We start from the raw sequence: 113242 nt of genomic DNA, 5'->3' as shown, positions 1-113242 counted from the left end.
TCGTCCCCTTCGTCGGGGTGGTGAGTGAACTCATGACTTACGCTCCCAAAAGGCCGGTCCGACGGCCTCGTTGAAGTCTCCGCGCGCGATCAGGTAGCCCTCAGAGTCCACTGTAATCGGAAGCTGGGCCAACGGCCTCGTCGCCGGACCGAAAATCGGCTTGGCGTAGTGGAGCGCGTCGAACTGCGACTGGTGGCAGGGGCAGAGGATGCGGTTGGTCCGCTGCTCGTACAGGGAGGTCGGGCAGCCGACGTGGCTGCAGATCTTCGTGTACGCGTAGTAGTCGCCGAAGTTGTAGTCCTCCTGGCCCTGACGCTTGACGACCTTGGCGGCGTCGGTCGGGCGGAGACGGATCAGCATGACCGGGTTGTCGACGCGCTTGAAGGCGGCCGACAGGGCGTGCTCGTCATCCTTCTCGGACTCGCGGTACGGGAACACCGTCTCCATCGCGCCCGCGTCGAGGTCCTCGGCCTTGACCAGGGAGATCTCGTGCGGACGGCCGGTGTTGCGGCGCAGGTAGACCTTCTCTTCCGGGAAGTTCTTCTTCCAGCCCGAGTGCCACAGCGAGTCGCGGTTCTCGGTGTCCTTCCACGGGTCCTTGATGAAGGACGCGACCGGCAGCGCCGCGACGGCGAGGCCGAGCACACCGGCGCCGGCACCCGCGGAGCGCTTGATCATCGAGCGGCGCGCGATGGTGCTGCGGCTGCCCGAGTCGGCGAGCTGGGCGACGATGGTGGCCTTGTCGACCTCCTTGGAGCCGCCGTCCCCGCGCTCCTGGACCGCGACCTCGGCCGGGATGAACTTCTTGGTGTAGAGGATCACACCGATACCGAGGCTGAGCACGGCCAGCCCGAGGGTGACCCCGAGCAGCGGCGTGTACAGCGTGTACTGGGTGTAGCCGTGCGTGCCCGGCTCCTTGTACTCGAACCAGTGCGGCCACGCGATGAGGACCACGAACGCGAGGCCGGACAGCGCGGCCAGCACGAACCAGAGGGCGACGGAGCGCTCGGCGCGCTTCTCCGCCTTCGTCCCCTCGACCGGCCAAGGCGTCGGGTATTCGACGATCTCGACCCCGTCGAGCGCGGTACCCAGCTTGACCAGCTGGTCGCGATCCATGTCCGCCAACTCCGCCTCTGTCGGCGGCTTCGGCCCTTCGGCGCTCATGCCTTCGATCCAATCCACAACGTCACGCCGATCAGCGCGGCGATCCCGACGATCCACGCGATCGCGCCCTCCGAGGCCGGGCCAAGACCGCCGAGCGAGTTACCGCCGGGTGAGTTGTTCCCGTGACTCACGGACTTCACGAACGCGATGATGTCCTTCTTCTCCTCCGGCGACAGCTGCCGGTCGGAGAACTTGGGCATGTTCTGCGGCCCGGTGAGCATCGCGGTGTAGATCTGCTCTTCCGTGGCCGGGTCCAGGTTCGGGGCGAACTTGCCCGAGGACAGCGCGCCACCGCGGCCGGTGAAGCCGTGGCAGGAGGCGCAGTTGAGGCGGAAGAGCTCGCTGCCGCGCGCGACGTCCTCGCCGCGCAGCGCGTCACCCTTCTCGGCGGGACGCTGCGCGCCGCCGCCGTTGGCCTGGATGTAGGCACCCAGCGCGTTGATCTCGGCCTCGGTCAGCTTCGGCGGCTTCCGCTGCGCCTGGGCTTCCTGGCGGACCGCCGGCATACGGCCGGTGGAGGTCTGGAAGTACACGGCCGCGTCGCCGATGCCGATGAGGCTCGGGCCACGGTCGGTGACACCTTCGAGCTTCGGCCCGTGACATTCGATACACGTGTTGTTGTAGAGCTTCTCGCCCTCGCGCAGGAGGGCGGATTCGCCCTGCGCCTGCGCGGTCTGCGGCTCCGGGGCGAAAACGGCGTACAACCCGCCCACGCTCAGCAGCGCGATCCCGAGCGCCAGCGCGCCGGCGAACCGCCTGCGTGCCTTCGACCGCTTGCGGAAGCGGCGCTCCGTGTTGTTCTTGCTGGAGGTCATCTTGCGGCAACCCTTGCTGTCAGTTCAGGCCGATAGGTCGTGGTGGCGGCTTCGTTCACGGAAGGATGTAGATCACCGCGAACAGGCCCACCCACACGATGTCGACGAAGTGCCAGTAGTACGACACGACGATCGCCGAGGTGGCCTGAGCCGGGGTGAACTTGCTCAGCTTGGTGCGGATGAGCAAGTACACGAACGCGATGAGCCCGCCGATGACGTGCAGGCCGTGGAACCCGGTCGCGAGGTAGAAGACCGTGCCGTACGCGCCGGACGGGATGGTCAGCCCCTCGTGGATCAGGTTCAGGTACTCGTAAGCCTGGCCACCCACGAAGATCGCGCCCATGATCAACGTGATGATGTACCAGCGGCGGAGGCCGAACACGTCACCCTTTTCGGCGGCGAACACACCGAACTGGCAGGTGAACGACGACGCCACGAGGATCACGGTGAACGGGATCGCCAGCGCGATGTTCAGGTGGAAGGGCTCACCGTGCAGCGGCGGCGGCCATTGGCCGGACGCGTTCTGCGCCTTCACGGTGAAGAACATGGCGAACAGTCCGGCGAAGAACATCAGTTCGCTGGACAGCCACACGATGGTGCCGACACTGACCATGTTCGGCCGGTTCAGCGAGTGGACCCGCTGGCTGATGGTGGGAGCTGCCGTTGTCACGCGTCGCATTATGTCCTCTCACGCACGGGGCCCGCCGGGTGGGTCCACGGCGGGTCGCGTGCGTGTCGGGTCACATCTGAACGAAAGTGGGAACAGGGCTACTCATGGGTTTACTAGATCGGCTTCGTGACCTGGTCAAGAAGCCGAAGCTTCCAGGCCTGACGGTCGACACGCCCGGCGTGGAGATCGTCGTGGAGGCCTTCGACCCCGCCGAGGCGGATTCCTCGGCGTTGGCCAGATCACCCGCTTGGGTCGCCGAAGCGCCCGCGATCCTGCGCCATCACTTGAAGCTGCCGCCCGAAAAGGTGGCGGAGGCGGCCTCGATCCTCGCCCAGGACGGCTGGGAGCTGCGAGAACAGGATCCCGAAGGCGATTTCGCCCTCGCGCACGCGGTGCGGGTGCAGACCCTCGACGCGCTGCATTGCGCGCAGGAACGGTCACGGATGGCGGGCCTCGCGCAGCGGCTCGGCGGGGATTCGCTGGGCTGGGACGCGCTCCAGCCGTCGGGTGGTCCACGTGATGTCGGTCATGGCGGATAACATCGCGGGGTCGACATGACTAGACGAGGCGGAGGCGCGCTCATGGGCGAGCAGGCGATGCGGATCCTGGTGTTCAGCCACAAGGCGGAGGTGCGCGAGGCGATCATCAACGCCGTCGGCCGCAGGCCCGCCGCCGACCTCGGCCGGGTGGACTACACCGAGGCGTCCGGCATCTCCGAGGTCCTCGTCGAGATGGACGCGGGCAACGTGGACCTCGCCATCCTCGACGGCGAGGCGCAGCCGACCGGTGGCATCGGGCTGACCCGTCAGCTGAAGAACGAGATCGAGAACTGCCCGCCGATCGTGGTGTCGGTGCGGCGCAAGGACGACCGCTGGCTCGCGACCTGGTCGCAGGCCGACGCGGTGCTGGTCCACCCGCTCGACCCGCTGACCGCCGCCGAAACCGTCGCCGACGTGCTGCGCGCCCGGCGGGTGCCGGCCGTGCACGGCTGAGCCGATGGGCTCGGCAGCCAAGACCTGGCCGTCCCTGCTCAACCAGCTCATCGCGCGTGCGGACCTGTCCGAAGAGGACACCGCGTGGGCGATGGACCAGATCATGAGCGGGGCGGCGACGCCCTCCCAGATCGCCGGGTTCGCCGTCGCGCTGCGCGCGAAGGGTGAGACACCGGCGGAGATCTCCGGGATGGCCGACGCCATGCTGGCGCACGCCAGGCGGGTGACGATCGACAGGCCGTCGGTCGACATCGTCGGCACCGGCGGCGACCGGTCCAATTCGGTCAACATCTCCACCATGGCCACGGTGGTGACGGCCGCCGCGGGCGCGCCGGTGGCCAAGCACGGCAACCGGAGCGCTTCGTCGAAGTCCGGCGCGGCCGACGTGCTGGAGGAGCTGGGCGTCACCATCGACCTGCCGCCAGAGACGGTCCAGCGCAGCGTGAACGAACTGGGCATCGGCTTCTGCTTCGCGCCGAAGTTCCATCCCGCCCTGCGTCACGCCGGGCCGACCCGCGGCGAGCTCGGCGTGCCGACGACGTTCAACCTGCTCGGCCCGCTGACCAACCCGGCGCAGCCGCGCAGTTCGCTGATCGGCTGCGCGTACGAGGACAAGACCCGTGTGCTGGCCGAGGTGTTCGCGCGGCGCGGCATGACCGTGCTGCTCGTACGCGGCGACGACGGGCTGGACGAGCTCACGACCACGACCACGAGTTCGGTGTGGGTGGTCTCCGGCGGCGAGATCACCGAGCGGAGCTTCGATCCCGCGTCGCTGGACCTCCCCCGGGTGACCGCGGAGGACCTGCGCGGTGGCGACGCGGCGCACAACGCCGAGGTGTTCCGTCAGGTGATGGCCGGGAAGACCGGGCCGGTCCGGGACGCGGTGCTGCTCAACTCGGCGGCCGCGCTGGCGGCTTTCACCGGGTTCTCGGGGTCGCTGGAAGACGATCTGGCGGCCGGGTTCGCGCGGGCGGCGTCGGCCATCGACTCGGGTGCGGCGGCCGACCTGCTGAACCGGTGGATCGCCTTCGCCTGACCACTCACGAGACTCTGCCCACCACTCACCCCCCCAGTACATGAAGGCCCCCTTCCTGTACCTAGGCGCAAGGAAGGGGGCCTTCATGTACTGGGGGAGGTGTGAAGGTCGAGTTTCCTCGGCTGAGCCGAGGGAAGGGGGCCTTCACGCGCGGCCGCGGTGACTGCTGGGGCTGTTGGTGTTGCTGAGGCCGAGGCGGCGATCGTGTAGTCCGTCTGGTCGCCACCTTCAGTAGGTACCTAAGACACCCTTGGCCCCCTAACCGTCCTGACCACTCACGAGGCGGTGCTGAAGCGCGCCCGGTAAGCCGTAGGCGTCAGCCCCGTGGCCCGCCGCAGCTGCGTACGCAGGTTCGCGGCGGTACCGAACCCCGACGCCCGCGCCACCAGGTCCAGCCGCTGCTCCCCGCGCTCGATCAGCCGGCACGCCAGCGCGATCCGCTCCGTGGTCAGCCACGCCAGCGGCGTCGTCCCCAGTTCGGCGCGGAACCGCCGGTGCAGCGTCGCCTGGCTCGCCGCCGCCCGCGCGGCGAGGTCGGCGACGGTGAGCGGACGGTCGAGCCGTTCCCGCGCCCAGGCGAGCACCGGAGCCAGCGAGGTGTCCGGCACCGGCGGCAGCGGACGCTCGACGAACTGCCGCTGGCCGCCGTCGCGATGTCCGGCGAACACCAGCCGCCTGCTCACCGCGTTGGCGATCTCGGCGCCGTGGTCACGGCTGATCAGGTGCAGCCCCAGATCGAGCGCGGCCGCGCTGCCCGCCGCGGTCAGGACGTCGCCGTCGTCGACGAAGAGGACGTCGGGCTCCAGCAGTACTTCGGGATACAGCTCGCGGAAGAGCCCCGCCCACTTCCAATGGGTCGTCGCGCGCCGTCCGTCCAGGACACCGGCCTGCGCGAGGGTGAAGGCGCCGGTGCAGAAGCTCACCAACCGGGCACCCCGCTCGGACGCGGCGCGAACGGCCCTCAGCACCGACGCCTTGGCCGGGGTCTCCGGATCGGGCCGGTTGGGCACGATCACCGTGTCCGCGGCCTCCACGGCTTCGAGCCCGGCGACCCCGGTGAGCGTGAACATGCCCAGGTGCATACGCACGGACGGCTCGGCGGCGCACAGGGTGAAGCCGTACCAGGGCCTGCCCAGCTCCGGCCGCCGCAGGCCGAACAGCTCGGTCGCGACGCCCATTTCGAAGGGATTGGATCCTTCGTCGACCAGGACGGCGACCTTGTGCGAGGAATCATGCGACATATGCGGTTCCTAGCACTCACCGCTCCGGTGGTCCAGCGGCCAGGATCGGATCATGAGCAAGCAACCGATCGATCTGGACACCGCGCTGGCCGGCTTCGACGAGATCTGGAGCCCGCGGATCGTCGCCAACGTCAACGATTACGACGTCCGCCTCGCCAAGGTCGCGGGCGAGCACGTCTGGCACGTCCACGAGAACACCGACGAGTTCTTCCTCGTCCTCGACGGCACACTCGACATCGCGTTGCGCGAGGACACGGGCGAACGGGTCGTCACCCTCCCCCGCGGCTCCGTGTTCGTCGTCCCGCGCGGCACCTTCCACAAACCGTCCTCAGTGGACGGTGCCTCGCTGCTGCTGTTCGAGCCGACCGGCACGCTCACCGTCGGCGACCGGCACGACGAGGTCCCCGACCACGTCCATGTCACCGTGGGGCAGGAGCTCTAGCCGGCGGAAAACGTTCTGCGGTAAGCACTCGGGCTGGTCCCGCGCAGCTTGCCGAACTGATGCCGCAGCGCCGCGGCGGACGCGTAACCACAGGCGACAGCTATGTCCTCAATGGACAGACGGCCTTCTTCGAGCAAGGACTGCGCGCGGTCGAGACGGCGTTCGGTGAGCCATCGGTGCGGCGTCGTCCCGGTGGCCGCCGAGAACCGGCGCAGGAACGTGCGCTCCCCCAAGCCGCTGCGCCTGGCGAGTTCCGCGACGGTGAACGGCTGGTCGAGGCGACGTTCGATCCATTCGAGCGCTTCGGCGAGCACGGTGTCGTCCGGCGCGGCGGTCTCGGGTACCGGCGCCTGCACGAACTGCGCCTGACCACCGACCCGATGCGGCGCCGCGACCATCCGCCTGGCCAGCGTGGTGGCCGCCGCGACACCGCGCAATTCCCGCACCAGGTGCAGGCACAGGTCGACGGCGGCGACGGTTCCCGCGCTCGTGAGGACGCCGCCGTCGTCGACGTACAACGCCTTCGGGTCGACCTTCGCCGTCGGGAAACGCGACCGGAACTCCTGCTCGTAGACCCAGTGCACGGTGCAGTTGCGCCCGTCGAGCAGCCCCGCGTACCCAAGGGAGAAGACACCCGCGCAGAAACCCGCGACCCAGGCGCCCCGGCTCGCCGCGTCACGCAGGACTTCGAGCACGGGCTCCGGTGGGCTCGCGCTGCGTGGCGCGCAGGTCGGCACGATCAGCAGGTCCGCCGACGCCGCGAAGTCCAGGCTCTCCAGGCCATCCAGCCCGAAGCCGGACCAGCTCAAGACGTTCTCACCGCCGGGCGAGCAGACCGCGAAGTCCCAGCCCTCGATTCCGTCGGCGCTGCGATCGGTGCCGAAGACCTCGCACGCGACGCCGAGTTCGAACGGCGAGACCTGGTCGGCGAGCACCACCGCGACCTTCTTCACATCCATCCCGGCAGTGTGTCACAAGTTTTGCGGTCGCTGTCATCTCTGACACTGGTTGAACGCGGACACGACAGCGAAAGTGGTCGCCATGAACAAGAACAACCCCGTGTTGCAGTGGACCGCCGCGATGGCACTCTCCGGCACGATCGGCGCCGTCGTCCTCGAAAGCGGCGCCGAGGCGCCCGCCGTTGCGTTCGCGAGGAGCCTCGTCGGCGGCCTGCTGCTCCTGGTGTGGAGCGCGGCCCGGGGCTGGCTCCGCCCGTGGACGCTCAGCCGCCGCGACCTGCTGCTCGCCGTCCTCGGCGGGCTGTTCCTGGTCGGGAACTGGGTCCTGCTGTTCGCCTCGTACTCGCTGTCGTCGATCGGGGTCAGCACCGTCGTGTACCACACGCAACCGCTCATGCTGGTCGGTCTCGCGGCGGCGTTCCTCGGCGAGAAGATGACGAAGAGCCAGCTGGTCCGGGCACTGATCGCGTTCGGCGGGGTGACGCTCATCTCGCTTTCCGCGCACGGCGCCGACGGGAAGCCCGTCCGCCTGGAAGGGATCGCGCTCGCCCTTGGCGCGGCCGCGCTGTACGCCGGCGCTTCCTTCGTCGCGAAGCAGCTCAAGCACGTCCGCCCGCACGTCCTGGCGGCCGTCCAGCTGGTGACCGGCACGATCGTGCTCGCACCCGCCCTGCTCGTCACTCCGCTGCCCACGGACACCTCGGGCCTGCTGTGGCTGATCCTGCTGGGAACCGTGCACACCGCGCTGATGTACGTCCTGATGTACGCGAGCATCGGCAAGCTGCCGACCACGACGGTGGCGCTGCTGTCCTACGTCTATCCGGTGGTCGCGGTGGTGGTGGACGTCCTCGCCTACGGGCACCGGCCGACGTGGCCGGAAGGCCTCGGGATGCTGGCCGTCCTAGCAGCCGCGCTGGCCCCGAAACGAGCACCCAAGCCCGCGCCGGCGCTTGAGACGGCGGTGGCCACTCGGGCCAGCGGGTCGTGAGTGCCGTTTCGGAAGTACGTGAAGGCCCCCTTCATTGCGTCTAGCGCAATGAAGGGGGCCTTCACGTACTTCGGGCTCAAGGGTGTGGTGCCGGGGGCGGATGAGGGGAACTTGAGGGACTCTGGGTCTCTGAATGCGAAAACGGCGCCCGGCTCCACAGGGAGCGGGGCGCCGTTCGGCGTCAAGACGTCACTCGTGGTTCGGGCCCGTGTGGTACTCGAACACCAGCCCGCCGATGGCGACGATCACCAGGCCCAGCGCGATGATCAGCAGCCAGACGTGGAAGAACGCGAGCGCGACACCGGTCAGCGCGGCGGCCGCCGCGAGACCGACCGGCCAGTAGCTGCCGGGGCTGAAGAAGCCCAGCTCACCGGCGCCGTCGCTGATCTCGGCGTCTTCCCGGTCCTCCGGCCGCGGCTCGATGCGCCGCGCCACGAACTGCAGGTAGCTCCCGGCCAGGAAGGCCAGGCCACCGGTGAGGATCAGGGCCACCACACCGACCGGCTCGACGCCGTCCCGGGTCATCGTTCCGGTCATGTACGCGTAGATACCCGCCACGACGACGGAGAAGACCGCGACGAGGAAGAAAATCCGTCCTTCGACCTTCATGGACGTTGCCTCACTCCTGTTTCGGGCTCGAACAGCCGGGTCAGTTGGACGCGACCCGCGCGGTGCGGTCGGTGTTGAACGGGGTGGTGGTGACGGCGTAGGGCGAGCACAGCTCGCCGCAGTTCATCGCCGTCAGCGCCTCGGAGGCGGTGTTCGGCTTGCCGCTCTTCGGGTTCACCGTGCCGCGGAGCTGGATGTACTGCGCGTACTTGTCCGGCGAGAGCGCCCTGACCTCGAAGTTCATCCCCGAGTGGTAGGTGCCGCACAGTTCGGCGCAGCGGCCGACGAACGACCCTTCCTTGTCGATCGAGTTCTGGAAGGTGAAGTCCTGGTTGTTCTTCTCCGGGTCCGGCATGACGTCCCGCTTGAAGTGGAACTCCGGCACCCAGAACGAGTGGATGACGTCGGCCGACCGCAGGTTGTACTGGATCGTCTTGTTCGTCGGCAGGACGAGCAGCGGGATCTCGGTCGAGCTGCCGACCGTGGTGATCTCGGGGTCGTCGTGGTTCTTGGAGTCGCTCTTGTACTTGAACTCCCAGTTCCACTGGAACGCGACGATGTCGACCGTGACGTCCGGGTTCTCCGTCTCGGCGAGCACGCGGTTCTCGGTGGTCGCGGTGAAGAAGAACAGCACGCAGACCATGATCGTCGGGACGACGACCGTGAAGATCTCCAGCGGGATGTTGTACTGGAACTGACGGGGCAGTTCCTCCTCCGCGCCGTCGGCGGTCTTCTTCTTGCGGTGGAAGATCGCGGTCCAGAAGATCAGCGCCCAGACGATGGCGCCGACGACCAGTGCGGCGATGACGGTCCACGTCCACAGCGTGCGCATGTCGTGCGACTGCGGGGTCACCCCGGCAGGCCAGCCGAAGCGGAGGATCTCTTCCCCGGAACAGCCCGTCGCAGTCAGCATCACCAGCACGGCGAGCGCGACGACGCGACCAGACCGCTTTACTGGGGTGCGCTCTGGATTTCCCACTGCGCCTTGCCCTTTCACCCAGAGCCTCCTCGACCGATCTTCGTGACAGGCGGAGCCTAGCCGAGTTGCGGCGCCGCGCTGACCAAGGGGTGACCACAACACGCGTATCCCCCACCACATCCGGGTGTACACACCCACCGGCATACTGGGCCCTTCTCCCCGCTCGGCCAACAAGAGGTGTGTGAACTAGACGTGTGCGGCCTGCTTGGACTGATCTGTTCGACCGAAGCCGACGCTGCGAGCGCCCGTGACGCCGTCGACGCGGCCATGCGCTGCCAGCGGCACCGCGGCCCCGACGAGCACGACACCTGGGCCGACGCCGAGGTGGTCTACGGCTTCAACCGGCTGGCCTTCATCGACGTCGACCACGCCCACCAGCCGCTGATCTGGGGTCCGCCGGAGGCCCCCGAGCGCTACACGCTGAACTTCAACGGCGAGATCTACAACTACAAAGAGCTGCGCGACGAGCTGGCCGCCGAGCACGGTGCGAAATTCGCCACAGAGGGTGACGGCGAGGCGATCGTCGCGGCGTACCACTACCTCGGCGACGACGCGGTGAAGAAGCTGCGCGGGATGTTCGCCTTCATGATCTGGGACTCCCAGGAGAAGGTCGTCTTCGGCGCGCGCGACCCGTTCGGCATCAAACCGCTGTTCTACTCCGCCGGCCCCGGCAAGGTCGCCTTCTCCAGCGAGAAGAAGAGCCTGCTGGAGCTTTCGAGCGTGCTCGGGGTCAAGGACGAGCTGGACAAGACGGCCCTGCAGCACTACCTGGTGCTGCAGTACGTGCCGGAGCCCGAGTCGATGCACACCGGCGTCCGCCGGGTCGAGTCCGGCACGTCGTTCCGGGTCGTCCCCGGCGGCGACGTCGAGTTCACGCGCTACTTCCACCCGCAGTTCAACGCCAAGCCGGTCAACAGCCAGGCCGAGGCCGACGAGCTGTACGAGCGCATCGCCGATGTGATGCGCGACTCGGTCGGCAAGCACATGATCTCCGACCCGGACGTCACGGTCGGCGCGTTCCTCTCCGGCGGTATCGACTCCACCGCGACCGCGACGCTGGCCAAGGAGCACAACCCGAACCTGATCGCGTTCACCACCGGATTCGAGCGCGAGGGCTACTCCGAGGTCGACGTCGCCGCCGAATCGGCCGCCGCGATCGGCGTGAAGCACGTGGTCCGCACGGTGTCGGCGGACGAGATGATGGAGGCGCTGCCGCTCATCGTCTGGTACCTCGACGACCCGGTGGCCGACCCGGCGCTCGTGCCGCTGTGGTTCATCGCCCGCGAAGCGCGCAAGCACGTCAAGGCGGTGCTGTCCGGCGAAGGCGCCGACGAGCTCTTCTGCGGCTACACGATCTACAACGAGCCGATCTCCCTCGCGCCGTTCGAGAAGATCCCCGGCGGGATGCGGAAGATCATCGGCAAGGTCTCCACGAAGATCCCGGAGGGCACCCGTGGCAAGGACCTGCTGCGGCGCGGGGCGCTGCCGCTGGAGGACCGCTACTACGGCAATGCGCGCAACTTCCGCGACGACCAGCTCCGCAAGGTGCTGCGCACGTACGAGGAGGGGATCGGTTTCAAGGACGTCACCGCGCCCTGGTACAAGATCTCCGAGAACTGGGACCCGGTCGCGCGGATGCAGCACGTCGACCTCTACACCTGGCTGCGCGGCGACATCCTGGTCAAGGCCGACAAGGTGACCATGGCGAACTCGCTGGAACTGCGCGTGCCGTTCCTCGACGCCGAGGTGTTCAAGGTCGCCTCGACCATCCCGCTCGACCAGAAGCTCGCGCACGGCACCACGAAGTACGCGCTGCGCCAGGCGCTGGCGAAGATCATCCCGGGACACGTGCTGAACCGGCGCAAGCTGGGCTTCCCGGTGCCGATCCGGCTGTGGCTGCGCAACGAGATGTACGACTGGGCCAAGGGCATCATCTCGGACTCGCAGACCGACGCGCTGCTCGACAAGAAGGCCGTCCTGGCGCTGCTCGAAGAGCACAAGGCCGGGCAGCTCGACCGCAGCCGTCAGCTGTGGGCGCTGCTGGTGTTCATGCTGTGGCACGGCATCTTCGTCGAGAACCGCATCAAGCCCGAGGTGCCGGAACCCGTCTACCCGGTGAAGCTCTAGTCACGACTCGTGATGCTGGCCTTCACCGTTCATCCGGTGGAGGCCAGCATGGAGCGATGGACTTCGTCCTCGTGCACGGCACGACGCAGAGCCCGGCGAGCTGGGACCGCGTGGTCAAGTTGCTCACCACCGCCGGGCACCGCGCGATCGCCGTGGACCTGCTGACCCCGGTGGAGCTGCCGGTCGAGGGCTACGCGCAGCACGTGCGGGAGCAGTACGGCGGCGGGCGCCCGGTCGTCGTCGCCCATTCCGGATCCGGGGTGCTGCTTCCCGCGATCGCCGAAGCGCTCGACGCGCGGGCCATGGTGTGGGTCGCCGCCTACATCCCCGATTTCGACGGCGGCCGGAGCCTGCGGGACGAGGCGCGGGACGTGCTCGAACCGGACTGGATCGGCGTGGACCCGGCCGCGGATCCCGCTAAGGCGTCGGAATTCCTCTTCCACGACTGCGATCCCGAGACCGAACGGCGGGCGCTGGACAGCGTGCGCTTGTTCAACCCCGCGGTACTCGCCGAACATCCCGCCGGGGCCGCGCCGGAGATCCCGTCGACGGTGATCGTCCCCACGCGGGACCGGACTTTGAAACCGGAGTGGATGCGGCGTGCCGCCCGGGAGCGGCTCGGGGTCACCGCGATCGAGATCGACTCCGGGCACTGTCCGCAGCTGTCCCGCCCGGCCGAACTCGCCGCCATCCTGACCCATCGCGCGTGAAGGCCCCCTTCCCTCGGCTCAGCCGAGGGAAGGGGGCCTTCACGCGCTATAACGCAGCCTCAAGCAGGCAGGATCGCCGCGATCTCCTCGGCGGACTCCGGCCCGAAGGCCTCCTTGAGGCGGCCCAGGACGTCGGCGCGGTCGAAGGACCATTCCTGCGTGCCCACGGTCTCCAGCACCAGCACGGCGATCAGCGAACCCAGCTGCGCCGACCGCTCCAGGCCGAGCCCGCCGTCGATACCGGCGATGAACCCGGCGCGGAAGCCGTCGCCGACGCCGGTCGGGTCGACCTTGCCGCGTTCCGGGACGGCGCCGATCTGCAGCGCGAGGCCGCCCTTGCCGACGATCTCGACGCCCTTCTCCCCGAGCGTGGTGATCCGCATGCCGACGCGGTCGAGGACGTCCGCCTCGGACCAGCCGGTCTTCTGCAGCAGCAGTTCCCATTCGTAATCGTTGCTGAACAGGTACTTCGCGCCCTCGATGAAGGCACGCACCTGCGCGCCGTCCATCCGGGCCAGCTGCTGCGAGGGGTCGACGGCGAAGGGGTAACCGCGCTGGCGGCACTCCTCGGCGTGGCGGACCATGCCTTCGGGGTCGTCCGGGCTGATCAGCACGAGCGACAGCCCACCGGCGTGCGCGGCGACCGGCTCCAGCTCGATGTTGCGGGACTCCGCCATCGCGCCGGCGTAGAAGGTGGCGATCTGGCAGAGGTCCTCGTCGGTGGTGCAGACGAAGCGGGCGGTGTGCGCGACCTCGGAGACCAGCACCCCGGCGGTGTCGACGCCGTGCCGCTCGAGCCAGGACCGGTAGTCGGCGAAGTCCGAGCCCACCGCGCCGACCAGGATCGGGCGCTTGCCCAGCACACCGAGCCCGAAGGCGATGTTCGCGCCGATCCCGCCCCGCCGGACGACGAGGTCATCGGCCAGGAAGCTCAGGGACACCCGGTGCAGCTGCTCGGCGATGAGCTGCTCGGCGAACCTGCCTGGGAAGTGCATGAGGTGGTCGGTTGCGATACTGCCGGATACCGCGATCCTGGCGTTGTCTGCCACCGGTTCTCCTTGGTCGGTCGGCCCCGCCGAGGCGAGGACGGCTAAGTTACCCGCAGGTCATGCCCCATACGGGTTGCTTCGGGCACGGCCATCAACACTACCGGTTGGTAGTGGTGTCCTACTCGCACACGAGTCATTAGCTTGTCGTTCGTGACCACTTCCACGTATCACCTCGAACCGGAATCGATCAGCGAACTCATCGCCGACTGTGCCGGCATCCCGGCGTCCCTCCAGGCCGAGAACCTGCCCCTGCCCCGGCAGATCGCTCCGCCGTGGACCGTGGACGAGCGGTGCCTCGCCCAGGTGGCCGATCTGGACGCCTACGTCTGATCCCGTTCCGGGCATGAAGAAGGGCCGCGACCTGGGTGAGGTTCGCGGCCCTTCTTCATGCCTCGACGCGGATCAGTGGAAGCTGTCGCCGCAGGCGCAGCTTCCGGTCGCGTTGGGGTTGTCGATCGTGAAGCCCTGCTTCTCGATCGAGTCGACGAAGTCGATCACGGCGCTGGACACGTACGGCGCGCTCATCCGGTCGACGGCGACGCGGAGGCCGTCGAAGTCACGGAACAGGTCACCGTCGAGCGTGCGCTCGTCGAAGAACAGCTGGTAGCGCAGGCCCGCGCACCCACCGGGCTGGACGGCGATGCGCAGGTGCATGTCGTCGCGGCCCTCCTGCTCGAGCAGGGCCTTCGCCTTGCTGGCGGCGGCGTCGGTCAACGTCACGCCGTGGGTCTCCTCGGCGGTTTCGGCCTGAGCTGCGGCTGCCTGCTCAGCGGTCGTCATGGTTCTCCCTCTGGTCGAACTCGCTGCGGGTACTCGTCTTGCACATGGTCCAACACGTCGGAGTCCCGATCTGTTCCCCACCATGGTGACATATCGCTCGGCCTGGTGCGTGGGACCGTGACGCCCGCGACTACCCTGGTGGGGTGAGGTTCCTGCGCCGTAGCACCACAGACTCCGCCACGACGGACACCGAGGCCCCCGGCGACGAGGCCGTCGAGGTCCAGGCCAAGTCGTACACGCCCGGAAAGGGCAAGGCCACGCCCAAGCGGCGTGAGGCCGAGGCCAAGCGCCGCGGCCCGGTGGCGCCCCCGCCGACCACCATGCGGGAGGCGATGAAGCGCAATAAGGAGCTCCGGAAGTCCGCGAAGGCCGACCCGGAGTACAAGCTCAAGCAGCGCAACGCCGCCAAGGAACGCCGTGAGCGGATGATGGCGGGCGAGGACAAGTACCTGCTCCCCCGTGACCGCGGCCCGGTCAAGGCCTACATCCGCGACCTGGTCGACTCGCGGCGCAACCTGCTCGGCCTGTTCATGCCGCTGGCGATCCTGGTGTTCGTCGCGCTGATCCTGCCGTACCCCGAGGTCCAGCGGTACGCGACGCTGCTGTGCACCGTGATGCTGCTCGGCATGATCGTCGAGGGCTTCCTCAGCGGGCGGCGGATCGCGAAGATGGTCCGCCTGAAGTTCCCGAACGAGACGATCAAGGGCACGTCCGTCGGCTGGTACTCCTTCATCCGCGCGAGCCAGATCCGCAAGCTGCGGGTCCCGAAGCCGCGCGTGAAGCCCGGCGACAAGGTCTGATCTGCAGAAACCCGGGTCGTTAGCGTGGCTAACGGCCTGGGGTAGAGTCGTGCGCATGGAGTTTCGACGACTCGGCCGCAGCGGCCTCAATGTCAGTGAGATCTCGTACGGCAACTGGCTCACCCACGGGTCCCAGGTGGAAGAGGACCAGGCCCAGGCCTGCATCAAGGCGGCGCTCGACGTGGGCATCACCACGTTCGACACCGCCGACGTCTACGCGAACACGGCCGCCGAATCGGTACTCGGCCGCGGCCTGAAGGGCCTGCGCCGCGAAAGCCTGGAGATCTTCACCAAGGTCTACTGGCCGACCGGCCCCAAGGGCCCGAACGACCAGGGCCTCGGCCGCAAGCACATCATGGAGTCGGCGCACGCTTCGCTGAAGCGGCTCGGCACCGACTACGTCGACCTCTACCAGGCGCACCGCTTCGACCGGACCGTCCCGCTCGAAGAGACCTTCCTCGCCTTCGCCGACCTCGTCCGCCAGGGCAAGGTGCTCTACGTCGGCGTCTCGGAGTGGACCGCCGAGCAGATCACCCAGGGCGCGGCGATCGCCCGCGAACTGAAGGTGCCCCTCATCTCGAACCAGCCGCAGTACAACGCGCTGTGGCGGGTCATCGAGGCGCAGGTCGTCCCGGCGTCCGAACGTGAAGGGCTCAGCCAGATCGTCTGGTCGCCGATCGCACAGGGCGTGCTCACCGGCAAGTACAAGCCCGGTCAGCCGCTGCCCGAGGGCTCCCGCGCGACCGACGAGAAGGGTGGCGCCAACATGGTCGCCCGCTTCCTCAACGACGACGTCCTCGAGCGCGTCCAGCGGCTTCAGCCGATCGCCGACAAGGCGGGTCTGACGATGGCCCAGCTGTCCGTGGCGTGGGTGCTGCAGAACCCGAACGTCGCCTCGGCGATCATCGGCGCTTCGCGGCCGGAGCAGGTGCACGAGAACGTGAAGGCTGCCGGCGTGAAGCTGGACGCGGATCTGCTCGCCGCGATCGACGAGGCCCTCGACGGCGTCACCGAGACCGACCCGACGCTGACCCGCTCGCCCTGATCCCCCACGGTTGGCCGGCTGAATGCGGACGCTTTTCCCGCATTCAGCCGGCCAACCGCGACAGAGGTCAGTCGCCGTGCACCCGGGACTGGTACGCGATCTGGCCGTCGAGGTCGAGGGCGTCACCGGGGGCGCGCAAGGGATCGATGCCCAAGCCCCGCAGCAACCTGCTCGCGCCGGCGACCCGGTCACCGGTCCGGCCGTCGAGCCGTTCCGGCCGGTGACCCCGCTGGATCAGCAGGCCCTCGACGTCGTCGATCAGCCGGTACGGGTCGTAGACCTGCTGTTCAGGCATGACCACCACCGGGAATCCAGGTCTTCCCGGTGATCCTTTCGTAGACCTCGGTGTAGCGCTTGCGGGTCGCCTCGACGATCTCGTCCGGGATGGCCGGCCCGGGCGGCGTCTTGTCCCAGCCGGTGGTCGTGGACCAGTCGCGGACGAACTGCTTGTCGAACGCGTGCTGTGTGCGGCCGGGCTCGTACTCGTCGGCGGGCCAGAACCGCGACGAGTCCGACGTGAGCACCTCGTCCCCGAGCGTCAGCACACCGTCGGCGTCGAACCCGAATTCGATCTTGGTGTCGGCGATGATGATGCCGTTCTTCGCCGCGTGCTCCGCACCCTTGGTATAGACCTCCAGCGTCAGCTCGCGGAGGCGGTCCGCGGTCTCCTTGCCGATCTCGTTCACGACGTCGGCGAAGGTCATGAACTCGTCGTGGCCGGTGTCGGAGATCTTCGTGGTCGGCGTGAAGATCGGCTCGGGCAGCTTGTCCGCCTCGACGAGACCGGCGGGCAGTTCGACGCCGGAAACCTTGCCGTCGCGCCGGTATTCGCGCATTCCGAGGCCGGTGAGATAACCGCGCGCGATGCACTCGACCTGGATCATCTTCAGCGGTTTGCACCGCATGGCGCGGCCGGCGAATTCGGCGGGGACGTCCGTCGTGGAGAGGACGTGATTCGGCACCACGTCGGCCATCTTTTCGAACCACCAGGCGGAAAGCTGGTTCAGCAGCGCGCCTTTGTCCGGGATCGGGGTCGGCAGCGAGACGTCGTAGACCGAAACGCGATCCGAGGCGACGAGCAGAATGTCGCCGTCGATTTCGTAAAGGTCCCGGACCTTACCCGCGTGAATGTGCTTCATGCCCCGTCCTCGATGTTGTATTCGTAGAAAATCCAGTGGTCCGGCAAGGCCGCCGATTCGCCGTACTCGAGTACGTCACCCTCGGCGGACATGAACCTGTTGCGACTCAACAGAATCGCCGAACCTTCGGCCACGCCGAGTTCCGCCGCGTCCTCGGCACCCGCCAGCCCCGCGGCGTGCTGAGAATGAGTCGAGGTCAGAACCCGGCCTGTCCGGTCCGCCACATACTTGACCGTTCCTTCGACGATCCGCACCGGCTCGAAGAGCAACGGGGCCTTCGACGCGACAGCGCCGTCGAACCACGAGACCGACGTCGACACCGGCCGGCCTTCGCTCGCGTACGTGGTCCTGCGCCGCCGGATCACCGGAGCGCCTTCATCGATTCCGAGCGCGCCCGCCACCCTGTCCGGCGCCGGCAGCAGGCCGGCTTCACGGATTTTCGCGTAGTGGCCCGGCGGATAGACCTTGCCGGTTCGCGCGATCGAGATCGTCCGATCGTGCGCGGAGCGGTGCAGTGTCCTGGTCTGCACCACTGTGCCGACGCCGCGTACCGCGCGCACCAGACCTTCGGCGCGCAGCGTCGAAAGCACCTTCATGGCCGTCGCCATCGCGACGTTCCAGTTCCTGGCTATCTCACGCGCGGACGGGACCGCGTCGCCTTCCTTGAGCCTGCCCGAAACGATGTCGTCGCGAATGTTGCCCGCGATCTGTAGATACGGCGGTTCGGGTCGATCGACGGCGGGCAAGGTGACTCCTCACAAGGTCGCGCGGTGCGCACAAGCGTTCTAGCACACCAATGGGCGAGCACCAAGGATCCTGCTCACACCCCATTATTACGTACTAGTACACATTCTGGACGGTGCTCTAGTACACCTGTTACTCTCCGAGAAGTTCCCGAAACCCGTTGGGGGGCTCGATGAACCATCTGAGCATCGACGAACTGCTCGAAGAGCTTCGAAGACGCAGGTGGGTCGTCTACATCTTCGGCCCCCGGGAGGAACCGGAGGTCTGTGCCGCGGTCTTCCAATGGGACACCTGCGCCGACGTCCTCATCCTCCGCGGCGAGGAACGGGCGAGCGCGTTCCGCGTCACGACGCTCGCCGACACGGATGTCTTCCACCCCGCGCTCGTCTCGTGGCAGTACCACTCCACGGCCGACTGGACCCTGCGCGCCGTGCTCACCATCCCGGCGCCCGGCGACGCCGCCGCGCCGATCCAGCTGCTGCAACCACATCCGGACTGCGTGATCCCGATGGAGGCACGAAGGCCGGTCACGATCCTGCCCGCCATACCGACCAAGGCCGACCAGGGAGATCCCTAACCTCGGCCGATCACCTGCTCGGCGACAACGAGGTCGTGCGGGTAGGTGATCTTGAGGTTCTCCGCGCTGCCCGGAACCCACCGCACCGGCAGCGCGGAGAACCTTTCCATGCACGAAGACGTGTCCGTGCCGACGAAACCCTCGCGCTCGGCCGTTTCGTAGGCTTCGAGCAACGGGGCGGCGCGGAAACCCTGCGGTGTCTGCACCCTGATCGCCCCGGGCAGCGCGCCGGAAACCGTGTCGCCGTCGACCCGCACGATGTCGTCGGCCGCGACGCCGGGCACCGCTCCCCCGTGGCGCCGGGTGGCGGCGAGGACGTCCGCGATCAGTTCCGGCGTGACGAGCGGACGGGCCGCGTCGTGCAGCAGTACCGCGTCGATCTCGCCGCTCTCGATGCGGGAAGCCAAGTGGCGCAAGGCGTTCAGCTCCGAGCCTTGACGCGTCGCGCCACCGTGGACGAGTTCGACCTCGCCCGGATGCGCGGCGAGCACCTCCTGCGCGAGTTCGGTGTCCTGCGGCCGGATGACCAGCACGAGCACGTCGATCCCGGGCACGCGGGCGAAGGCGGCGAGCGACCACGCGACGATCCGTTCGCCCGCCACCGGCAGGTACACCTTGTTGAGCTTGGCGCCGACCCGGGTGCCCGCGCCGCTCGCGAGCACCACCCCGGCGGCCTTCGTCTGAGCCACAGGCAACTCTTGCACAGGCGGGTGGGTAGGTTGGGCCCGGCCACCGAAGCGATCCGAAGGGGCAGGGCGTTGAACGACGAAATCCTCGAGTTCGCCGAAGTCGAGCAGCCTGACGAACACGCGCGCTCGGCGGCGATCGCCCTGCACTCGAAACTGATCAAACCGGCCGGTTCGCTGGGCAGGCTCGAAGAACTGGGCGTATGGGTCGCGGCCTGCCAGGGCCAGTCGCCGCCGCGGCCGTTCACGCGGCCACGGGTCGTGGTGTTCGCCGGGGATCACGGCATCGCGGCGAAGGGCGTCTCGGCCTATCCGAGTGAGGTCACCGCGCAACTCGTCGGCAGCATGCTGACCGGCGGCGCGGCCATCAACGTCCTCGCGGCGTCGGCCGGCGCGAGCGTCCGGGTCGTCGACATGTCCGTCGACAGCGACGCCCCCGCGACGCGGTCGATCGGCGAGTTCAAGGTGCGGCGCGGCTCCGGCTCGATCGACGTCGAGGACGCGCTGACCGACGAGGAGGCGCGTGCCGCCGTCCGCGCGGGCCGGGCGATCGCCGACGCCGAGGTCGACGGCGGGGCCGACCTGCTCATCGCGGGAGACCTCGGGATCGGCAACAGCACGCCCGCCTCGGTGCTGGTCGCGGCGCTGACCGGCAGTGAGCCGGTGGCCGTCGTCGGCCGCGGTTCGGGGATCGACGACAACGCCTGGATGCGCAAGGCCGCGGCGGTCCGGGACGCGCTGCGGCGCGCGCGGACCGTGCTGGCCGACCCGGTCGCCCTGCTGCGCACCGCCGCGGGCGCCGACATCGCCGCGATGGCGGGGTTCCTCGCGCAGGCCTCGCTCCGCAAGACGCCGGTGATCCTGGACGGGCTGGTCGCCTCCGCGGCCGCGCTGGTCGCCGAGGAACTCGTCCCCGGCGCGCGCCAGTGGTGGGCGGCGGGCCAGCGTGGCGGCGAACCCGCGCACGCGCTGGCGCTGGAGCACCTCGACCTGGAGCCGATCCTGGACTTGGACGTGCGCCTCGGCGAGGGGACGGGCGCGGTCGCGGCGCTGCCGCTGGTGTTCATGGCGACGCGGGTGCTGGCGGAGATGGCCACGCACGAGCAGGCCGGGGTGAGCGGGCCGCTGATCGAGGCCCCCGCTTCCTGACACTGACGCCCCCTCCTGGATGTCATGAAAGGGTCGTTCAGGACGTTTCTTGTTCTGAACGACCCTTTCATGACACTGGGGACGGTTCAGCCTCATGGGAGTCCGCTGCCGGCGCACACGTCGCGAAAGCCACTTTCGGGACGTGTGGCGTCGCGAAAGTGGCTTTCGCGACACCGGCCACGACGACCGCGAACAGCCGCGACCGGGCGACCAGCTCAAGTACGTGAAGGCCCCCTTCACTGCGTCTAGCGCAATGAAGGGGGCCTTCACGTACCTGGCGGCGAGGGCTCAGCTCAGCGGGTACATCCAGCCTTCCGGCGCGGGCCGGGTGCCCTCCTGGATCCCGGTCAGCGCGCCGCGCAGCTTCATCGTCAGCTCGCCGGGCTGCCCGCCCGCGACGGAGAACTCGCCGCCCGCGTGCTTCACGTGCCCGACCGGCGTGATGACCGCCGCGGTCCCGCAGGCGAACACCTCGGTCAGCTCGCCGGAAGCCGCCGCCTTCTCCCACTCGTCGGTGGAGACGCGCCGCTCCTCGACCCGGTGCCCGAACGACTTCGCCAGTTCCAGCAGCGACTTGCGGGTCACGCCCGGCAGCAGCGACCCGGTCAGTTCCGGGGTCACGACGCGGGCCTCGTCACCGGAGCCGAAGACGAAGAACAGGTTCATCCCGCCCATTTCCTCGACCCAGCGCCGCTCGACCGCGTCGAGCCACACGACCTGGTCGCATCCCTTCTCCACGGCCTGCGCCTGCGCGACGAAGGACGCCGCGTAGTTGCCCGCGCACTTCGCTTCACCGGTGCCGCCGGGGACGGCGCGCACGTACTCGGTCGAGAGCCAAACGCTCACGGGCTTCACGCCACCGGAGAAGTACGAGCCGGCGGGCGAGCCGATCAGCGCGTAGAGGTACTCGTTCGCGGGCCGGTTGACGCCGAGCCCGGCTTCGGTGGAGATCATGAACGGCCGCAGGTACAGCGACTCGCCCGGCTTCGTCGGCACCCAGCGGCTGTCGACCGCGATCAGCTCGCGGATCGAGTCGAGGAAGGTCTCCACCGGCAGCTGCGGCATGGCGAGCCGCTCGGCCGAGTTACGGAAGCGGATCGCGTTCGCGTCGGGGCGGAACGCCGCGATCGTGCCGTCGGGCTGGCGGTACGCTTTGAGGCCTTCGAAGATCGCCTGGCCGTAGTGCAGCACGGAAGTCGCCGGGTCCAGCGCGAAGGGCGCGTACGGCCCGACGGTCGCCTCGTGCCAGCCCTGCTCGGCGCTCCATTTCACGGTCACCATGTGGTCGGTGAAGTGCAGGCCGAAGCCGGGTGCGGCCAATACGTCCGCGACGCGTTCCGGGCTCGCGGGGCTCGGGTGCGGGAGGTGGGTGAACTGCGTCGAGGTCGTCATGGCTAAGACGATAACGCTTGGTCGGACCCACGTTAGTCGGACGTCCGCATATCTTTACCTCCCTCGATCCGTCCGTCACGACGAACACGGGAGGGTCCTCGCCCCTAGGATGGCGGCGTGACGTACAACCAGATGCAGCCCGCCCACCCGGCCCAGCCGGCCAAGTCCGCCACCCCCGGCGCGGGGGCCGACGTCAAGACCTTCGTGACGGCCGTGCTGCTCACCTTCGGCACCGGCGTGCTGATGATGGACGGCTGGGCCCTGCTCGACAGCGGCTTCGGCGCGTTCCTCGGACTGGTCGCCGGTGGTTTCGGCATCTTCTGGTGGAAGAGCATCCACGGCAAGGTGTTCCCGCGCGAGCTGTCCACCAAGTCGGTGGTCATCCTCACGGTGATCAACGTCGTGCTGGTGCTGCTCCTGCTGCTGCAGGTGAGCTAGAGCAACCCCTCGGGGAGGCCGGGCGCCGGCCAGTCCGGGTCGGGCCGGAAGTCGGTCCACGTGCCGTCGAAGGGGAACCGCCCGGCGTCCGCGAGTGCCCCGATCCGCTCGCCCTCGGCGCGCAGCCGTTCCAGCTGACCGGCGGTGATGCGGCCGGCGAGGACGGCCTCCTCCGCCTCGTCCTCGTCCTTCCACTGCCAGCGTCCGCCAGGCTCGACGGCGACGTCGAGGATGCCGTCGATGCGGTCCGGTCCCGACGGCGTGCGCCCCAGCGGGACCTCGAGGTTGACGTACCAGTTCAGGAAACGGCCGCCGGCGTCGAAGAACCACCAGACCGACGACCATTCGTCGTCGGCGATGCGGCGCAGCGTCGAGGTGTCGCGCCAGAAATCGGCCACGCGCACCCTCGGCACCCGGAACCGCTCCTCGAGCGGCGCCTCGCGGAAGAGCCGCCCGTCGGCGAGCCTGCTGCCGACGATCGGGGTGTCCGCGGGCAGCCAGCCGAGCAGCACGGTGCCGTCGTCGGAGATGACGCGCAGCGGGTGGTGCTGGCCGATCGAGCCGTCCGGTCGCAGGAAGCGTTCGACGACCGTGTCGCCCGGGGTCCAGTGAGGATCACGCACGCCTTGAACGGTACCGACGGGCACGGAACCGTAGAACCAGTTCGGCGAGCGTTCCCACTCCCGCGAGCCCGAGGGCCACGACCGGCCCAGCGAAGGCCGCGGCGACGGCCACGATCAGTCCACAAGCGAGTGTCGCCTTCGGACGTTCCGGGGAAAGCCGCTCGCGGCCGTCGGTGAAGGCGTCCACCGCGACGGGGACGGTCGCCACGGCGGCCACGACGGTCAGCACCGGCAGGAGTGACACCGCGTCGGCCGCGGCGAGGAGCTCGCGGAACGACGTCGCCGAAAGCCCCAGCCGGATCGGTCCCAGCTGGTAGAGCGCGACGGCGGTGATCGCGACGGCCACGGCGCCCACCGCGGCGGCGCGGCCCGCGCCGGGACGGCGGGGCAGCAGGAACGGCAGCAGCACCAGCACGGCGAGGCCCAGTCCGGGCACGGACGGCGGGTCCGGCGCGATGAACTGCGCCAGCGGCGGGATCCCGACGCAGATGGCGATCAGCGACGCGGCGGCGGCCAGCAGCAGGCCGGTGACCCAGCGGGCGGCGTAGTCGCCGAGGCGGACACCCGCCAGGTCGGCGACGGTCACCACGACGGCGAACACCGCGGCGGCGGCTCCCGGTGCGGCTGGGAAGACATATTGGCCGAACGTCGTCGCGAAGACGAGGACCAGACCCAGCCGCGAAACGGAGCCTGCGATCCGGTCGAGCCGGGTGTCGCCAACCGGCGGCAGCAACGCCTCCGCCGCGACGGCGAGCACGCCCGCGATCACGACGGCGACTAGTACCCAGTAATCCGCTCCGGAGGCGCCCGCCGCCAGTGCGATGAGCAGACCGCCCGCCAGCCGCACGCCGTCTCCCTTCCAGTGTCATCCGGTTACCCGATCGGCCCCGCTGTTACCCCAGGTCCCGCTGTCATTAGCATGGCTCACGATCCAACCGGGCGGCCGCCCGGTACCACCGCGAACGCGCGAGGAGCCAGAAGTGACCGTGCCGAAGCTTGCCCTGACCGAGAACGCCGAAGCGGCGCTTGCCAAGACGCGCGCCGACGTCGTCGTCATCGGAACCCTGCAGGGCGAGGACGGTCTGGCCCTCGCCGCCGGTTCCTCCGTGGCCGACGCCGCCTTCGACGGCAAGCTCGCCGACGTCCTCGGCACCCTCGGCGCGTCCGGCAAGGCCGACGAGGTCGTCAAGGTACCGACCTTGGGCAAGCTGTCCGCCGGGGTCGTGCTGGCCGTCGGCCTCGGCAAGGCGGGCGCGGACGGCGTCACCGCCGAGCAGGTCCGCCGGGGCGCCGGTGCCGCCGCGCGGGCGCTGAGCGGGACCGACCGCGCGTTCGTCACGCTGTCGGCGATCGACCTGCAGGCCGCCGTCGAGGGCACCGTGCTCGGCGCGTACTCCTTCACCGAGTACCGCTCCGAGAAGGGTGACGCCCCGGTCGCCAAGGTCGACTTCGTGAGCCCCGAGGAGGGCACCGCCAAGGACCACAAGGCGACGCTGAAGGCCGCCGGCCTGATCGCCGAGTCGGTCATCGTCGCCCGCGACCTGATCAACACCCCGCCGAACGACCTGTTCCCCGCCTCCTTCGCCGACCGCGCGAAGACGCTGGCCGAGGCGAACAACCTCGACTTCGAGGTCCTCGACGAGAAGGCCCTCAAGCGCAAGGGCTTCGGCGGCATCCTCGGCGTCGGCGGCGGTTCGTCGCGGCAGCCGCGCCTGCTGCGCATCGCCTACAAGCCCGCGAAGGCCTCGAAGAAGGTCGCGCTGGTCGGCAAGGGCATCACCTTCGACTCGGGCGGCATCTCGATCAAGCCCGCCGCGAACATGGACCACATGACCTCGGACATGTCGGGCGCGGCCGCCGTGCTCGCCTCCGTGGTGCTGGCCGCGAAGCTGAAGTACCCGCTCGAGGTCGTCGCGCACATCCCGCTGGCGGAGAACCTGCCCTCGGCCACCTCGTACCGGCCGGGCGACGTGCTCAGCATGTACGGCGGCAAGACCGTCGAGGTGCTCAACACCGACGCCGAAGGCCGTCTCGTGCTGGCGGACGCCATCGTGCGCGCGGGCGAGGAGAACCCCGACTACCTGATCGAGACCTCGACCCTGACCGGCGCGCAGGTCGTCGCGCTGGGCAACCGCACCGCGGGTGTCATGGGCTCGGACGAGTTCCGCGACCGCGTCGCCTCGATCGCGCAGGCCACCGGTGAGGGCGGCTGGGCCATGCCGCTGCCCGAGGAGCTGCGCGCCGACCTCGACTCGCGCCTCGCCGACCTGGCCAACGTCACCGGGCACCGCTGGGGCGGCATGCTCGCCGCGGGCATCTTCCTGCGCGAGTTCGTCACCGACGGCCTGCCCTGGGCGCACATCGACATCGCGGGCCCGTCGTTCAACACCTCCGGGCCGTGGGGTTACACCGGCAAGGGCGGCACCGGCGTCCCGGTCCGCACCATCGCCGCGGTCCTCGCGGACATCGCCGCGAACGGCTGATCCTTTTCGCGCGTGAAGGCCCCCTTCCCTCGGCTGAGCCGAGGGAAGGGGGCCTTCACGCGCTTTGTGGCAAGGTCGGTGCCGTGGACAGGGACGCGTATCTCGAAGGCGCGATCAGGGACGTGCTCAGCGGCGACGACGCGGCGCTCGACGACCGGATCGCGCACGCGGCGCTGCTGTTCGCCGCGTCCGGGGCGATGGCGGACGCCGACCGGCTGGTCACACATTGGCACGCGCTCACCGAACGTCCCGTCACGGCGCTGGTCCCCAGCGCCGTGCAGGCCCGCGCGTGGGCGATGCTCTTCGAAGCGCGAGGAGCGCACCCGGACTGGGCCGCGGGGATGATCCCGCTCGATCTCGACGCGGAGGAACGCGCGCACGACGAGTACCTCGCCCGGCGGGTGTCCGATCTCGACGGTCTGCTCGGCGGCTCCCCGATCGGCGAGGCCGTCTCGCATCTCGGGCCGTCGCGCCCGGACCGGTTGCGCGAAGCCGTCGCGCGAGGCGATCTGGACGCCTGGGCGGAGATCGCGTCGCGCCAGGGCCGCCCGGACGTCGCCGTGCTCGCCGCGACCCGGCGTCTCGCGCCGCGGCTCGCCGGCGGCGCGGACCCGCTACGGCTCGGCGGCTGGACCGAAGTGTGCGCCGGGGCGCTGGTCGCGGCGCTGTACGAGCGCTACCCGCCGGACACCGGCTCCTGGCGCGAGATGATCGCGGGCATCCTGCGGCTGCGCGGCGGCGGCACCGCTCCCCCGGCCGCCTCGCTTCGCACCATCGGCGCCGCCGAGGCGCGGCTCGGCCTCCGGCTGCCCGACGACTACCGCGAGTTCCTGCAGACCTGCGACGGCCTGCCCGCCGACGTCGTCTTCCCGCGGCTGCTCGGGACCGCGGAACTCCGCGCGGAAGGCGGTGTCGTCGTGATCGCGGACCCGGCCGTCGTACTGCTGACGGCCGCCGGCGACGAGTGGCGGACGGTCGAGATCGACCCGGCGCTGGGCACGACGGTCCATCCGACGTTCCGGGCGCTGCTGGAGCGGCACTTGCTCCTTTTGGCGCAATCCGCATAGGCGCCGGGCCCGATTCGGTCCGGTCTCTCCGCGGTCGTGTCGTCCGTCCGATCACGCGTGATCGCCGGTGCCGAGCGTCGCGAGTGGATCCCAGGCAACTTCCCGCGGCCGTGTCGCGAAAGCCACTTTCGGGACATCAGACGTCGCGAAGGTGGCTTTCGCGACGCCCTGGATTGCGGCCAGCGTCGTGAGTGGCTTGGACGGGCGTCAGGCTTCGCCGCGCTTCTTCCGCTCGGTGTACTCCCGCATCCGCTTCGGGTAGCCGACCCGCGCCACCTCGTACACCGGGATCGACCGTTTGCGGCCGAACTGCTGAGCCGCGTCCAGGCTCTCGATCCGGCGCCGGGTCCATTCGCCGTCGTGGGCGATCAGGACGACGGTGGTCTCCGTGACGTTGGTCTTGGGCTCGACATAAGCCTCGACGCCGGTCCGTGAAGCGGCCCACTCCTCAAGATGCTTGAAGTCGTTCGAAGAGGCTTTCCGCAGCGTACCGGGCTTCTGCCCGCCTTTAGAGCGCCGGCGCAGCGAGTCGAACAGACCCACTCCGACCACCTCACTTCCCAGTAGCGTCCGGTGCCCATTATCCCGACTCGCATGTGTGCTCACCGTGGCGACCCTGGCGGGCCGTGTCCCGTGGGTCACAGGACGCGGCCTAGGTCGCAGCCTCTCCATACGTAGTGACAAGATGGCAAGTGTCCGCGCGCGCGTATACCGCGCGAAGCGGCGCCAGAGCACCACCCCTACCGCTTGCCGAGGAGTTATTGAAGTGACCGACACCTCCGCCGACCTTGTGATCCTGGGTGGCGGATCGGGCGGCTACGCCGCCGCGTTCCGCGCGGCCGAGCTGGGCCTTTCCGTCACCCTGATCGAAAAGGACAAGCTTGGCGGGACGTGCCTCCACCGAGGCTGCATCCCGACCAAGGCCCTCCTGCACGCGGCGGAGGTCGCCGACGAGACCCGCGACGCCGAGACCTTCGGTGTCAAGGCCGTGCTGGAAGGCATCGACATCGCCGGCGTCAACAAGTACAAGGACGGGATCATCTCGCGCCTGTACAAGGGCCTCCAGGGCCTGGCCAAGGCGCACAAGGTGAACCTCGTCGAGGGCACCGGGACGTTCGTCGGCGGCACGACCGTCGAGGTCGACGGCACCCGCTACACCGGCAAGAACGTCATCCTGGCCACCGGCTCGTACTCGAAGACTCTGCCCGGCCTGGAGCTGGGCGGCCGCATCATCGCGAGCGAGCAGGCGCTTTCGCTGGACTACATCCCGAAGAAGGTCATCGTCCTCGGCGGTGGTGTCATCGGTGTCGAATTCGCGTCCGTCTGGGCGTCCTTCGGCGTCGACGTCACCATCGTGGAGGCGCTGCCCCGCCTGGTCCCGAACGAGGACGAGTACGCGTCCAAGCAGCTCGAGCGCGCCTTCCGCCGTCGCAAGATCGCCTTCAAGACCGGCGTCCGGTTCACCGGCGCCAAGCAGGACGACAACGGCGTCAGCGTGTCGCTGGAGTCCGGCGAGACGCTCGAAGCCGACCTGCTGCTGGTCGCCGTCGGCCGTGGCCCGAACTCGGCCGGGCACGGCTACGAGGAGGCCGGCGTCAAGATGGAGCGCGGCTTCGTCCTCACCGACGACCGCCTGCGCACCAACCTGCCGAACGTCTACGCCGTCGGTGACATCGTCCCCGGCCTGCAGCTCGCGCACCGCGGGTTCCAGCAGGGCATCTTCGTCGCGGAGGAGATCGCCGGCCAGGAGCCGCGCGTGATCGACGAGAGCGGCATCCCGCGCGTCACCTACTCGCACCCCGAGGTCGCTTCGGTCGGCCTCACCGAGTCGCAGGCGAAGGAGAAGTACGGCTCCGACGTCACCACCTTCACCTACGACCTCGGCGGCAACGGAAAGAGCCAGATCCTCAAGACCTCCGGTGGGGTCAAGCTGATCAAGGCTCCGGACGGGCCGGTCGTCGGCGTGCACATGGTGGGCGACCGCGTCGGCGAGCTGATCGGCGAAGCGCAGCTGATCTACAGCTGGGAGGCGTTCCCCGAGGACGTGGCTCCCCTCATCCACGCGCACCCCACGCAGACCGAGGCCCTCGGTGAAGCGTTCCTCGCCCTCGCGGGCAAGCCGCTGCACGTCCACAGCTGACGTCTCACCGTCGAAGAACCAGACCAAGCAAGACATATCAAGGGAGTCAGCGAACGATGGCCTACTCCGTCACGTTGCCGGAGCTCGGTGAGAGCGTCACCGAGGGCACCGTCACCCGGTGGTTGAAGCAGGAGGGCGACACCGTCGAGGTCGACGAGCCGTTGCTCGAGATCTCCACGGACAAGGTCGACACCGAGGTCCCGTCCCCGGTCGCCGGCAAGGTCGTGAAGATCAGCGCTCAGGAGGACGAGACCGTCGAGGTCGGCGGCGAGCTCGCCGTCATCGACGACGGGACCGGCGGGGTGCCGGAGTCCTCCGGTTCCGCCGAGCCGGCCGCCGAAGAGGCGCAGCCCGAGCCGGAGCCGGAGCCCGCGAAGGAAGAGGCCTCCGCTCCGTCCCAGCCGGACACCGCGCCGGCTTCGGGCGGCGAAGGCACCGAGGTGAAGCTGCCCGAGCTGGGCGAGAGCGTCACCGAGGGCACCGTCACCCGGTGGCTCAAGCAGGTCGGCGAGAGCGTCGAGGTCGACGAGCCGCTGCTCGAGATCTCCACGGACAAGGTCGACACCGAGGTCCCGTCCCCGGTCGCCGGCACCGTGCTGGAGATCCGCGCCGGTGAGGACGAGACCGTCGAGGTCGGCGGGGTGCTCGCGGTGATCGGTGCCGCCGGTTCCGCCCCGGCCCCGAAGGCCGAGCCCAAGCCGGAACCCAAGCCCGAGCCGAAGCCGGAGCCCAAGCCGGAACCGAAGCCCGAGCCCAAGGCCGAAGCGGCTCCCGCGCCGAAGCCCGCCCCGGCTCCGCAGGCCGCCCCGGCCCCCAAGGCCGAGGCCCCGAAGCCGGCGGCGAGCAGCGACAACGGCTCGGACAACGCGCCGTACGTGACGCCGCTGGTCCGCAAGCTCGCTTCGGAGCACGGCATCGACCTGTCGTCGCTGTCCGGCAGCGGTGTCGGTGGCCGTATCCGCAAGCAGGACGTGCTCGCCGCCGCCGAGGCCAAGCAGAAGGCCGCCCCGGCTCCCGCCGCGCAGCCCGCTGCCGCCCCGGCCCCCGCCGCCGCCCCGTCGGCTCCGCGCAAGGCCGCGGTTTCGCCGGAGCTCGCGGCGCTGCGCGGCACCGTGCAGAAGGCCAGCCGGATCCGTCAGATCACCGCCACGAAGACCCGCGAGTCGCTGCAGGTTTCCGCGCAGCTCACGCAGGTCCACGAGGTCGATGTCACGAAGATCGCCAAGCTCCGTCAGCGGGCGAAGGCGGCCTTCAAGGAGCGCGAGGGCGTCAACCTGACGTTCCTGCCGTTCTTCGCGAAGGCCACCGTCGAGGCGCTCAAGCAGCACCCGAACGTCAACGCGTCCTACAACGAGGACACGAAGGAGATCACCTACCACGGTGCGGTGCACCTGGGGATCGCGGTGGACACCGAAAAGGGTCTGCTGTCGGTGGTCATCCACGACGCGGGTGAGCTCAGCCTCGCCGGTCTCGCGCACCGCATCGCCGACCTGGCGGGCCGCGCGCGTTCGGGCCAGATCAAGCCGGACGAGCTGTCGGGCGGCACCTTCACGATCACGAACATCGGCTCCAACGGCGCCCTGTTCGACACGCCGATTATCGTGCAGCCGCAGTCCGGCATGCTCGGTACCGGCGCGGTCGTGAAGCGCCCGGTCGTGATCGCGGACGCCGACGGCAACGACACGATCGCCGTCCGGTCGATGGCGTTCCTGCCGCTGACCTACGACCACCGCCTGGTGGACGGGGCCGACGCGGGCCGCTTCGTCACGACGATCAAGCAGCGCCTGGAAGAGGGCAACTTCGAGGACGAGCTCGGTCTCTGACCCTCGGGTAGTCGATCAAGGCCCTCGTCCCGCTTCGGCGGGACGGGGGCCTTCCTCTTTCTCCCCGCATTTCGTCCTCTGGATGCGGGGGTTTGACAGGCGCCTCCGACTCTAGTATTCCGGAATTACGGAAAACAAGAGGGAGGATGTCACCCATGCTGACCAGACGCCATCTGCTGGCGGGCGCCGCGGCGGGATCGGCCGCGTTACTGCTGCCGGGAACCGCGACCGCGGCCCAGCCGGACACGAAGACCGAACAGGGCTGGCTCGACTGGATCGCCGCCCACCGCGGCGATGTCTCCGTCCTGATCGACGACGGCGCGGGCCGCCGTGCCGCGCGCAACGCCGCCGTCCGGCGTGTTCTGGCCTCGTCGGTCAAGGTCGTGCATCTCAGCGCGTACGCCGAAAGCCGGCTCGACCCGCAGGAAGAGATCCGGGTGGGCGACTGGGACGCCCACCATCCCTTCGTCGCCGACGGCCGCGCGCATTTCCAAGCGCTCAACTGGCTTGGCGTCCCCTGCGACGACTTCGGCATCGCCAAGGATCCCGAGCAGCGTGTCCCCCTGGCGAGGCTCGCCGAAGCGATGATCCTCTTCAGCGACAACGCCGCCACGGACTATCTCCGCGTCCGCCTCGGCGACCCCGCCCTCCGGCGGGCGGCCGCGCGAGGCGGCTGGTTCCGGCCGGACACCCGTTCGCTCGGTGGCGAGGTCCTGATGCTGATGATGCCGGAGTACGCGCCCCCGCCCGGCAGCCCGGTCGCCGTCCGGCGGGCGATGGGCGACGCGGTCGCGCGCCGGTTCGTCCGTGATCCGGGGTTCCGTGCTGAAGCCTTCCAGCGCTGGCCGAGTATGCCGGGCACCTCCGACGCCCAATGGCCGTGGGTCAAGGGACACGGCCAGGGCTCGGCTTCGGATCTGTTCTCGCTTCACCGCAGTATCGCGAAGGGCCTCTACACACCCGCGCGCGAGATCCTCGCGAAGCCGCTCGCGGACCGCGTACCGCCGGGAGCGAGTGAAGTGCTCTTCAAGGGCGGAAGCCTGCCGCGTTCGCTGACGCTCGGACTTTCCGTCCGCTGGCCGGGCGGACGTTCGGGCACGGCGGCGGTCCTGCTCACCGGTGTGAGCGACCAGGACATGCAGAACGCCCTGCCGCTCATCGACCTCGTGCTCGCGGCGCTGTCCGACCCGGCCCGGTTCACCGCCCTGGAACGAGCGCTTCACTGAGGCGGCGGTATAGATAACCGGTATGAACGCCGAGTTCGCCGAGCGGATCGCAGCCCTCGAAGCACGGGTCGCCGCGCTCGAAGGAGGACACAGCCGGCAGACCGAACCGGCGGCGGGTCCCGGCGGCCTGGTCGGCTACCACGGCGAACTCACCGAGCCCGTCGAACTGAGCTGGGCGATCAACGTCACGCCCGGCCCGATGCTGGCGTTCGAGGACGGGCCGCGGGTCGAAGTGCTCGCGGCCCTGTCCAGCACCGCGCGCGTGGCACTCGTGCGGACGCTGGCCGAGAAGGGCGCGCAGACCGCGCCCGCCCTTCAGGAGGCCGCCGAACTCGGGTCGCCGGGGCAGCTGTACCACCACCTCAAGGCGCTGACCGGCGCCGGGATCGTCGAGCAGGACAAACGCGGCAGTTACCGGCTCCGGCCCGCCGCGACGATCCCGGTGCTGGTGCTGCTCACCGCCGCGTCCGACGTCGCCGGGCAACTGAAGAACCTGAGCGTGCGGCCGGATCGCGGATAGGACACGATCGGATCATGCGAGTTCTGATCGCGGGCGCGAGCGGACTGATCGGCACCTCCCTCACGACACGGTTACGCCGTTCCGGGCACGAAGTGGTCCGGCTCGTCCGCCGGGAGGAGCGGGCGGCCGACGAACGCCGCTGGGATCCCCCGGCCGGCGTGATCGCGGACGGCGCGCTCGACGGGGTCGACGCCGTCGTGAACCTCGCGGGAGCGCCGCTGCTGCCCGGACGCTGGAGCGCGGCCCGCAAACAGGTCCTTCTCGACAGCCGGGTCGAACCGACGGAGGTCCTCGCGGAAGCCGTCGCCGAACACGGGATCCCCGTGCTGGTCAACGCCTCCGCCGTCGGCTACTACGGCGACGCCGGTCCGTCCCTTGTAGACGAAACGAGTCCGGTAGGCAGCGGTTTCCTCGCCGAGCTCTGCACCGCGTGGGAAGGCGCCACCGAGACCGCGGCCACCGCCGGCGCCCGGGTCGTGCGCATCCGCACCGGGCTGGTGCTCGCGCGCGAAGGCGGGCTACTGGACGTCCTGCGCCCGCTGTTCCGCTTGGGACTCGGCGGGAAACTCGGTGACGGCAAGCAATACATGCCGTGGATCTCGCTCGACGACGAGGTCGGCGCGATCGTTTTCGCGCTGGAGAACGAATCGCTGTCCGGCACGGTCAACCTTTCCGGCCCGCAGCCCGCCACGAACGCCGCCTTCACGAAGGCGCTGGGCCGCGCCGTGCACCGGCCGGCGATCTGGAAGGTGCCCGGTTTCGCCATGAAGATCGCGCTCGGGCAGGCGGCCGAGGAGATGGCGTTGTTCGGGCAGCGCGCCATGCCGCGTGTGCTGGAGGAGGCGGGATACGCGTTCCGTCATCCGACCCTCGAGGACGCGCTGGCCGCCGCGACATGACCGTGCGGCGCGGTCTGTACACCCTCGCCGGGTTCGTCCTGCTGCTCGGTTTCGTCGTCCTCGGGCTGTCCGTCGACGAGCGGCCGCCGCCGGTGGACGTCGCGCTCGCCGACGCGTTCCGCGGCCAGCACACCAGACCCGCCGGTCAGGTGGCGGGCCTGGTCACGAACGTCCTCGGCCCGGTCCTGCCGTTCGCGTTGGGCGCGGTGCTGGCGGTGCTCGCCTGGCGCCGCCGGGACCTGACCGTGCTGTGCGTCAAACTCGCCGTCGTCCTGCTGCTGTGCCGCATGACCAGCCTGATCGCGAAACCGGCCTTCTACCGGGAGCGGCCGCGTGAATTCCCCGATCTGAGTTATCCGAGCGGGCATGTGGTCGCCGTCGCGTGCACCGGGTTCGTCGCGGTACTGCTGTGCGCGTGGACCCGTCCGCACCTCAAGCGCCTGGCGATCACGATCGCCGCCGCGGCGACGGTGGCGGGTGCCCTCTGCCGCATCGTGCTGGGCGTCCACTGGCTGACCGACACGGCGGGCTCCGTGCTCGCGGTGGGCGGCGTCGGCCTGATCGCGGCGGCCGGGCTGGGCCTGCTCCCCCTGCCGAAAGACCCGGCGTAGTGTCGCTGACGTGAGCTCTTCGACCACGTCATGCCGCGCCTCCGCCGAGCCCGTCGACGTCCGCGAGATCGGGACGATCGACTACACCGAAGCCTGGGAACTCCAGCGAGAGCACGTGACGGCGCGTGCCGACGGTGACGGCCCGGACACCATGCTGCTGCTGGAGCACCCGTCGGTGTACACCGCGGGCAAGCGCACCGAAGCCGAGGACCGCCCGACCGACGGCACCCCGGTGATCGACGTCGACCGCGGTGGCAAGATCACCTGGCACGGGCCGGGCCAGCTGGTCGGGTACCCGATCGTCAAACTCGCCGACCCGATCGACGTCGTGCACTACGTGCGGCGGCTCGAAGAGGCCCTGATCACCGTCTGCGACCAGCTCGGCGTGCACACCGGCCGGGTCGAGGGCCGCAGCGGCGTCTGGATCCCCGCCGACGACCGCGGCCCGGAGCGCAAGATCGCCGCGATCGGCATCCGCGTCCAGCGCGGCGTGACCATGCACGGTTTCGAGCTGAACTGCAACGCCGACCTGGGCGCCTTCGACAAGATCGTCCCGTGCGGCATCCGGGACGCGGGCGTGACGTCGCTTTCCTACGAGCTCGACCGCGAGGTCACCGTGGCGTCGGTGCTGCCGATGGCGCGCGACGCCGTCCTCGCGGCGCTGGAAGGCGACCTGCCCGTGAGTGACGAGCGCTGGCTGCCGCGCCCCGAAGCCCCGGCCGCCCCCGGCGTCACCTTCGCCCTGCAGAACTGAGAAGCGCGTGAAGGCCCCCTTCCCTCGGCTGAGCCGAGGGAAGGGGGCCTTCACGCGCTAAGCGTCAGTCCAGCTGAGGAGCGACCTCGGAGGCGATCAGCTCGATCTGGTCCAGATCCGAGAGGTCCAGCAGCTGCAGGTAGAGCCGGGTGATCCCGGTCTTCTCCCGCCACAGCCCGACCTTCTCGACGACCTCCGACGGCGTCCCCGCGAGCCCGTTCTCCCGCAGCTCGGACACCTCGCGCCCGAGCACCGAAGCGCGCTTCGCGACCTCGGCGTCGTCACGGCCCACGGCCACGACGAGCGCGGCCGAGCGGATGATCTCCTTGGGGTCGCGGCCGATTTCGCGGGCGGCGTCGTCGACGCGGCCGAACTGCGCCGCGGCGACGTCCGGCCCCACGAACGGCAGGTTGAACTCGTCCGCGTAGCGGGCGGCGAGCGCCGGGGTGCGCTTCTTGCCGCCACCACCGATGATCACCGGCGGCCGGGGCCGCTGCGCCGGCTTCGGCAGGCCCGGCGAGTCGACGAGCTTGTAGTGCTCGCCGTCGAAGGTGAACGTCTCCCCCTCCGGCGTCTCCCACAGCCCGGTGACGACGGCGAGCTGCTCGGCGTAGCGGTCGAACCGCTCCTTGATCGGCGGCAGGTCGAGGCCGTACGCGGTGTGCTCGTCGTCGTACCAGCCGGAACCGAGGCCGAGTTCGACGCGGCCACCCGACATCTGGTCCACCTGCGCGACCGAGATCGCGAGCACCGACGGATGCCGGAAGGTGGCGGCGGTGACGAGGGTGCCCAGCCGCACGCGGCGGGTCTCACGGGCGAGACCCGCGAGGGTGATCCACGCGTCGGTCGGCCCCGGCAGCCCGGTCGCCGAACCCATCTTCAGGTAGTGGTCGCTGCGGAAGAAGGCGTCGTAACCCGCGTCCTCGGTGGCCTTCGCCACCCGGAGCAGGTCTTCGTAACTGGCCCCCTGCTGGGGCTCGGTAAAGATCCTGAGGTCCACGAAAGCCACCCTAGCTACGGTGGGGTCAGCTCGCTTTCCCGTGCTCGGCGGGCGGGACACGGCGGAATCCGACGAGCAGCCGCACCAGGACCTCTTCGACCTGGGCGCTGACCTTCTTCGGCTCCGGAGACGAAGCGATCTCGATGGCGGCGCTGGACAACGCGCCGAACAGCAGCCGCGCGGTGACGTCCACCGGGACGTCGTCGACCTCGCCGACCTCGATGAGCGACTGGATCCCGGTGCGGACCAGGCCGAAGCTGCACCGCTCCTCCGCCTCGCGCCAGCGCTCCCAGCCCATCACCACCGGCGCCTCGTGGATCGCGATGCGCTGGTACGCCGGGTCGAGGCAGCTCTGCAGGAAACCGCGCAGCCCGGCGAGCGCCCGCTCCCATGGCGAATCGGGGCCGTTCATGATCTTTTCGAGCCGGTCGAAGACCTGGCTCTCGACCGTGTCGAAGGCGGCCTCGAACAGCGCCTGCTTTCCACTGAAATGGTGGTACAGCGCGCCCTTCGTCACCCTGGCCCGTTTGGCGATCTCGTCGAGAGACGTGCCGGCGTACCCGCGTTTGGTGAACAGCTCCACGGCACTCTCGACGAGCGCCGACCGGGTGGACTCGGAATAGTCCAGCCGCCTTGACCTCAATGTCGCCACCTTCACAACTTTACGCCGCCGGTCCCACTCCATACCCATGGTATGTTGGCTGCTGTCAGGTCCGTACCGGGAGTATGCCGCAAACCTGCGGTATGAACCGGGTCACGGAGGGGAGCCCACATCATGAGCTGGAACGACTTCTACCAGCGGCGCGACATCCTCGAAGCCGCACTGCGCCAGGCGGGTCACCACCCGTCCGACGCGATCTCACTCGAAGAAATCCCTGGCGCCACCAAGTACTTCGCGACCGAGGAAGAGCTTCTGGTCGCGCTTCGGTACAAGTGGAACCAGGTGCTCGCCGGTCGTCTCCGCGCCGAGATGACCGATCCGGACTACGCCGACCAGGACCTCGCGCTCGACCGGGTCGAAGCCGTCACCCGCGCCTGGAACAGCGCCACCGCCGAACACGAGACCCTCCGCGCCGTTCTCGACGCGGCTCTCGACCGGTGCCCCGCGCTGATCCCGGGCCACGAGGCCGAACTGCGCATGCTCGCGCTGACGGCGGGGCTGGCCGACGGCGACGAGCCCGCCGACGAGATCACCAAGGTCGGCAGCGCGTTCGCCGCCCTGCTCCGGCATGGACGGCACGCGAAGCCCGCCCGCCGCCGCAGCCCCATGGGTCACTTGCTCCGTTTGCTCGCGCCGAGCGCCTGATCCGGCGTAGCGGCCCCGCCGACGATGTAGTTAGGTACCGACATGGCTGCTCACGCGCGCTGGACCGAGGCCGACATCCCGGATCAGACCGGCCGGACCGTGTTCGTCACCGGGGCGAACTCGGGGCTCGGGCTGCGCATGTCCGAGGTGCTCGCGGGCAAGGGGGCCCGCGTGCTGCTCGGCTGCCGTTCGCCGGAGCGCGGCGCCAAGGCGCTCGAACAGGTCCGCGCCGTCGCGACCGGTGAAGCCCCCGACCTCGTCCGGCTGGATCTCGCCGACCTGGACTCGGTCCGCGAAGCCGCGAAGAAGGTCCAGGAACTCACCGACGGCAAGCTCGACGTCCTGGTCAACAACGCGGGCGTGATGGCGACCCCGCGCGGCCACACCAAGGACGGTTTCGAGACCCAGTTCGGCACGAACCATCTCGGGCACGCGGTGCTGACCTGGCTGCTGATGCCCTCCCTGCGCAAGGGCTCCGGGGCGCGCGTCGTCACCCTGTCGAGTGTCGCGGCGACAGGCGCGCGCATCGACATCGCGGACCCGAACTTCGAGCGCCGGATGTACAACCCCGGCTCGGCCTACGGCCAGTCGAAACTCGCCAATCAGGTGTTCGCGCTCGAACTGGACCGCAGGCTGCGCGCTGCGGGCGACGACGTCGTCAGCGTGGCGGCGCACCCCGGCTACACCTGGACCGGGCTCGGTTCGGGCATGGCCCGTTCCTATCGCAATCCCGTGGTGCGCGCGCTCGTCGCCGGCGGCAACCGGATCGGCGAGATCTTCATCGCGCAGAACGCCCGCCAGGGCACGCTCCCGCAACTGTTCGCGGCGACTTCCCCCGAGGTCGAAGGCGGCGACTACATCGGCCCGCGCGGGCTCGGCGGGCTTCGTGGCGCGCCGGTCAAGGTGCGGCCGTTGGCCGCCGCGAAGAGCGAGTCGCTCGGCGCCGCGTTGTGGGACGTCACCACCAAGTTGACGGGCGTCACCCCCGACCCCGCGTGAGCGGCGACCACTGCTCCGGCGGGCGTAGGGTGGCGGTGTGAGTGCTGCCCCAGATGGCCGCAAGTTGTTGCGGCTCGAGGTCCGGAATTCCCAGACTCCCATCGAAAAGAAGCCGTCGTGGATCAAGACGCGCGCGAGGATGGGTCCGGAGTTCACCGAACTCAAAGGCCTGGTGCGCCGCGAAGGCCTCCACACCGTCTGCGAAGAAGCCGGGTGTCCCAACATCTACGAGTGCTGGGAAGACCGTGAGGCGACGTTCCTGATCGGTGGGGACCAGTGCACGCGGCGTTGCGACTTCTGTCAGATCGACACGGGCAAGCCCGCCGAGCTGGACCGCACCGAGCCGCGGAAGGTGGCGGAGTCGGTGCAGGCCATGGGCTTGCGCTACTCGACGGTCACCGGCGTCGCGCGTGACGATCTCGAAGACGGTGGCGCGTGGCTGTACGCCGAAACCGTGCGCCAGATCCACGCGCTGAACCCGGGTACCGGTGTCGAGCTGCTGATCCCCGACTTCAACGCCGACCCCGACCAGCTGGCCGAGGTGTTCGGTTCGCGGCCTGAGGTGCTGGCGCACAACGTCGAGACGGTGCCGCGGATCTTCAAGCGCATCCGCCCCGGCTTCCGGTACGCGCGGTCGCTGGAGGTCATCACGAAGGCTCGTGAGGCCGGTCTGGTGACGAAGTCGAACCTGATCCTGGGCATGGGCGAGACCCCGGACGAGGTCGCGCCCGCGATGAAGGACCTGGTCGACGCCGGCTGCGAGATCCTCACGATCACCCAGTACCTGCGGCCCTCACCCAGGCACCACCCCGTGGACCGCTGGGTCAAGCCCGAGGAATTCGTCGAGCACTCGAACGCCGCCGAGGCCATGGGCTTCGCCGGAGTCATGGCCGGGCCGCTCGTACGTTCCTCGTACCGCGCCGGACGGCTGTTCGCCCAGACGAAGGCCCACCGCGGCGAGCCGCTGTCGGAGAACTTGGCCCACTTGGCCGCCGAAGGTCCCGCCGCGCAGGAAGCCAGTTCGCTGCTGGCGAGGTGACTCCGGTCACCCTCCTCGCGACATCGCCACCCACCAGGTCACGAATCAGTAAAGTGACCTGGTGGCGTTGGTAACTGATCTTCTGAACTGGCTGCAGGGTCTCCCGGAACCGGGACTGGTCGCGGCGACCGGCGGGCTGGTGTTCGCCGAATGCACCATCGGGCTCGGCTTCATCGCTCCCGGTGAATCGGGGCTGCTGGTCGCGGCCACGACGGCGACGTCGGTCCCGCGTTTCCTGACCCTGTGGGCCGTCGTGACGGTCTGCGCCGCACTCGGCGACTCTCTCGGCTACGCGATCGGCAAACGCTTCGGCCCCCGTCTGCGCGAGACGAAGCTGATCCGCAAGTACGGCCTCGACGCCTGGGACAAGGCGACAGGCGTGCTCGAACGGCGAGGCGCGTGGGCGGTGTTCTTCGCACGGTTCCTCCCGGTGATCCGCACGCTGACGCCGGCGGCGTCGGGCACGTCGGGCCTGCCCTTCCGCAAGTTCCTGCCCGCCGCCGCGGCGGGCGCGGCCTGCTGGTCGGCCATCCACATCGGGATCGGCGCCGCGCTCGGTGAAGCCGCCAAGAAGGTCGAAGGCGCGCTCAACACCGGCGGGCTGGTGATCGTCGGCGTGCTCGTCGGCGTCGCCGTGTACTTCCTGCTGCGCTACAAGAAGAAGCGGGCGCTCGCTGTCGCGGTCGAGGAAGCCACTCCGGCGAAGATCGGCGCGGACGACTAAATTCCCGGGTATGGCCGCCCTGAACCTGCCCCAGCCGATCGGTTTCGTACTCGGTGGCGGCGGCAGTCTCGGGGCCATGCAGGTCGGGATGCTGCGTGCCCTGACCGAAGCCGGGATCACCCCGGACCTCGTCGTCGGCACCTCGGTGGGTTCGCTGAACGCCGCCGTGCTCGCCCTCGGGGGTGAATCGGGCGACCGGCTGGACCGGATCTGGTCCCGGATGACCCGGCACGAGGCGTTCCCCGGCGGCGTGTTCAGCCAGGTGCGCACGTTGCGGCACAGCAAGACCAACCTGTTCCCCAACACCGGTCTCGCCGCGATCGTCGACGAGCACATCGGCGAGGGCGCCCGATTCGAGGATCTCGCGCTGCCGCTGGGTGTCGTCGCGACGGACGTCGACACCGCCGAGCCCCTGCTCATCCGCTCGGGACCCGTTCTGGCGCCCCTGCTGGCCAGCTGTGCGATCCCGGGGATCTATCCGCCGGTGCCGTTCGGTGAGCGGATGCTCTACGACGGCGGTCTGGTCGCCAACGTGCCGATGCGCCAGGCGCTCGCCATGGGCGCGAAATCGCTTGTCGTCCTCGACTGCGCCTTCCCCGGCAAGATGCCCGGCGCCCCGCAGACCTTCGCCGAGGTGCTGATGTTCACCGCGATGATCAGCATGCGGAACCAGGCCGTCCTGGAGGCGCCGATCGCCGCGGCCGAAGTGCCCGTGGTGTACGTGCCCGGGCCGAAGCCGGTGCGGGTCAGCCCGCTGGACTTCCGCCACACCACCACGCTGACCGCCGAAGCCTATGACGCCGCGAAGACCTATTTGGGCGAATTGCGTGTCGATGGCCCCGGTCTTTACGGTGCCCCCGGTCTCGTCGTGGATTGACAGGCAACCATCCGGCATCGATCACGTCTTCTTCGTCGCGTAGTTTTGAAAGAGAACTTTCCGCTGATAGCGACGTAAAAAGAGACTCACATGTTTCCCAAGAAGACATTACTTTCGACGGCCGGAATACTCGCCGCGGTGGTGCTGATTTCGGCCTGTTCGCCCTCGGGCGGCACCGATTCACCCGGCACCAGCGCCGAACCGGACACGAGCCCGGTTTCGGTGACCATCGATCCGGCAGGCGGGACGAACGTCAATCCGGCGACACCGGTGGTGGTCAAGGCCGAGCACGGCAAACTGATCGACGTCACCGTCAGCAACGCCGACAAGGGCAACCAGGTGAAGGGCGAGCTGGCGAGCGACGGGCTCAGCTGGAGGACCACCGAGCCGCTCGGCTACGGCAGCACGTACAAGATCGTGGCGCATGCCCAGGGCACCGACGGGAAGCCCGTCGAGCAGCAGAGCAGGGTCTCCACGCTGAGTCCGAAGCAGCAGGCGAACCCGAACCTCATCCCGGCCCCAGCGGCGGTTGCGTCCGCCGGCGTCGGCGTCGGGCAGCCGATCGTGTTCGCCTTCGGCCAGCCGGTGAAGAACAAGGCCGAGGTCGAGAAGAAGCTGTCCGTGGAGTCCACGCCGAAGCAGGAGGGCTCCTGGTACTGGATCGACGACAAGAACGTCCACTACCGCCCCAAGGTGTACTGGCAGCCGGGGACGACGCTCAAAGTGTCGGCGATGATCTACGGCGTCGATTTCGGCAATGGCGTGTACGGCGCGACCGACCGCACCGAAACGTACAAAGTGCACGATTCGTGGGTCGCGAAGGCCGACGGCAACACCGAACAGATGCAGATCTTCCACAATGGCCAGCTGGCGAAATCGATGCCGATTTCCATGGGCAAGGACGCCACACCCACGCATTTGGGCGCCCACGTCATTTCGGACAAACACGAGAATTACGTGATGGACTCGTGCACCTACGGCGTCTGCCAGGGCCAGCCGGGGTACTACAAGGCGAACGAGAAGTGGTCGCTGCGCATCTCCAACGACGGCGAGTTCGTCCACGAGAACCCGAACAGTGTCGGCGCGCAGGGCAGCTCCAACGTGTCGCACGGCTGCATCAACCTCAACGCCGCCAACGCCCAGTGGTTCTACCAGAACATGGGGCTCGGCGACGTCGTCGAGGTGACCAACTCCGGTGGCCCGCAGCTGCCGGTGTGGGACCTCTACGGCGACTGGTCGAAGTCGTGGACCGACTGGCAGGCGGGCAGCGCGCTCAAGTAGAGGCATGATGGGCCGGTGACCAGCACCCTGAGCACCGCCCGCTCCCTCGTGGCCGGCGCCGGCCGGGTCGTCGCACTGACCGGCGCCGGGATCTCCACGGATTCGGGGATCCCCGACTTCCGCGGCCCGCAGGGCCTGTGGACCCGTGATCCGGCCGCGGAGAAGATGTCGAACCTCAAGGCGTACCAAGGCAGCCGTGAGGTCCGCGAACGGACCTGGCAGGCGCGGCTGGTGCACCCCGGCTGGGACGCGACACCGAATGCCGCGCACTACGCGCTCGAGCGCCTGTCGCCGACGCGGATCATCACCCAGAACATCGACCGGCTCCATCAGAAGGCGGGCTCGCCACCGGAGCGGGTGCTGGAACTCCACGGGACGATGTTCGAGTCCGTCTGCCTGTCCTGTGACGACCACCGGGACATGCGCTCGACCCTGGAACGTGTCCGAGCAGGCGAGACCGATCCGCCCTGCCTGGTGTGCGGCGGGATCCTCAAGTCGGCCACTGTGTCCTTCGGTCAGCACCTGGACCAGAACCTGCTCCGAGCCGCCCGCGCCGCCGTCTCCGACAGCGACCTCATGCTGGTGGCCGGGTCCTCGCTACGCGTGCAGCCTGCCGCGTCCCTGGTGAGCGTCGCTTCCCGCTCGGGGTCCGCGGTGGTGATCTGCAACGGCTCCGAAACGCCCTACGACTCCATGGCCACAGCCGTCGTCCGCGGCCCCCTCAGCGACACCCTCCCCGCCCTGATCCCGCCACCGCCGTGACTCCACCCGCCACTCACGTGCCCAGCCCCGCCACTCACCTGATCGTCCCCGTCATTCGCGTGCCCAGCCCGGCCACTCACGTGATCGAACCCGTATCTCGCGTGAAGTGAACCCGTAACTCACGTGTTTGAGCCCGTCATTCGCGTGCTTGAGCCCGTATCTCGCGTGCCCAGGCCCGTCATTCGCGTGATCAGGCTCGTAACTCGCGTGATCAGGCGGCCGGCGCGTGTGTTTGGTTGGACGACACGCGTGATCAGAGGGACGCCACGCGTGATCAGGTGGCCGGGTGCCGTATCGGCCAGCCAATCACGCTTGTCGTCCCGGTAGACACGGGTGTCGTCCGTGTGATCACGCGAGTTACGTCTCTGATCACGCGAGTTACGTCTCTGATCACGTGAGTGACGGGTTCAATCACGCGAGATACGTCTCTGATCACGTGAGATACGGGTTAAGTCACGCGTGTGGCGGGGTTTAGGCATGAAAAAAAGGGCCCAGGTCGGGAGAACTCTGGGTTCTCGACCGACCTGGGCCCTTTTATCTTTAATGTTAGTCCGGCGGTGTCCTACTCTCCCACAACCCTTCGGTTGCAGTACCATCGGCGCTGTCAGGCTTAGCTTCCGGGTTCGGAATGGGACCGGGCGTTTCCCTGACGCTATAACCACCGAAACACTACGAAACAACACACACAGTCTGTTTCCAGATCGGTGTGGTGTTTCAGAGCTGTAGAGTGGATGCGTAACATCTTTGTGGGCAAGTCCTCGGCCTATTAGTACCAGTCAACTCGACAACACATTACTGTGCTTCCATTTCTGGCCTATCAACCCAATGGTCTGTTGGGGGCCTTAACCCACAAAGGGGTGGGATACCTCATCTTGGAACAGGCTTCCCGCTTAGATGCCTTCAGCGGTTATCCCTTCCGAACGTGGCCAACCAGCCATGCCACTGGCGTGACAACTGGCATACCAGAGGTTCGTCCGTCCCGGTCCTCTCGTACTAGGGACAGCCTTCCTCAAGTATCCTACGCGCGCGGCGGATAGGGACCGAACTGTCTCACGACGTTCTAAACCCAGCTCGCGTGCCGCTTTAATGGGCGAACAGCCCAACCCTTGGGACCTACTCCGGCCCCAGGATGCGACGAGCCGACATCGAGGTGCCAAACCATGCCGTCGATATGGACTCTTGGGCAAGATCAGCCTGTTATCCCCGGGGTACCTTTTATCCGTTGAGCGACACCCCTTCCACCAGGTGGTGCCGGATCACTAGTCCCGACTTTCGTCCCTGCTCGACATGTCTGTCTCACAGTCAAGCTCCCTTGTGCACTTGCACTCAACACCTGATTGCCAACCAGGCTGAGGGAACCTTTGGGCGCCTCCGTTACTCTTTAGGAGGCAACCGCCCCAGTTAAACTACCCATCAGGCACTGTCCCTGAACCAGATCATGGTCCGAGGTTCAGATTCCCAATCCGACCAGAGTGGTATTTCAACAACGACTCCACCAACACTAGCGTGCCGGCTTCACAGTCTCCCACCTATCCTACACAAGCCGAACCGAAAACCAATACCAAACTATAGTAAAGGTCCCGGGGTCTTTCCGTCCTGCCGCGCGTAACGAGCATCTTTACTCGTAGTGCAATTTCGCCGGGCCTGTGGTTGAGACAGCCGGAAAGTCGTTACGCCATTCGTGCAGGTCGGAACTTACCCGACAAGGAATTTCGCTACCTTAGGATGGTTATAGTTACCACCGCCGTTTACTGGCGCTTAAATTCTCAGCTTCACCCCGAAGGGTTAACCGGTCCTCTTAACGTTCCAGCACCGGGCAGGCGTCAGTCCATATACATCGTCTTGCGACTTCGCATGGACCTGTGTTTTTAGTAAACAGTCGCTTTCCGCTGGTCTCTGCGGCCACCCACCCCTAGTCCGCAAGGGACTTCAGAGTGTTTGGCCCCCCTTCTCCCGAAGTTACGGGGGCATTTTGCCGAGTTCCTTAACCACAGTTCACCCGATCGCCTTAGTATTCTCTACCTGACCACCTGTGTTGGTTTGGGGTACGGGCCGTGCACGCACTCGCTAGAGGCTTTTCTCGGCAGCATAGGATCACTCTACTTCGCCTCAATCGGCTACGCATCACGTCTCAACCTTGATGAGCGGCGGATTTGCCTACCACTCGGTCTACACGCTTACACCAGTACTACCACTCACTGGCGGAGCTACCTTCCTGCGTCACCCCATCACTCGACTACTACGGAATCAGATCCCACGCTCCACAACCACCCTCCACCCCGAAGGGTCTTGGATGGCGCTTCGGGTGGTTAGTATCAACCGCCTCATCCTGGGCGCACGTGCTCGGGTACGGGAATATCAACCCGTTATCCATCGACTACGCCTGTCGGCCTCGCCTTAGGTCCCGACTTACCCTGGGCGGATTAGCCTGGCCCAGGAACCCTTGGTCATCCGGCGGCAGAGTTTCTCACTCTGCATTCGCTACTCATGCCTGCATTCTCACTCCCACACCCTCCACGACTGGCTTCCGCCGCCGCTTCCCTGGATGCAGGACGCTCCCCTACCCATCAACACGACTAGACGTCCCCGCAAGGAGAACGCCGATCTATATGTGTCAATGACACAGCTTCGGCGGTGTGCTTAAGCCCCGCTACATTGTCGGCGCAGGACCACTTGACCAGTGAGCTATTACGCACTCTTTCAAGGGTGGCTGCTTCTAAGCCAACCTCCTGGTTGTCTGGGCAATCCCACATCCTTTCCCACTGAGCACACACTTAGGGGCCTTAGCTGGTGTTCTGGGCTGTTTCCCTCTCGACGACGAAGCTTATCCCCCGCCGTCTCACTGCCACACTCTCACACCACGGTATTCGGAGTTTGGTTGATTTCGGTAACCCGGTAAGGCCCCTAGACCATCCAGTAGCTCTACCCCCGTGGAGAAACATGTGACGCTGCACCTAAATGCATTTCGGGGAGAACCAGCTATCACGGAGTTTGATTGGCCTTTCACCCCTACCCACAGCTCATCCCCTCAGTTTTCAACCTAAGTGGGTTCGGCCCTCCACGTCGTCTTACCGACGCTTCAGCCTGGCCATGGGTAGATCACTCCGCTTCGGGTCTAGACCACGCGACTCAATCGCCCTATTCAGACTCGCTTTCGCTACGGCTACCCCACACGGGTTAACCTCGCCACGCAGCACTAACTCGCAGGCTCATTCTTCAAAAGGCACGCCATCACCTCAACATCACAAGGATGTGCTCGGGCTCTGACGGCTTGTAGGCACACGGTTTCAGGTACTCTTTCACTCCCCTCCCGGGGTACTTTTCATCTTTCCCTCACGGTACTAGTCCGCTATCGGTCTTCAGGAAGTATTTAGGCTTACCGGGTGGTCCCGGCAGATTCACAGCAAATTCCACGAGCTCGCTGCTACTCGGGAACACCACCAAGGTCCACAAACATGTGTTTTCGCGTACGGGACTCTCACCCACTCCGGTCGCCCATCCCAAGGCGTTCCACTAACACACGCGTAAACCCGGAAGACTGTCAGATCTTCCAAGGCGGGTCCCACAACACCACACACACAACGCCTGACAGCTTGACATGTGCATGGTTTAGCCTCTTCCGCTTTCGCTCGCCACTACTCACGGAATCACGGTTGTTTTCTCTTCCTACGGGTACTGAGATGTTTCACTTCCCCGCGTTCCCTCCACACACCCTATATATTCAGATGCGGGTAACACCACATAACTGGTGCTGGGTTTCCCCATTCGGAAATCCTCGGATCACAGCTCGGTTGACAGCTCCCCGAGGCATATCGCAGCCTCCCACGTCCTTCATCGGCTCCTGAAGCCAAGACATCCACCATGTGCCCTTAACAACTTGACCACAAAGATGCTCGCATCCACTCTACAGTTCTCAAACACCACACCAGAAACAAACAACCCTGGAGCTCGTGTAAGCCCCTCGGCGTGTTGCCTCAGGACCCAACAGCGTGCATAGTGAACAATTCTCGACTGAATCCGGCGTAACACTTTCCACGCTCCTTGCGGAGCAGTACTCGCCCCCGCCGGCAACCCAATCTCGAACCCTAACCAGTAGTTCCACAATTCCTTGAGCAACCAGCGCCACCACACATTCGGTGGTGAAACCCTGGCCACTCCACAGCGCTGATCTCGGGTATCCCGAGGACTGTGGATGTGTTGCTCCTTAGAAAGGAGGTGATCCAGCCGCACCTTCCGGTACGGCTACCTTGTTACGACTTCGTCCCAATCGCCAGTCCCACCTTCGACCACTCCCTCTCCGAAGAGTTGGGCCATGGGCTTCGGGTGTTACCGACTTTCATGACGTGACGGGCGGTGTGTACAAGGCCCGGGAACGTATTCACCGCAGCGTTGCTGATCTGCGATTACTAGCGACTCCGACTTCACGCAGTCGAGTTGCAGACTGCGATCCGAACTGAGACCGGCTTTAAGGGATTCGCTCCACCTCGCGGTATCGCAGCCCTCTGTACCAGCCATTGTAGCATGTGTGAAGCCCTGGACATAAGGGGCATGATGACTTGACGTCATCCCCACCTTCCTCCGAGTTGACCCCGGCAGTCTCCCACGAGTCCCCGCCATAACGCGCTGGCAACGTAGGATAAGGGTTGCGCTCGTTGCGGGACTTAACCCAACATCTCACGACACGAGCTGACGACAGCCATGCACCACCTGTACACCAACCACAAGGGAAGCCCTATCTCTAGGGATGTCTGGCGCATGTCAAGCCCAGGTAAGGTTCTTCGCGTTGCATCGAATTAATCCACATGCTCCGCCGCTTGTGCGGGCCCCCGTCAATTCCTTTGAGTTTTAGCCTTGCGGCCGTACTCCCCAGGCGGGGCGCTTAATGCGTTAGCTACGGCACGGACAACGTGGATGTCGCCCACACCTAGCGCCCAACGTTTACAGCGTGGACTACCAGGGTATCTAATCCTGTTCGCTCCCCACGCTTTCGCTCCTCAGCGTCAGTATCGGCCCAGAGACCCGCCTTCGCCACCGGTGTTCCTCCTGATATCTGCGCATTTCACCGCTACACCAGGAATTCCAGTCTCCCCTACCGAACTCAAGTCTGCCCGTATCGCCCGCACGCTCCACGTTAAGCGTGGAGTTTTCACGAACGACGCGACAAACCGCCTACGAGCTCTTTACGCCCAATAATTCCGGACAACGCTCGCACCCTACGTATTACCGCGGCTGCTGGCACGTAGTTAGCCGGTGCTTCTTATCCAGGTACCGTCACTTGCGCTTCGTCCCTGGCGAAAGAGGTTTACAACCCGAAGGCCGTCATCCCTCACGCGGCGTCGCTGCATCAGGCTTGCGCCCATTGTGCAATATTCCCCACTGCTGCCTCCCGTAGGAGTCTGGGCCGTGTCTCAGTCCCAGTGTGGCCGGTCACCCTCTCAGGCCGGCTACCCGTCGTCGCCTTGGTAGGCCATTACCCCACCAACAAGCTGATAGGCCGCGGGCTCATCCTGTACCGCCGGAGCTTTCCACCACCAACCATGCGATCAGCAGTCATATCCGGTATTAGACCCAGTTTCCCAGGCTTATCCCAAAGTACAGGGCAGATTGCCCACGTGTTACTCACCCGTTCGCCACTAATCCCCGGCCGAAACCGGTTCATCGTTCGACTTGCATGTGTTAAGCACGCCGCCAGCGTTCGTCCTGAGCCAGGATCAAACTCTCCAACAATGTCAAATTTGATCGAGGCAATTTAATGCTCTCAAAGGAACCTCAAAACGAGGTTCAAATACATAAGCTCTACTGGCTTAGTTCACTAGCACACTGTTGAGTTCTCAAGCAACACACCCCAGATCGCACCACAGTCACGCGGCCTTATCCGAAGCAGTCATTTCTTGGCTTTTGTCCGGAGCACACCCTAGCACCTGCTCGAAACTGCCGTTTCAGCGGGGGTAGAGTTACCTCTCCGGTTCGGGACCACCCACTCTACCACCATCCGGTGGGAGCTTGGTTCGTGTTCCCGGCGGCCGCTCGGTTTCCCTGGCGACGAAGAGAACATTACACGGCCCGAAACCGGCGTTTACAGGGGGGTCCCTTTTTTCGCGCCGGGGCTCTGACCTGCGTCGATCGGACCCTCTCCCGGAACCGGCTCGCCGTGAGTGGCGACCACCGTCAGCACGACGAGGGCGGCGGCGAGCCCCGCGGTGATGTGGATGGGCGCCGACGTGAACGACGCGGCGAGCACGAGCACCGCGGTCACCGGGAAGCCGATCGCGATCGGGCGGCATTCGTTGGTGGGCCCGATGTGCATCAGCCAGACGCTGAGCAGATAGATCGCGACGGGCACGGTCGTCGCCATGGCGGCGGGCAGGGACGCGACGTGCCCGGTGTGGGTGTCGTAGTCGACCGCGACTTCGAGGCCGGCGCCGAGCGCGGCCGCCGAGGCGAAGATCAGATAATGCCCGTAGCCCCAGCTCGCCACGGTGAACAGGCTCTTCGCCTTCTCCAGCCGGACGTGACCCGGCTGGTCGAAGTACAGCCACCACAAGGAGAACACCAGCACGAGACCCGCGGCGGCCAGAGAGATCAGGCTGCCGGTGTGCTTGCCCTCGTCCAGCCCCTCCTTGACCGCGGTGGTCGCGCCGAGGATGGATTCACCCAGCACGATGATCGTGAACAGGCCGTAGCGCTCGGCGATGTGGTGCGGGTGCCAGCCCGTCCAGCGCTTGCGTTCGGCGATCACCGGGACCGCGAGTTCCGCGACCAGGAGCAGGAAGAACGACGGCAGCGCCAGCGACTTCGGGAGACCGAGGCGGACGACCCACAGGATCTGGACGATCGTGATGCCGATGGCGTACCGCAGTGCGGCGGGGCGGCATTCCGGATCGGTCCGCGCGGCGCGCAGCCACTGCACGACCATCGCGAGCCGCATCAGGACGTAGCCGGCGACCACTATCGCGAAGTCGCCTCCGAACGCCGACGAGACACCGGCGGCGACGGTCAGCCCGCCCGCGATCTGCACCAGCGTCACCAGCCGGTACGGGACGTCGTCGGTGTCGAACGACGACGCGAACCAGCTGAAGTTCAGCCAGCCCCACCAGATCGCGAAGAACACCATCCCGAAGCTGAGCACCCCGTGCCCGATGTGGTTCTCGGCGATCGCGTGGTGCAGGCCGGCGGCGGCCTGCGCGACGGCGACCACGAAACACAGGTCGAACAACAGCTCCAACGGGGTCGCGACCCGGTGGCCTTCGCCGGAATCGCGCATCGTCATCGGCCTGTACCAGACCCGCAGCCGACTCCGCCGTTCAGAACTCTCCGCCATCAGTGCTCCTCGCCATGTCGATCTGCGGAGATCTTCGCAGCCGAAGGCGGTTCACACACTCGGAGAAACGCGCGGCGGGTGGGTCCGGGCCGGGTGCACCTCCCCAGGCGACCCCGCGCGAACCCACCCGCGCGAATGCCTCACCGGTACTCGGCTCGCCAGTGGTGTTGAGCCGGCCGCCGCCGAACGGTCCCCCGCGGACGCCGACGACAGTCCACCGGCTCGTGACCGCGGGTGTCCATTCCTGAGAACTCCGGACTCACCACGATCGCTTCCGCCGATCGATCCATCCCCGATCGATCGACAGAAATACCACTGTCGGTAGCCAACGCACAGCGGTGAAGGCTCCGTTAGGTGTACCCGGTTGCTCTGAGTAGCACCAGGGGATGACGACCTCAGTCACTCGGATGGAGCATCCGGTCTTGCCGAACGTAGTCATCGGCCGCCCGGAAGACTCAGCCGCGTTGACTGTCGGCGGCGGCCCGCTCGGCTTCCTCCCGCTCAGTGAGCACGCGACGCTTCCGGCGTGCGCGGAGTTCGATCACGGCGAGTAGGAGTGCCGAGCTCGTCAACACGGCGGCGCACAGCATCGCGGCGGTCAGCGCCCACGGATAGCCGCCGTTCGCACCGAGTACCGCGTGGAAGACCGAGGCCAGCACGACCGTGCCGATCGCGGTGCCGATCCGTTGCCCGGTCTGCAGCGCTCCCCCGGCCACACCGGCCATCGACGTCGGGACGCATTCCAGCGTCAACGTGGTGTTGGGCGAGATGACCATGCCGCCACCGACTCCGGCCACGAGCAGCGGCAGGGCGAACCACCAGCCCGCCGCAGCGCCGAGGTCCTGACCGGCGAGAACGGCGACCGTGACCATCCCGGCGATCACCATCACCAGCCCGGTGACGGTGAGTTTGCGGCCCCACTTCGGCACCAGCCGTCCCGCGATCGCCGCCGACACGGCCGAGCCGAGCGCGAAGGAGGTGACGGCGAGCCCGGATTGCAGGGGCGTGTAACCGAGGCCCTGCTGGAAGAAGATGGCGAAGACCAGCCACATCCCGGTGAACCCGCTGAAGTACAGCGCGCCGACGGCCGCACCCGTCGCGTAGCCCGGGGTTCCGGTGAACAGCCGGGTGTCCAGCAGCGGTGGACGGCCGCGCCGCACCATCGAGCGTTCCCAGCGCACGAAGGCGAAACCGAAGACCACCGCGACGAGGAACAGCCACCACAGGCTGCTGAGCCCGCCCTGTTCGGATTCGATCAACGGGAGCAGGACACCGAGAACGGCGACACCCAGCAGCATGATGCCGACGAAGTCGATCTCACCTCGCAGGCTTCTCGCCGGGGTCTCCGCTTTCGGCAGCCATCTCAGGGCCAGCGCGAACGCCAGGATCCCGATGGGCACGTTCACGTAGAAGACCCAGCGCCAGCCTTCCGGATCCCCGAAGACGGCGAGGATCACGCCGCCGAGCACCGGCCCGACGGCGGTCGAGATCCCGACGGTGGCGCCGAACATGCCGAACGCGCGGCCTCGTTCCGCGCCGCGGAACAGATCCTGGATCATCCCGCTGTTCTGCGGCGTCATCATGCCCGAGGCGAATCCCTGCAGGAGCCGCGCGATGATCAGCGTCGTCTCGTCCGGCGCCGCGCCGGCGAACGCACTGGTCAACACGAACCCGGCGAGCGCGAACAGGAACATGCGACGGCGGCCGAGCGCGTCGCCGAGCCTGCCGCCGGTCACCAGCACGAGCCCGAAAGCCAGCGCGTAGCCCGAAACCACCCATTGAATCCCGCCGCTCGACGCGCCGAGGTCCTTCTGGATCGAGGGCAGCGCCGTGTTGACGATGCTGACGTCGAGCAGCCCCATGAACCCGGCGGCGAGGGTGACGGCGAGCGCCTTCCAGCGCCGGGGGTCGGGTTCGGAGGTGTTCATCAGGTGCTGGCGGCGATCCCGGGGATGCCCTTGAGCTCACCGATCAGCATCGACGTCACCTTGACCGGATAGTCGTAGAGCGCGAAGACCGTCTGGTTCTTGCCGACCAGCTTGAGGTGCACCGGGGTCTCACCCTTGTGCGCCAGCAGGGTCTGCTTCAGTTCGCTGACCACCGACTGGTCGATCTTCTCCGCCGCGGCCAGCAGCACCAGCGGCAGATCGTCGTCGCCGTTGCCGACCTCGGACAGATCGAGCGGCACGAGCCCGCCGCCGAAGATGGACATCTTGTCCTCGCGCCAGTTCACCCGGCCCTTGACCAGCACCGCGTTGTCCTCGATGAGGTCGGCGGAGAACATCGCGTAGGACTTCGGGAAGTACAGCACCTCGAGTGAGGCGTCCATGTCCTCGATGGTGCAGATCGCCCAGGGCTCACCCTTTTTGTTGACCCGGCGTTCCAGCGAGGTGATCAGCCCGGAGACGACCAGCTCGCCTTCCTTCGGCGGGTCGGCGAGGATCGCGGCGATCGGCCGCGGCGCGTGTTTGCGCAGGATGCGTTCGGCGCCGTCCAGCGGATGCGCCGAGACGTAGAGGCCGAGCATCTCCCGTTCGTAGGCCAGGAGCTGCTTGCGCGGGTACTCCTCTTCGCCGAACTTCAGATGTGCGAGCGGCGAAGAGGACACCGAGGCTTCGGCGTCGTCTTCCCCGCCGAAACCGAAGAGGTCGAACTGGCCCATCGCCTCCTGGCGCTTGAGCGGGACCACGGCCTCGACCGCGTCCTCGTGCACCTGGATCATCGAGAGCCGCGTGTTGCCGAGCGAGTCGAACCCGCCCGCCTTGATCAGCGATTCGATGACCCGCTTGTTGCAGGCCACCAGCTCGGACTTGTCGAGGAAATCGGTGAAGGAGGAGTACTTCCCCTTCTCCTCGCGGGTCTTGATGATCGACTCGACGACGTTCGCGCCGACGTTGCGGACGGCACCCATGCCGAAGCGGATGTCCTCCCCGACGGCCGCGAACCTCAGCGCCGACTCGTTGACGTCCGGCGGGAGCACCTTGATCCCGAGGCGGCGGCATTCCGAGAGGTAGACCGCGGACTTGTCCTTGTTGTCACCGACCGAGGTGAGCAGCGCGGCCATGTACTCCGGTGTGAAGTTCGCCTTGAGGTACGCGGTCCAGTAGGAGATCAGGCCGTACGCGGCCGCGTGGCTCTTGTTGAACGCGTAGCCGGCGAACGGGAGGATCGTGTCCCAGAGCGCCTTGATCGCCTCGGACGAGAAACCGCCGGGAAGGAGGTCGCTCGACTTCATCCCGGCCTCGAAGCCCTCGAACTCCTTTTCGAGGACTTCCTGCTTCTTCTTGCCCATCGCGCGGCGGAGCACGTCCGCGCGGCCCATCGAGTACCCGGCCACCTTCTGGCCGATGTGCATGATCTGCTCCTGATAGACGATCAGGCCGTAGGTGTCGGCCAGGATCTCCTTCAGGGGCTCGTCGAGCTCGGGGTGGATCGGCTTGACCTTCTGCCGCCCGTTCTTGCGGTCGGCGTAGTCGTTGTGCGCGTTCATGCCCATCGGGCCGGGGCGGTACAGCGCGCCCACCGCCACGATGTCGTCGAACTGGGTCGGCTGCATGCGGCGCAGCAGGTCACGCATCGGGCCGCCGTCCAGCTGGAACACGCCGAGCGTGTCACCGCGGGAGAGCAGTTCGTAGGTCGCCTTGTCGTCGACGCCGAGGGTGTCGAGGTCGATGTCGATCCCGCGGTTGGTCTTGATGTTGTCGATCGCGTCGCCGATGACGGTGAGGTTCCGCAGGCCGAGGAAGTCCATCTTCAGCAGGCCGATGGCCTCGCACGACGGGTAGTCCCAGCCGGTGATGATCGAACCGTCGTCGCGCTGCCACAGCGGGATGGCGTCGGTCAGCGGGTCGCAGGACATGATGACCGCGCAGGCGTGGACGCCGGCGTTGCGGATCAGGCCTTCGAGACCGCGCGCGGTCTCGAAGATCGTCTTGCACTCTTCGTCTGTCTCGACGAGCGCGCGGACCTCGGCCGCTTCGCCGTAGCGCTCGTGCTTCGAGTCGACGATGCCCGAGAGCGGGATGTCCTTCGCCATGATCGGCGGCGGGAGGGCCTTCGAGATCCGGTCCGCGATCGCGTACCCCGGCTGGCCGAAGTGGACGCGGGCGGAGTCCTTGATGGCCGCCTTGGTCTTAATGGTGCCGAAGGTGATGACCTGCGCGACCTTGTCGACGCCGTACTTCTCGGTGGCGTAACGGATCATCTCGCCGCGACGGCGGTCGTCGAAGTCGATGTCGATATCGGGCATCGAGACGCGCTCGGGGTTCAGGAACCGCTCGAACAGCAGCTTCTGCGGGATCGGGTCCAGGTTGGTGATACCGAGGACGTACGCGACCAGCGAGCCGGCGGCGGAACCTCGGCCGGGGCCGACGCGGATGCCGACCTTACGGGCGTAGTTGATGAGGTCGGCGACGATGAGGAAGTAGGCGGGGAAGCCCTTCCCGATGATGACGTCGAGTTCGATCTCGATGCGCTCGTTGTAGTACGGGTCCGGCACGCCGTCCGGATAGCGCCACTTGAGACCGCGCGCGACCTCTTCCCGCAGCCAGGTGCCCTGGTCGTAGCCCTCGGGGACCTCGAAGAAGGGCAGCCGGTCCTTGTGCGTGTACACGTCCTTGTAGGACTCGACGCGCTCGGCGATCAGCAGCGTCGAGTCGGCGGCGCCTGGGACCTCCTTGTCCCAGTACTCCCGCATGTCGGCGGCCGACTTCAGGTAGTAGCCGTCGCCGTCGAACTTGAACCGGTTCGGGTCGTTCAGCGTCTTGCCCGCCTGCACGCACAGCAGCGCGGAGTGGGTGTCGGCCTGGTCCTTGGTGACGTAGTGCGAGTCGTTGGTGGCCAGCGGCTTGAGGTCGAGCAGCTTGCCGATCTCGAGCAGGCCTTCACGGACCGAGCGCTCGATCGGCAGCCCGTGGTCCATCAGCTCGAGGAAGAAGTTGTCGGCGCCGAAGATGTCCTTGTAGTCCGAAGCGGCCTGGATCGCCTCGGTGCGCTGCCCCAGCCGCAGACGCGTCTGCACCTCGCCCGAGGGGCAGCCGGTGGTCGCGATGATGCCGTGGTGGTTCTCCGCGATCAGTTCGCGGTCCATCCGGGGCTTGCGGTAGTAGCCCTGCATGCTGGCGAGCGAGGAGAGCTTGAACAGGTTGCGCAAACCGGTGGAGTTCTCGGCGAGCATCGTCATGTGGGTGTAGGCACCACCACCGGAGACGTCACCGCCCTCACCGAACTCGTCGGCGCCGCGCTGGTTCGACTGGCCCCAGAAGACCGGCTTCTTGTGGAACCGGCTCTCCGGCGCGACGTAGGCCTCGATGCCGATGATCGGCTTGAGCTCGTGTTTGACCGCCTGCTGGTAGAACTCGTCCGCGCCGTACATGTTGCCGTGGTCGGTCATCCCGACCGCGGGCATGCCCAGGCGCGCCGCCTCCTTGAACAAGGGGGCGATCTTCGCCGCACCGTCGAGCATCGAGTACTCGGTGTGCACATGCAGGTGGACGAAGGAATCGTTCGACACCAGCGAAAACCTCCCCTAGGCAGACGGATCCCTGGCTGCTTGACGCGGGCCGGTCCTCCCACCTTATGCGCCGGGGCTCGACGGCGCCCGGGCGGGATGGCACCCCGGCGAGGGTCAGTCTCCCCCTCCGTCCGGCCGCCGCCAAGCACCGACGCGGCGCGGTTCGCGATGACCTCGGTTACCCCCGAACGGGGCGCCGGATCAGCTCAGCCGGACGAGCCGCTCGTCGACCACCTCCCTGTCGAACCACTCCGGATCGAACCCCAGGCCGCCGAGTTCCTCGATCAGGCCCTCGTTCTCTTCGTCGTCCGGATCGCGCAGTGCCTCCAGCAACATCTCGTAGCTCCGCTCGTCTTCGCATTCCGGCGGAGGCGCGGCGCGTTCACCGTCGAGGCAGCTCGGGGCTCCGGGGAGGGAGACCCGCCGCTCGACGCGGATCCAGTGCCGCCAGCTCTCCGCCTCGTAGACGAACCGGTGGCCTGGCGAGCTGACGACCTGGCCGAGTGTCACTTCGTCGTTGAAGCGGTCGCCTTCACAGCTCTGCGCGTCGACGCTGAAGCCTCCGTACGCGGTCTCGAACCGGTGATACTCCCGTTCGTCACGGTCGAACGCGGCCGCGAGGATGCGGTGCAGCCCGGCGAGGGTGACGTCGGAGCGGACTTCGAGGCGTCGCCAGATCGCGTCGTCCGGCTCGGCCAGGGCGACCGCCAGCCAGAGCCCGGTGACCGGCGCGGGCGGTGGCAGGACGAGCGGCAGCGGATCGGCCGACGGTATGCGCGGCAGCGGATCGTAGTCGGGAAGACCGAGCCACCGGCGCAGCTGGGCCGCACGCTCCGGCAGATCGGGCCTCGGATCTCTCCCCAACTTCAAGAGGTCGGGGATCCTCTCCCGAATCCAGGCGGCGCAATCCGCCCTGACGATCAACGCCGCCTCGACCTGGCTTCGGAACTCCTCGGGGCTCAGCGGCGCCTCGATCACCTCGAAGCCGCCGCGATGCACCGCGAGGGCGTCCTCGGGTTCGGGATGGAGCTCGATCACGTCGACCTCGCGACCGTCGACCACCACCTCGACACCCACCGAGCGTTTGCCCGCGGTCAGCGTGGCGGCCAGGACGGCGAGGTCCCGATCCACCTGGCCTTGGACGACACAGCCCGAGAGCTCGACCGGCCCGTGGAGCAGCTTCGGCCAGCGCTCCACCCTGGACACGTCCAAGGGCGGACGCGTCCGGCGGGGGCGCTGGTGCTTCGGTCGTTCGGCCGGCTTGCGGCCGCGGCTGACGGGGGACACGGAACGAGTATCGGCGGAGGCACCGACAGTTTCGGCGCCGTGCGCAGCGCTGATCGGAAAATGCTTGCCGACCTGGGCGTGGATGTGCAGACTGGCCAGCCGCCAAGATCAACCGAACGCCCGGAGAGTTGATGATCGACCTACAGGCCATGAACGAGCGCGTGATCGCGGAGTTCCGCGCGAACGGCCGCCACGGCGACGGTCTCCCGACCTTGCTGCTCACCACCACCGGTGCCCGCACCGGGCGACGGCACGTGACGCCGATGCTGTTCCTGGCCGACGACGACCGCTACGTCGTCTTCGCCGCCAACGGGGGCGCGCCCCGGCATCCGGACTGGTACCGCAACCTGGTCGCGAAGCCGTCCGTCGACGTCGAGGCGGACGGAGAGGCCTTCACCGCCCAGGCGATCGAAGTCACCGGAGCCGCCCGGGACCGCTTGTTCGCGAAGCAGGCGAAGGCGTTCCCGCGGCTCGCGGAGCATCAGTCGAAGACCACACGGCCGTTCCCGGTGATCGCGCTCAGCCGCGTCTGAAGCTCGCGCGGGTCGTGAGTGGCGATTCGGGTTCTAACCCGAATCGCCACTCACGACCAACCCGCGCCGACCTTGTGACACTGGCCACTTGCGCGCGGGAATTCGGTGCCCTCACGGAACTCCGTGCCCGCGAAGGTGCCCTGTACGGGTTCCCCTTACCTCGCTGAAGCGCACCTCGCAGGCTGGATCCGGGCACTCGGCCGAACGCTTGACAAAGCGTCGCGGCCGACCGCACGATCTCGTCCCATGAACCTGTCTGACAGCCAGACAGCCGGACACGGTGGTCCACGACGCGTCAGCGCGATGGAGGCCGTTCTGGCCCACCTCCGCGGCGCCATCGAGCGCGGCGAGTACCCCGTCGGCCAGAAACTGCCGTCGGAATCCGCGCTCGGCAAGGAGTTCGAGGTCAGCCGTTCGGTCGTCCGCGAAGCGTTGCGGGGGCTGCAGGCACTCGGGCTCACCGTGTCCAAAACGGGCAAAGGGACCTTCGTGACCGCCACCGGGCCGGTCGAGAACCCCACCTTCGGGACCTACTCGGCCCGCGACCTGTTCGAGGTCCGGCGGCACGTCGAGATCCCTGTCGCGGGCTACGCGGCCCTGCGCCGCAGCACCGACGACCTGGACCTCCTCGGTCACCTCGTGGAGCGGATGGACGTCGAAACCGACAACACCGCGTGGGTCGCGCTCGACTCGCTGTTCCACATCACCATCGCCCAGGCTTCGGGCAACCCGGTGTTCGGCAAGGTCATCGAAGAGATCCGGGACGCGCTGGCCCGCCAGTCGTCCTTTCTCAACCAATTGGGGGACCGTCGGACCCGCTCGAACACCGAGCACCGTGAGATCGTCACCGCCATCGCCGCCGGTTCCGAAGCCGACGCCGTCGCGGCGATGACCTCCCATCTCGAACACGTCGAGGACGCGCTCACCACCATCGTGCGGCCGGGCCACACGACGCAGCAGAACAAGGACGACTGACATCGTGACCGAACAGACCCTCAGCGCGGACGACAGCAAATCCGCGCCGGTGCCCGCCGACGCCGGTGACGCCGGCTACGACAAGGCGCTGAAACCCCGCCACGTCAACATGATCGCGATCGGCGGCGCCATCGGGACCGGCCTGTTCCTCGGCGCGGGCGGCAGGCTCGCGCAGGCGGGCCCGGCCCTCGCGATCGTGTACGCGGTCTGCGGCCTCTTCGCGTTCTTCGTGGTGCGCTCGCTCGGCGAGCTCATCCTGTACCGCCCCTCCTCCGGCGCCTTCGTCTCCTACGCCCGGGAATTCATGGGTGAGAAGGGCGCTTTCGTCGCGGGCTGGATGCACTTCCTGAACTGGTCGACGACCGGTATCGCGGATATCACCGCGATCGCGCTGTACGCGCATTTCTGGTCGTTCTTCACCCCGATCCCGCAATGGGTGCTGGCGCTCATCGCGCTCGCGGTGGTGCTGGCGCTGAACATGGTGTCGGTGAAACTGTTCGGCGAGATGGAATTCTGGTTCGCCATCATCAAGGTCGCCGCGCTGGTGACCTTCATGGGGATCGGGATCTTCCTGCTGGTCACGCAGCAGCCGATCGACGGCACCACGCCGGGCTTCTCGCTCATCTCCGACCACGGCGGGATCTTCCCGGCCGGGGTGCTGCCGATGGTGCTGATCGTCCAGGGTGTCGTGTTCGCCTACGCCTCGGTCGAGCTGGTCGGCGTCGCCGCCGGCGAGACGGAGAACCCGCGCAAGATCATGCCCAAGGCGATCAACTCGATCATGTGGCGGATCGGGATCTTCTACGTCGGCTCGGTGATCCTGCTGGCGATGCTGATGCCGTGGGACGCCTACTCGAAGAACGAGAGCCCGTTCGTCACCGTGCTTTCGCATATCGGGGTGCCGCAGGCGGGCAACGTGATGAACCTCGTGGTGCTGACGGCCGCCCTGTCCAGCCTCAACTCCGGCCTCTACTCCACCGGCCGCATCCTGCGCTCGATGTCGCTGGCCGGTTCCGCGCCGAAGTTCACCGGCGTGATGAACAAGAACCACGTGCCCTACGGCGGGATCCTGCTCACCTCCGCGGTCTGCGTGGTCGGGGTCGGCCTGAACGCCGTCGTGCCGAGCCAGGCCTTCGAGATCGTGCTGAACTTCGCCGCCATCGGCATCCTCGGCACCTGGGCGATCATCGTGCTTTCGCATCTGCTGTTCGTGCGCAAGGCCAAGCTCGGTGAGGTCGAGCGTCCGTCGTACCGCCTGCCGTTCTCCCCCTACACCGAGATCGCGACGCTGATCTTCCTCGCCGCCGTCGTGGTGCTCATGGGCTTCGACGAGGTCGGCCGGATCACCCTGTACTGCCTTCCGGTCATCGGGCTCGCGCTGGTGGCGGGCTGGTTCGGGGTCCGCAAGCGGATCAACATGGACGTCTTCGAGAAGACGAAGCTGTGATCCCGGAGATCCGCGTCCCCGCGCACGAACCGCTGGTGCACCTCCTCCGCGACGGAATGGTCGAGGGGGTGCACCACGGTTCGGCCGTGGTGCTCGCCCCCGGCGGCCGCGTGCTGTTCTCCGCGGGCGACATCGAAGCGGCGTTCTACCCGCGTTCGGCGGCGAAACCCTTGCAGGCCACGGCGATGGCGCGGCTCGGCGTCGACCTGAGCCCCGCCGGGTTCGCCGTCGGCGCGGCCAGTCACTCCGGCGAGGAGATCCATCTCGCCGAGGTGCGCAGGACGCTCGACGGTGCCGGGCTCACCACGGAAGACCTCCGGACGCCGGAAGACCTGCCGTTCGACCCGGTCGAACGCGAAGCGTGGGTCGCTTCGGGACGGACGGCGTCGCGAGTGGCGCACAACTGTTCCGGCAAGCACGCCGCCATGCTCGCGACCTGCCGTCTGCACGGATGGTCCACAAAGGACTACCTGGATCCCGGCCATCCGCTGCAGCGCGCGATCGCGGAATGCGTCGAAGACCTGACCGGGCAACCGATCCCGAAGGTGGCCGTCGATGGTTGTGGCGCTCCCCTGTTCGCGGTCTCGCTGCGCGGGCTCGCCCGTGCGGTCGGCAAGATCGCCGCAGCGGCGCCGGGAACACCGGAAGGTCTTGTCGCCGAAGGGATCCGTAAGCATCCGGAACTGGTCGCCGGCACGCGCCGCGACGTCACCGCGCTCATGCGCGCGGTGCCCGGCCTGATCGCCAAGGACGGTTTCGAAGCCGTCCAGGTCGCCGCCCTCCCGGACGGGACGGCGATCGCGATCAAGATCGCCGACGGCGGCGACCGCGCGCGGCGGCCGGTGCTCGCCGCCATGCTCGCGCTGTGCGGGGTCGATCCGGACGTGCTGGAACCCACCCCCGGCCTGCGCGTGACCGGCGCGCTGGCCGAACCCGACCTCGCCGCCTGAGGAGCCTTCGATGCACCGCGTGGAACACGATCTGCTGGGGGACAAGGAAGTCCCGGCCGACGCCTATTGGGGTGTGCACACCGCGCGCGCCAGGGAGAACTTCCCCATCACCGGCACCGCGATCTCCACGTACCCGCATCTGATCGAGGCACTCGCCTCGGTCAAGGAGGCCGCGGCCCGCGCCAACGCCGATCTGGGGTTGCTGGAGCCGGACGTCGCCGACGCGATCCGCCGGGCGTGCGGCGAGATCCGCGAAGGCGCGTTGCACGACCAGTTCGTCGTCGACGTCATCCAGGGCGGCGCGGGCACCTCGACGAACATGAACGCCAACGAGGTGATCGCGAACCGCGCGCTCGAACTGCTCGGGCACGAGAAGGGTGATTACGCCCGCGTGCACCCGAACGAGCACGTGAACCTCGGGCAGTCGACCAACGACGCGTACCCGACCGCCGTCAACGTCGCGACGATCATCGCCGTCCGCGAACTGGCCGAGGCGATGGTCGTGCTGGAGCGGGCTTTCGCGGCCAAGGCCGTCGAGTTCCACGATCTGCTGAAGATGGGCCGCACGCAGTTGCAGGACGCCGTCCCGATGACACTGGGGCAGGAATTCGGCACCTACGCGGTCATGCTCGGCGAAGACCGGCTTCGGCTCACCGAAGCGGTCACGCTGCTGCACGAGATCAACCTCGGCGCGACCGCGATCGGCACCGGGCTCAACGCCGCGCCCGGGTACGCCGAAGCCGCCGTCGCGCATCTGCGCGAGATCACCGGGCTGCCCGTCGTATCGGCGGCGGACCTGGTGGAGGCGACACAGGACTGCGGCGCGTTCGTGCACCTTTCCGGTGTGCTCAAGCGGATCGCGGTGAAACTCTCCAAGAGCTGCAACGATCTGCGGCTGCTGTCCTCCGGCCCGCGGGCGGGGCTCAGCGAGATCAACCTGCCGCCGGTGCAGGCGGGTTCGTCGATCATGCCCGGCAAGATCAACCCGGTCATCCCCGAGGTGGTCAACCAGGTCGCGTTCGAGGTCATCGGCAACGACGTCGCCGTCACGATGGCGGCCGAAGCCGGTCAGTTGCAGCTCAACGCGTTCGAGCCGCTGATCCTGCATTCGCTTTCCGAGAGCATCACGCATCTGCGGTCGGCGTGCCTCGTGCTGGCGGAGCGGTGCGTCTCCGGGATCACCGCGAACGCGGACGTGATGCGGGGTTACGTCGAGAACTCGATCGGCCTGGTGACCGCGCTGAACCCGAGGATCGGGTACGCGGCGGCGACCGAGATCGCCAAGGAGGCGCTCGAGACCGGGCGCGGGGTGGCGGAACTCGTCGTCGAAAAGGGGCTTCTGCCCGCCGAGGAGCTGGCGAAACTGCTGAAGCCGGAGACGCTCGCCCGGCTTTCCTGAGACCCGCGGGGCGGTACCGGGCGGTCCGCCCCGCGCCAGTGTCAGGAAAGGGTCTTTCAGGACATTATTCGTCCTGAAAGACCCTTTCCTGACATGCGGGGTACGGTCGTAAGCGGAAGGTGATCCTCCGCACGAAAGGCGGCCAGCGTGCTCGACCGACTCCTCGACCGGTACCTCGGCCTCCCGCCCGCCGAAGGGCCTCCCCCCTCGGTGACCAAGGCGATCCCCGTGCCGATGCCCGACGGCGTCCGGCTGCTGGCGGACCGCTACGCCGTGCCGGGCGACGAGCCGCGGCCGGTGGTGCTGATCCGCACGCCGTACGGCCGCAAGGGCGTGATGGGCAAGGTCTTCGGCGAGACGTTCGCGCGGCACGGGTTGCAGACGGTCCTCCAGAGCACCCGTGGGACCTTCGGCTCGGGCGGTGAGTTCCGCCCGTTCCACCTGGAGAAGGAGGACGGCCTCGCCACCGTCTCCTGGCTGCGCGAGCAGCCGTGGTGTGACGGCCGGGTCGCGATGGCGGGCGCGAGCTACCTCGGCCACACGCAATGGGCCGTCGCCCCGTACCTCGACGAGCCGCTCGAAGCGCTGTGCCTCGGCGTCACCGCGTCGGAATTCGTCTCGACGTTCTATCCCGGAGGGATCCTCGCGGTCGACAACATGGTCTCGTGGTCGGCGCTGATCGGCCGCCAGGAAGGCCGGTTCGCCGGCCTGCCGAATCCCTGGCAGACGAAGAAGACCCGCCGCGCCATGGCCTATCTGCCGGTTTCCGGCGCCGACGTCGCGGCCATCGGCAAGCAGGTGCGGTTCCTGCAGGACGTCTCCGCGCACGCCGAACCCGGCGACGACTTCTGGGCGCCGTCGGATCACAGCGCGGGGGTCGCCGCGCTGGAGACCCCCGTGTCCATGGTGACCGGCTGGTACGACCTGTTCATCTCCGCCCAGCTGCGCGACTTCAAGGAGCTCGCCGCGGCCGGGCGCGCACCGCGGATCACCATCGGGCCGTGGGCGCACGGCGAGCCCGCGAGCATGAAGACCCTGATCACCGACCAGATCGGCTTCCTCTCCGCCTGCCTCCTAGGTGATCGCGCGCCGCTCAAGCAGGCGCCCGTGCGCCTGTACCTCCAAGGCTCCGGACGCTGGCTGGACTTCGAAAGCTGGCCGCCGGAGTCCGACGCCACCCCGTACTTCCTGCGTCCCGGCGGGCTTTCCACCGCGGAACCCGTCGAGTCGGAACCGGGCACGTTCACCTTCGACCCGGCCGATCCGACGCCGACCGTCGGCGGCCCGCTGCTGTCGGGCGTGCAGAAACAACGGGACAACAAGGTCGTCGAACAGCGGCCGGACGTGCTGCTGTTCACCGGTGACGTGCTGGAACGCGACCTCGACGTCATCGGCGAGATCTCCGCGCTGGTGCACGTGCGGACGAGCCTCGGGCACGGCGACGTCTTCGTCCGGCTGTGCGATGTGGACCGTCGCGGTGTCTCCCGCAACGTCACCGACGGCATCCTCCGCCTGCGGCCCGGTGCACCGGAGTCCGATGTGGACGGTGTGGTCGCCGCCGAGATCTCGCTCGACCCGACGGCGTACCGGTTCCGGCGCGGGCACCGCCTGCGGGTGCAGGTCGCGGGCGGCGCGTTCCCGCGCTTCGCCCGCAACCACGGCACCGGCGAGCCGGTTTTCAGCGCGGTGGACGGGAAACCCGCGCGGTTCGAGATCTTCCACGACCCCGCGCGGCCGTCCCGGATCACACTGCCGGTGTTCGCGGGCTGAGGAGGGGCGGCGGCTCCGGCGTGTCGCGAAAGCCACTTTCGGGACGTCTGGTGTCCCGAAAGTGGCTTTCGCGACACGGCCACCTCGCCTGACTCCTCGTCAGGCCGGCACGACCCGCTGGTGCGTGGTCAGCCTGCCGTCTTCGTGCAGCACGTGGAAAAGCAGCGACGGCGGCAGGTCGTAGTCGACCGGGCCGCCCTCGCCCCAGGACCTCAGCCCGTTCTCCTCCCACGGGAACAGGATGCTCGACCCGACCGACGGCGCCGACCGCAGCGGCACCCCCGCGAACGTCGTCGACGCCGCTGCGTGGACGTGCCCGCAGAGCAGGGCGACCACGCGCGGGTGGCGCGCGAGCACCTCGGCCAGCTTTTCCTCACCGTACTGGCGCATCGCGTCCACCAACGGCAGCCCGAGCGCGACCGGCGGGTGGTGGAAGGCGATGAAGGCCGGGCCGTCGCCGTCGCCGAGCACGGCGTCCAGCCAGGCCATGGTCTCGTCGTCGAACTGCCCGTCGGGTTTGCCGGGGATGGTCGAATCGGCCATGACGAACGTGACGTCGCCGACGGTGTGCGCCGCGTTGACCGGGGCGTCGTCCGGCGTCTGGCCGAGCAGCCCTTCGCGGAACGGGCCGCGCTTGTCGTGGTTGCCGGGGCAGACGAAGAGCGGGACGTCGGTCTTGAAGAGCTCGGCCGCGCGCCCGTATTCCTCCAGGGTGCCGTGGTCGGTGATGTCGCCGGTCACGAGGATCGCGTCGACCGGGGTCGCCAAGTTCTCCAGGTACCGCATGACCCGTGCGGTGCGTTCGTCGGCGCGTTCCCCGCCGTCGAGATGGTTGTCGCTCAGATGTGCCGTCACGAACATCGTGTCACCCCATGTCTTCCAGATATGCCAACGTCTTCACCCAGTTCCGCACGAGCAGCTCCACCGCCGTCGCGAGATCGGAGACGCGGATCGCCTCGGCGATCCGGTGGTGCTCTTCGATACTCTCCCTGGCGCGTTCGACGCCACCGAAATAGCGCGCGTCGTAGCGTTTCAGCAGCGGCTTCGTCTGTTCGAGCAGGCGCAGCAGATGCGGATTCGTGCAGCGCGAGACGAGCAGCGCGTGCCACCGGTCGTCCAAAGTAGACAAATCACCCTGCCGCGCGAGTTCCGCGGTCATCTCGGCGGCGATCCGGTCCAGCCCGCCGGTGAGCCCGGCGAGGTCCTGCGGCGAACTCCAGCGCAACGCGAGCGATTCGAGCTCCGCGACCAGCGGGTACAGCTGCCGGGCCTCGTCCGGATCGAACGGCGGCACGAGGAAACCCCGGTTCGGTGCCGAGACGAGCAGGCCGCGGTCGGCTAGCCCGATCAGCGCCTCGCGCAGCGGGGTCCGGCTGACACCCAGTTCGCGGGCGAGGTGCACCTCGTTGATGCGGCTGTCCGCGGCGATCCGGCCGTCGAGCACGCGGGCGGTGATCTCCTCCGCGAGGTCGCGCCGGAGCAGGTTCCTCGTCATCGGTGCAGTATTGCATGCACTTCAACCGTACTGTATTCAGTTAGGCATGACGGACTTCGATGTACGCCGTGCCCGCGCCGAAACACCGGGCTGCGCGGAGGTGGTCCACCTCAACAACGCCGGCTCGTCGCTGCCGCCCGCACGGGTGACCGACACCGTCGTCGGCTACCTGCGGGAAGAAGCCCTGATCGGCGGATACGAGCAGGCCGCGGCGACCGTGGAACGGATGAACGGCGTCTACGCCTCGGCCGCACGCCTGATCGGCGCGGATCCCGAAGACATCGCCCTGACCGACAACGCGACCCGTTCCTGGCAGGCGATCTTCTACGCGCTGCCGTTCGCCGCGGGAGACCGGATCCTGACGGCGAAATCCGAGTACGCGAGCAACGTCATCTCGTTCCTGCAGATCGCGAAGCGCACCGGCGCCGTCGTCGAGGTGGTCGAGAACGACGAGTCCGGGCAGCTGGACGTCGAAGACCTCAAGCGCCGTGTCGACGGCGACGTCAAACTGATCGCCGTCTCCCACGTGCCCACCCAGGGCGGGCTGGTGAACCCCGCCGAAGAGATCGGCGCGGTCGCGCGCGAGGCCGGGATCCCGTTCCTGCTGGACGCGTGCCAGAGCGCCGGCCAGCTCGACCTCGACGTCGCACGCCTCAATTGCGACGCCCTCAGTGTCACCGGCCGCAAGTACCTGCGCGGGCCGCGGGGCACCGGGTTCCTCTACGCGCACCCGCGGCTGCGCGAGCGCGTCGAGCCCGCGATGCTCGACCTTCACTCCGCGGCGTGGACCGCGCCCGAAACCTACGAAGTCGATCCGACGGCGAAGATGTTCGAGGTCTGGGAACGCGATCACGCCGCCCTGCACGGTCTCGGCGCGGCGATCGACTACGCCCTCGAATGGGGCCTGCCCGCCATCGAAGCCCGCGTCGCCACCCTCGCGGCGAAACTGCGCGACGCGCTGCGCGAGATTCCCGGCGTCCGCGTCCACGACCAAGGCACGCGGCAGTGCGGGATCGTCACGTTCAGCGTGGCGAAAACACCGTCACAGGAAGTGAAGCAGCGCCTTGCGGCGGCGAAGATCAATGTCAGCGTCACGGAAGCGACGTCCGCCCAATTCGATTTCGTCGAGCGTGGATTGCCACCACTGGTCCGGTCTTCGGTGCACTACTTCAACACCGAAGACGACCTCGCCCTCCTCGTCGGCGAGGTCGGGAAACTGGCCTAGCGGCGCGAAAGCACCGACTCGGACGGCGGGGCGTACGGCAGCCCCGTCGTCTTCGCGCGCATCCCGAGCACCAACGCCTCCCCCAGCAGGCTGACACCGATCGACAGCGTCACCGGCCGCGCGTCGGGATGCGCGCCGGCCATCGTGGCCAGGAAGCCGACCCCGAAGTTCACCAGCATCGACAGCACCCAGACGCCGAACGTCCAGCCGGTGTAGCGCAGCCACAGGACGCCGTCGCGCTCGAAGAGCTTCGTGGTGGTGGCGCGGACGGCGCCGAGGACGCAGCCGACCACGGAGCCCAGCACGAGCCAGGCGCCGTCGGTGAAGGTGAAGTGCTCCAGCTTGGTCAGGCCGTAGACCCCGATCGCGAGCAGCACCACCGGCGCCCCGAACACCTCGCGGGCGACCAGCGGCTCCCCACGCAACCTGCGCACGACGATCACGACCACCACCGCGACGACCAGCGCGATCAGCAACCAGGTCCGCATCGAATCTCCCCCTTTGTAGCATGCCTGTGCCAAATAAAATAGCAAGGCCGTGCTATAAAGGCAACATGCCCAAGATCGTCGATCCCGACGCCCGGCGCCTGGAGATAGCCGAAGCCGCCTTCCGGGTGATCCAGCGCGACGGTCTCGCGCAGGCGTCGCTCCGGAGCGTGGCCGAGGAGGCCGGTCTCGCGATCGGTTCGGTGCGGCACTACTTCCGCGGCCACGACGAGCTGATCGTGTTCGCCATGCGGTCGCTCGGCGACCGGCTCGAGGCGAGGCTGCTGGGGCACCTCCCCGATCTGCTCGACTCCGCGACACCGCGCTCACGGCGGCAGGAGATCACCGAAGAACTGCTCGGCGAACTGCTCCCGCTCACCGAGCAGACCCGGGCCGAAACCGACGTCTGGCTGGCGTTCTCGGCCGCCGCGAAGAACCGCCCGGATCTCGCGGAGGAGGCCGTCCGCATGTACGAGGGAGTCCGCGCCCTCGTCCGGCGGGTGCTCGACGGCGCGAACGAAGCGGGCGGCCTCCTCGACGGCCTCGACCTGGCCGTGGAGACCGAGCGGCTGGCCGCGCTGCTGGACGGGCTCGCGTTGTCGACGGGCAGGACGCCGCCGGAGCTGATGCGCACGGTGCTCCGGCGGCATCTGGAAAGTCTGAGGTGTCCCGAATGAGCACGTTCTACGAGATCGCCGCCCACGATCCCGGCCGCGTCGCGGTGATCGACGTCGACGGGCGCGAGACCACCTTCGGCGAGCTGTCGGCACGCGCGAATCAGCTGACCCACGCCTTGCGCGCCCTCGGCCTCGGCGAAGGCGACGGCGTCGTCGCGATCATCCACAATGGACGCACCTACTACGAGCTCCTGCTGGCGACCTTGCAGGCGGGGATGTACTTCACCCCGGTCAACCACCGGTCCTCACCGGGCGAGATCGCCTACATCGCGGCCAACAGCGGCGCCAAGGTCGCCGTCGCGGACGCGGACATCGCCGCCACGTGCACCGCGGAACTGGCGGGCCTGCACCGGTTTTCGCGCGGCGAGACGCCCGGCTGGGCGGACTACGTGGCCTGGGGCGCGGATCGGCCCACCAGCGCGCCGGAGCACCGGACCGCGGGCCAGACGATGCTCTACACCTCCGGGACCACAGGGCGCCCCAAAGGCGTCCGGCGCGCCCTGTCCGGGCGGCCGCCCGCGCTGCACCCGATCCACGCGAACGTCCTCGAACGCCTGGACGTCCGGCCGGGGCACGGCGTGCATCTCGTCGCCTGCCCGCTCTACCACGCGGCGCCGGGCATGTTCTCGACCGCGATCCTGCATCTCGGGCACACGCTCGTGCTGATGGACCGGTTCGACGCCGAGGAAACGTTGCGGCTGACCGAAAAGCACCGGGTGACGAGCACACATCTGGTGCCGACGATGTTCCATCGCATGCTACGGCTGCCCGAGGACGTCCGCGCGCGGTACGACCTGTCGAGCCTGACTTCGGTCATCCACGGCGCCGCGCCGTGCCCGAAGGAGGTCAAGGAGCGGATGCTCGCCTGGCTCGGACCGGTGGTCCACGAGTACTACGGCGCGTCGGAGGGCCTGATCACGGCCGTGCACGCGCGCGATTGGCTCGCCGAGCCGGGTACCGTCGGCACCCCGCTGGACGGCGTGCGGGTCAAGGTCCTCGACGACGACGGCGCAGAACTCGCCGCCGGAGAGACCGGGACGCTCTACTTCAGTTCCGCGCACACGAAATTCGCCTACCACGACGATCCGGGCAAGACGGCCGCCGCGCGTTCCGGCGAATTCGTCACCGTCGGCGACGTCGGCTATCTCGACGCCGCGGGGCGGGTGTTCCTGTGCGACCGGCGGACGGATCTCATCCTTTCCGGTGGCGTAAACATCTACCCGGCCGAGATCGAGGCGCGGCTGCTGGGCCATCCGGACGTCGCCGACGTCGCGGTGATCGGGGAACCGGATCCCGAGTGGGGACAACGGGTCGTCGCGGTGATCCAACCGGTCGAGGGGATCGCCGGGGACGCCGCGCTGGCGAAGCGGCTCGAAGAGCACTGCCGAGCCGAGCTCGCCGGGTTCAAGACGCCGCGCCGGTTCGATTTCCGCGAGCGGCTGCCGCGGACCGAGAGCGGCAAGATGCTGCGGCGGACGCTTCGGGCGGAATGAACGGCCCTTTCGGGCAGTGCCCATCGCGGTACGGTTCGCTCATGCGCCTGCGGTCCGTGACCACACTGCTCGCCACCCTCGTGCTCGCCCTGGCCGTCCCCGCGACGGCCGAAGCGACGCCCGGATCCGGCGTGACCGGGACGATCTTCCACCAGAAGACGGTCGGGGACACCGATTACGTGCTGCGCGAGGTCGTCATCCAGCCCGGCGGCTACACCGGCTGGCACTACCACGACGGCACGCTGCACGCGTACGTCAAGGCCGGCACGCTGACGCACAACTCGGCCGATTGCGGGCTCGACGGCTTGTACCGCAAGGGCGCCGTCTTCACCGAGCCGAGCGACACCGTCCACATCGGACGGAACCTCGGGACGACGCCGGTGGTGCTGGAGGTGCTCTACGTGCTTCCGCACGGGAGCCCGCTTTCGCAGGACGCGCCCAACCCCGGCTGCCCGTTCTAGGCGCCGAACCAGCCCGCGACGTCCAGGCGGAAGCCGTCCGCGGGCGCCATCGTGCGGAGGTCCGTTTCGAGCGCGCGGACCCTTTCGACGCCCAGCGTGGCGGCCCACTCCTCGCGCAGCTCCTCGAAGATCGCCGCCGTCCGGCCGAGCGAATCGAACCCGCGGCCGGTGAGCCGCACGACCTTGCGCCGCGCGTCGGCCGGGTCGTCGACGCGGGCGACGTAGCCGAGCTGCTCCAGCTTGTCGACGGTCTTGCCCGCCGCCTGCTTGCTGATGCCGAGCCGCCGCCCGATCTCGCTCGCCGTCGCGCCCTCGCGGCCGATCGCCTGCATGGCGAAGCCGTACGCCGGGCGGACGTCGGGATGTCCCTGTTCGGCCAGTTCGGCGTGCATCCGGTCGATGATCGAGCGGAAGCCCGCGAACAGCAGGAGCGGCAGCTCGTACCCGGGCGGGTCGGAAACCGGCTTGCATTGTTCGACAACCTGGTTTACCTTTTCGTCAACCACGTTGACCATCTTAGGGGGAAGCCTTGTTCACCGACCACACCGTCGAAACCGCGCCCGAAGCCTCGCGTCGCGCGATGGAGGCGACCATCCGGAAGTTCGGCCACCTCCCCGCCGCCGTCGCCCGGCAGGCGTCGTCACCGGAACTTCTCGACGGTTTCCTGAAGCTCAGCGCGAGCTTCGAGCGGACCACGCTCGAACCGCTCGCGCGGGAAACGGTCGTGATGACCGTGGCGACCCGCAACGGCTGCGGGGTGTGCGTCGAGATCCACACCGGCAAGCTGAAGGGTCTGCACGCGGACGACGGCGTCATCACGGCGCTCCGCTCGCAGCAGCCCGTTCCGGACGAACGACTGGAAGCCGTCCGGCAGTTCACGCTCGCGGTGCTCGAAACCGCCGGCGCGGTCGACGACGAGACCCTGCGCACCTTCTTCGGCCACGGCTACACCGAACGGAACGCCCTCGAAGTCGTCATGGGGATCGGCGCCTACACGATGTCCACCCTGGCGAACAGGCTCATCCGCGCCTAGTCGCTCTGCGTGATCGCCCCTCGCGGCACGGATCACTCCAATGGCCGCCGATCTTGATGTATCTGGGCAGTCCCGACCGCCTCTTCTCTTGTGTAGCCGAAAGTTCGCCACCCGCGGCGCGGCGCACACCGGCGGTCTGGCCTGCCGAGGGGGCAGACCAGACCGCCGAAACCGAAAACGTTCCACAGGTGTTGGGGGTGCGTGAAGGCCCCCTTCCCTCGGCTCAGTCGAGGGAAGGGGGCCTTCACGTGTGTCGGCCGCATTTAGCCGACTACATGCGACAGCGCTGGTGCCACGACGTCAGGCCTCGAGCGCCCTGCCCATCGCCGCCAAGGAGCCCCAGGCGGCGGTCTCGGGTGACGAGACGGACGACACGTGTGACTGGATGGACGACACGCGTGTCCAGGCGGACGGCTCTCACCTCGCTTCACATTTAGCCGACTGAATGCGTGGCGGGTCAGACCTCGAGCGCCCAGCGCACGTAGCGCATGGCCGGCGTGAAGCCCGCCCTCTCGAAGACCCCGGGCCCACCCGAAGGATCCGCCGAGTCCACGTTCAAACTCGCGCGGTCGTACCCCTGCTCGGTGGCGGCCCGCAGCGCGTGCCCCATCAGCGCGCTGGCGACACCCCGCCGCCGGTACCCGCGAAGCGTCCCGATCGCCATGAAGTGCGCGTCGCGGACGCCGGTGGCCTCCGTGTCCGCGTCCCAGCACATGGTCACCAACATCCCCACCGGGGAGCGCGCCGCACGTAGCAGAAAGCTGACCTCGGGCCGGAAGGTCTGGTTGGTGATCTTATTTCGCCAGAGATCGGCGGGCATCGGCACGGAGCCCCAGTAGTCCCGATAAGCCTCGTTCCGGACCGCACGGAAGTCCTCGTCGTTCCGCTCCGACCACGGCTCGATACGGAACCCTTCAGGGACCACCGGGCCATCGGCAACGCCGAGCGGGTGTTCCATCCGCTGGAAGTAGCGCACGGGCACGAACCCCCGGGAGCGGACGAGCTCGGCCAGGCCCGCGATGCGCTCGGGCCGGTTGACGTCGATCACGAGCTTCGCCGACGGATGGTGCAGCGCGTGCACCACCTTCGCCGCCGCCACACCCGCGTCGACGAGCGTGGCGCCGATCCCCCGACGGCGATACCCGGGATGGACTCCGCCGTCGAGGAAGACCCGGTGGATCTCCGACGCGGACGGCTTGAACCGGATCTTCATGTAGCCGGCCATCACGTCGCCGTCGAAGGCGGCGAGACTCGCCCGCTCGAGATCCGCGTACGGGTCGATCAGCTCCTGGAGGGTGTCCTCCGCCGTGTAGTTCTCGCCGATCCCGTCGACGGTCTCCATCGCGTTGAGGAGGTCGGCCGACGCCTCGGCGTCCTCGGGCCGCAGTGGCCGCCACGTGAGGTCGCGCATGCGGCCGAAGGTAGCCCGCGCGGGCCGGGCTGTCGCCGGGTTTTCGGTGGGCGCAGTAGGGATCGAACCTACGACCGCTCGGGTGTAAACCGAGTGCTCTCCCGCTGAGCTATGCGCCCGGGAGGTGACACCCGCGCACGGGTGCCACCGGTGAAGACTCAGGCCAGCGAGGCCACGGCCTTCTTCCAAGCCTGCTGGTCGCGCGCCTCGCCGGGCTGGTTGACCTCGGCGAACCGCACGACGCCGTCCTTGTCGATCAGGAAGGTGCCGCGGGTGGCCAGACCGGCCGCCTCGTTGAAGACGCCGTAGGCCTTCGCGACCTCACCGTGCGGCCAGAAGTCCGAAAGCAGCGGGAACTGGTAACCCTCCTGCTCGGCCCACGCCTTGAGCGAGAACGGGGTGTCCACGGACACACCGATGACCTGGACGCCCTGGCCGTCGTAGTCCGCGAACTCGTCGCGGAGCTGGCACAGCTCGCCGGTGCAGATGCCGCTGAACGCGAACGGGTAGAACACGAGCAGGACCGGCTTCTCGCCCTTGAAGGACGACAGCGTCACGGACTGCTTGTTGTAGTCGTTGAGCGTGAAGTCCGGGGCTTGCGATCCGACCTCGACGGCCATACCGGCGGTTTCCTCTCAAGAGCGAACAGGGGCCTGCGACGACAACCCTATCGTGTCGATCGCGCGCCCGGAGAGGTCACCGCTTGGTCTTGGACGACTTCGGCGAAACCAGCCGCGTGCCCGCCCATTTGGGACCGGCGCTGATGTTGGCCGTCTGCGCCAGCCCGACCTGCGGCACCGCCTCGGCGATCTCACTGGGCTCGACATGCCCGGGCTGGCCCGTCTTCGGGGTCAGCACCCAGATCACGCCGTTCTCGTTCAGGGGAGTCCGGACCTCGATCAGCGTGTCACCGAGATCACCGTCGTCTTCGCGCCACCACAGCAGCACCACGTCGATGACCTCGTCGGCGTCCTCGTCGAGGATGTCGCCGCCGATCTGTTCCTCGATCGCCGCACGAAGGTCGTCGTCGACGTCCTCGTCCCAGCCGATCTCCTGGACCACCATGTCCGGCTTGATCCCGAGCCTTTCGGCGACGCTGCTCTGATCAGCGTCTCCCGCGGCGACCACTGCTGTCACTCCTCCAACTACGACGGAGCGTGGTGTCGCGTCGGCCGGATCGGCCGGGCGGGCACCACACTCGGGTACACGATGCCCGTTAGCGAACACTGGTGAAGCGTTCCGCGCAACCGTCCACACCGGATCTTGAACAACTCGTGTCGCGGCGTACGGACATTCGGCCCACTCTCACGGGGTCAATCCGGGCGCGCCTGGGCACCTCCGAACGCCCTGCTTTAGGGTGGGAGAGAAAACGCGCGCGCGAGTACAGGCGCGTGCGAGGCGTGTCGCAATCGGGTCCGCGAACGTTACCGATCAGTAGCGGTGACGCGAACGGAACCGGAGGACGACGATGGAAGGCGAACACGCCCGCGTACGAGCACAACCAGCTACCACCTTTCGCAAGGAGACCCCTTGGCCCCGCAGAACGACGGCGCCTCCGGCAAGGAGACCCCGGCACGCGTCCGCGTCATCCGTGACGGATTGGCGGCGCACCTGCCCGACATCGACCCGGAGGAGACCGCCGAATGGCTGGACTCCTTCGACGAGGCGCTGGCCAGGGGTGGTCAGCAGCGCGCCCGTTACCTGATGCTGCGCATCCTCGAGCGGGCCAGGGAACGCCACGTCGGCGTCCCGGCGCTGACGTCGACGGACTACGTCAACACCATCCCCACCGAGAACGAACCCTGGTTCCCCGGTGACGAGGAGATCGAGCGCCGCTACCGCGCCTACATCCGGTGGAACGCCGCGATCATGGTGCACCGCGCGCAGCGTCCCGGCGTCGGCGTCGGCGGGCACATCTCGACCTACGGCTCGTCCGCTGCGCTGTACGAAGTGGGCTTCAACCACTTCTTCCGCGGCAAGGACCACTCGGGCGGCGGCGACCAGATCTTCATCCAGGGGCACGCCTCCCCCGGCATCTACGCCCGCGCGTTCCTCGAGGGCAGGCTGACCGAGAACCAGCTGGACGGCTTCCGCCAGGAGTTCTCGCACGCCGGCGAGGGCGGCGGCCTCCCGTCGTACCCGCACCCGCGGCTGATGCCGGAGTTCTGGGAGAACCCGACCGTGTCCATGGGCCTCGGCCCGATGAACGCGATCTACCAGGCCCGGTTCAACCGCTACCTGCGCGACCGCGGCATCAAGGACACCAGCGACCAGCACGTCTGGGCGTTCCTCGGCGACGGCGAGATGGACGAGCCGGAATCGCGCGGCCTCATCCACGTGGCCGCCGGCGAGGGCCTCGACAACCTGACCTTCGTGATCAACTGCAACCTGCAGCGACTCGACGGCCCGGTGCGCGGCAACGGCAAGATCATCCAGGAGCTGGAGTCGTACTTCCGCGGCGCCGGCTGGAACGTCATCAAGGTCATCTGGGGCCGCGAGTGGGACTCGCTGCTGCACGCGGACCGTGACGGCGCGCTGGTCAACCTGATGAACACCACGCCGGACGGCGACTTCCAGACCTACAAGGCCAACGACGGCGCCTTCGTCCGCGAGCACTTCTTCGGCCGCGACCCGCGGACCAAGGAGCTGGTCAAGGACCTCACCGACGCCGACGTCTGGAACCTCAAGCGCGGCGGGCACGACTACCGCAAGGTCTACGCGGCCTACAAGTCGGCGCTGGAGCACCACGGCCAGCCGACGGTGATCCTGGCCCACACCATCAAGGGTTACGGCCTCGGCCCGTCCTTCGAGGGCCGCAACGCCACGCACCAGATGAAGAAGCTCACCCTCGACGACCTCAAGCTGTTCCGGGACGCCCAGCGCATCCCGATCAGCGACGAGGAGCTCGAGCGCGACCCGAAGCTGCCGCCGTACTACCACCCCGGCAAGGAATCGCCGGAGATCGAGTACATGATCGGCCGCCGGAAGGCGCTCGGCGGCTTCCTGCCGGAGCGCCGACCGAAGGCGTCGAAGGCTCTCGTGCTGCCCGGCGACAAGGTCTACGAAGGCATCCGCAAGGGCTCGGGCAAGCAGGAGGTCGCCACCACGATGGCGTTCGTCCGGCTCGTCCGCGAGCTGGCGAAGGACTCCGAGATCGGCAAGCGGATCGTCCCGATCATCCCGGACGAGGCGCGCACCTTCGGTCTCGACTCGATGTTCCCGACGGCCAAGATCTACAACCCGCACGGCCAGACGTACACGTCGGTCGACGCGAGCCTGATGCTGGCCTACAAGGAGTCCGAAAAGGGCGTCATCCTGCACGAGGGCATCAACGAGGCGGGGTCGACCGCGTCGTTCACCGCCGTCGGCACCTCGTACGCCACGCACGGCGAGCCGATGATCCCGATCTACATCTTCTACTCGATGTTCGGGTTCCAGCGGACCGGTGACGGCCTCTACGCGGCGGCGGACCAGATGGCCCGCGGGTTCGTGCTCGGCGCCACCGCCGGCCGCACCACGCTGACCGGTGAGGGCCTGCAGCACGCCGACGGGCACTCGCTGCTGCTGGCGGCGACCAACCCTGCCGTCGTCGCCTACGACGCGGCGTGGTCGTTCGAGATCGCCCACATCGTGCGGGACGGTCTGCGCCGGATGTACGGCGAGACCGGGCCGGACGGCAACGGCGAGAACATCTTCTACTACATGACGATCTACAACGAGCCCTACCAGCAGCCCGCCGAGCCCGAGAACCTCGACGTCGACGGCCTGCTCAAGGGTCTCTACAAGTACGCCGACGCGCCGTCGGGCGAAGGCCCGGAGGCGCAGATCCTGGTCTCCGGTGTCACCATGCCGGACGCGCTCCGTGCCCAGCGGATGCTGGCCGAGGAGTGGGGCGTACGCGCGGCCGTGTGGTCGGCCACGTCGTGGACCGAGCTGCGGCGCGAGGCCGTCGAGGCCGACCACGACAACCTGCTCCACCCGGGCGACTCCCCGCGTGTGCCGTACGTCACGCAGAAGCTGTCCGGCGCGAACGGGCCGGTTGTCGCGGTTTCGGACTGGATGCGCGCCGTGCCGGACCTCATCCGCCCCTGGGTGCCGAACGACATGCTGACGCTGGGCACCGACGGGTTCGGGTTCTCCGACACCCGCCCCGCCGCCCGGCGGAAGTTCCTGGTCGACGCCCAGTCGATCGTGGTCGGCACGCTGAGCGCGCTCGCCAAGCGTGGCGAGTTCGACCGGGCGAAGGTGGCCGAGGCGGCGCGCGAGTACCGCCTCGACGACGTCGCCGCCGCGGGTCCGCAGCTGTCGGACTCCGGCAGCGCGTAGCGATGCCATGAACGGTCCGTTCCTTGCGAAATTCGCGAGGAACGGACCGTTCATTGCGTCCTGGGCCGGACGGGCTAGGGTGAGACATCGGATGTTTGCGGGAAGGGTGAGTGAGTGTGACCAAGCGTCGACTGCCGAAGCCGAGTGAGCTGAAGCAGATCCTGCGGCCGAAGCCGATCGTGCTCAACCCGACCGACCGGCGGCTGGCGGGCGCGCACACGATCGCCGACCTGCGGATGCTCGCCCGCAAGCGCACGCCGCGGGCGGCGTTCGACTACACCGACGGCGCCGCGGAGCTGGAGGACAGCCTCCGTCGCGCCCGGCAGGCCTTCCGCAGCGTGGAATTCCACCCGAACGTCCTGCGTGGCGTGTCCGATGTGGACACCGGCAAGGAGATCCTCGGCAAGCGTTCGGAGCTGCCGTTCGCGTTCGCGCCGACCGGATTCACCCGCATGATGAACCACGAGGGCGAGGCCGCAGTGGCCCGCGTCGCGCAGCGCAACGGCATCCCGATGGGGCTGTCGACGATGGCGACGACGTCGATCGAAGACCTCGCCGCGGCCGCTCCGGAGGCGCGGAAGTGGTTCCAGCTCTACGTCTGGCGTGACCACAAAGCGGGCGAAGATCTGATGAATCGCGCCTGGGCGGCAGGCTTCGACACGCTCATGCTGACGGTGGACACGCCGGTCGCGGGCGCGCGGCTGCGCGACGTCCGCAACGGCCTGACCATCCCGCCCGCGCTCACCCTCAAGACCTTCGTCGACGGGGCGATGCACCCGGCGTGGTGGTTCAACCTGCTGACCACCGAGCCGCTGACGTTCGCCTCGCTGAGCCAGTTCGACGGCACGGTCGCCGAACTGCTCAACCAGCTCTTCGACCCGACCCTGAACTTCGACGACCTCGACTGGGTCCGCCAGACCTGGCCGGGCAAGCTCGTGGTGAAGGGGATCCAGAACGTCGACGACGCGCGTGACGTGGTCAAGCACGGCGCCGACGCGGTGCTGCTGTCCAACCACGGCGGCCGTCAGCTCGACCGGGCACCGACGCCGATCGAACTGCTGCCCGCGGTGCTCGACGAGATCCAGGGCGACGCCGAGGTGTGGATGGACACCGGCATCCTCTCCGGCGGCGACATCGTGGCCGCGATCGCGCGCGGGGCGGACGCGGTGCTCATCGGGCGCGCGTTCCTCTACGGCCTGATGGCCGGCGGCGAGCGCGGGGTTCAGCGGTGCGTGGACATCCTGCGCGCCGAGATGGTCCGGACGATGCAGCTGCTGGGCGTCCGCACCCTCGCCGACCTCAAGCCCTCCCACGCGACCATGCGCTGACCCCTGCGCCTTTCGTCCTCTGGATGCGATGGTTCGCGTCGCCAACTACCGCATCCAGAGGACGAAACGCGGGTCAGACGGAGGCTGAAGTGACCGCGGCCGGAGCGGTGCGGACCTGCTTCGCGGTCCGGTTCCAGCTCCACCAGCCGTGCACGACCAGCCCGGCGAACACGATGTAGACCGCCGCGGAGAAGTACAAGCCCGAGGACAGCTGAAGCGGGACGCCGATCGCGTCGACGACCAACCAGACCAGCCAGAACTCGACCAGTCCCGCGCCCTGCGCGGCGAAGGCGACCAGCGTGCCGACGAAGATCGCGGCGTCCGGCCACGGCGCCCACGAGGCGTTCAGCGCGTCGAGGACCAGCGCCATCGCGGCGGTGCCGATCGCGAACGCGCCGATCATCGCCAGGCGCTCGCGGAGCGTGCCCTTGCGGACGACGACGCCGTAGACCGGGTCGCTGCGGCGGGACCAGGCCCACCAGCCGTAGATCGAGATGGCGAGGATCGCGATCTGCCTGGTCGCGAGGCCGCCGAGATGCGCGGAGAGGTAGACCGAGAACAGCAGCACGGTGGCGCCGACCTGCACCGGCCACGTCCACAACGTGCGGCGTTGCGCCAGGAAGACCACGGCCAGCGCGAAGATCTGCCCCGCCAGCTCGGCGAAGGAAATCCACTGTCCGAGCACCGTGACACCGTTGTGCAGCAAGAAGTCCACGTCCGCACCCCTCTCCGTCTACCGCTCCAACATGCTCCGTACCGACGCCATTCCCTAGGGAGTGTGAGGTGCGGAACAGCCAGGGGGCTCGAGAGACGCTGAAGGGCCCTCCACCGCGTGTTCCGCGGCGACGGGCCCTTCGACTCCACGCGGGCCCGGTGCCTTCCTCGATCACCGGGCCCGCGCGGATGCTCAGGAATCTACGCGACCGATGCCCACGGGCGAAGTCGGCGGCTCCGAACGGACCTCCCGCTTGCCGTCCCCGGCCTCCAGCTGACCTTGCAGGTTGGCCAGCCAGCCGTGCCAGCGCTCCTGCGCCGGCTTGATCAGGCCGCCGCCGAAGCCGACGACGATCACGCCGCCGATGGTGGCGAGCACGGTGATCAGGACCGGCCCCGTCACGGCCGTCGCGATGTTCACCTGGCCGAGTGCGGCGATGATGCCGAAGGCCATGATCATCCAGTAGGCGATCGTGCCGAGCAGCCGTCCGGCCAGCCGGGTGGACAGCGCACCGGTCACCAGGTCGCGGACGACCTTCGCGACGGCGGCCGCGACGATCACCAGCACCAGCGCCACCAGGATCCGCGGCAGGAACGCGATGATGTCGTTGAGCAGCGCGCTGACCGGATTGCTCTCACCGAATACGCCGAACGCGAGCTGCAACGCGATCAGGAGAATGAAGTAGTACACGAGTTTGACGAGGATCCCGCCCGCGTCGACATTCGCCTGTTTGAGCGTTCCGGTGAGTCCGGTCTTCTCGATGAGCTTGCCGAAACCGATCTTCGACAGAACCAGTCCCAAACCCTTCGACACGGCTTTCGCGATCAGCCAGCCGATCAGCAGGATGATCAGGAAACCGAGCAATTTCGGCACGAAGGTGGCGACAAGGTTCCATGCTTGTCCCAGACCGTCTTTCAGCTGCTCGCCCACGGCGAACTCCCTCCTCTGCGCATCCGCGACCTACCCGGTGCGGCTTGCGAGGGATCGTTGATCACGAGCCCCGTACCGGCAACTCGGCGCCCCACGATCGAGTGAGTCGGCTAGCGGGAAAAGATCGACAAGTCCCATACTTGTTCCACCGGTGGGGACCGGGGAGACGAGGCCGTCCGGCGCAGCGAAAAACGCTAGCGCCGGGCGGCCTCGAGTTTTATCCGAATACCTTTCACCATTTACCGCCGATGACTGTCCACTTCGGACGCCGGCGGCGAAAGGCCGCAGGATGACGGCGCCCTTTGCCCGGCGGACCAGGCCATGTCCGGCAGGGCTGCTCGCGAAGACCGCGAACACGACTTGCCGGACACGGCCTAGGATCGGCTGACCATGGCTGATGCGACCTCCGGACGGCGTGTGCCCAAGCACCACGGGCTGTCCGCCAAGACCCTCCGGCGGCTCGAACACGCCTCCGGCCGGCTCGCGAGCGCGAGTGTGGCGGTGATGGAGGAGCGGCTGAGCTGGTTCGCCCGCCTCCCCGCCGACCAGCGCGCGAGCGTCCTGCTGATCACCCAGGCGGGTGCCGCCGGTTTCGTCGACTGGCTCCGCGACACGAAGGAGGCACTCTCCCTCACCACGGAAGCCTTCCGCGAAGCCCCCGCCGAGCTTTCCCGCTGGGTGAGCCTCCGGCAGGCGGTCGGCATGGTGCGGCTGGCGATCGAGGTGTTCGAGGAGCAGCTGCCGGAGTTCGCCGCGAACGAGGCGGAACGCGCGGCGCTGATCGAGGGGATCCTGCGCTACGGCAGGGAGATCGCCTTCGCCGCCGCGAACTCCTACGCGGCCGCCGCCGAGGCGCGAGGCGCCTGGGACGCGCGGCTGGAGGCGCTGGTCGTCGACGGCATCGTCCGCGGCGACGCCGAGGAAGCGGTGCTCTCCCGCGCCGCCGCGCTCGGCTGGGATCCGGCCGCGCCCGCCACCGCGCTGGTCGGCACCCCGACCTCGGACGACCCGCCCGCCGTCGTGTTCGAAGTGCGCAGCCGCGCCGCGCGAGTCGGACGCCCGGTGCTGCTTTCGGTGCAGGGCTCCCGGCTGGTCGTGGTCGTCGCCGGGCCCACCGACGGCAGCGTCAAGGACCGCGAGATCCTCACCAAGCTTTCGGTCGCCTTCGCCGAGGGTCCGGTCGTCGCCGGGCCGACGGTGCCCACGCTCGCCGAAGCGCACCACAGCGCGACAGAGGCGCTTTCCGGGCTGCGTGCCGTCGTCGGCTGGCCCGGCGCGCCCCGGCCCGCGAGGTCGATCGACCTGCTGCCGGAACGCGCGCTGTCCGGCGACCCCGAGGCCGAGCGCCTGCTGGTCGAGCAGATCGCGCGACCGCTGGAGGAAGCCGGCCCGGCGCTGCTGCGGACCGTGGAGACCTATCTCGACAGCGGCGGCGTCCTGGAGACCTGCGCCCGGACGCTGTTCGTGCATCCGAACACCGTCCGGTACCGGCTGCGGAAAGCGGCCGAGCTCACCGGCCGCCACGCCGCCGAATCGCGGGACGCCTGGGTGCTGAAGGTGGCGCTGACCGTCGGGCGGCTGGCCCGTGCCCGCGGTCTCTGGTAGCCGGCGATTCGGGCTTGCTTCGGCCGAGGCATGTCGCGAAAGCCACTTTCGGGACGTCTGGTGTCCCGAAAGTGGCTTTCGCGACACCCGGATCCGGCGCACGCGCTCGCCGAAACGGGCAAATCGCTCAGGCGGGCGCACGACCTCCGGCGAACCGGTTGGTAACTCTGCGCAGTGATGGACCTCATAGGGAAAGCTGGTTGAACCCGACAAGGCTTTTGGGTTAAGCGCGGAGATCAGGAAGGCGCTTTTGGAGGGTTCCGACAATTACGTCGGCCGGACTTGGTGAGCGTCGGCATCACGACCATGGTGGCCGAGAGTGTTCTCTAATGGGGTGACAGTTGCAGTCCTCGCCCCCGGTCAGGGTTCCCAAGCCCCAGGCATGCTCTCCCCATGGCTCGAGCTCGACGGCGCCCGCGCGCGCGTCGAAGCCTGGTCCGAGCGGGCCGGTCTCGACCTCGTCCGCCTCGGCACCGAAGCGGACGCCGAAGAGATCCAGGACACCGCGATCACGCAGCCACTGATCGTGGCGCTGTCACTGCTGGCGTTCGAGCACCTTCAGCGTGAGGCCCCGGTCGCCGCGGACGCGCCGGTCGCCGGTCACTCCGTCGGTGAACTGGCCGCCGCCGCCGTCGCCGGGGTGCTGAGCCCCGAAGACGCCGTCGCCCTGGCCGCGGTCCGCGGCGCGGAAATGGCGAAAGCCTGCGCGCTGGAGCCCACCAGCATGGCCGCGGTCATGCTCGGCGACCCGGAGCAGGTCGTCGCGTGGCTCGAGGGCCACGGTCTCGCCGCGGCGAACCGCAACGGAGCCGGCCAGATCGTCGCCTCCGGTGCCGCCGGCGCGATCGAGAAGATCGTCGCCGAGCCGCTGGAGGGCACGAAGGTCCGCGCGCTCAAGGTCGCGGGCGCGTTCCACACCGCCTACATGGCACCCGCGCGTGAAGCGCTGGCGGCCCACGCTGCGAAGATCACCCCGGCGGACCCGACGCGTCCGCTGCTGTCGAACGCCGACGGCCAGGTCGTCACCAGCGGGGCCGAGTACCTCGACCGGCTGGTCGAGCAGGTCACGAACCCGGTGCGCTGGGACCTGACCATGGACGGTCTGGTCTCCGCGGGTGTCACCTCGACGCTCGAACTTCCGCCGGCGGGCACGCTGACCGGGCTGGTCAAGCGGCAGCTCAAGGGAACCGTGACCACCACGATCGCTCTGAAGACGCCGGCCGAGCTGGCGAAGCTTCAGGGGCAGGAGGACGCTTCGTGACCGACCGATCCACTTTGCGGCAGGCGCCGGGCGCCGCCGGGACCCGCATCCTCGGTGTCGGGAGCTTCCAGCCCGAGAAGATCGTGACCAACGACGATCTCTCGAAGATCATGGACACCAACGACCAGTGGATCCGCGAGCGGGTCGGCATCATCGAGCGCCGGTTCGCCGAGAAGGACGAGTCGCTGGTCGACATGGCGGTCAAGGCGGGCACCGCCGCGCTGGCCGACGCCGGCGTGGACCCGTCCGAAGTGGACACGGTCATCCTGCCGAACTGCACGATGCCCACCCAGATCCCGAACGCCGCCGCGCAGGTGGCCGACCGGATCGGCATCACGCATCCGGCCGCGTTCGACCTCAACGCCGCCTGCGCCGGGTTCTGCTACGGCATCGGCGTCGCCTCGGACCTGATCCGTGCGGGCAGCGCGAAGAAGGCGCTCGTCATCGGCGCCGAGAAGCTCACCGACCACGTCGACCCGGTCGACCGCGCGAACGCGATCATCTTCGCCGACGGCGCCGGCGCGGCGGTGGTCGGCGCGGCCGACACCCCGCAGATCGGCCCGGTCGCCTGGGGCAGCGCGGGCGAGCACGTCGACCTGATCTACATGCGTGACGACAAGTGGATCTACCAGGAGGGCCAGTCGGTCTTCCGCTGGGCGACCACGCAGATCGCGCCGATCGCCATGCAGGCGCTGGAACTCGCCGGGCTCGAACCGTCCGATGTGGACGTCCTGATCCCGCACCAGGCGAACCTGCGCATCGTCGAGGCCATCGCCAAGAAGCTGCGTGCCAAGGGCGCCCGCGAGGACATGGTCGTCGCCGACGACATCAAGTACTCGGGCAACACCTCGTCCGCGTCGATTCCGCTGGCGCTGGACCACATGCGCAAGGCCGGGACCGTCAAAACGGGCGACGTCGTGCTCGCCGTGGGCTTCGGGGCCGGACTCTCCTACGCGGGCCAGGCCTTCGTCTGCCCGTGATGAATACTTCCCCCGCGGGCACCGTGTCCGCGGGGCAGCCGAAAGCATCACCGAGAAGGGAACAACCAGTGGCAGACAACGCAGAGATCCTCGCCGGCCTCGCCGAGATCGTCGAAGAGGTCGCCGGTGTGGCGCAGGACGACGTGACCGCCGAGAAGTCCTTCGTGGACGACCTCGACATCGACTCGCTGTCCATGGTGGAGATCGCTGTCCAGGCCGAGGACAAGTTCGGCGTCAAGATCCCGGACGACGAGCTGGCGAACCTGAAGACCGTTGGCGACGCGGTGAACTACGTGTCGGCCAACTCCAAGTAAGTCCGACTTCTTGATTGGCGCCGACCTTGGGGAGACTCCAATGAGCAACATCGACGTCGTGATCACCGGGATGGGCGCGACCACGCCGCTCGGCGGGGACGTCGCGTCCACGTGGGACGGCCTGCTCGCCGGGGCGAGCGGGATCCGCCGCATCGAAGCCGACTGGGTCGACGAACTCGAACTGCCGGTGAAGATCGGCGCCATGCTCGCCGTCGACCCGTCCGAAGTCCTGCCGCGGGTCCAGGCCCGGCGGCTGGACCGCTGTGAGCAGGTGGCGCTCATCGCCGCCCGGCAGGCTTGGGCGGACGCGGGCTTCGAGCAGCCGACCGACGAGCATCAGGATGTGGAACCCGAGCGCCTCGGGGTGACCATCGGTACCGGTGTCGGCGGTCCGGTCACCCTCATCTCCCAGAACGACCTTCTGCACAAGCAGGGACTCCGCAAGGTCTCCCCGCTGACCGTGCCGATGCTGATGCCGAACGGCCCCGCCGCTCACGTCGGGATCGACCTGAAGGCGCGTGCCGGTGTGCACTCGCCCGCGTCGGCCTGCGCGTCGGGCGCGGAAGGTATCGCCGCCGGCTACGAGATGATCCGCTCGGGCCGTGCCGACGTCGTGGTCGCCGGTGGTGCCGAATCGTGCATCCACCCGATCACGCTCGCCGGTTTCGCCCAGGCGCGGACGGTGTCCACGCGCAACGACGACCCGACCAAGGCGTCCAGGCCGTTCGACGTGAACCGTGACGGTTTCGTTCTCGGCGAGGGCTCCGGCGTCGTGATCCTGGAGCGGGCGGACCGCGCCAAGGCCCGCAACGCGCGGATCTACGCGCAGCTGAGCGGGTACGGGATCACGTCGGACGCGTACCACATCACCGGCAACCACCCGGAGGGCGTCGGCCAGATCGCCGCCATGCGGCAGGCGATGACGATGGCCGGGGTCTCCCCTGCCGACGTCGGCCACGTCAACGCGCACGCGACCTCGACGGTCGTCGGCGACGTCGGCGAGGCCGCGGCGATCCGCAAGGCCATCGGTGAGCACGTCGTGGTGACCGCCCCCAAGGGCGCGCTCGGCCACCTGGTCGGCGGTGCGGGCGCGGTCGAGGGCATCGCCACGATCCTGGCGATCTACCACGGTCTCATCCCGGCGACGCTGAACCTCGAAGACCTGGACCCGAAGGTGCAGCTCGACGTCGTCTCCGGTGAGGCGCGCAAGGTCGAGCTGGGCGCGGCGATCAGCAACTCGTTCGGTTTCGGCGGGCACAACACGGCGCTGCTGTTCACCCCGGCGGCCTGATTTCAGTACGTGAAGGCCCCCTTCACCGCGCCTAGCGCGGTGAAGGGGGCCTTCACGTATTTCTGGGTGGCGGCTTACTGTCCGCTCAGCGAGCCAGGCGTGTCGCGAAAGCCACTTTCGGGACATCAGATGTCTCGAAAGTGGCTTTCGCGACATCCCGGCCACGCGACTGCGAACGCGGTGTTGCGAAAGCCACTTTCGCAACGTTGAAGGTTGCGAAAGTGGCTTTCACAACACGCTTTTGCCCACCGTGCGGCCCCCGGAGCTCACGAAGGCGCGTTCCTTCGGGAACTCCCCGGTCACGCCTCCTGGCGCTTGACCAGATGCCGCCCGATCCACCAGGCGGCCTCCACCAGCACGATCCCCACCCCGGCGCAGGCGAACGCCGACAGCGTGTACGCGCTCACGCTCGGGTCCAGCGCGAAGAACTTCTGCGTGAACGGGATCAGGAACAACGCGAGCGTCAGCACGACCATCCCGCCGATCAGCAGGATCTTCCACCACCGGTACGGCCGCGCGACGATCCCGAGCACCCACAGCGCGATCGTGATGAGCGTGATCAGCGCGGTCGTGCCCGCCTGGATCTTGTCCAGTTCGGACTGTCCGGATCCCTTGTACACCAGCAGGTAGCTCACGAACGTCGCGGTGGCGATGACCAGCCCGGCCGGGACGGCCATCCGCATCACCCGCCCGACGAAGCCGGTGCGGGCGCGTTCGTTGTTCGGCGCCAGCGACAGCACGAAGGCGGGCAGGCCGATCGTGAACCACGCGGTGATCGTGATGTGCCGCGGCAGGAACGGGAACGGCACCTGCGCGATGCCGACCATCAGCGCCAGCAGTACCGAGTAGACCGTCTTGGTGAGGAACAGATTCGAGACGCGTTCGATGTTGCCGATCACCCGCCGCCCCTCGGCGACGACGTGCGGCAGGGTGGCGAACTTGTCGTCCAGCAGCACGATCTGCGCGACCGCGCGGGTGGCCGGGCTGCCGGCGCCCATGGCGACACCGATGTCCGCGTCCTTCAGCGCGAGGACGTCGTTCACGCCGTCGCCGGTCATCGCGACGGTGTGCCCCTTCGACTGCAGGGCACCGACCATCGCGCGTTTCTGCAACGGCGTCACGCGGCCGAAGACGGCGCGATCCTCGACGGTGTCGGCCAGCTTCTCCGCGTCGTCCGGCAGCTTCCGCGCGTCGATGGGCTTGTCCGCGCCCGGCAGGTCCAGGGTGCCCGCGACGGCGCCCACCGAAATGGCGTTGTCGCCGGAGATGACCTTGACCGCGACGTCCTGGTGCGCGAAGAAGTCCAGCGTGTCCTTCGCGTCCGGGCGGACCTTCTGCTCCAGCACCACGAGCGCGACCGGTTCGATCTCGCCGGGGCCTTCGGCCGCGTCGACGGCCCGCTCGGCACGGCCCAGCAGCAGGACCCGCAAACCGCGCGAACCGATCTTCTCGGCCTCCGTCCGGTGCTCGCCCTCGGGCAGCAGGACGTCGGCCGCGCCGAGCACCCAGTCGCCGTGGCCGTCGAACGACGCGCCGCTCCACTTGCGCGCCGAGGAGAACGGCATGGTCGTGGAGACCCGCCAGCCGCGATCGGTCCGGTGCGCCTCCGCGATCGCCTGAAGGCTCGCGTTCGGGCGCGGATCGGCGGCGGCGAGCGCGGCGAGCACGTCGTCCACCGGACGGCCCGGCGTGATCTCCCGGACCTCGGACAGCCGCATCGCGTTCTCGGTGAGCGTGCCGGTCTTGTCCGCGCACACCACGTCGACCCTGGCGAGCCCTTCGATCGCCGGGAGTTCCTGGACCAGGCACTGGCGTTTGCCCAGCCGGATGACACCGACCGCCAGCGCGACACTGGTCATCAGCACCAGGCCCTCGGGCACCATCGGCACGAGCGCCGCGACCATGCCGCGCAGCGCGTCCGGCCACGCCTGGTCGCCCGCGAGCTGGTTGTAGATCGTCAGCGCGCCCGCCGGGATGAGCAGGTACGTGATGAACTTGAGGATCTTGTCGATGCCCTGGCGCAGTTCCGACTTGACCAGGGTGAACTTGCTGGCCTCCGCGGCCAGCTTCGCCGCGTAGGACTCGTCGCCGATGATGTCCGCGCGGTAGGTGCCGCTGCCGGCGACCACGAAGCTGCCGGACAGCACCTTGTCGCCGGGCTGCTTGACCACCGGATCGGATTCACCGGTCAGCAGCGATTCGTCGACCTCCAGCGCGTCGGCCGTCAGCGCCGGGCCGTCGACGACGATCTTGTCGCCGGGCCCCAGTTCGACGAGGTCCCCGAGCACGACGTCCTCCGGGGCGATCTCGCTGCTCCGCCCGTCACGGCGGACGGTGGGCTTCGCCTGCCCGACGATCGCGAGCCGTTCCAGTGTCCGTTTCGCCCGGAGTTCCTGGATGATGCCGACCGCGCTGTTGACGATGATCAGCCCGCCGAACAACCCGTCGATGAAGTAGCCCGTCGACAGGATGAGCACGAACAGCACGCCGTAGATCGCGTTGATCCGGGTGAAGACGTTCGCCCGGATGATTTCGCCGGTCGTCCGGCTGGTCTTCGTCGAGACCGTGTTGGTCTGGCCCGCGGCCACCCGCTGGGCGACCTCTTCGCTGGTGAGCCCCCTCGAGGCGTCGGTCAGCAGGGCCGGCTGATCAATTGCCATGCCCGCGACTCTATTCCGCCCGGCCCCCGCCCGCGTCAGCCTCGGGGACCATGTCACCCCTTACTTCAGCATCTTTCGTGCTCGGGGTTGGTCCCGCCGTCGGTCGTGTCGACCCGCCACGACCCGCTCTCCAGCCGCAGCGGCAGCACCAGCCGCCAGCGGATGCACCCCTCCGGCAGATACAGCGGCGCGTCTTCGACGTCCTGCGTACTGGTGAAGGCGACGAGCACCCGGAGTGTGTTCGGCGTGCCCGGCTCGACGCGGTAGACGAGGATGCTGCCGTCCCGAGTGGACTGGTAGTCCTTCCTCCACTCGGCCGCGGTCTTGGTCTTCGCCCGCTCGCGGCTGACCACCGATGTCCACTTCGGATAGTCGCGATCGTTGATGGCGTCGAAATACCCCTGCAGCACCTGCCGGACGTTCTGGTACTGCGGATGCGCGAAGACGTCCGGGGTCACCTCGACGACGGGCGAGCCGGGCTGCTGCTCCGGGGCGACGGACGTCGGAGACTCGCTCACGACCGGCTCGGTGGGCGCGGCCTCCGGGCGCGTGTAGAGATCACGTGCCAGCAACCCCACGCCGACGGTCAAGGAGATCACGACCACGAGAACGGGGATCAGCCACCGCTGGCGAGAGAGGGGGCGAGGCTGGGCGGTCACCCTGAAAGGTTAGCCGCCCGCCTCTTCCGTCATCACCGGCGTCTACCCGACTTGGTGCAGCCAGGTGACCGGGGCACCGTCACCGGCGTGCCGGTACGGCTCGAGCGCTTCGTCCCAATTGGCGGCGAGGAGCTCGTCAAGCTTGTGCGCCAGCGATTCGCCGGTGCGGACCTTGCTCACCAGGGCGCGCAACTGGTCCTCGCCCACGACGATGTCGCCGTTGGCACTGGTCCTGCCGTGCCACAGGCCGAGGCCCGGAGCGAAACAGAACCTCTCCCCGTCGACCCCCGCACTGGGCTCTTCGGTGACTTCGAACCGGATCATCGGCCACGCCTTGAGCGCGGACGCCAGCTTTCCGCCGGTGCCCGAAGGCGCACGCCAACCACATTCGGCGCGGAGCTGTCCTGGACTGGCGGGCTGCGCCGTCCACTTCAACTCGACTCGGGCACCCAGGGTGCCCGAAATGGCCCACTCGACGTGCGGACACACCGCAGACGGCGACGAGTGGACGTACACCACGCCACGGGTGTTGCCACGGGTGCTCACTGCTGACCTCCGCTACTCGACGAGGGGCGTCTTCCCCTACGACCTCGCGAGCTGCGCTGGTCAGGTGGCTCGTGCCGCCTCCCGGTACGCGTGAGCACATTGTGCACCCCAACTGTGCTGTTTGGCCACATGAACACCACAAGTCGCACCTGATTGGGACGCACGACTCGCGTGAAGGTCGCCGCCACCTCACCGCGGGCACGGCCGGAGGGATCCCTCACGCGGGTGTTCAAGTGAGCGGCGGGGCGTGCCCACCTTGAAGTACATGAAGGCCCCCTTCCTGTACCTAGGCGCAAGGAAGGGGGCCTTCATGTACTGGGGAAGGTGTGAAGGTCGAGTTTCCTCGGCTGAGCCGAGGGAAGGGGGCCTTCACGCGCGGCCGCTGACCCCGTTGGTGCGCCTGGGACGAGACCGCCCGGGCCCAGGTTCCGTGCAGGCCTCCTTGAGGGACTCTGGGTACCTCAAGGAGGCCTGCACGGACTTGAGACGACTCAACCCTGGGCGCCGAGGGACTTCGCCGCGGCGAAGGTGTCCACCAGGCCGGTGCCCTTGTCGAAGCTCGACGTGTACGGTCCCGCGGCCACGTACGGCGAGCCGTTGGCGAACTTGTACGCCGTGCCCTTGATCGCGGCCTCGATGTCGCCCGGGCTCGCGTTCGGCGCGACCTGGAACAGCTGCGCGACGATCCCGGCGATCTGCGGCGCCGCCATCGAGGTCCCGCTGATCACGTTGTAGGTGCCGAGGTCCAGCAGCCCCGGGCCGTTCTTGGGCTGGAGGCCCTGCGTGCAGATCGGCTGCGTCGGACGGCACGCCGAGAGGATGTTCTCCCCCGGCGCGGAAACGTCGGGCCAGCTCGCCTGGTCGGTCTTGAGGCCGCGCGAGGAGAAGTCGGAGATCGTGCCGTCGCGGGTACCGGTGCCCTGGTCGTTGAACGATGCCGCGGAGAGCACGCCCGGCGTCGGGTCCTGTCCCGGCGGGTTGGAGAGGTTCGCCGAACCGTCGCCGCCGTCGTTCCCGTTCGCCCACACCGTGACGACGCCTTCCGCGGCGAGCGCGCGCTGCAGCTTCACCGTCGCCGAGTTCGGGTCGAAGGCACCGCCGCCGCTCGGCCCGTAGGAGTTGTTGGTCACCTTGATCGGCGGGCACACCGACGCCGCGACGTCCGCGCCACAGGGCGCCTTGTGGTTTTCCAGCACCCAGTTCAGCGCCGCGTCCGTGCCGAGCACGAGCAGCGCGGCCCCGGTCGAGACCGAAACGATCTTCGAGCCCGGCGCCGAGCCGCCGACCTCGGTGCCGTCGGACAGTTTCAGCCGGTTCCCGGCGGCGATACCGGTGACGTGCGTGCCGTGGCCGCCGAGGGAGAGCGTGTCGGTGTCGACGGAGGTCGGGACGTCGACGATGCAGTTCGTGGCGGTGCCGTTCAGGCAGAGGCTCTTGAGGTTGCGCACGACCCGCGACTTGCCGTCGGCACCCTTGAAGGCCGGATGCGTCGGGTCGACGCCGGTGTCGATGACCGCGACCGTGACGCCCCTGCCGTCGACGGGCGCGCCACCGGCGTCCTTGAGCTGCGTCTGGGTCTGGAGGCTTCGCGTCGCCGTGGTGCCGGGGCTGCCGTGCGCCTTGAGCTTCTCGTTGCCTTCGACGTAGGTGACCCCGGCGGCCCCGCGGACCGCGCGCACCTGGTCCGCCGTGCCCCGGACCGCGACGACGCCGATCTTCCCGAACGAGGTGATCTTCTTCAGCCCGGCGGTGCGCGCGGCGCGTTCGGCGGTGGCGATGTCGTCGGCGTGCACGAACGCGGTCACCCCGGTGGCGCCGGTGACGGCCGAGAGCAGCCGGGAGAGTCCGGGGGCGACGGGTGCGAGCGGTCCCGCGGCCTGCGCGGGAACCGTCCCCGCGGCCGGGACGGCTAGCAGGGCGACGACGAGTGCTGCACGTCGACGCCAGTGGCGAAATGCGGCCATGGTGTTTCTCCTGGTGACAGGGGGCAGGGGGCTGTCACCTACCAACGAGTACCACCCGGACGGGTGACGGTGCTCACGCGCATTACAACTTTTCGGAGCAACATCACCTCGCCTACCTGCGACGTGTCTTCCCGTTGCTCCGGATGGAGGCGCTAGTTTGTGCAGCGAGACCGACGAGATGGGGAGGGGTTCGGTGCGACTCGTTCGCCTCGCTCAGCAGCCGTCCCGGGTGGCCGAGGACGTCCGCGCCGCGCTGGCCTCACTCGGCCGGGGCAGCAACGTCGTCGGCGGGGTCGCCCTGATCGGCGCCAGCCCGGTCGACGGCAGACCCGTCGAAGCCGTCGTCGTCATGCCCAAGGGCATCCTCATCGTCATCGGCGTCGACCTGCCGGATCCGGCGTTGAAGCTCGAAGCCCCGCTCGGCGGGCCGTGGAAGGCCGACGGCTGGCCGCTGGTCCACGGCGACACGTCGATCAACCCGGCCACGGACGCGCTGTCGCTGTCCGCCGCGTGCACCCACAAGATCGCGGACGTCGCCCCCGGCGCCGGGCCGATCGGCACGATCATCGCCGTCGGGCCGTATGTGGAGACGGTCGACCAGCCCGCCGCGGATCTCGCCGGCTCGGTCCGCGTCCTCTACCCGACGGCGACGACGATGCTCGCCGCGACGGTCTCCCTGGCCAGCGCGCCCCGCCCCCGGTCGGTCCAGCAGGCGCGGGAGCTGATCGCCGCGCTCGCCCCGGACGCGCCGCCGATGCCCGAAGAGATGTTGCTCGGCGAAGGGTTCAGCGCCTACTCCGACGACGAGCCGACGGTGATCCGCGAGAACCCGCTCGTCGCGATCGCGCCGACGGTTCCGGTGCAGCATCCGGGGAAGAAACCCACGAAGTCGGCGGTGCCGCCCGCTCCGCCCGCCAAGCCGGTGAAGGCCGCTCCGCCCGTTCAGCAGGCTGTCGCCGTGAAGCCCCCGCCGCCGGAGGCCGCTCCCGCCGAGCCCGGCCCGAAGACGTCACAGCAGTCCAAGACGGTGAAATGGCTCCCGGTCGCCGCGATCGGCCTGCTCATCGTGCTGCTGATCGCGGCCATCAGCGTCGCTTCCAGCAGTGACGACACGGCGTCCACGCAGGCTCCCCCGCCGCCGGCCCCGTTGACGGCGCCGTCCACCAGTCCGCCGCCGCCGAGCAGCGCGGTGGAGAACATCCAGTTCACGTCGCGGGCGTCCGCCGCGGATCAGAAGTGCGCGTCGCACGCGTACGGCGACGTCCAGTCGAGCCTCCAGCAGACGAGTTGCGCGGGGGTGAAACGCGCGAGCTTCGCCGGCTCCATCGACGGCCGGAACGCCGCGGTGACGATCGCCGTCGTGGACTTCCCGGACGCCGGGCAGGCGACCGCGTTCAAGGCCACCGCCGACACCCCCGGCGGGGGCGGCATCCTCGACCTCGCCACCGAGACCGGCCAGTGGCAGGGCGAAGTCCCGGCGTTCGAAGGCGCCGCCTACCAGAGCAGCCTGGACGGGAAGTCGGTCCGGCTGGTCCAGGTGGTGTGGGTGCCGGGACCGTCCACTCCGGACGATCCCGGCCTCGTCCGCGGCGCGAAGGCCGCGCTCGAACTGCCCGTGAACGGCTAGAGGCCGTACGCCTCCAGAAGACGCAACCACACCTCGCTGATCGTGGGGAACGACGGGACCGCGTGCCACAACCTCGGCAGCGGGACCTCCCCGACGATCGCGATCGTCGCCGCGTGCAGCAGTTCCGCCACGTCCTGCCCGACGAAGGTGGCGCCGACGAGGACACCGCGTTCGGTGTCGACGACGATCCGCGCCTTGCCCGCGTAACCGTCCGCGTGCAGTGACGAACCGGCCACCGCGATGTCGATGTCGACGACGCGGTGCGGCTTGCCCTCCTCCGGACCGGCGAGCCCGACCGAAGCGACCTCCGGGTCGGTGAACACGACCTGCGGGATGGCGTGGTGATCGGCCGTCGCGCTGTGCGCGCTCCATGCGGCGGAGTCGACGGGCTTGCCCGCCGCCTGCGCGGCCACCGCGTCGCCCGCGGCCCTTGCCGCGTATTTGCCCTGATGGGTCAGGGGCGCCCGGCCGGTGACGTCGCCGACGGCGAACAGCCAGCCACCGTCCACAGCGGACACGCGGCCGTTGTCGTCCGTCGTGAGCGGCGCGCCCGCTTCGAGCCCCAGCGTCTCGACGCCGAGCCCGTCGGTCGCCGGGCGGCGGCCGGTGGCGACGAGCAATTCGTCGACGACCAACCGCTCGCCACCTTTCAAGGCCAATTCCTTACCACCGTCCACAGCGGACACGGAATCGAGACCGGAACCGGTGTGCACGGTGACCCCGGCTTCACGGAGACCCGCGACGACGGCGTCTCCCGCGAACTCCGGCAGCCGCGGCAACGGACGTTCACCCGAGATGATCAGGTGGACTTCGGCGCCCAATGTGGCGAAGGCCTGCGCCATTTCGACTCCGACGACACCGCCGCCCAGTACGCCGAGCCGTCCCGGAACCCTCTCCGCCGAAGTCGCCTCTCGCGAACCCCACGGGGAAACGGTGTCCAGCCCGGGGATCGACGGTGTCCGCGGGACACTGCCCGTGGCGACGATCACCGCGTGCCGCGCGGTCAGCAGGTCACCGCCGTCGACCGTGATCTCCCGCTCACCGGTGATCCGTCCGTGGCCGCGGATCGGGACGATTCCGACGCCTTCCGCCCACTCGACCTGTCCGGTGTCGTCTCCCTTGCCGGTGAACCAGTCCCGGCGCGCGAACACCTCGGCCGGGTCGACCGCGTCGCCAACCGGGACGCCGGGAACCCGTTTGGCGGCGGCGAGGAGGTTCCCCGGCCGCAGCAGCGCCTTGCTCGGAATGCAGGCCCAGTAAGAACATTCGCCGCCGAAGCGTTCGTGTTCGACGAGCGCGACCCGGAGGCCGCCCCGCGCTGCCCGTTCGGCGGCGACCTCGCCGACCGGGCCGCCTCCGATCACGATCACGTCAAAATCCTGTGCTGACATGCATTCAGCGCACACCACCGCGCAGCTTCGCGCAACCTGCCGCTATCCTCGTGTCGCTGCGTGAGTCATAGCCGCGGGTCAGGTTTCGCCGTGCCGGTTACGCAGTAGAACGATCGAGCGCGGGAGGTTTTTCATGGCCAGGAACACTGCTGTGCATTTGCTGGATGATCTGACCGGCGAAGCGGCGGAAGAAACGGTCGCATTCGGTTTGGACGGAATCGCTTACGACATCGACCTTTCGGCCGACAACGCCACCGCACTCCGGGAAATCCTGCGTGCCTATGTGGAGAACGGCCGCCGGATCGGCGGACGCAAACTGCGGCCGCGGGTCGTACAGCGGCCCAAGGGCACGCGCGTGACCAAGTCGACGCCGAAGACCGCGGCCACCGCCGCGAAGGCTGAGTCGAAGACGGCCGCGAAGCCGGGCCGCAAGCCCGCCGCGAAGGGTGTCGCCGGCCGCAAGCCCGCCGCCGCCAAGACGGCCGCCGCCCCCAAGGCGGAGGCCAAGGCTCCGGCCAAGACCACGGCGAAAGCCACTGCGGCCAAGGCGAAGTCGACCCGCGGCACGGCGGCGAAGACCACCGCGGCCAAGGCGCCCGCCGGTCGCGCGAAGGCCGCGGCCGCGGCGAAGACCCCGGCCAAGGCCGCGGCGAAGGCCACCGCCAAGACGACCACCGCGAAGGCGGCTCCGAAGAGCGCGGCCGCGAAGACGTCCTCCGCCAAGGCCGCTCCGAAGGCCGCGGCCAAGGCTCCGGCGAAGAAGGCCGCCGAGCCGAAGAAGACCGCACGCGCCGCTCGCAAGGTGCCCGTCGTCACTTTCTCGGCCACGGAGAAATAGTTCCACGAAATACAAAGCGGCCCCCTTCGCGTAATCAGCGAAGGGGGCCGCTTTGTGTCAAGTCTCGTGAGTGGTAATGACGGTTCTAACCGTCCTTACCACTCACGAGGCCGGACGTTGAGCGCCTTCGGCATGCCATTCCGGGTAGTGGTAGCGCGTGTGCTGAAGCGAGCGATGCTGCTCCAGCTCCTGGGCCGAGGGCTTCCGGGTGGCGAGTTCACCCAGTTGCGCGGCCGCCGCCACGCGGACCGCGGCCGTGACTTCGGCAACACCTTTGCGCAGGCCATGCTCGGCGAGCGACGCGACCGGGCTCCGGTGGGAGTCGAGCGGACGCGGATCCGCGGGTGCCGAAGTGAGGTACCGGCCGACCCGTTCCGCCGCCGTCGAGACGAGCAGCGTCGAATGCGCGAGCAAGCCCGTTCTCGTCCGGAACACGGCGAAACCGCACAGCTTCGCGTCACCGACGAACAGGCCTCGATCACCGAGCCGCGACGGCAGCCCGAGTTCGGCCACCGTCGCGGTCATCAGTTCCCCGAGTGCTTCCAGTGGTCTGACGGACTTCCCCGCCAGACCGAGCCCCGGCAGGACGAGCGTGATGTTGAGATTGCCGGGATCGTGGAACACGGTGCCGCCGCCGCTGGCCCGCCGCAGCACCGGGACGCCGTCGCTCGCGCAGACGTCGGCCTTGACCTCGCGTTCGATCTTCTGCCCCCGCCCCACGACCACACAGTCGGTGTTGCGCCAGATCCACAGGACCGGCGCCTCCGGTGCGGCACGCAGGAGGGCTTCGTCGAACGCGAGGTTGTCGGCCGGGTCGTCGAACGAGGCGACGACTTCCGAGGGACCGGTCACAGTGCTTTGAGTTCCTCCACGATCTCGCCCACCGACGATTTGGCGTCGCCGAAGAGCATGCTGGTCTTCGCATCGTAGAAGAGCTCGTTGTCGATACCGGCGAAACCCGAGCTCATCCCGCGTTTGAGCACGATCACCGACCGGCTGTGGTTCACCTTGAGGATCGGCATCCCGTAGATGGGCGAGCCCGGATCGGTCTCCGCGGCCGGGTTCGTGACGTCGTTCGCGCCGATCACCAGCGCGACGTCGGTCTGGGCGAACTCGGAGTTGATCTCGTCCATCTCCTTGAGCTGCTCGTATGGGACGTCGGCCTCGGCGAGGAGCACGTTCATATGCCCCGGCATCCGGCCCGCCACCGGGTGGATGGCGTACGCGACCGTGATCCCCTTGGCCTCCAGCAGTTTCGCCATCTCGCGGACCACGTGCTGCGCCTGCGCGACGGCCATGCCGTAACCGGGCACGACCACGACCTTGTTGGCGTACGCCATCTGGATCGCGGTGTCGGACGCGGAGGTGCTGCGGACCGGCCGGGCCTCGCCGGATCCGCCGCTCGCGACCGCCGTGCCGCCGCCGAACCCGCCGGCGACGATGGCCGGGATCGACCGGTTCATCGCCTTCGCCATCAGGTTCGTCAGGATCGAACCCGAGGCGCCGACGATCATGCCCGCCACGATCAGCGCGGTGTTGTCGAGCGCGAGGCCCATGGCCGCGGCCGACAATCCGGTGAGCGCGTTGAGCAACGAGATGACGACCGGCATGTCCGCGCCGCCGATCGGCAGCACGACCACGACGCCGAGCACGCCCGCCGCGACCAGCAGGCCGATCATCAGCAGTTCCGCGTCACCACCGCTCGCGATGACCACCGCGAGGACGATCGCGGCGATCAACACCAGCGCGTTCACCGGCTGCTGCAGTTTGCCCAAGGTGATCGGGCGGCCGGAGATGAGTTCCTGCAGTTTCCCGAACGCGATGTTCGAGCCCCAGAAGGACACCGAACCGACGATCGCGGCGAACAACGACGCGATCGCGACATACGCGGGCTCGTGCGCGTAGCCCTCGGTGGTGCGGAACTCGACCCACGCGATGAGCGCGACCGCTCCGCCGCCGACGCCGTTGAACAGCGCCACCATCTGCGGCATGGCGGTCATCTTCACCTTGCGCGCGGACGGGACGCCGACGACGACACCGATCGCGACGCCGAGGGCGATGAGCAGCCAGTTGCTCATGCCCGGCGTCAGGAGCGTCGCGATCACCGCGATGGCCATCCCGACCGCGGCGATCCAGTTGCCGCGGACCGCGGTGCGCGGACCGGTCAGGCCCATGAGGCCGTAGATGAACAGGGCGAAGGAAATGATGTAGAGGACGGCGATGAAGGTCGTCACTTGTCACCACCGTCTTCCGGCTTCTTCGCCTTGAACATCGAGAGCATCCGGTCGGTGACGAGGAAGCCGCCGACCACGTTGATCGTGCCGAAGGCGATCGCGATCACCAGCAGGATCTTGTTCAGTACGCCGTCGACCCCGAGGCCGAGCACGATCAGCCCGCCCAGCAGGACGATGCCGTGGATCGCGTTGGTGCCCGACATGAGCGGGGTGTGCAACGTGTTGGGCACCTTGGAGATGACCGTGAAACCCACGAACCCGGCGAGTACGAGGATCGCCAAACTGCCTACGAGCATCACTCGCCCCCTTCTTCTTTTCCGGCAACGCAGGCCCCGGCGACGATCTCGTCGGAGAAGTCGAGCGCGAGCTTGCCTTCGGAGTCGACGAGCAGTTCGAGCAACTCGGTGACGTTGCGCGCGTAGAGCTCGCTGGAATGCGCGGGCATCTCCGCGGCGAGGTTGAGCGGCGAGCAGATGGTGACGTCGTGCTCGACGACCTCCTCCCCCGGTTTCGTCAGTTCGCAGTTGCCGCCGGACTCTCCGGCGAGGTCGACCACGACACCGCCTGCAGGCATCCCCTTCACCGCGTCGGCGGTGACGAGGACCGGCGCCCGGCGGCCGGGGACGAGCGCGGTGGTGATCACGACGTCGAACTTCGTGATCGCTTCGGTGAGCCTGCGTTGCTGCTCGGCCTTCTCCTCGTCTGTCAGCTCGCGGGCGTACCCGCCTTCACCGACCGCCTCGATGCCGAGGTCGAGGAATTTCGCGCCGAGCGATTTCACCTGCTCGCCGACCTCGGGCCGGACGTCGTACCCGGTGGTCTGCGCGCCGAGCCGTTTCGCCGTCGCCAAGGCCTGCAGCCCGGCGACACCGGCGCCGAGCACGAGCACCTTCGCCGGTGGCACCGTCCCGGCGGCGGTGGTGAGCATCGGGAAGAAGCGGGTGAGCTTCTCCGCCGCGAGCAGGACCGCGCGATAGCCCGCGACGCTGCTCTGCGACGACAACGCGTCCATCGCCTGCGCGCGGGAGATCCGCGGGATCGCCTCGACGGCGAAGGCGCGGACGCCCGCCGATTCGAGCGCCGCTATCCCCTCGGGATCACCCCTCGGATTCAGGAAGCCGATGAGAATGGTGCCCTGTTTGAGCTTCGCGACTTCGGCCGCGCTCGGAGGCGCCACCTTCACCACGATGTCGGCATCCCACGGATCGCCGATCACCGCTCCCGCCTGCTCGAAGGTCTCGTCGGCGAGCAGCGCGCCGGCGCCCGCGCCGGGCTCGACCACCACCCGCAGTCCGCTTCCGGAAACGCGCTCGATGAGTTTCGGTACCAGCGCGATACGGCGTTCGCCTTGTCCGGTTTCCCGGACCACACCGACCGTGAGCTGCTCGTTCTCTGCCGCCACAGGCGACCTCCTCGCTGGAGAGGACCACACGAACCCGCACTTCTTACCACGCCCGGCCGACAACTTTCCTGGCTGAACGTATCCGGTCGGCATCTTTCCGTGACATCGCTCATCACGATCGATCCAGCCATCGATCCAGGTGCGCGACGTCATAAGGGGTTACGGCGCACGAAGGTGCGGCGCCTCACTCGCGTGATCGCCCGTCGTGAGCGGCTTGGGAAGTTCGTCCCGCGCCGGGATCCGCGCGATATCAGCCGGATCTGGGCACTCGATCCTGACGGCGAGGCCTACCTCGAGGTGGGCGGCGTGTGGGAGCAGAAGCCGCCGTGGCGCGGCTATGGGTCCGCCCGTGCCCGCGGCAAGAACATCGGCGGCGCAACGGTCACCGACGAGGTCATGCCTGCGCGACATCGCCGACCATCTGGTCATCGGCAACGGCAAGCAGAAGGGCCGGCACCCTTCCCCGGCCACCGTTTCGCGCGTGCTGCGCGACACCTGCGGTCGGCTAGACGGCTGCCAGCCAACGCGAGCGGTGTTGCACGTGGATACCGTCGGTGTTACTGAGGATGCCCTCGGCCCAGTGGAACTGGGTGCAGCCGTGGTTCGGCGCCTCTTCACCGGGCGCGGCTCCGGGTGCGCCGAAGGCGATGTCGAAGAACTTGTCGGCGGTGTGCCGGAAGGCTGGTGTGCTACCGGTCAGGAACAGGGTGTCGCCGTGGATGTGCTCGCGCAGCCGGTCCCGGTTCTTCCGGTGGTGCCGGGCCGCGTAGTCGATGCCTGCCGGATCCGGCAGATACGCCGCTGGGACTTCCGCGGTCTGGCGGAGACCGCGGCCGAGGGCGGAGCGCAACCGCGGCCACGACGAGGCTCGCAGCTGCAGGCTGTGGTGACTCAGGACCAGGTCGAGCCGCCGGCCGCCTCCGTGTTCGGGGTGGGCGGGGTGCCTGCCATGGCGCAGCGGCAAGTAGATGATGGTGTGCTTGGACCGTGCTGCCAGCAGCCACAACACGCCGATGCGGTACGCGGCCCGGCGATCCACGTGAAGCTCTCGCCAATAGTCGTCTGCCCATAGTCCCGCGTTGGCGGTTCCGTCGATCGGGCAGATCACTCGCCAGTCCCGGCCGCCGAGCCGAGCCCGCCGGACCTGGATCGCCACCTTCATCGAATGGTGTCGACCATGCCAGGCGCCCGAATAAGCGTAGTGCCGCACCGACGAACCTTCCCTAGGTCTTCACAGAACACGACAGATTCCCAGAACCGTCCACAGAAGACAAGTGGGTTACGCCGCCCGCCTTGTACGACAGCGCTTTCCGCATCACGGAACGCTGCGCCAGTTCGGCACGCCCAGGAAGATCAGCCGCAGCCGCCGTTCGGCCGTGCGCCCGATCTCGTCGTCACGCGAAGGCGCTTCGAGCAGCTCCAGCACCGTCGTGAGCATGGTCGTCACGATCAGGTCGGCCAGCAGATGGAGATCTTCGGTGCTCCATTCGCGGAGATTGTCGAACCGCGCCAGGTCGACGGCGAGTTCGCTGACGAAGAGCTTGAGCTCGAACGCGATCGCCTGCCGGACCGGTCCCGTGCCGCCGTACCGCTCCCTGGTCAGGAAATGGAAGTGGTCCTCGTGCGCCCGGACGTGCTCGCGCAGGATGCGCACGGACGTCTTGATCATGTCGTTGTACGCGGCCGGCTTGGTGCGTGCCGACCGGATCATCGTGCGCAGCGTGCGCATCGACTCCTCGACGAGCGCCACGCCCAGTTCGTCCATCGACGCGAAATGACGGTAGAACGCCGTCGGCACGATCCCGGCCTGCTTCGCCACCTCGCGCAGGCTGAGCCCGGAGAACCCTCGTTCCGCCACCAGGTCCAGGGCGGCGTCCAGCAGCGCCTGCCGTGTGCGCTGCTTGCGCTCCTGCCGGGAAACGGGCTCCGTTGTCACGACGGACAGCGTAATCGCCTCCGCACTATCACCCACGTCACATCACCCTCCTCTCGCGTTGACAAGCGCGACCGTCGCCACTTCACTATTGAGTGTACAAGCGTTCACTGAATTTGGGAGAAGTGATGACGGCACTGGTACCGCGCAGGGCCAGGCGGCTGGCCTCGCTGGTCGAGGCCCTGCTCACGCCCCATGGCATGGACCGCTACCTCGAACTCGTCGATCCGATGCTGGTCCGCCGCGAGATCCGCGGCCTGGTCACCGACGTCCGCCGGCAGACATCCGACACGGTCACGCTGACCATCCGGCCGAGCCGGGCCTGGCGGGGACACGTCGCGGGCCAGTACGTGCGGGTGACCGTCGAGATCGACGGCGTCCGCCGGACCCGCTGCTACTCGCCAGCCGGTTCGGAGCACGACGGATCACTGGAACTGACCATCAAGGCCGACCCGCAGGGGCTCGTCTCGCGGCATCTGCACCGCACGGTCACCATCGGTTCCGTGCTCGGCCTGTCCACTCCGGACGGTGAGTTCACCCTGCCATCGCCGCGGCCCCGGCGGATCCTGCTACTGAGCGGCGGGAGCGGGATCACGCCCGTCCTGTCGATGCTGCGCACGCTGGCGGACGAGAAGTACGAGGGCGATCTCGCCTTCCTGCACTACTCCAACGGCGCCGAGGACGCGCTCTACCGCGCCGAGCTCGCCGGCCTCGCGCGCCGCCTGCCCGGCCTGCGGGTGATACACGCGTTCACTCACGCCAAGACCGGCGGCGACCTGCATGGGTTCTTCTCGAAGGAACACCTCGCCGAGGCCGCGCCGTGGTACCCGGACGCCGAAACCTTCCTCTGCGGTCCGAAGCCGCTGATGGATTCGGTCCGCGAAGTCTTCGAGGCCGACGGCCTGGGTGCACATCTGCACACCGAGGAGTTCACGCCGCCGGCGCTCACCTTCGACACCGAGAACGCCGAAGGGCAGGTGCGGTTCGCGCGCAGCGGCCGCGAGTTCGCCAACTCCGGGAAACCGTTGCTGGAGCAGGCCGAAGACGCGGGCCTCAGCCCGGAACACGGCTGCCGGATGGGCATCTGCTTCTCCTGCACGCAGATCAAGACCTCCGGCTGTGTGCGCAACGCCAAGACCGGCGAGACCTCGAGCGAAGAGAACGAAGAGATCCAGCTCTGCATCTCCGTCCCGGTCGGGGACGTCGAGATCAACGCTTAGAAAGGAATCCGGGATGACCGGCTTGCAGGACAAGCTCACCCCCGCCCAGGTCGAGGAGTTCGGCCGCGAACTGGACGAGATCCGGCAGCGGATCGTCGCCGATCTCGGCCAGGCCGACGTCGACTACATCCACAACGTCATCAAGACCCAGCGCGCGCTCGAGGTCGCCGGCCGCGGGCTGCTGTTCGCCGGGTTCTTCCCGCCGGCGTGGGTCGCCGGGGTGACCGCGCTCTCGGTGGCGAAGATCCTCGACAACATGGAGATCGGCCACAACGTCATGCACGGCCAGTACGACTGGACGCGCGACCCGGCGCTGAGCTCGCAGAAGTTCGAATGGGACACCGTCGCGCCGTCGGAGAACTGGCGTCACTCCCACAACTACATCCACCACACGTACACGAACATCCTCGACAAGGACCGCGACATCGGTTACGGCGTCCTGCGGATGGACACCGCGCAGAAATGGCACCCGTACTACCTGGGCAACCCGGTGTACGCGACGCTGCTCGCGCTGTTCTTCCAGTGGGGCGTCATGCTGCACGACCTCGAGTTCGACCGCGTCGTCAAGGGCGAGCGCAAGTGGTCGGACAACAAGGAGGTCGGCCTGAAGATGCTCAAGAAGGCGGGCCGCCAGGTCGGCAAGGACTACGTGCTCTTCCCGCTGCTGACCGGTCCGCTCGCGCCGCTGACCTTCCTCGGCAACGCCACCGCGAACCTGACCCGAAACCTGTGGGCGTTCTCGATCATCTTCTGCGGGCACTTCCCCGCCGACGTCGAGAGCTTCACCGAGGAGGAGACCGAGAACGAGTCGCGGGGCCAGTGGTACCTGCGGCAGATCCTCGGGTCGGCGAACATCACCGGCGGCAAGCTCTTCCACATCATGACCGGGAACCTCTCGCACCAGATCGAGCACCACCTGTTCCCGGACATCCCGGCGCGCCGCTACCCGGAGATCGCGGGCGAGGTGCGGGCGATCTGCGAGAAGTACGGCCTGCCGTACAACACCGGCCCGCTGCACAAGCAGCTGTTCTCGGTGGCCAAGAAGATCGTGAAACTGGCCCTTCCGTGGAACGGCGAGCCCCGCACACCGGCTACCGTGGAGAGCGACAAGACCCTCCGAGCGGCTTAAGGTGTCTGACATGGTCGGTCAGTTCGAAAGCACCAAGGACGTGGTCCAAGAGGTCACCGAGTCCGCGGCCACCCATATCGGCAACATCGCGACGATCATCACCGGCGCGATCCGGGACATCGCCCGCGAGACCGGCGACTGGCTGACGGACGTCATCGAGATGCGCGAGGCGTCCCAGCGGGCGCAGGCGGACGAGAACCGCGAGGACTAGCGGCAGGACTTGCGAAACACGGCCTGGTCAGGTCGCGAAAGCCACTTTCGGGACATCCGACGGCGCGAAAGTGGCTTTCGCGACATGCCGCGGGCCGTCCTTGTGAAAGTCCGGAAACGCGCTCAAGACGAAGATTACGGAAAACCGGATGGGCACGGGGCGGGTGGCCACGGCAGGCTGAAGCCGTGCTCACCCGCCTCGTCCTTCCTCGCCGCGTCCTCAGCGCCCAGCTGAGCCGCGCGTACTGGGCCGAGCTGGCGTGGGTGATCGCCGGCGCGCCGCTGACCCTGGTGTTCGTGGTGCTCGTCGTCGTCGGGTTGTTCCTCGGCGCCGGCCTGAGCCTGCTCACCATCGGGCTGCCCGTCCTCATCGGCGTCCTGGCGGGCGCGCGGCTGATCGGCATCGCCCACGTCGGCCTGGCGCGCGTCCTGCTCGGGACGAAGGTGACCCCGCCCGCCCGGCCGGAACTGCGGCCGGGGCTCTGGAACGGCGTCAAAGGACGGCTCGGGGACCCGCTCGGCTGGCGGTCGATCGCCTACCTGCTGATCCGGCTGCCGCTGTCCTTGATCGGGTTCTTCCTGGTCGCGGCCATGTTCGTGTACGCAGGGAGCACGCTGAGCTATCCGCTGTTCTGGTTCACCCTGAACGGCGAAGCCATGCCCACGTTCGACCTCCGCGTCGACACCTGGCCCCTCACCCTGCCGCTCGCCGCCACCGGGCTGGCCGTCCTGCTGGCGATGCCGTGGGTGGTCCACGGGCTCACCGAATTCGACCGCCTGCTGGTGCGCGGCGTCCTCGGCGCCGAGGACCTCTCCCAACGCGTGCGCGAGCTCGAACGCAGCCGCGCGACCGCGGTCGACGACGCGGCGCGGCGGCTGCGCCGGATCGAACGCGACCTGCACGACGGCGCGCAGGCCCAGCTGGTCGCGCTGGCGATGAAGCTCGGCATCGCGAAGGACGAGCTCGCCGGCGATGGTGACATCGAGCAGGTCACCGCCCTGGTCACCGCCGCACACGCCAGCGCGAAACAGGCTCTGGTCGAGCTGCGCGACCTCGCCCGCGGCATCCATCCCGCCGCGCTCGACGCGGGCCTCGACGTCGCACTGTCCACTTTGGCCGCGGGCTCGGGGATCGACGCGCGGATCACCGTGGACCTGCCGGAGCGGCCGTCGCCGTCGATCGAGACCATCGCCTACTTCACCGTCGCCGAGCTGCTGACGAATGCCGCCAAGCACACTTCCGCCGCGATCGAGGTCGACGTGGGTATCGTCGGCGAAGACCTGCGGCTCGTCGTGCGCGACGGCGGCGAAGGCGGGGCCCGGCCGGTACGCGGCGGCGGGCTCGCCGGGATCGCCGAGCGGCTCGCGACGGTGGACGGCGGGCTCGACATCGACAGCCCTCCGGGTGGGCCTACGGTGATCAGCGCGGGAATACCGATACGGAAATAGGGGGCGGCGTGCGCGTCGTGATCGCGGAGGATTCGGCAATCCTCCGGGCGGGGCTCGTCGAATTGCTGAACCTCCGGGGGCACGAGGTCGTCGCGGCCGTCGCCGACGGGGACAGCCTGTGCGCGGCGGTGCGCGAACACCGCCCCGATGTGTCCATTGTGGATATCCGGATGCCGCCGACGCACACCGACGAGGGGCTGCGCGCGTCCATCGCGCTGCGCGCGGAGCTGCCGGGGTGCGCGATCCTGCTGTTCTCGCAGTACGTCGAGACGCAGTACGCGACGGAGCTCCTCGCCGACCGCGCGGGCGGTGTCGGCTATCTGCTGAAGGACCGCGTCGCGGAGGTGTCGGATTTCCTCGACGCGCTCCGGCGGGTGGCCGACGGCGAGACCGTGCTCGACCCGGAGGTGGTCAGCCAGCTGTTCACCGCCACCCGGAAGACGGACGCGCTCGCCGGGCTGACGCCGCGCGAGCGTGAAGTGCTGGGTTTGATGGCCGAAGGACGGTCGAACTCGGCCATCGCGGCGGCGCTGTTCCTTTCGGCGGGCTCGGTGGAGAAGTACGTGTCGAGCATCTTCGGGAAGCTGGCGCTGCCGCAGTCCGAAGGGGACAACCGGCGGGTACTCGCCGTGCTGCGGTACCTGGAGTCCTAGGACGGCTCCACCGGCACGCCGTCCACCTCGGGCAGGCACAGCTGCACCCACGCGACATCCCGCCAGGCCCCGTGCTTGTAGCCGATCCGCCGGTACGTCCCCACCGGCTCGAATCCCAGCGCGCGGTGCAGCCCGGCGCTCGCGTCGTTCGGCAGCACCATGCCCGCGCAGAAGTTCCGGAAGCCGCGCGACGCCAGCTTGTCCAGCAGCGCCTGATAGAGCGCCCGCCCGCCACCGGTCCTCCGGCGGCCGAGCTCCAGATAGATGCTGACTTCACAGGACCACCGATAAGACGGCCGGCCGCTGAAGGGGCCTCCGTAGGCATAGCCGGCGACGCGGCCTTCGTCGTCTTCGAGCACGAGCCACGCGTGTGATCGCTGCGCCTTGGCGATGCGCTCGGCCATCTCGTCCGGCTTGGGCGGCTCGGTTTCGAACGAGATCACCGTGTCGGTGACATACGGCGCGTAGATCTCCGCGCACGCCGTCGCGTCGGCTTCCGTCGCTTCCCTGATCACCATGTCGACCATAGTAACCGAGGCTGCCACTATAGTAAGCAGCATGTCCGATCCCCTGTCCGCGTCGCTCGCCGCGACGCTCCAGTCCGCGAGACTCGACCAGAACCTTTCGGCCAACGCCCTCGCCGAGTCCTCGGGCGTGTCCAGGGCGATGATCGGCAAGATCGAACGGGGCGAGGCGCAGCCGACGGCGGTCCTGCTCAGCAGGCTTTCCGCCGCGCTCGGGATGACGCTGTCCGAGCTGATCGCCCGCGCCGAACACGGCGACCGGCGCCTCGTGCGCGCCGCCGATCAGCCGACCTGGACCGACCCCGACACCGGGTACGTGCGCCGCGCGGTCTCACCTTCGCTCGGCGGCCCGCTGGAACTGGTCGAGGTCGTGCTGCCCGCGGGCGCCGAGGTCGCCTTCCCCGCACACACCTATGCGCTGACCCATCACCAGATCTGGGTGCTCGACGGGCACCTGCGCTTCCGCGAGGGCGACGTCGAGCACGAACTCGACGCCGGCGACTGCCTCCAGCTCGGCACCCCCAAGCCGTGCGCCTACGTCAACCCGACCGGCGAACCGGTCCGATATCTGGTCGCGCTCGCCCGGCGGCACGCCTGATACTCGGGTGATGAACCACCGCGCCCTCGCCCACGTCGCGGCGAAAGCACGCGGCGGGCACGAGGCCGGGCTGCCGGTGACGCTGCATTTCCATCCGGACAGGTCCACAGTGGACGGCCGCCCGCTGCTGGCGGCGATGGCCGAGGACGGGTTCTACCGCAACCAGTTCGAAACCGGGACGAGCAATGGCGGGCTCACCGCGCGTCCCGGCGGAGACCGCTGGCACTGGGAAAGCCGGATGTTCGGCGGCGCCTACGACGACGCGCCCGCCGCCGAACGGCCCAAGTACGGCGCCTTGAACTTCCGCCGCCGCGCGGTCGGCGGCGCGCCGAGATTCGGCTCCGCCCATTTCCGGATGGCCGCGCACACCCTCGGCAGGACGACGTTCTGCTATCCGGACAGCGTGCTGAACCCGGCGGATTTCGGCTGCGGCACCAGGGTTTCCGCCCTGATCGAGCTGGCGGCCCGCGACGACACCGACCTTCTCGACGACTACATCGAGGCACACGTCCACGGGCCGATCGACCTCACGAAGGACGTCGAAGCCCTCGTACTCGACCCGAGCCACCGCGGCACCGACGTCGAGAAGGCCGCGTCGAGACTCGGCTGCCCGGTCGAATGGCATCCCGGTTTCCGCCTGTCCGCCGAAGAACTCGCCCGCCATCCGGCGTACCGCGGTCCCGAATTCGTCGAACTCGGCCTGGCGCTGGCCGAAGACGGCTACCTCGACCCGCGCGTCCTCGGCGAAGCCCGCGACGTCGACCAGCAGGCCCTCAAACGCGTCTGGCACTACGTCGCCCGCTTCGGGGCACTACCGTGAAGAGCATGTACTCCACGGAGATCGAGGTGCGCACCGGCAGCGTGGCCGTGGTGCACGACCTGACCAAGGACGCCGAGGCCTTCCTGCGGGACGCGGACGCCGAAGACGGGATCCTGCACGTCTTCGTCCCGCACGCGACCTCCGGGCTGGCGATCCTCGAAACCGGCGCCGGCAGCGACGAAGACCTGCTCACGGCGCTCGACGAACTGCTCCCCCGCGACGGCCGCTGGCGGCACCAGCACGGCAGTCCCGGTCACGGCCGTGACCACGTCCTGCCCGCGCTGCTGCCGCCGTTCGCGACGATCCCGGTGCTCGGCGGAGTGCTGACGCTGGGCACCTGGCAGTCGGTCTGCCTAGTGGACACCAACCTGGACAACCCGGTCCGGCGCGTCCGCTTCAGCCTTCTGGAGGGCTGACCGGCCCGGCCACAGCGCGAGGACCAGCCCCGCCGCGAGCAGTCCGCCGAGCACCCACACCCCGGTCGCGACGTCCGGCGCGCCGGGCACGCCCTGCAACAGGCTCCGGAGCCCTTCGGCCGAGAACCGGAACGGCGTCCAGGACCACAGCACCGCGCGGTACGCGGGGTTCAGCAGCTCCGGCACCTGACCCGCGACGGCGGGCGCGACCAGGTACAGCGGGCCGAGGATCGCCATCGCCCGTACGCCGAGCAGCCGCAGCAGCCCGGTCTGCAGGGCGGCGAACCCGGTCGAGGTCAGGAAAAGGAAGCCGAGGACGTCCCAGCCGAGCGGCAGCGACGAGTCCCACAGCTTCAGGAATCCGGCCAGCGCACCGGTGACCAGCACACCTGCCGAGACGATCTGCGTGAAGCGCGCGGCGACTCCCGCGTCCCGGCCGATCCGCCGTCCGGCCAGGATCAGTACTGCGCCCGCGGCCAGGCAGCCGACCCACGCCAGCGCGCTCAGCGCGAGCGGCGCGACCCGGCCCGCCGCGCTCGCGGGGTGCAGCGTCTCGACCTTGGGCGTCCCGCCGATGGCTTGCGCGGCGCCGGTCAGGACCTGTTGCGCGAGCTGCGTTCCGGACGGATTCACCGCCCCGGAGACCACGACCGTCGACGGCAGTTCGAGGACGCCGTAGACCTCCTTGTCCTCCAGCAGTTCCCGGCCTTCCGCCGGGGAGGTCACCCGCCACGAGACCTGGCCTCCGCCATGGGACGCGATCCCGTTCGCGGCCGCCTGGAGCGGTCCAGGGGGCGCGGCCACCGCGACAGGCAGCCCGTCGGGCGCGACGGTGGCCTGCGCGCCGAAGGTGAGAAAGCCGAGCACGACGGCGACCAGCGCACCGGCCACCGCGGCGAGTAAGGCGAAGGCCCCGGCGGGGCGGCGGTTCGACATGACCGTCCTCCATTTATTCGTCATCTGTTGAATTAGCTGCCAAGGTAAGCCTCCCGGCCACGGAAGTCAACAGACGTTGAATTAGCTCACCGGTACCGTCGGCCGCGTGACTACTCCGCATCGGCTCGTGCTGTGGGACATCGACCAGACCCTCGTGGACCTGCGCGGCGTCGGCGCCGCCTGGTACACGACCGCGCTCGCCGAGGTCGCCGGCGTCGAACTGAGGGCGTTGCCGAATTTCGGCGGCCGCACCGAACGCGCCATCAGCGCCGACATCCTGACCTCGCACGGCGTCGAGCCCACCGAGGAGAACGTGCGCAAGCTCTGGCTCGCGCTGATCGCGGTCTCCGAGAGCCACGCCCCGACGCTGGCTTCGAGCGGCCGGGCGCTCCCAGGCGCGAAGGACGCGCTGAACACCTTCGCGACGCAGGGCGGCATCGTCCAGACCCTGGTCACCGGGAATCTGCCGGAGATCTCCGTGCACAAGCTGACCGCGTTCGACCTGCACGAGCACGTGGACTTCGAGATCGGCGGCTACGGCTCGCTCTCGGCGCACCGCCCCGATCTGGTGCCCGCCGCCGTCGGCCACGCTTCGGCGAAACACGGCACCGAGTTCGCGCCGGCGTCGGTCGTCGTCATCGGCGACACCCCGGACGACGTACGGGCCGCTCTCGACAACGGCGCCGTCGCGGTGGCCGTGGCGACCGGGCAGTTCAGCGCGGAGGAACTGGCCGCCGCGGGCGCGCACACCGTGCTCGCGGACCTGTCCGACCTGGCAGCGGTGCGTGCGGCCGTGCTCGGGGACGTTAACTAAGCTCGCTTCATGGCATACCCAGGCGGTGGCAACGGCTGGCCGGAGCAGCAACCACAACAGCCCTACCAGCAGCAGGGCTACCCGCAGCAGTACCCCCAGCAGCAGTACCAGGGTTACCAGCAGTTCCCGCAGCAGACGTACCAGGGTTTCGCGCCGGAGCCGCCGAAGAAGGGCAACAAAGGGCTGTGGATCGGCCTCGGCGCGCTCCTCCTGGTGATCGCCGTCGGCGCCACGCTGTTCTTCGTCCTGCGTGACGGCGAAGAGCCGCAGCCCCAGGCCGGGCCGCCTTCCTCCGCGCCGGTGCCGCCGTCGTCTTCGGCGTCGAAGCCGCCGTCCTCGAGCAGTGATGCCCCGAAGGACAACAAAGTCCCCTCGACGACGCCCGGCTGGCAGGGGATCCTGTCAGTGAAGGACAAAACCGCCTATGACCTGCCCCCGTCGGGCTGGGAGACCAAGCCGGGCTATGTCACCGGGAACACCGAGCGGGACATGAAGATGGTGATCCACGAAGCGATGAGGTACAAGCTCGGCGCTTGCCCCGACGTCAGCGGTTCGCACCGGGGACTGGTCGGCTTCGCCACCGCGGACCAGATCCCCGTCGAGAACGCCGCCCGGGGCGCTGTCCGGCTCTGGATCCAGTCCGCCACCGGCAAGGCCGACGTGCCGCTGCCCGAGCTCAAGCAGATCACCATCGCCGGCGGCACGATCCAGGCGCTCAGTTCCTCCGCCTCGTTCACCCCGAGCGAAGGCGAAGGTTGCCGGGCTCCGAGCGTGAAGGTCACTTCGGCGGCCTTCAAGAACGGTGAGCAGACCATCTGCTTCGTGATGGTCCTCGACCAGGGCACCCCGGACGCCCTGCCCGAAGCGGACGCGCAAATGATCCTCGCGAGTTTGAGGCCGCAGCAATGACCGGCCCCGGTGGGCGGAACGACGAACCTCGGCAGTGGTTCGTCGATCCCCTCACCGGGCAGCCGCTCGAAACCGAGGCCGAACGGACGAGACCGCTTCCGGTCGTCCGGGACGCCGTCCCGCCGCGCCGTCGCCTGCGCCTGAGGCCGACGCTGGGCGTCCTCGGGCTGGCCGTCGTCCTCGCCGTCGGCGCGACGGCCACCTACCAGGCGAAGACCGCGCCTCCACCGCTGTCCGCCCACGACCTCGTCCTGCCCGACCCGGTGCCCGCCACGCGGATCCAGCCGGTGATCGCGGGCTGGCAACCGGTGGTGTCCGGCGATCACCCGTTCGTCTACGACGTCCCGCCCGATTGGACGCTCGAAGAGCCCGACGTCGCCATCGGCTACGAGACCCCGGCCGGGGACCTCGTCACCCTGCAGGGGGTCGCGCGGTTCCGCCGGGCGTTCTGCCCCAACACCGATCTCTCGGCACGTGCGACGGCGGGATTCACCACGATCGACGAAGGCGAAGTCGGCAGCCTCGCCCAGGCCGCCGAGGAAACGACGCTGCGCTGGGCCGAAGCGGCGTACGGACGCTCCGCGACGGCGGAGATCGGCGAACCCGGGCCGGTGCCCGTCCTGGACGGCGGGACGACCGCCACCGCCGTGACCACCTCCGTCGTCCCCGCCCCGGACGGGCCGTGCCCCGCCCCGTCGGTCGCGATCACCGCGATCGCCCTCCCGTTGCGCGCGCTGCCCGGATCCGGCCGCTACCACGTCCTCCTCGTACTGGCGGACCAGGAGATCCCCGGTGCGATAGCCAGCGGTGTCGTCCTCAAGATGGGTGAGAGCATCCGTCGCGAGTAGCACTCCCCTAAGGGATAAATGGGTCCCGTGCCGGATGTGTCCGAGCACCTCCCGGACCTAATTTGAGTTCCATGCCAAAAGGGGGAAGCGGGACGGCCGCGCCGGGCCGGACACGCAAGATCATCACGGTGCTGAGGCACCGGCTGCCGTTCACCAGCCTCGTCACGCTGACCATGCTCGCGCTCGCCTTGGCCACGGGCGCGCTCTGGTCGGCCGCCGAGGACCGCGCGGTGTACCCGTACATCGCGTATGGGCTGCCGTCGCTCGAATCAGGCCGGTGGTGGACCTTGTTCACCGGACCGCTGTTCGCGGTCGTCCCGCTGTACTACCTGCCGATGGTGCTCAGCTTCGCGTTGTTCGCCGGGTTCGCGGAATGGCGGCTCGGCACCCGGCGGGCGATGGCCGTCGCCATCGGCGGCCAGTTCGTCAGTGTCCTGGTGGCGGTCCAGTTCCTGGCGCTGAGCCGCAACTCCGGCTGGGAATGGGCGGAACGGGTCGCCACCAGTCTCGACGTCGGGTTCTCCGGCGGCGCGCTCGCCGCGGTCGCGGTCGCCAGCGCCACCCTGCGCCCGCCGTGGCGCCTGCGGTTGCGCGCCGGGCTGTGCGTCTACGCCGGGGTCGCGATCATCTTCGTCGGCACGCTGGCCGACCTCGTGCACTTCTTCGCCCTCGTCCTCGCCCTGCCGTTCGGCCGGAAGTTCCTCGGTGCCAAGGATTCCTCGCGCGAACGGCGGCCCAGCCTGCGCGAGTGGCGGTTCTACGTCATGGCGGGCCTGCTGGTGCTGACGGTCGCCGAACTGGTGATGTCCTTCGTACCGGGCAACGGTCCCTTCGGTTCGTCCGAAGAGCTTTCGCTGTCCACCTGGGAAGTCGTCGTCCTGTGCCTGATCGTGGTGCCGATCCTGAACGGCCTGCGCAAGGGCAGCCAGGTCGCCTGGTGGTGCGCGATGATCCTGACCTCGTTCGTCATCCTGCAGGTGATGGTCTACGGCGGGGTGCTCACGCTGGCGGAGATCTTCGGCGAGGACGCCGGCGTGGTGGATCCGCCGCTGTTCTTCGTGGACAACCTGCTCTGGACGGTCGAATTCGCCCTGCTGGTCTCCTCCCGCGGCGCCTTCCGCGTGCCGTCGCGGCGGAAATGCCGCCGCCTCGGCCGGATGGGCAACCCCGCGCTGGCCCGCACGCTGCTCAGCCGCCACGGCGGGAGCACGCTTTCGTGGATGACGACCTGGCCGCAGAACTCGTACTTCGTGGCCGCGGACGGCAAGTCCTACCTCGCCTACCGGCGGCACGCGGGGGTCGCCATCGCCCTCGGCGACCCGATCGCCCCGGACGGCGCCGCCGACCGGACGATCGCCGAGTTCATCACGATGTGCGAGAACACCGGTCTCGTGCCGTGCCTGTTCTCCGCCACCGGCGACACCACCGCCAAGACCGAAGAGCTGGGCTGGAAGCAGGTCCAGGTCGCCGAAGACACCCTGATCGAACTGGAGACGCTGGAGTTCCGCGGCAAGCGCTGGCAGGACGTGCGGACCGCGCTCAACCGGGCCAAGAAGGACGGCATCGAGTTCCGGCTCGTGCGGCTCGCCGATCAGCCGCGCGCGGTGATCTCGCAGGTCCGCGCGATCTCCGAGGAGTGGATCAGCGACAAGGGCATGCCGGAAATGGGCTTCACCCTCGGCGGCGTCGACGAGGCGATGGATCCCGAGACCCGGGTGGGTCTCGCGGTGGACGCCGACGGCGTGGTCCACGGCGTGACGTCGTGGCTGCCGGTGTACACCGGCGCGGGCGCGATCGGCGGCTGGACCCTCGACGTCATGCGCAAACGCGCCGACGGGTTCCGCCCGTCGATGGAGTTCCTGATCGCGTCTTCGTGCCTGGCCTTCCGCGAGGAAGGGGCGAAGTTCGTCTCGCTGTCCGGTGCGCCGCTGGCGAGCTCCGGCGAACCCGCGCACGCCGTCGAGCGGGTGCTCGACGCGCTCGGCACGATGATGGAACCGTTCTACGGCTTCCGTTCGCTGCACGCGTTCAAGGCGAAGTTCCAGCCGCGCCACGTGCCGCTGTACCTCGCGTTCCGCGACGAGGCGGACCTACCGCGGATCGGGATCGCGCTCGGCCGGGCGTATCTGCCGAACACCGGGCTGCTGCGGCTGGCGAAGCTCGCGCGGTCGGGCAAGAAGCCTCAGCGCCTGTTGGGGAACCCGCGTCCACGATCGTCGTCGACAGGCCGCGATCTGGTATCCCACGTCACGATGAGCGAACAGGGCGCCCTGCCACCGCGATAGTGGGGCCTACGGCCGGCGCGGGTTCCCGGGTGCGCTCTCCGCTCCGCCTGCAGCCTCAGCGCAACGTCGACGGTGGCGGCGTGATGGTCTTGCGGTCGGCCTCCGGGACACCCCGGTAGGTCTTGAGGATCTTCAGGATCAGCTCGCGGTCCGCACCGCCCGGCGCGTCCTGGCCCGAATAGACGGCCAGGGCCGCCGAGGCTTCGCCCAGCTCCGGCGCGAGCACACCGACCAGGGCGCGCCGGGCGCCACAGGGCCCCGGCGGGGTGACGACCTCCGCGAAAACGA

General features: G+C 68.5%; 108 protein-coding genes, 1 tRNA gene and 3 rRNA genes (2 of these 112 running past the window's edge). 61 read left to right on the top strand and 51 right to left on the bottom strand.

Features of this window, described 5'->3' with window-relative positions; all coding sequences use genetic code 11:
- The 4 genes in view from qcrB to ctaE are tightly spaced (at most 55 nt apart) and all read right to left on the bottom strand, a layout consistent with a single transcriptional unit that may run on beyond the window.
- Positions 1-34: the 5' portion of a cytochrome bc1 complex cytochrome b subunit gene (qcrB, locus tag NQK81_RS38105; protein WP_126733774.1), read on the bottom strand. It extends 1634 nt beyond the left edge of the window; only the first 34 of its 1668 coding nucleotides appear in the window; the start codon lies at positions 32-34; its stop codon lies off the left edge, out of view.
- Positions 31-1164, bottom strand: a complete 1134-nt coding sequence (gene qcrA / locus NQK81_RS38100) for a cytochrome bc1 complex Rieske iron-sulfur subunit (RefSeq protein ID WP_126733775.1) — start codon at positions 1162-1164, stop codon at positions 31-33. The genes qcrB and qcrA overlap by 4 nt, the downstream gene beginning before the upstream one ends.
- Positions 1161-1979, bottom strand: a complete 819-nt coding sequence (gene qcrC / locus NQK81_RS38095; protein ID WP_126733776.1) for a cytochrome bc1 complex diheme cytochrome c subunit — start codon at positions 1977-1979, stop codon at positions 1161-1163. The genes qcrA and qcrC overlap by 4 nt, the downstream gene beginning before the upstream one ends.
- A 55-nt stretch (positions 1980-2034) precedes the next feature.
- On the bottom strand, positions 2035-2658 hold the full coding sequence (gene ctaE, locus NQK81_RS38090) for an aa3-type cytochrome oxidase subunit III (protein WP_091599208.1): 624 nt from the start codon (positions 2656-2658) through the stop codon (positions 2035-2037).
- 95 nt (positions 2659-2753) lie between these two features.
- Between ctaE and NQK81_RS38085 the strand changes: the two genes are divergently transcribed.
- Genes NQK81_RS38085 through trpD form a run of 3 tightly spaced genes read left to right on the top strand, consistent with a single transcriptional unit; the run spans position 2754 to position 4677 of the window.
- Complete coding sequence (locus tag NQK81_RS38085) at positions 2754-3188, top strand: hypothetical protein (RefSeq protein ID WP_257485334.1); 435 nt, start codon at positions 2754-2756, stop codon at positions 3186-3188.
- 42 nt (positions 3189-3230) lie between these two features.
- The gene (locus NQK81_RS38080; RefSeq protein ID WP_257489924.1) at positions 3231-3641 is read left to right on the top strand and encodes a hypothetical protein; all 411 of its coding nucleotides are present in this window, start codon (positions 3231-3233) and stop codon (positions 3639-3641) included.
- A gap of 4 nt (positions 3642-3645) precedes the next feature.
- Entirely contained in the window at positions 3646-4677 is a 1032-nt protein-coding gene (gene trpD, locus NQK81_RS38075; protein WP_126733778.1) for an anthranilate phosphoribosyltransferase, read from the top strand.
- 275 nt (positions 4678-4952) lie between these two features.
- Here the strand turns inward: trpD and NQK81_RS38070 are convergent, their stop codons facing one another.
- Entirely contained in the window at positions 4953-5918 is a 966-nt protein-coding gene (locus NQK81_RS38070; RefSeq protein WP_257485333.1) for a helix-turn-helix domain-containing protein, read from the bottom strand.
- 52 nt (positions 5919-5970) lie between these two features.
- Between NQK81_RS38070 and NQK81_RS38065 the strand changes: the two genes are divergently transcribed.
- Positions 5971-6360, top strand: a complete 390-nt coding sequence (locus NQK81_RS38065) for a cupin domain-containing protein (protein ID WP_257485332.1) — start codon at positions 5971-5973, stop codon at positions 6358-6360.
- On the opposite strand, the gene NQK81_RS38060 is transcribed toward NQK81_RS38065, so the two are convergent.
- Positions 6357-7319: a GlxA family transcriptional regulator gene (locus NQK81_RS38060; protein ID WP_257485331.1), complete on the bottom strand. Its 963-nt coding sequence runs from the start codon at positions 7317-7319 to the stop codon at positions 6357-6359. The genes NQK81_RS38065 and NQK81_RS38060 overlap by 4 nt on opposite strands.
- An 82-nt stretch (positions 7320-7401) precedes the next feature.
- Between NQK81_RS38060 and NQK81_RS38055 the strand changes: the two genes are divergently transcribed.
- Positions 7402-8307: a DMT family transporter gene (locus NQK81_RS38055; protein WP_257485330.1), complete on the top strand. Its 906-nt coding sequence runs from the start codon at positions 7402-7404 to the stop codon at positions 8305-8307.
- Positions 8308-8496: 189 nt separating this feature from the next.
- On the opposite strand, the gene NQK81_RS38050 is transcribed toward NQK81_RS38055, so the two are convergent.
- Together NQK81_RS38050 and ctaC are read right to left on the bottom strand one after the other, a co-directional pair.
- Positions 8497-8916 (bottom strand): cytochrome c oxidase subunit 4, encoded by a 420-nt coding sequence (locus NQK81_RS38050; protein ID WP_126733782.1) that lies wholly within the window; start codon positions 8914-8916, stop codon positions 8497-8499.
- Between the two features lie 40 nt (positions 8917-8956).
- Positions 8957-9895 (bottom strand): aa3-type cytochrome oxidase subunit II, encoded by a 939-nt coding sequence (gene ctaC / locus NQK81_RS38045; protein WP_371878829.1) that lies wholly within the window; start codon positions 9893-9895, stop codon positions 8957-8959.
- A gap of 192 nt (positions 9896-10087) precedes the next feature.
- On the opposite strand from ctaC, the gene asnB reads away from it, so the two are divergent.
- On the top strand, positions 10088-12022 hold the full coding sequence (asnB, locus tag NQK81_RS38040) for an asparagine synthase (glutamine-hydrolyzing) (protein ID WP_257485328.1): 1935 nt from the start codon (positions 10088-10090) through the stop codon (positions 12020-12022).
- Between the two features lie 56 nt (positions 12023-12078).
- Positions 12079-12732 carry an alpha/beta fold hydrolase gene (locus NQK81_RS38035; protein WP_257485327.1) on the top strand — a complete coding sequence of 218 codons (654 nt, stop codon included), beginning with the start codon at positions 12079-12081 and terminating at the stop codon, positions 12730-12732.
- A gap of 59 nt (positions 12733-12791) precedes the next feature.
- Here NQK81_RS38035 and NQK81_RS38030 read toward each other — a convergent pair whose 3' ends face one another.
- On the bottom strand, positions 12792-13781 hold the full coding sequence (locus NQK81_RS38030) for a carbohydrate kinase family protein (RefSeq protein WP_257485326.1): 990 nt from the start codon (positions 13779-13781) through the stop codon (positions 12792-12794).
- Between the two features lie 141 nt (positions 13782-13922).
- Here NQK81_RS38030 and NQK81_RS38025 point away from each other — a divergent pair, with 141 nt between their 5' ends.
- A complete protein-coding gene (locus tag NQK81_RS38025; protein ID WP_257485325.1) occupies positions 13923-14111 on the top strand; it encodes a hypothetical protein in 189 nt (62 codons plus the stop codon).
- Positions 14112-14183: 72 nt separating this feature from the next.
- Here the strand turns inward: NQK81_RS38025 and NQK81_RS38020 are convergent, their stop codons facing one another.
- Positions 14184-14561: a HesB/IscA family protein gene (locus NQK81_RS38020; protein WP_016336060.1), complete on the bottom strand. Its 378-nt coding sequence runs from the start codon at positions 14559-14561 to the stop codon at positions 14184-14186.
- Positions 14562-14704: 143 nt separating this feature from the next.
- Between NQK81_RS38020 and NQK81_RS38015 the strand changes: the two genes are divergently transcribed.
- Complete coding sequence (locus tag NQK81_RS38015) at positions 14705-15361, top strand: DUF3043 domain-containing protein (RefSeq protein WP_257485324.1); 657 nt, start codon at positions 14705-14707, stop codon at positions 15359-15361.
- 55 nt (positions 15362-15416) lie between these two features.
- Positions 15417-16406 (top strand): aldo/keto reductase family protein, encoded by a 990-nt coding sequence (locus NQK81_RS38010; RefSeq protein ID WP_257485323.1) that lies wholly within the window; start codon positions 15417-15419, stop codon positions 16404-16406.
- Between the two features lie 67 nt (positions 16407-16473).
- On the opposite strand, the gene NQK81_RS38005 is transcribed toward NQK81_RS38010, so the two are convergent.
- Genes NQK81_RS38005 through NQK81_RS37995 form a run of 3 tightly spaced genes read right to left on the bottom strand, consistent with a single transcriptional unit; the run spans position 16474 to position 18291 of the window.
- The gene (locus NQK81_RS38005; protein ID WP_039795309.1) at positions 16474-16701 is read right to left on the bottom strand and encodes a hypothetical protein; all 228 of its coding nucleotides are present in this window, start codon (positions 16699-16701) and stop codon (positions 16474-16476) included.
- Entirely contained in the window at positions 16694-17545 is an 852-nt protein-coding gene (locus NQK81_RS38000) for a phosphoribosylaminoimidazolesuccinocarboxamide synthase (protein ID WP_034321413.1), read from the bottom strand. The genes NQK81_RS38005 and NQK81_RS38000 overlap by 8 nt, the downstream gene beginning before the upstream one ends.
- Positions 17542-18291 (bottom strand): GntR family transcriptional regulator, encoded by a 750-nt coding sequence (locus NQK81_RS37995; protein WP_192741087.1) that lies wholly within the window; start codon positions 18289-18291, stop codon positions 17542-17544. Before NQK81_RS37995 ends, NQK81_RS38000 begins: the two co-directional genes overlap by 4 nt.
- Before the next feature lie 170 nt (positions 18292-18461).
- On the opposite strand from NQK81_RS37995, the gene NQK81_RS37990 reads away from it, so the two are divergent.
- Positions 18462-18866 (top strand): hypothetical protein, encoded by a 405-nt coding sequence (locus tag NQK81_RS37990; protein WP_257485322.1) that lies wholly within the window; start codon positions 18462-18464, stop codon positions 18864-18866.
- Here the strand turns inward: NQK81_RS37990 and NQK81_RS37985 are convergent.
- Complete coding sequence (locus NQK81_RS37985) at positions 18863-19531, bottom strand: IspD/TarI family cytidylyltransferase (protein WP_126733841.1); 669 nt, start codon at positions 19529-19531, stop codon at positions 18863-18865. The two genes, NQK81_RS37990 and NQK81_RS37985, sit on opposite strands and share 4 nt — an antisense overlap.
- A gap of 93 nt (positions 19532-19624) precedes the next feature.
- On the opposite strand from NQK81_RS37985, the gene cobT reads away from it, so the two are divergent.
- Positions 19625-20701, top strand: coding sequence for a nicotinate-nucleotide--dimethylbenzimidazole phosphoribosyltransferase (gene cobT, locus NQK81_RS37980; protein WP_257485321.1), 1077 nt, complete (start codon positions 19625-19627; stop codon positions 20699-20701).
- Between the two features lie 288 nt (positions 20702-20989).
- Here cobT and NQK81_RS37975 read toward each other — a convergent pair whose 3' ends face one another.
- Positions 20990-22093, bottom strand: coding sequence for a branched-chain amino acid aminotransferase (locus NQK81_RS37975; protein WP_257485320.1), 1104 nt, complete (start codon positions 22091-22093; stop codon positions 20990-20992).
- A gap of 117 nt (positions 22094-22210) precedes the next feature.
- On the opposite strand from NQK81_RS37975, the gene NQK81_RS37970 reads away from it, so the two are divergent.
- The gene (locus NQK81_RS37970) at positions 22211-22531 is read left to right on the top strand and encodes a hypothetical protein (RefSeq protein WP_257485319.1); all 321 of its coding nucleotides are present in this window, start codon (positions 22211-22213) and stop codon (positions 22529-22531) included.
- On the opposite strand, the gene NQK81_RS37965 is transcribed toward NQK81_RS37970, so the two are convergent.
- Both NQK81_RS37965 and NQK81_RS37960 read right to left on the bottom strand, forming a co-directional pair.
- Entirely contained in the window at positions 22528-23154 is a 627-nt protein-coding gene (locus NQK81_RS37965; RefSeq protein ID WP_257485318.1) for a ribonuclease FAU-1 family protein, read from the bottom strand. The genes NQK81_RS37970 and NQK81_RS37965 overlap by 4 nt on opposite strands.
- Positions 23147-24001 carry a hypothetical protein gene (locus NQK81_RS37960; RefSeq protein WP_257485317.1) on the bottom strand — a complete coding sequence of 285 codons (855 nt, stop codon included), beginning with the start codon at positions 23999-24001 and terminating at the stop codon, positions 23147-23149. The genes NQK81_RS37965 and NQK81_RS37960 overlap by 8 nt, the downstream gene beginning before the upstream one ends.
- 133 nt (positions 24002-24134) lie before the next feature.
- Between NQK81_RS37960 and NQK81_RS37955 the strand changes: the two genes are divergently transcribed.
- On the top strand, positions 24135-25637 hold the full coding sequence (locus tag NQK81_RS37955; protein ID WP_257485316.1) for a leucyl aminopeptidase: 1503 nt from the start codon (positions 24135-24137) through the stop codon (positions 25635-25637).
- An 83-nt stretch (positions 25638-25720) separates the two neighbouring features.
- Positions 25721-26704: an SMI1/KNR4 family protein gene (locus tag NQK81_RS37950; protein WP_257485315.1), complete on the top strand. Its 984-nt coding sequence runs from the start codon at positions 25721-25723 to the stop codon at positions 26702-26704.
- 207 nt (positions 26705-26911) lie between these two features.
- Here NQK81_RS37950 and NQK81_RS37945 read toward each other — a convergent pair whose 3' ends face one another.
- Positions 26912-27256, bottom strand: coding sequence for a hypothetical protein (locus NQK81_RS37945; RefSeq protein WP_034324128.1), 345 nt, complete (start codon positions 27254-27256; stop codon positions 26912-26914).
- A 214-nt stretch (positions 27257-27470) separates the two neighbouring features.
- On the opposite strand from NQK81_RS37945, the gene lpdA reads away from it, so the two are divergent.
- The 7 genes from lpdA to lipB all read left to right on the top strand — a co-directional run bounded on the left by lpdA (position 27471) and on the right by lipB (position 34677).
- Entirely contained in the window at positions 27471-28844 is a 1374-nt protein-coding gene (gene lpdA, locus NQK81_RS37940; RefSeq protein WP_126733821.1) for a dihydrolipoyl dehydrogenase, read from the top strand.
- A 56-nt stretch (positions 28845-28900) separates the two neighbouring features.
- The gene (gene sucB, locus NQK81_RS37935) at positions 28901-30667 is read left to right on the top strand and encodes a 2-oxoglutarate dehydrogenase, E2 component, dihydrolipoamide succinyltransferase (protein ID WP_257485314.1); all 1767 of its coding nucleotides are present in this window, start codon (positions 28901-28903) and stop codon (positions 30665-30667) included.
- 155 nt (positions 30668-30822) lie between these two features.
- Positions 30823-31893: a serine hydrolase gene (locus NQK81_RS37930; protein ID WP_257485313.1), complete on the top strand. Its 1071-nt coding sequence runs from the start codon at positions 30823-30825 to the stop codon at positions 31891-31893.
- 22 nt (positions 31894-31915) lie between these two features.
- Positions 31916-32413 (top strand): ArsR/SmtB family transcription factor, encoded by a 498-nt coding sequence (locus NQK81_RS37925; RefSeq protein ID WP_257485312.1) that lies wholly within the window; start codon positions 31916-31918, stop codon positions 32411-32413.
- A 14-nt stretch (positions 32414-32427) separates the two neighbouring features.
- A complete protein-coding gene (locus NQK81_RS37920; RefSeq protein ID WP_257485311.1) occupies positions 32428-33312 on the top strand; it encodes a TIGR01777 family oxidoreductase in 885 nt (294 codons plus the stop codon).
- Positions 33309-33923 (top strand): phosphatase PAP2 family protein, encoded by a 615-nt coding sequence (locus NQK81_RS37915; protein WP_257485310.1) that lies wholly within the window; start codon positions 33309-33311, stop codon positions 33921-33923. Before NQK81_RS37920 ends, NQK81_RS37915 begins: the two co-directional genes overlap by 4 nt.
- Before the next feature lie 10 nt (positions 33924-33933).
- Positions 33934-34677: a lipoyl(octanoyl) transferase LipB gene (gene lipB, locus NQK81_RS37910; protein WP_126737774.1), complete on the top strand. Its 744-nt coding sequence runs from the start codon at positions 33934-33936 to the stop codon at positions 34675-34677.
- Positions 34678-34741: 64 nt separating this feature from the next.
- Here lipB and NQK81_RS37905 read toward each other — a convergent pair whose 3' ends face one another.
- Together NQK81_RS37905 and NQK81_RS37900 are read right to left on the bottom strand one after the other, a co-directional pair.
- Entirely contained in the window at positions 34742-35677 is a 936-nt protein-coding gene (locus NQK81_RS37905) for an LLM class F420-dependent oxidoreductase (RefSeq protein ID WP_257485309.1), read from the bottom strand.
- A gap of 25 nt (positions 35678-35702) precedes the next feature.
- Positions 35703-36320, bottom strand: coding sequence for a TetR/AcrR family transcriptional regulator (locus tag NQK81_RS37900; RefSeq protein WP_093938700.1), 618 nt, complete (start codon positions 36318-36320; stop codon positions 35703-35705).
- Between the two features lie 132 nt (positions 36321-36452).
- On the opposite strand from NQK81_RS37900, the gene NQK81_RS37895 reads away from it, so the two are divergent.
- From NQK81_RS37895 to NQK81_RS37865, 7 genes are all read left to right on the top strand, one after another.
- Positions 36453-36983 carry a TetR/AcrR family transcriptional regulator gene (locus NQK81_RS37895; RefSeq protein WP_257485308.1) on the top strand — a complete coding sequence of 177 codons (531 nt, stop codon included), beginning with the start codon at positions 36453-36455 and terminating at the stop codon, positions 36981-36983.
- Positions 36984-37025: 42 nt separating this feature from the next.
- Positions 37026-37982, top strand: a complete 957-nt coding sequence (locus NQK81_RS37890) for an oxidoreductase (protein ID WP_257485307.1) — start codon at positions 37026-37028, stop codon at positions 37980-37982.
- A 37-nt stretch (positions 37983-38019) separates the two neighbouring features.
- Positions 38020-39021, top strand: coding sequence for a lipoyl synthase (gene lipA, locus NQK81_RS37885; protein ID WP_257485306.1), 1002 nt, complete (start codon positions 38020-38022; stop codon positions 39019-39021).
- Positions 39022-39082: 61 nt separating this feature from the next.
- The gene (locus tag NQK81_RS37880) at positions 39083-39745 is read left to right on the top strand and encodes a DedA family protein (RefSeq protein ID WP_126737779.1); all 663 of its coding nucleotides are present in this window, start codon (positions 39083-39085) and stop codon (positions 39743-39745) included.
- A gap of 10 nt (positions 39746-39755) precedes the next feature.
- Positions 39756-40622 (top strand): patatin-like phospholipase family protein, encoded by an 867-nt coding sequence (locus NQK81_RS37875; protein ID WP_126737780.1) that lies wholly within the window; start codon positions 39756-39758, stop codon positions 40620-40622.
- A gap of 90 nt (positions 40623-40712) precedes the next feature.
- Complete coding sequence (locus tag NQK81_RS37870) at positions 40713-41903, top strand: L,D-transpeptidase (protein WP_126737781.1); 1191 nt, start codon at positions 40713-40715, stop codon at positions 41901-41903.
- A gap of 15 nt (positions 41904-41918) precedes the next feature.
- Positions 41919-42665, top strand: coding sequence for an SIR2 family NAD-dependent protein deacylase (locus NQK81_RS37865; RefSeq protein ID WP_257485305.1), 747 nt, complete (start codon positions 41919-41921; stop codon positions 42663-42665).
- 549 nt (positions 42666-43214) lie between these two features.
- Here NQK81_RS37865 and rrf read toward each other — a convergent pair.
- From rrf to NQK81_RS37830, 7 genes are all read right to left on the bottom strand, one after another.
- Positions 43215-43331 (bottom strand): 5S ribosomal RNA (gene rrf / locus NQK81_RS37860).
- Between the two features lie 80 nt (positions 43332-43411).
- A 23S ribosomal RNA gene (locus tag NQK81_RS37855) occupies positions 43412-46548 on the bottom strand.
- A 325-nt stretch (positions 46549-46873) separates the two neighbouring features.
- Positions 46874-48392, bottom strand: a 16S ribosomal RNA gene (locus NQK81_RS37850).
- The 16S, 23S and 5S rRNA genes sit together here, the layout of an rRNA operon.
- Positions 48393-48741: 349 nt before the next feature.
- Positions 48742-49986 carry a low temperature requirement protein A gene (locus NQK81_RS37845; protein ID WP_257485304.1) on the bottom strand — a complete coding sequence of 415 codons (1245 nt, stop codon included), beginning with the start codon at positions 49984-49986 and terminating at the stop codon, positions 48742-48744.
- A 455-nt stretch (positions 49987-50441) separates the two neighbouring features.
- Positions 50442-51914, bottom strand: coding sequence for an MFS transporter (locus NQK81_RS37840; RefSeq protein ID WP_257485303.1), 1473 nt, complete (start codon positions 51912-51914; stop codon positions 50442-50444).
- Positions 51914-55498 carry a DNA polymerase III subunit alpha gene (gene dnaE, locus NQK81_RS37835; protein ID WP_257485302.1) on the bottom strand — a complete coding sequence of 1195 codons (3585 nt, stop codon included), beginning with the start codon at positions 55496-55498 and terminating at the stop codon, positions 51914-51916. Before dnaE ends, NQK81_RS37840 begins: the two co-directional genes overlap by 1 nt.
- A gap of 201 nt (positions 55499-55699) precedes the next feature.
- On the bottom strand, positions 55700-56785 hold the full coding sequence (locus tag NQK81_RS37830; protein ID WP_257485301.1) for a plasmid pRiA4b ORF-3 family protein: 1086 nt from the start codon (positions 56783-56785) through the stop codon (positions 55700-55702).
- A gap of 131 nt (positions 56786-56916) precedes the next feature.
- Between NQK81_RS37830 and NQK81_RS37825 the strand changes: the two genes are divergently transcribed.
- From NQK81_RS37825 to NQK81_RS37800, 6 genes are all read left to right on the top strand, one after another.
- The gene (locus NQK81_RS37825) at positions 56917-57318 is read left to right on the top strand and encodes a nitroreductase/quinone reductase family protein (RefSeq protein ID WP_257485300.1); all 402 of its coding nucleotides are present in this window, start codon (positions 56917-56919) and stop codon (positions 57316-57318) included.
- A gap of 303 nt (positions 57319-57621) precedes the next feature.
- Positions 57622-58293 carry a FadR/GntR family transcriptional regulator gene (locus tag NQK81_RS37820; RefSeq protein ID WP_126736085.1) on the top strand — a complete coding sequence of 224 codons (672 nt, stop codon included), beginning with the start codon at positions 57622-57624 and terminating at the stop codon, positions 58291-58293.
- Positions 58294-58297: 4 nt separating this feature from the next.
- A complete protein-coding gene (locus NQK81_RS37815; RefSeq protein WP_257485299.1) occupies positions 58298-59740 on the top strand; it encodes an amino acid permease in 1443 nt (480 codons plus the stop codon).
- The gene (locus NQK81_RS37810; protein WP_257485298.1) at positions 59737-60690 is read left to right on the top strand and encodes an asparaginase; all 954 of its coding nucleotides are present in this window, start codon (positions 59737-59739) and stop codon (positions 60688-60690) included. The genes NQK81_RS37815 and NQK81_RS37810 overlap by 4 nt, the downstream gene beginning before the upstream one ends.
- Before the next feature lie 10 nt (positions 60691-60700).
- Positions 60701-62089 carry an aspartate ammonia-lyase gene (gene aspA, locus NQK81_RS37805; protein ID WP_257485297.1) on the top strand — a complete coding sequence of 463 codons (1389 nt, stop codon included), beginning with the start codon at positions 60701-60703 and terminating at the stop codon, positions 62087-62089.
- 147 nt (positions 62090-62236) lie between these two features.
- A complete protein-coding gene (locus NQK81_RS37800; RefSeq protein WP_257485296.1) occupies positions 62237-63859 on the top strand; it encodes a CocE/NonD family hydrolase in 1623 nt (540 codons plus the stop codon).
- A 99-nt stretch (positions 63860-63958) separates the two neighbouring features.
- Here the strand turns inward: NQK81_RS37800 and NQK81_RS37795 are convergent, their stop codons facing one another.
- Positions 63959-64720 carry a metallophosphoesterase gene (locus NQK81_RS37795; protein WP_257485295.1) on the bottom strand — a complete coding sequence of 254 codons (762 nt, stop codon included), beginning with the start codon at positions 64718-64720 and terminating at the stop codon, positions 63959-63961.
- Positions 64721-64724: 4 nt separating this feature from the next.
- A complete protein-coding gene (locus NQK81_RS37790) occupies positions 64725-65354 on the bottom strand; it encodes a GntR family transcriptional regulator (protein WP_192741055.1) in 630 nt (209 codons plus the stop codon).
- A 46-nt stretch (positions 65355-65400) separates the two neighbouring features.
- Between NQK81_RS37790 and NQK81_RS37785 the strand changes: the two genes are divergently transcribed.
- Positions 65401-66579: an aminotransferase class V-fold PLP-dependent enzyme gene (locus NQK81_RS37785; RefSeq protein WP_257485294.1), complete on the top strand. Its 1179-nt coding sequence runs from the start codon at positions 65401-65403 to the stop codon at positions 66577-66579.
- Here the strand turns inward: NQK81_RS37785 and NQK81_RS37780 are convergent.
- On the bottom strand, positions 66576-67067 hold the full coding sequence (locus NQK81_RS37780) for a DUF1453 domain-containing protein (protein ID WP_257485293.1): 492 nt from the start codon (positions 67065-67067) through the stop codon (positions 66576-66578). The genes NQK81_RS37785 and NQK81_RS37780 overlap by 4 nt on opposite strands.
- A 65-nt stretch (positions 67068-67132) precedes the next feature.
- Here NQK81_RS37780 and NQK81_RS37775 point away from each other — a divergent pair, with 65 nt between their 5' ends.
- Genes NQK81_RS37775 through NQK81_RS37765 form a run of 3 tightly spaced genes read left to right on the top strand, consistent with a single transcriptional unit; the run spans position 67133 to position 69695 of the window.
- On the top strand, positions 67133-67741 hold the full coding sequence (locus NQK81_RS37775) for a TetR/AcrR family transcriptional regulator (RefSeq protein ID WP_257485292.1): 609 nt from the start codon (positions 67133-67135) through the stop codon (positions 67739-67741).
- Positions 67738-69234 carry an AMP-binding protein gene (locus tag NQK81_RS37770; RefSeq protein WP_257485291.1) on the top strand — a complete coding sequence of 499 codons (1497 nt, stop codon included), beginning with the start codon at positions 67738-67740 and terminating at the stop codon, positions 69232-69234. The genes NQK81_RS37775 and NQK81_RS37770 overlap by 4 nt, the downstream gene beginning before the upstream one ends.
- Before the next feature lie 41 nt (positions 69235-69275).
- Complete coding sequence (locus NQK81_RS37765; RefSeq protein ID WP_192741050.1) at positions 69276-69695, top strand: cupin domain-containing protein; 420 nt, start codon at positions 69276-69278, stop codon at positions 69693-69695.
- Here NQK81_RS37765 and NQK81_RS37760 read toward each other — a convergent pair.
- Positions 69692-70210, bottom strand: a complete 519-nt coding sequence (locus tag NQK81_RS37760) for a MarR family winged helix-turn-helix transcriptional regulator (protein ID WP_257485290.1) — start codon at positions 70208-70210, stop codon at positions 69692-69694. The two genes, NQK81_RS37765 and NQK81_RS37760, sit on opposite strands and share 4 nt — an antisense overlap.
- Before the next feature lie 14 nt (positions 70211-70224).
- On the opposite strand from NQK81_RS37760, the gene NQK81_RS37755 reads away from it, so the two are divergent.
- Positions 70225-70728 (top strand): carboxymuconolactone decarboxylase family protein, encoded by a 504-nt coding sequence (locus NQK81_RS37755; protein ID WP_257485289.1) that lies wholly within the window; start codon positions 70225-70227, stop codon positions 70726-70728.
- Between the two features lie 457 nt (positions 70729-71185).
- Here the strand turns inward: NQK81_RS37755 and NQK81_RS37750 are convergent, their stop codons facing one another.
- From NQK81_RS37750 to NQK81_RS37735, 4 genes are all read right to left on the bottom strand, one after another.
- On the bottom strand, positions 71186-72139 hold the full coding sequence (locus tag NQK81_RS37750) for a GNAT family N-acetyltransferase (RefSeq protein WP_257485288.1): 954 nt from the start codon (positions 72137-72139) through the stop codon (positions 71186-71188).
- A 47-nt stretch (positions 72140-72186) separates the two neighbouring features.
- Positions 72187-72258, bottom strand: a tRNA-Val gene (locus NQK81_RS37745).
- Positions 72259-72297: 39 nt separating this feature from the next.
- Complete coding sequence (locus NQK81_RS37740) at positions 72298-72759, bottom strand: peroxiredoxin (RefSeq protein WP_037342406.1); 462 nt, start codon at positions 72757-72759, stop codon at positions 72298-72300.
- Between the two features lie 76 nt (positions 72760-72835).
- Positions 72836-73267, bottom strand: a complete 432-nt coding sequence (locus NQK81_RS37735) for a DUF3052 domain-containing protein (RefSeq protein WP_034311133.1) — start codon at positions 73265-73267, stop codon at positions 72836-72838.
- A 402-nt stretch (positions 73268-73669) separates the two neighbouring features.
- Between NQK81_RS37735 and aceE the strand changes: the two genes are divergently transcribed.
- Positions 73670-76465: a pyruvate dehydrogenase (acetyl-transferring), homodimeric type gene (aceE, locus tag NQK81_RS37730; protein ID WP_257485287.1), complete on the top strand. Its 2796-nt coding sequence runs from the start codon at positions 73670-73672 to the stop codon at positions 76463-76465.
- 116 nt (positions 76466-76581) lie between these two features.
- A complete protein-coding gene (locus NQK81_RS37725) occupies positions 76582-77793 on the top strand; it encodes an alpha-hydroxy acid oxidase (RefSeq protein WP_257485286.1) in 1212 nt (403 codons plus the stop codon).
- A 73-nt stretch (positions 77794-77866) separates the two neighbouring features.
- On the opposite strand, the gene NQK81_RS37720 is transcribed toward NQK81_RS37725, so the two are convergent.
- Both NQK81_RS37720 and NQK81_RS37715 read right to left on the bottom strand, forming a co-directional pair.
- The gene (locus NQK81_RS37720) at positions 77867-78508 is read right to left on the bottom strand and encodes a nicotinamide mononucleotide transporter family protein (protein ID WP_257485285.1); all 642 of its coding nucleotides are present in this window, start codon (positions 78506-78508) and stop codon (positions 77867-77869) included.
- A gap of 192 nt (positions 78509-78700) precedes the next feature.
- Positions 78701-79438, bottom strand: coding sequence for a mechanosensitive ion channel family protein (locus NQK81_RS37715; RefSeq protein WP_257485284.1), 738 nt, complete (start codon positions 79436-79438; stop codon positions 78701-78703).
- Positions 79439-79828: 390 nt separating this feature from the next.
- Here NQK81_RS37715 and NQK81_RS37710 point away from each other — a divergent pair, with 390 nt between their 5' ends.
- From NQK81_RS37710 to NQK81_RS37690, 5 genes are all read left to right on the top strand, one after another.
- On the top strand, positions 79829-81043 hold the full coding sequence (locus tag NQK81_RS37710) for a PucR family transcriptional regulator (RefSeq protein WP_126736013.1): 1215 nt from the start codon (positions 79829-79831) through the stop codon (positions 81041-81043).
- Positions 81044-81425: 382 nt separating this feature from the next.
- The gene (locus tag NQK81_RS37705) at positions 81426-82304 is read left to right on the top strand and encodes an ACP S-malonyltransferase (RefSeq protein ID WP_257489923.1); all 879 of its coding nucleotides are present in this window, start codon (positions 81426-81428) and stop codon (positions 82302-82304) included.
- Positions 82301-83284: a beta-ketoacyl-ACP synthase III gene (locus NQK81_RS37700; protein ID WP_125692366.1), complete on the top strand. Its 984-nt coding sequence runs from the start codon at positions 82301-82303 to the stop codon at positions 83282-83284. The genes NQK81_RS37705 and NQK81_RS37700 overlap by 4 nt, the downstream gene beginning before the upstream one ends.
- Positions 83285-83352: 68 nt before the next feature.
- Complete coding sequence (locus NQK81_RS37695) at positions 83353-83598, top strand: acyl carrier protein (RefSeq protein ID WP_004559006.1); 246 nt, start codon at positions 83353-83355, stop codon at positions 83596-83598.
- 40 nt (positions 83599-83638) lie between these two features.
- A complete protein-coding gene (locus NQK81_RS37690) occupies positions 83639-84889 on the top strand; it encodes a beta-ketoacyl-[acyl-carrier-protein] synthase family protein (protein WP_034311114.1) in 1251 nt (416 codons plus the stop codon).
- A 299-nt stretch (positions 84890-85188) separates the two neighbouring features.
- Here the strand turns inward: NQK81_RS37690 and NQK81_RS37685 are convergent, their stop codons facing one another.
- From NQK81_RS37685 to NQK81_RS37670, 4 genes are all read right to left on the bottom strand, one after another.
- On the bottom strand, positions 85189-87549 hold the full coding sequence (locus NQK81_RS37685; RefSeq protein WP_257485283.1) for a cation-translocating P-type ATPase: 2361 nt from the start codon (positions 87547-87549) through the stop codon (positions 85189-85191).
- A 65-nt stretch (positions 87550-87614) separates the two neighbouring features.
- Positions 87615-88208, bottom strand: coding sequence for a hypothetical protein (locus tag NQK81_RS37680; protein ID WP_257485282.1), 594 nt, complete (start codon positions 88206-88208; stop codon positions 87615-87617).
- A 42-nt stretch (positions 88209-88250) separates the two neighbouring features.
- A complete protein-coding gene (locus NQK81_RS37675) occupies positions 88251-88754 on the bottom strand; it encodes a DUF3145 domain-containing protein (RefSeq protein ID WP_091599164.1) in 504 nt (167 codons plus the stop codon).
- Positions 88755-89245: 491 nt separating this feature from the next.
- Complete coding sequence (locus NQK81_RS37670; RefSeq protein ID WP_257485281.1) at positions 89246-90718, bottom strand: S8 family serine peptidase; 1473 nt, start codon at positions 90716-90718, stop codon at positions 89246-89248.
- A gap of 193 nt (positions 90719-90911) precedes the next feature.
- Between NQK81_RS37670 and NQK81_RS37665 the strand changes: the two genes are divergently transcribed.
- Positions 90912-92345 (top strand): hypothetical protein, encoded by a 1434-nt coding sequence (locus NQK81_RS37665; protein ID WP_257485280.1) that lies wholly within the window; start codon positions 90912-90914, stop codon positions 92343-92345.
- Here NQK81_RS37665 and NQK81_RS37660 read toward each other — a convergent pair.
- Entirely contained in the window at positions 92342-93715 is a 1374-nt protein-coding gene (locus tag NQK81_RS37660) for a dihydrolipoyl dehydrogenase family protein (protein ID WP_257485279.1), read from the bottom strand. The two genes, NQK81_RS37665 and NQK81_RS37660, sit on opposite strands and share 4 nt — an antisense overlap.
- Before the next feature lie 172 nt (positions 93716-93887).
- Between NQK81_RS37660 and NQK81_RS37655 the strand changes: the two genes are divergently transcribed.
- Complete coding sequence (locus tag NQK81_RS37655; RefSeq protein WP_257485278.1) at positions 93888-94574, top strand: Lsr2 dimerization domain-containing protein; 687 nt, start codon at positions 93888-93890, stop codon at positions 94572-94574.
- A gap of 102 nt (positions 94575-94676) precedes the next feature.
- Here NQK81_RS37655 and NQK81_RS37650 read toward each other — a convergent pair whose 3' ends face one another.
- From NQK81_RS37650 to NQK81_RS37625, 6 genes are all read right to left on the bottom strand, one after another.
- A complete protein-coding gene (locus NQK81_RS37650) occupies positions 94677-95426 on the bottom strand; it encodes a lipoate--protein ligase family protein (protein WP_257485277.1) in 750 nt (249 codons plus the stop codon).
- The gene (locus NQK81_RS37645; protein WP_257485276.1) at positions 95423-96808 is read right to left on the bottom strand and encodes an NAD(P)(+) transhydrogenase (Re/Si-specific) subunit beta; all 1386 of its coding nucleotides are present in this window, start codon (positions 96806-96808) and stop codon (positions 95423-95425) included. The genes NQK81_RS37650 and NQK81_RS37645 overlap by 4 nt, the downstream gene beginning before the upstream one ends.
- Positions 96805-97104 (bottom strand): NAD(P) transhydrogenase subunit alpha part 2, encoded by a 300-nt coding sequence (locus tag NQK81_RS37640; protein ID WP_007032801.1) that lies wholly within the window; start codon positions 97102-97104, stop codon positions 96805-96807. Before NQK81_RS37640 ends, NQK81_RS37645 begins: the two co-directional genes overlap by 4 nt.
- Complete coding sequence (locus tag NQK81_RS37635; protein WP_257485275.1) at positions 97104-98210, bottom strand: Re/Si-specific NAD(P)(+) transhydrogenase subunit alpha; 1107 nt, start codon at positions 98208-98210, stop codon at positions 97104-97106. Before NQK81_RS37635 ends, NQK81_RS37640 begins: the two co-directional genes overlap by 1 nt.
- Before the next feature lie 505 nt (positions 98211-98715).
- On the bottom strand, positions 98716-99372 hold the full coding sequence (locus NQK81_RS37630) for a hypothetical protein (protein WP_257485274.1): 657 nt from the start codon (positions 99370-99372) through the stop codon (positions 98716-98718).
- Positions 99373-99525: 153 nt separating this feature from the next.
- Entirely contained in the window at positions 99526-100182 is a 657-nt protein-coding gene (locus NQK81_RS37625; protein WP_126736022.1) for a TetR family transcriptional regulator, read from the bottom strand.
- 89 nt (positions 100183-100271) lie between these two features.
- Between NQK81_RS37625 and NQK81_RS37620 the strand changes: the two genes are divergently transcribed.
- The 5 genes from NQK81_RS37620 to NQK81_RS37600 all read left to right on the top strand — a co-directional run bounded on the left by NQK81_RS37620 (position 100272) and on the right by NQK81_RS37600 (position 104804).
- On the top strand, positions 100272-101363 hold the full coding sequence (locus NQK81_RS37620; protein WP_257485273.1) for a ferredoxin reductase: 1092 nt from the start codon (positions 100272-100274) through the stop codon (positions 101361-101363).
- Between the two features lie 13 nt (positions 101364-101376).
- Entirely contained in the window at positions 101377-102492 is a 1116-nt protein-coding gene (locus tag NQK81_RS37615; protein ID WP_034311090.1) for a fatty acid desaturase family protein, read from the top strand.
- Positions 102493-102502: 10 nt separating this feature from the next.
- Entirely contained in the window at positions 102503-102703 is a 201-nt protein-coding gene (locus NQK81_RS37610) for a hypothetical protein (protein WP_126736024.1), read from the top strand.
- 185 nt (positions 102704-102888) lie between these two features.
- A complete protein-coding gene (locus tag NQK81_RS37605; protein ID WP_257485272.1) occupies positions 102889-104151 on the top strand; it encodes a sensor histidine kinase in 1263 nt (420 codons plus the stop codon).
- 8 nt (positions 104152-104159) lie between these two features.
- Positions 104160-104804 carry a response regulator transcription factor gene (locus NQK81_RS37600; RefSeq protein ID WP_125673115.1) on the top strand — a complete coding sequence of 215 codons (645 nt, stop codon included), beginning with the start codon at positions 104160-104162 and terminating at the stop codon, positions 104802-104804.
- Here NQK81_RS37600 and NQK81_RS37595 read toward each other — a convergent pair.
- Entirely contained in the window at positions 104801-105331 is a 531-nt protein-coding gene (locus NQK81_RS37595) for a GNAT family N-acetyltransferase (protein WP_257485271.1), read from the bottom strand. The genes NQK81_RS37600 and NQK81_RS37595 overlap by 4 nt on opposite strands.
- Positions 105332-105362: 31 nt before the next feature.
- On the opposite strand from NQK81_RS37595, the gene NQK81_RS37590 reads away from it, so the two are divergent.
- The 3 genes from NQK81_RS37590 to NQK81_RS37580 are packed head-to-tail and all read left to right on the top strand — an operon-like array spanning position 105363 to position 107162.
- A complete protein-coding gene (locus NQK81_RS37590; protein ID WP_257485270.1) occupies positions 105363-105926 on the top strand; it encodes a helix-turn-helix domain-containing protein in 564 nt (187 codons plus the stop codon).
- Positions 105927-105936: 10 nt separating this feature from the next.
- Entirely contained in the window at positions 105937-106746 is an 810-nt protein-coding gene (locus NQK81_RS37585) for a DUF3626 domain-containing protein (RefSeq protein WP_257485269.1), read from the top strand.
- Positions 106747-106751: 5 nt separating this feature from the next.
- Entirely contained in the window at positions 106752-107162 is a 411-nt protein-coding gene (locus tag NQK81_RS37580; RefSeq protein WP_257485268.1) for a secondary thiamine-phosphate synthase enzyme YjbQ, read from the top strand.
- On the opposite strand, the gene NQK81_RS37575 is transcribed toward NQK81_RS37580, so the two are convergent.
- Positions 107100-108098 (bottom strand): YhgE/Pip domain-containing protein, encoded by a 999-nt coding sequence (locus tag NQK81_RS37575; RefSeq protein ID WP_257485267.1) that lies wholly within the window; start codon positions 108096-108098, stop codon positions 107100-107102. The genes NQK81_RS37580 and NQK81_RS37575 overlap by 63 nt on opposite strands.
- 127 nt (positions 108099-108225) lie before the next feature.
- On the opposite strand from NQK81_RS37575, the gene NQK81_RS37570 reads away from it, so the two are divergent.
- From NQK81_RS37570 to NQK81_RS37555, 4 genes are all read left to right on the top strand, one after another.
- Positions 108226-108912 carry an HAD hydrolase-like protein gene (locus NQK81_RS37570; protein ID WP_257489922.1) on the top strand — a complete coding sequence of 229 codons (687 nt, stop codon included), beginning with the start codon at positions 108226-108228 and terminating at the stop codon, positions 108910-108912.
- Between the two features lie 9 nt (positions 108913-108921).
- Positions 108922-109821, top strand: coding sequence for a DUF8017 domain-containing protein (locus tag NQK81_RS37565; RefSeq protein WP_257485266.1), 900 nt, complete (start codon positions 108922-108924; stop codon positions 109819-109821).
- Positions 109818-110669 (top strand): DUF8017 domain-containing protein, encoded by an 852-nt coding sequence (locus NQK81_RS37560; RefSeq protein WP_257485265.1) that lies wholly within the window; start codon positions 109818-109820, stop codon positions 110667-110669. Before NQK81_RS37565 ends, NQK81_RS37560 begins: the two co-directional genes overlap by 4 nt.
- Positions 110670-110740: 71 nt before the next feature.
- Positions 110741-112954: a bifunctional lysylphosphatidylglycerol flippase/synthetase MprF gene (locus NQK81_RS37555; protein ID WP_257485264.1), complete on the top strand. Its 2214-nt coding sequence runs from the start codon at positions 110741-110743 to the stop codon at positions 112952-112954.
- Between the two features lie 55 nt (positions 112955-113009).
- Here NQK81_RS37555 and NQK81_RS37550 read toward each other — a convergent pair whose 3' ends face one another.
- On the bottom strand, positions 113010-113242 hold the end of the coding sequence (locus tag NQK81_RS37550; RefSeq protein ID WP_257485263.1) for a DUF8017 domain-containing protein. The gene runs 697 nt beyond the window's last position; 233 of the gene's 930 nt are visible here — the last part of the coding sequence; the start codon falls outside the window, past its right edge — the gene reads right to left on this strand; the stop codon is at positions 113010-113012.

Source organism: Amycolatopsis roodepoortensis (assembly GCF_024628825.1).
GTDB classification, from domain to species: Bacteria; Actinomycetota; Actinomycetes; order Mycobacteriales; family Pseudonocardiaceae; genus Amycolatopsis; species Amycolatopsis roodepoortensis.
This window is presented reverse-complemented; position numbering and strand designations above follow the sequence as displayed.

Bases quoted from the DNA above. Each gene is read 5' to 3' on its own strand.
- qcrA (WP_126733775.1), bottom strand. From the start codon at position 1,164: ATGAGCGCCGAAGGGCCGAAGCCGCCGACAGAGGCGGAGTTGGCGGAC.
- qcrC (WP_126733776.1), bottom strand. From the start codon at position 1,979: ATGACCTCCAGCAAGAACAACACGGAGCGCCGCTTCCGCAAGCGGTCG.
- ctaE (WP_091599208.1), bottom strand. From the start codon at position 2,658: ATGCGACGCGTGACAACGGCAGCTCCCACCATCAGCCAGCGGGTCCAC.
- NQK81_RS38085 (WP_257485334.1), top strand. From the start codon at position 2,754: ATGGGTTTACTAGATCGGCTTCGTGACCTGGTCAAGAAGCCGAAGCTT.
- NQK81_RS38080 (WP_257489924.1), top strand. From the start codon at position 3,231: ATGGGCGAGCAGGCGATGCGGATCCTGGTGTTCAGCCACAAGGCGGAG.
- trpD (WP_126733778.1), top strand. From the start codon at position 3,646: ATGGGCTCGGCAGCCAAGACCTGGCCGTCCCTGCTCAACCAGCTCATC.
- NQK81_RS38070 (WP_257485333.1), bottom strand. From the start codon at position 5,918: ATGTCGCATGATTCCTCGCACAAGGTCGCCGTCCTGGTCGACGAAGGA.
- NQK81_RS38065 (WP_257485332.1), top strand. From the start codon at position 5,971: ATGAGCAAGCAACCGATCGATCTGGACACCGCGCTGGCCGGCTTCGAC.
- NQK81_RS38060 (WP_257485331.1), bottom strand. From the start codon at position 7,319: ATGGATGTGAAGAAGGTCGCGGTGGTGCTCGCCGACCAGGTCTCGCCG.
- NQK81_RS38055 (WP_257485330.1), top strand. From the start codon at position 7,402: ATGAACAAGAACAACCCCGTGTTGCAGTGGACCGCCGCGATGGCACTC.
- NQK81_RS38050 (WP_126733782.1), bottom strand. From the start codon at position 8,916: ATGAAGGTCGAAGGACGGATTTTCTTCCTCGTCGCGGTCTTCTCCGTC.
- NQK81_RS38035 (WP_257485327.1), top strand. From the start codon at position 12,079: ATGGACTTCGTCCTCGTGCACGGCACGACGCAGAGCCCGGCGAGCTGG.
- NQK81_RS38020 (WP_016336060.1), bottom strand. From the start codon at position 14,561: ATGACGACCGCTGAGCAGGCAGCCGCAGCTCAGGCCGAAACCGCCGAG.
- NQK81_RS38010 (WP_257485323.1), top strand. From the start codon at position 15,417: ATGGAGTTTCGACGACTCGGCCGCAGCGGCCTCAATGTCAGTGAGATC.
- NQK81_RS38005 (WP_039795309.1), bottom strand. From the start codon at position 16,701: ATGCCTGAACAGCAGGTCTACGACCCGTACCGGCTGATCGACGACGTC.
- NQK81_RS38000 (WP_034321413.1), bottom strand. From the start codon at position 17,545: ATGAAGCACATTCACGCGGGTAAGGTCCGGGACCTTTACGAAATCGAC.
- NQK81_RS37990 (WP_257485322.1), top strand. From the start codon at position 18,462: ATGAACCATCTGAGCATCGACGAACTGCTCGAAGAGCTTCGAAGACGC.
- NQK81_RS37975 (WP_257485320.1), bottom strand. From the start codon at position 22,093: ATGACGACCTCGACGCAGTTCACCCACCTCCCGCACCCGAGCCCCGCG.
- sucB (WP_257485314.1), top strand. From the start codon at position 28,901: ATGGCCTACTCCGTCACGTTGCCGGAGCTCGGTGAGAGCGTCACCGAG.
- NQK81_RS37930 (WP_257485313.1), top strand. From the start codon at position 30,823: ATGCTGACCAGACGCCATCTGCTGGCGGGCGCCGCGGCGGGATCGGCC.
- NQK81_RS37925 (WP_257485312.1), top strand. From the start codon at position 31,916: ATGAACGCCGAGTTCGCCGAGCGGATCGCAGCCCTCGAAGCACGGGTC.
- NQK81_RS37920 (WP_257485311.1), top strand. From the start codon at position 32,428: ATGCGAGTTCTGATCGCGGGCGCGAGCGGACTGATCGGCACCTCCCTC.
- NQK81_RS37915 (WP_257485310.1), top strand. From the start codon at position 33,309: ATGACCGTGCGGCGCGGTCTGTACACCCTCGCCGGGTTCGTCCTGCTG.
- NQK81_RS37895 (WP_257485308.1), top strand. From the start codon at position 36,453: ATGAGCTGGAACGACTTCTACCAGCGGCGCGACATCCTCGAAGCCGCA.
- NQK81_RS37890 (WP_257485307.1), top strand. From the start codon at position 37,026: ATGGCTGCTCACGCGCGCTGGACCGAGGCCGACATCCCGGATCAGACC.
- NQK81_RS37875 (WP_126737780.1), top strand. From the start codon at position 39,756: ATGGCCGCCCTGAACCTGCCCCAGCCGATCGGTTTCGTACTCGGTGGC.
- NQK81_RS37870 (WP_126737781.1), top strand. From the start codon at position 40,713: ATGTTTCCCAAGAAGACATTACTTTCGACGGCCGGAATACTCGCCGCG.
- NQK81_RS37845 (WP_257485304.1), bottom strand. From the start codon at position 49,986: ATGGCGGAGAGTTCTGAACGGCGGAGTCGGCTGCGGGTCTGGTACAGG.
- NQK81_RS37840 (WP_257485303.1), bottom strand. From the start codon at position 51,914: ATGAACACCTCCGAACCCGACCCCCGGCGCTGGAAGGCGCTCGCCGTC.
- NQK81_RS37825 (WP_257485300.1), top strand. From the start codon at position 56,917: ATGATCGACCTACAGGCCATGAACGAGCGCGTGATCGCGGAGTTCCGC.
- NQK81_RS37820 (WP_126736085.1), top strand. From the start codon at position 57,622: ATGGAGGCCGTTCTGGCCCACCTCCGCGGCGCCATCGAGCGCGGCGAG.
- aspA (WP_257485297.1), top strand. From the start codon at position 60,701: ATGCACCGCGTGGAACACGATCTGCTGGGGGACAAGGAAGTCCCGGCC.
- NQK81_RS37795 (WP_257485295.1), bottom strand. From the start codon at position 64,720: ATGTTCGTGACGGCACATCTGAGCGACAACCATCTCGACGGCGGGGAA.
- NQK81_RS37790 (WP_192741055.1), bottom strand. From the start codon at position 65,354: ATGACGAGGAACCTGCTCCGGCGCGACCTCGCGGAGGAGATCACCGCC.
- NQK81_RS37785 (WP_257485294.1), top strand. From the start codon at position 65,401: ATGACGGACTTCGATGTACGCCGTGCCCGCGCCGAAACACCGGGCTGC.
- NQK81_RS37780 (WP_257485293.1), bottom strand. From the start codon at position 67,067: ATGCGGACCTGGTTGCTGATCGCGCTGGTCGTCGCGGTGGTGGTCGTG.
- NQK81_RS37775 (WP_257485292.1), top strand. From the start codon at position 67,133: ATGCCCAAGATCGTCGATCCCGACGCCCGGCGCCTGGAGATAGCCGAA.
- NQK81_RS37770 (WP_257485291.1), top strand. From the start codon at position 67,738: ATGAGCACGTTCTACGAGATCGCCGCCCACGATCCCGGCCGCGTCGCG.
- NQK81_RS37765 (WP_192741050.1), top strand. From the start codon at position 69,276: ATGCGCCTGCGGTCCGTGACCACACTGCTCGCCACCCTCGTGCTCGCC.
- NQK81_RS37760 (WP_257485290.1), bottom strand. From the start codon at position 70,210: ATGGTCAACGTGGTTGACGAAAAGGTAAACCAGGTTGTCGAACAATGC.
- NQK81_RS37750 (WP_257485288.1), bottom strand. From the start codon at position 72,139: ATGCGCGACCTCACGTGGCGGCCACTGCGGCCCGAGGACGCCGAGGCG.
- NQK81_RS37740 (WP_037342406.1), bottom strand. From the start codon at position 72,759: ATGGCCGTCGAGGTCGGATCGCAAGCCCCGGACTTCACGCTCAACGAC.
- NQK81_RS37710 (WP_126736013.1), top strand. From the start codon at position 79,829: ATGGCTGATGCGACCTCCGGACGGCGTGTGCCCAAGCACCACGGGCTG.
- NQK81_RS37705 (WP_257489923.1), top strand. From the start codon at position 81,426: ATGCTCTCCCCATGGCTCGAGCTCGACGGCGCCCGCGCGCGCGTCGAA.
- NQK81_RS37690 (WP_034311114.1), top strand. From the start codon at position 83,639: ATGAGCAACATCGACGTCGTGATCACCGGGATGGGCGCGACCACGCCG.
- NQK81_RS37685 (WP_257485283.1), bottom strand. From the start codon at position 87,549: ATGGCAATTGATCAGCCGGCCCTGCTGACCGACGCCTCGAGGGGGCTC.
- NQK81_RS37670 (WP_257485281.1), bottom strand. From the start codon at position 90,718: ATGGCCGCATTTCGCCACTGGCGTCGACGTGCAGCACTCGTCGTCGCC.
- NQK81_RS37640 (WP_007032801.1), bottom strand. From the start codon at position 97,104: ATGCTCGTAGGCAGTTTGGCGATCCTCGTACTCGCCGGGTTCGTGGGT.
- NQK81_RS37630 (WP_257485274.1), bottom strand. From the start codon at position 99,372: ATGAAGGTGGCGATCCAGGTCCGGCGGGCTCGGCTCGGCGGCCGGGAC.
- NQK81_RS37620 (WP_257485273.1), top strand. From the start codon at position 100,272: ATGACGGCACTGGTACCGCGCAGGGCCAGGCGGCTGGCCTCGCTGGTC.
- NQK81_RS37615 (WP_034311090.1), top strand. From the start codon at position 101,377: ATGACCGGCTTGCAGGACAAGCTCACCCCCGCCCAGGTCGAGGAGTTC.
- NQK81_RS37610 (WP_126736024.1), top strand. From the start codon at position 102,503: ATGGTCGGTCAGTTCGAAAGCACCAAGGACGTGGTCCAAGAGGTCACC.
- NQK81_RS37595 (WP_257485271.1), bottom strand. From the start codon at position 105,331: ATGGTCGACATGGTGATCAGGGAAGCGACGGAAGCCGACGCGACGGCG.
- NQK81_RS37590 (WP_257485270.1), top strand. From the start codon at position 105,363: ATGTCCGATCCCCTGTCCGCGTCGCTCGCCGCGACGCTCCAGTCCGCG.
- NQK81_RS37585 (WP_257485269.1), top strand. From the start codon at position 105,937: ATGAACCACCGCGCCCTCGCCCACGTCGCGGCGAAAGCACGCGGCGGG.
- NQK81_RS37580 (WP_257485268.1), top strand. From the start codon at position 106,752: ATGTACTCCACGGAGATCGAGGTGCGCACCGGCAGCGTGGCCGTGGTG.
- NQK81_RS37575 (WP_257485267.1), bottom strand. From the start codon at position 108,098: ATGTCGAACCGCCGCCCCGCCGGGGCCTTCGCCTTACTCGCCGCGGTG.
- NQK81_RS37565 (WP_257485266.1), top strand. From the start codon at position 108,922: ATGGCATACCCAGGCGGTGGCAACGGCTGGCCGGAGCAGCAACCACAA.
- NQK81_RS37560 (WP_257485265.1), top strand. From the start codon at position 109,818: ATGACCGGCCCCGGTGGGCGGAACGACGAACCTCGGCAGTGGTTCGTC.
- NQK81_RS37555 (WP_257485264.1), top strand. From the start codon at position 110,741: ATGCCAAAAGGGGGAAGCGGGACGGCCGCGCCGGGCCGGACACGCAAG.